The organism is Streptomyces sp. NPDC030165, assembly GCF_055573595.1.
On the sequence record NZ_JBVIBD010000018.1, the window covers coordinates 113,444 to 210,760 of the forward strand.

A 97,317-nucleotide genomic window follows, 5' to 3' on the forward strand; every position below is an offset into this window, starting at 1 on the left:
GGGGTGGCCCCCGCCGGGTACGGCGCGGGCTGGGCATGCGGCTGCTGGGCGTGTCGGGGCTGGGCATGCGCGGACGTGGGCTCGGCCTGCGGCATCGGCGTACGGGCGGAGCCTTCCTGCGGCTGCGGGCCCGCGGGGGGCTGCGGCTGGGCGGAGGACGGCTGCTGGGGCGGCGGTACGGGCGCGCCGGCTCCGTACGCGGGCTGCCCGGCGGGCGTCGGTGCCGCGCCCTGCGGTGCGGGGCCCGTGCTCTGCGGCGGGACACCCGTGCCGTGCGCCGGGGTGGCCGTCGGACGCTGCACCGGCGGCGCGGGGGCCCACGGGCCCGGGTCGCCGTACGGGGGCGTGCCGTACGGGTCCTGAGGGTGCAGCGGCTGCTGCCGCGGCGGGGCGGCCGGCGGCGCGGGGACCTGCGGCGCGGAGGCGTGTGCGGAATCGTGCGGCGCGGAGGCGTGCGGTGCGCCGGTGTCCGCGCCGGGAGTGCTGCCGGGAGCTTGGGCCGACTCCGTGCCTGCGCCGGTCTGCGGGCCACCCGGGCCGGCCTGCGGACCGCCCGCCCCGGCCTCGTCCTGCCCGGCGGGCGCGGCACCGGCCGCCGCCGCGGGCAGGGCCGCGAATTCCCGGGTGGCGGCCGCCCCTTCGGCCCCGGATGCCCCGGGGCCGGGCGCGGCGGGTGCCTGTGCCGACGGCTCGGCGGGCTGCTGCCCCGACCTGCTCCACCAGTTCCGCTTCGGCCCGGCGGCCGTCCCCTCGTCCATGGTCTCCGTGCTCCCCACCGATTCGCCCGCTGTGTCAGGCGGGCACCACCACCTCGCCGGCGGCGCGTCCCCCAAGGGGAACGCCGCCCGGACAGCGATTCAACCAGGTCCGCGCGACCCCGCGCAGAGCCCGGTCAGCGTGGGGCGGGGCGGTGGGCGGTCAGCGCCTCCCGGGAGGCGAGGCCGGACGGTACGGCGGGCCCGGCCAGGGGGCGTCCGGCCGCCGCCGACGGCAGGTACGGGCCTTCGACGACCGCGCCGGACTGCGTGCTCGGCGCGGTGCCCTGCGCGGGGTGGTACGGCATGGGCTGACCGGTCTGGAGCGTCAGCGCGGGCAGGCCGGACCGGCCGTCGGAGAGGAACGCGACCTGCGACAGGGGCAGCGACGGGACGGGGCGTGCGGCCGCCGGTGCCGACGGGCCGGTCAGGCCGAGCGAGCTGGGGGCCGGTTGCGGGGTCACGCCCGCGCCGGGGAGCGGCCGCGCCCAGGGGGAGCCCGTCGCGAACAGCAGGGCCTCGCCGCGGGTCATGCCGGGCCGGCCGACCGGTCCCGGGGTGGCGCTGAGCGGCGTCATCTGGCTGCCCGTACCGTCGGCGCGGCCGCTCGGGGTGTCGACCGCCGCCTCCAGCGGCAGGGCGCCGCCGAGCGCGAACGCCGCCAGGGAGACCGCGCCGGCCGCCGCGAAGGCGAAGCGGCGGCGCTGCGGTGCGGGCCGGGCCGGCTCGTGGATGCGGAAGCCGCGCGAGCGCGGCTGACGGGGCACCGCGCCGACGGCATGGCTGCCGGACGGTACGTACCGGAACGAGCCGCCGCGCGCCTCGAACTCGCCGCCCTCGGTGAAGTCACCGCCGAACGCGCCGCGGCCGAAGCTCCCGGGGCCCAGCCGACTTCCGGAGCCGTCGGCATCACCCCCGGGCAGGCCCTGGAGGCGCGCCAGCAGCCCCTCGGAGGGGCCGGGGGGCGCCGTCGCCGCGAAGACGTTCTTCAGCTGCCGCTGGTCGTCGGCCTCCGCCTTGCACTTTCCACATGTAGCGAGATGCGCGAGCACCCGCTCGCGCGCGTCATGCCCCAACTCCCCGTCGACCAGAGCCGCGAGGCGGTCGCCGAGATGATGCTCGGCGGGGGACGGACCGCCTGTACCGCTCACGCGATTCCGACCTCCCCTGTGGCGACCGAAGTGAGCGGCCGCCGGTCGCGCTCCTCGGCGCGCGCCGCCGGGGAGCGGTGCTTGAGCGCCTTGCGCAGGTGGGAGCGGCCGCGGTGGATCCGGCTGCGGACCGTGCCCAGCTTCACGCCGAGGGTGGCGGCGATCTCCTCGTACGACAGGCCCTCGATGTCGCAGAGCACCACGGCGGCGCGGAACTCGGGCGCGAGGGTGTCCAGCGCCTGCTGGACGTCGGCGTCGAAGTGGGTGTCGTTGAAGTGCTGCTGCGGGGAGGGCTCGCGGCTGGGGAGCCGCTCGGCCGCGTCGTCACCGAGCGCGTCGAAGCGGATGCGCTGGCGGCGGCGGACCATGTCCAGGAAGAGGTTGGTCGTGATGCGGTGCAGCCAGCCCTCGAAGGTGCCGGGGGTGTACGTCGACAGCGAGCGGAAGACGCGGACGAACACCTCCTGCGTCAGGTCCTCGGCGTCGTGCTGGTTGCCGGTGAGGCGGTAGGCGAGACGGTAGACCCGGGCGCTGTGGGTGCTGACGATCTCCTCCCAGCTGGGCGGGGTCCAGGCCTGCGCATCCGCTTCGGCGGCGAACGTCGCTGTCGTAGCGGTGTCAAAGGCCCCTCCCCTACCCTTGAGGCCGTGGGAGCGGGAACGGTCAGCGGTGTCTGTCACGGATTTCGGCTCGACGGCCGACCGCCTGAGGCGCCTCGGCACCCATCGGTCACCCGCCGCAGCCGCACCTCCCCTGGTGGCTCTGGTGGTGTCCAGTAGAGCCCCTACCATATCCACCTCGCCCGTTAGCTCCGGATAAGCAGATTTGACCTGCTTTTGGCCTGGCTTCGCGTCATCCCGCACGTCTCGTTGGGTCTTCACCGATGCATCCCCCCTGCTGTGCTTCAACGCCCGGTCCCATCTGCGGGTTCCCGCACGCAGCGGATACAGTCACGGTTGCGTCAACTACGGGGACAGGAGAGGGCCATTACCGGCAACCGGCAGACGAGCTTGGCATTCGCCGAGGCGTACGGCGCCGGGACCATCGACGACGAGGCCGACGCCGCCCTGCACTGGTCCCGGGAGCGGGCGCGGGAGGCGGGCATCCGCGCGGTGTCCACCGGCACCGGCACCGCGTTGCGCCTGCTCGCCGCGACAGCCGACGCCAAGGCGGTCGCCGAGATCGGCACCGGCACGGGAGTGTCGGGCATCTATCTCCTGCACGGCATGCGCCCGGACGGCGTCCTGACGACGGTCGACCTGGAACCGGAACGGCAGCAGTTCGCGAAGCAGGCGTTCCGGGAGGCGGGCTTCGCCGGCAACCGCGCGCGCTTCATCCCGGGCCGCGCCCTGGACGTCCTGCCCCGGCTCGCCGACGGTGGCTACGACCTCGTCTTCTGTGACGGCGATCGCATGGAGTGCCTGGACTACCTCGCTGAATCGTTGCGGCTGCTGCGCCCCGGCGGCCTGGTCTGTTTCGAGGGCGTCTTCGCCGACGGCCGTACGGTCGACTCCGCCGCGCAGCCCGCCGAGGTGCTGCGCCTGCGGGAGCTGCTGCGCACGCTCCGCGAGACGGACACGCTGGTCCCGTCCCTGCTGCCGGTGGGCGACGGCCTGCTGTGCGCCGTCAAACGCGGCTGAGCGCCGGCCGTGGCACGTACGAGGGGCGCTGCGCCGCGGCCAGTACGGGGACCGCTCGGGGCTCGCGCGGGAGCGGCCGGGGCCCGTACGACGCCGGCCATGGCGCGTCCGGGAACGAACGCGGCCCCGGCAGGCACCGCGCACTCGCGCGGCACCCACCGGGGCCCGGGTATTCGGCTGGGGGTCCAGGGCTCAGCCCCGGGAAACCGCAGCATCAGGGCGGCTGCCCTGTCAGACGGTGACCTTCTCCAGGGCCTCGCCCAAGGCCTTGGCCTCGTCGGGAGTCAGCTCGACGACGAGTCGACCGCCGCCTTCGAGCGGAACGCGCATGACGATGCCCCGCCCCTCCTTGGTCACCTCGAGCGGGCCGTCGCCCGTCCGCGGCTTCATGGCCGCCATGCTCGTTCCCCTTCCTGAAACCAGCTCACGCAGCCGACAACCCAGGTGTCACCGGCATCGAACACATTGCTTCCAGGCCATTATCCCGCATCGCACGACCCGATGACCAACATCGGGGAGCATCCCTTCGGCAACGCGCTCTCGCAAAACCACTCAATTCGGGGAGTGGGCTGCGATACTTCGCCCTCGGCGCGTGTCCGGTCCTCGCCGGTTGTTTGACGTACGTCACATGACGGGCGCCGATGATCTCCGGCATCCTGAACGCCGGCTGCCACTGTCCGGCAGCGCGAGCCGCGACGGAGGGACCCCTCACCATGGCCGACACCGTGCTCTACGACGTGACCGACGGCGTCGGGACGATCACGCTCAACCGCCCCGACGCGATGAACGCGATGAACACGGAGACCAAGGCCGCCCTGCGGGACATCCTGCGCGAGGCCGCCGCCGACCCGGCCGTACGGGCCGTCCTGCTGACCGCCACCGGACGCGCCTTCTGCGTGGGGCAGGACCTCAAGGAGCACATCGGGCTGCTGGCCCAGGACCGCGAGACCGGCTCGGGGCGGACCATGAGCACGGTCCGCGAGCACTACAACCCCATCGTCACGGCGCTCGCCGGGATGCCCAAGCCGGTCGTGGCGGGGGTCAACGGGGTCGCGGCGGGCGCCGGCGCCGGTTTCGCGCTGGCCGCGGACCACCGGATCGTCGCCGACACCGCCTCCTTCAACACCTCCTTCGCGGGCGTGGCGCTCACCGCGGACTCCGGCATCTCCTGGACTCTGCCCCGCCTGATCGGCCATGGCCGCGCTGCCGACCTGCTGCTCTTCCCGCGCAGCATCAGCGCCCAGGAGGCGTACGACCTGGGCATCGCGAACAAGGTCGTCCCGGCGGCGGAGCTGGCGGCCGAGGCGGCGGCGGTGGCGCGGACCCTGGCCGAGGGGCCGACCGCCGCATACGCCGCGATCAAGGAGTCCCTCGCGTACGGGGCCGGGCACTCACTCGCCGAGACGCTGACCAAGGAGGACGAGCTGCAGACGCGGGCGGGCGCCTCGGAGGACCACCACATCGCGGTCGAAGCGTTCGTGAAGAAGGAGAAGCCGAGGTTCCTGGGGCGCTGAGCGGCCCGGGCGGGCCGGGCCGGGCCGCCAGGACCGGTGCCCGCCCCTCAGACCTCCGCCGCCGCCTCCACCGCGTCCCGCACATGGCAGTCCGCCAGATGGTCGTTGACCAGGCCGCACGCCTGCATCGTCGCGTAAGCCGTCGTGGGGCCGACGAAGCGGAAGCCGCGCTTCTTGAGGTCCTTGGCCAGCGCCGTGGACTCCGGGGTGACGGGCGCCACGTCGGCGAGGGTGCGCGGAGCCCGCCGGGCGGCGCGCTCGGGCGCGTACGACCAGATCAGCCGGTCCAGCTCGCCCGGGGCCAGCTCGGCCGCGACCCGGGCGTTGCCGATCACCGCGCTGATCTTCGCGCGGTTGCGGACGATGCGGGCGTCGGTGAGCAGCCGCTCGGCGTCCGCCTCGGTGAACCGGGCGACCGCCTCGATCCGGAAGTCCGCGAACGCGGCCCGGAAGCCCTCGCGGCGGCGCAGGATCGTGATCCAGGACAGCCCGGACTGGAACGCCTCCAGACACATCCGCTCGAAGAGCGCGTCGTCGCCGTGGACCGGCAGGCCCCACTCGGTGTCGTGGTACGTGCGGTAGTCGGCCATCTTCTCCGACTCCATGCCCCAGGGGCAGCGGGGCACCCCGTCCGGCCCCGTGATCACTCCCGTCATGAGGCGGTCTTCCCCTCTTCCCCGCCCCCGGAGACCGGGGGCTCCTGTCCGGCAGATCCGGTCGATTCCGCAGACCCGATCGGCCCCGCAGACCCGATCGGCCCCGCAGACCCGATCGGCCCCGCAGGCCCGGCCGATCCGGCCGGGCGGTCCCCGGCCCGCTCCCCGACCCGCCCCCCGGAGCCGTCCTCCGGGGCGTCCTCGACCAGCCCGGGCGGGCCCATCGCCGCGGCGTGCGCGCCCGCGAGGGCCGCCTCCAGCTCGGCGATCCGCGCGTCCCGTTCGGCCAGCTCGGCGCCGAGCCGGTCCAGCACGTCGTCGACGTCGTTCATGCGGTAGCCGCGTACGCTCACCGGCAGGCGCACCGCCTCCACGTCGGCGCGGGAGGCGGGCCGGTCGGCGGGCAGTGGTTCGTACAGCCGGTCCGGCGCGGCCTCGGCGAGCCCGCCCTCGTCGCCGCCGCCGACCACGGCGAGCGTGACCGCGGCGACCACCACGACCATCGCGATCAGCAAGAACCAGAACACGACCATCTCCCCGAGCTATGTGTTGGCACTGATCGTGCCATGCGGGTGTGACCGTTAGGGTCGCTGGCGGACCAGGAAGAGGGAGAAGCAATGCTGCGGCTGGGGAATCGAGAGTTCACCGTTCACGAGCCGGTGATCATGGCCATCGTGAACAGGACCCCGGACTCCTTCTACGACCAGGGGGCCACCTTCACCGACGCACCCGCGCTCGCCCGGGTGGAGCAGGCGGTGGCCGAGGGTGCCGCGATCATCGACATCGGCGGGGTCAAGGCGGGCCCCGGCGAGGAGGTCAGCGCCGAGGAGGAGGCCCGGCGCACGGTCGGCTTCGTCGCCGAGGTGCGCAAGCGGTTCCCGGACGTGGTGATCAGCGTGGACACCTGGCGGCACGACGTCGGTGAGGCGGTCTGCGAGGCCGGCGCCGACGTGCTGAACGACGCGTGGGGCGGGGTGGACCCGAAGCTGGCCGAAGTCGCGGCGCGCTACGGCGCGGGCCTGGTGTGCACCCACGCGGGTGGTGTGGAGCCGCGGACCCGCCCGCACCGGGTGGCGTACGAGGACGTGATGGCGGACATCCTGCGGGTGACGCTGGGCCTGGCCGAGCGGGCGGCGGAACTGGGCGTACGGCGCGACGCGATCATGATCGACCCGGGGCACGACTTCGGGAAGAACACCCGGCACAGCCTGGAGGCGACGCGCCGGCTGGGCGAGATGACCGACACCGGCTGGCCGGTGCTGGTCTCGCTGTCGAACAAGGACTTCGTCGGCGAGACGCTGGACCGGCCGGTCAAGGAACGGCTGCTCGGGACGCTGGCGACGACCGCGGTCTCGGCGTGGCTGGGCGCGCAGGTCTACCGCGTCCACGAGGTAGCCGAGACCCGGCAGGTCCTGGACATGGTGGCCTCCATCGCGGGCCACCGGCCCCCGGCGGTCGCCCGCCGGGGGCTCGCGTAGTCCCCCAGCTACCGCTGGGAGGTGCCCCCACCCCAGCTACCGCTGGGAGGTACCCCCACCCCAGCTACCGCTGGGAGGTGCCCCCACCCCAGCAACCGCCGGGAGGTACCCCCACCCCAGCAACCGCCGGGAGGTACCCCCACACCGGACCGCTGGGCGTGCCCCAACAGCGCTACTTCCCGGTCTCCTTGGACACCAGCGCGACCGCCTCGTCCACGTCGTCCGTGACGTGGAACAGCAGCAGGTCGTGCTCCGACGCCTTGCCCTGCGCGACGACCGTGTCGCGCAGCCAGTCGACCAGACCGCCCCAGTACTCCGTACCGAAGAGCACGATCGGGAAGCGGGTGACCTTCCGCGTCTGGACGAGGGTCAGCGCCTCGAAGAGCTCGTCGAGGGTGCCCATGCCGCCGGGCAGCACGACGAAACCCTGCGCGTACTTCACGAACATCGTCTTGCGGACGAAGAAGTAGCGGAAGTTGACGCCGATGTCGACGTGCGGGTTCATGCCCTGCTCGAAGGGCAGCTCGATGCCCAGGCCGACGGAGACGCCCTTGGCCTCCCTGGCGCCGCGGTTGGCGGCCTCCATCACGCCGGGCCCGCCGCCGGTGATCACCGCGAAGCCGGCCTCCACCAGCGCCCGGCCGAGTTCCACACCCGTCTCGTACTCGGGTGATCCGACGGGCGTACGGGCCGAGCCGAAGACGCTGATGGCGCTCGGCAGTTCGGCCAGCGCGCCGAAGCCCTCCACGAACTCCGACTGGATGCGCATGACCCGCCAGGGGTCGGTGTGCACCCAGTCCGTGTCACCTTCGGCGGTGTCCAGCAGCCGCTGGTCCGTGGTGCCCTTCTGCACCTGCTCGCGTCGGCGCACCACGGGTCCCAGGCGCTGTTCATCCCACGCCCGCTCTTCCTCGGGGCTGGCCATATCGTGCTCCCTCCGCTGCCGGTCGGTGTCCGGCAAGGGTAGATCGGCGCAGGTGACGGGCAGGGCAATTCCGGATGCCGGGACACCTGCGGGGCGCGTGGGCCGGGTGATCTAGGCGGTGAGCCAGGACCGCAGGCGCTCCTCGCAGTGCAGGATCCGCTCGACGGCGACCCGTTCGTCCTTCTTGTGCGCCAGTACGGGGTCGCCGGGGCCGTAGTTCACGGCGGGGACGCCCAGGGCGCTGAAGCGCGAGACGTCCGTCCAGCCGAACTTGGGCTTCGCGACGCCGCCGACGGCCTTCATGAAGGCGGCGGCCGCGGGGTGCGACAGGCCCGGCAGCGCGCCCGGCGAGTGGTCGTCGACGGTCATCTCGGCGACGCCGCAGTCCGCGAAGACCTCGCGGACATGGTCGAGCGCCTCCTGCTCGCTGCGGTCGGGCGCGTAGCGGAAGTTGACGGCGACGGTGCAGGTGTCGGGGATGACGTTGCCCGCCACGCCGCCCTCGATGCGTACGGCGTTCAGGCCCTCGCGGTATTCGAGGCCGTCGATGACGGCCCGCCGCGGCTCGTAGGAGGCCAGGCGTGCGAGGATCGGCGCCGCCGCGTGCACGGCGTTGCTGCCCATCCAGCTGCGGGCCGAGTGGGCCCGCTCGCCCTCGGTGCGCAGCAGCACCCGCAGCGTGCCCTGGCAGCCGCCCTCGACCTCGGTGTTCGAGGACTCCAGCAGAACGGCGAAGTCGCCCTCCAGCCAGTCCGGGTGCTCCTCGGCCAGCCGTCCGAGGCCGTTGAACTCGGCGGCGATCTCCTCCATGTCGTAGAAGATGAAGGTCAGGTCGCGGTTGGGCGCGGGGACGGTGGCGGCGATGCGCAGCTGTACGGCGACGCCGGACTTCATGTCGGTGGTGCCGCAGCCCCACAGGACGCCGTTCTCGTCGAGCCGGGAGGGCACGTTGTCCGCGATCGGCACGGTGTCCAGGTGGCCGGCCAGCACGACCCGCTCGGCGTGGCCCTGGTCGGTACGCGCGACGATGCAGTTGCCGTCCCGCTCCACCGTCAGGTGCGGGAGCGCACGCAGCGCGTGCTCGACGGCGTCCGCGATGGCCTTCTCGTCCCGGCTGACGGAGGGGATGTCGACGAGCTGAGCGGTCAGCTCGGCCGCGTCGAGGGAGAGGTCCAGTGCGGGGGTCTGCGTAGCGGTCTCCATGGGTCCGACCCTACCGGCGCCCCTCCAGTACCGTTGGCTGCGTGTCCCCCCAGCCCACCGCTCCCGCCCGCGGCACCCGCAGCAAGCGCCTCCTGCGTATCGGCGCGGCCTTCGCCGTGCTCGTCGGGCTGGCCGTGTACCTCGTCGTGCAGTACATGACCGGCGGTCCGGGGGCACCGCGCTGCTCGGTGCGGGCCGCGGACGGCGGCAAGCCGTACGAGATCTCCCCGGAGCAGGCGGCGAACGCCGCGACCATCTCGGCCGTCGGCTCCGCGCGCGGGCTGCCGGAGCGGGCCGTGACGATCGCGCTGGCGACCGCGATGCAGGAGTCCGGGCTGCGCAACATCGGCTTCGGTGACCGCGACTCGGTGGGCCTCTTCCAGCAGCGTCCGTCCCAGGACTGGGGCACGGTCCAGCAGATCATGGACCCGGTCTACTCGGCCGGTGAGTTCTACACGCACCTGGTCAAGGTGCCGGGCTACTCTCGGCTGCCGCTGACGGTGGCCGCGCAGAAGGTGCAGCGCAGCGGCTTTCCGCAGGCGTACGCCAAGCACGAGCCGAACGCCGCGCTGCTGACCGGCGCCCTCACCGGGCGCGACGGGGCCGCCATGACGTGTTCGGTCAGCCGTCCGGCGGACCAGAAGCAGCCGGGTGGCACGGACGGGGTGCGCAAGCAGCTGGTGCGCGAGTTCGGGCCGGACGTGCTGGCGCGCCCGGACGGGACGGCTCCGGGTGGCAAGGGCGACGGCGGGGACGGCGGCCGGGTGCTGACGGTGCCCGCGCGGCCGGCCTCCAACGGTGACGCGGACGCCGGGGAGGCGGCCGCGGCGGGCCGGTCCCCGGGCGCGGGGCAGGCCGGCGGCGCCTTCGCGGGTGGGGACGGCTCCGGGGCCGAGCGGCGCGGCTGGGAGCTGGCCACCTGGGCGATGGCCCACTCCGGGGCGTTGGGCATCGAGCAGATTTCCTACGGCGGGAAGATGTGGTCCGCGGCCGATTCCGGGAAGGGCTGGCAGCAGGCGACCGGTGCGGCGGCGCGTGCTTCCGGTACGGACGTACGGATCGTCACCGCGAAGTGAGGCCGCGGGCGGCTTCCGGGGTGCAGCGAGCCGGGAGCGGCTCCGGGAGCGGCGTGAGCCCGGCAGCGGCTTCCGGGACGGGGTGCGCGGGACGGCGCCGCCGGGTCCGGTGGCGCGGTGGTCCGGCCGCCGCCGGAGCACCGTACGGCGCCACGCCGTCCCCCGTACGGCCGTCACGCCGTCAGCCTCGCGGTCACCGCGCAGCCGTCCGGCCGGTCCCTCGGCCGAGTTAACGTCGTCAACCCCGGGCCAGGGCACCGCGTCACTGCCCCCGGGGTCACTCGAACGGCGTGGGATCCGCTTGGGCACTGCGGTGTGACGTTTCAGCACCGTACTGCGCACGGCGCAGTTTGCCCGGTTTCCTCCGGAGCAGATTATGTGACCCCCCACTGATTCTTTACCGGCCGTGCCGCAACCTTCCCGGCCCTGGCGCGGTAGTCACGTCGTGCGCCCGGCAGCCTCCGCGCCCCGCCGGCGGACACGGCACGTCTGTCAGAAGAACCAGTCCCTCTCCGTAAAAGGAGCACCATGTCCCTCCCCCTCTCGCGTCGGATCGCCCGAGCCGCGCTGCTGGTCGCAGCCGGCGCAGCCCCCGTGGTCGGTGCGGCAGGCTCCGCGAGCGCCGTGGAACTGCCGCAGTCTTCCGACCTGGGCGGACTGACCGCAGTGGACACCGCGAGCCTCGCCGACACCGCCGACGGCGCGGTCCAGGGTGCCGGCGACCTGGCCGGTGAGACCGGCGCGAACGCCACCGAAGCCGGCAGCAAGGTCGTCCGCAAGGCCGTTCCGGCACTGAGCAAGACCGCCGGCAAGACCGCGGGCAAGACGCTCGGGGAGACCGCTCCGGCCGCGAAGCAGGCCGCGGGCAACGCCGCCAGCGACACCGCGGACAGCGCGGGGGACATCCTCACCGACACCCTCCACACCGCCACCGAGGACGGCCTGCCGACCGACGGCCTGACCGAGTCGCTGCCCGGCGACGGGCTGTCCACCGACGGCGTGACCGACTCGCTGTCCACCGACGGCCTGGCCCAGGCGGTCGGCGACAGCGGCCTGGCCTCGGACCTGCTGCCGACGAACGGGCTGCCCATCAGCTGACGGAGCCGCACAGCGAAGCCCGGAGCGGACGCCGTATCTCAGGCGTCCGCTCCGGGCTCCCGTGTGTGCGGGGGTTACTGCGCCAGGCGCCGTACGGCCTCGTCCACCCGCTCGTCGGTGGCGGTGAAGGCGACCCGTACGAAGCGCTCGCCGGCGCTGCCGTAGAAGTCGCCCGGCGCGACCAGGATGCCGCGCTTGGCGAGGTCGCCGACGGTGTCCCAGCAGGACTCGTCGCGTGTCGCCCACAGGTAGAGCGACGCCTCGCTGTGCTCGACGCGGAAGCCGGCGGCCGCCAGGGCCTCGCGCAGCGCCGTACGGCGGCGGGCGTAGCGTTCGCGCTGCTCACCGACGTGCTCGGTGTCGCCGAGCGCCGCGACCGTCGCGGCCTGCACCGGCGCGGGGATCATCATGCCGCCGTGCTTGCGGATCTGGAGCAGTTCGCCGAGGACGGCGGCGTCGCCCACGAGGAAGGCGGCGCGGTAGCCGGCCAGGTTGGAGCGCTTGGACAGCGAGTGGACGGCCACGATGCCGTCGTACGAGCCGCCGCACACGTCCGGGTGCAGGACGGAGACCGGGTCGGCCTCCCAGCCCAGCTCGATGTAGCACTCGTCGCTGAAGAGCAGGACGCCGTGCTCGCGCGCCCAGCTGACCGTATGGCGCAGTTCGTCGGCGCCGAGCACGCGGCCGGTCGGGTTGGACGGCGAGTTCAGCCACAGCAGTTTGAGGCCGGACGGGTCCAGCTCCCAGGGGTCGTCGTAGACGACCGGCTCGGCGCCCGCCAGGCGCGCGCCGACCTCGTAGGTGGGGTAGGCCAGGCGCGGGTAGGCGACGCGGTCGCCGGCGCCCAGGCCGAGCTGGGTCGGCAGCCAGGCGACCAGTTCCTTGGAACCGACGACCGGCAGCACGTTGGTGTGGGCCAGGCCGGTGGCGCCCAGGCGCTCCTGCGCCCAGCCGGTGATCGCGTCGCGCAGAGCGGCGGTGCCCCACACCGTCGGGTAGCCGGGGCTGTCGGCGGCGTCCGTGAGGGCGTTGCGGACCAGCGCGGGCACGGGGTCGACCGGAGTGCCGACGGACAGGTCCACGATGCCGTCGGCATACGCGGCCGCCGTGGTCTTGTACGGCTCCAGCCGGTCCCAGGGGAAGACCGGAAGACGGGACGATACGGTGCCCACGTTGCTCTCTTTCCTCACGTTCCTCTGGCCGCACAGGGCTGGAAACGCCTCGGCCCCGTGCGGCGTCGGCTCCCTCGGACTACGCGTCGGGGAGGCCGGCCGTACGGGACCGGGGCGGCGCCATGCGGCCGCTTACTGGTTCTGCGGCGGCAGCGCTGCGATGAAGGAGTGGTCGCGCTCGATCAGGCCGAGCTTGCTGGCACCACCGGGCGAACCGAGCTCGTCGAAGAACTCGACGTTCGCCTTGTAGTAGTCCTTCCACTCCTCCGGGGTGTCGTCCTCGTAAAAGATCGCCTCGACCGGGCAGACCGGCTCGCAAGCTCCGCAGTCAACGCATTCGTCCGGGTGGATGTACAAGGACCGCTTGCCCTCGTAAATGCAGTCGACGGGGCACTCCTCGATGCATGCCTTGTCCTTGACGTCGACACAAGGCTGCGCGATGACGTAGGTCACGCTGTCGTTCCTCCTCGGTAGGGCTGGCGGACCGATTGGCAGTTCCGCCGCGGGGCGCGCGGGAGCGCGGCGTCGTCGATGCCCGCACCTAGTATCTCCGTTCCCGGGCACGAGACGAACAAGAGGGGCGGGTAGAGCCGTGGAATTCACTACCGGCGGACGGCTGGAGGTCCACATCACCCGTGCTGACGTGGGCAAAAGGGTATCTGTCCGGCGCTTGAGCGGCGCCGGCGAGGGGGCCGCGAAGTTCACCGACACGGTCGGTGTTCTCACATCCTGGGACGCGGGTGTGCTGAGCATCACACGTCGGAACGGAGAGACCGTCCGGTTCGCCGAGACCACTCTGGTCGCCGGGAAGACGGTGCCCGCGGCGCCCGCCCGCCGCCGCTCCCCCGCGACGAGCGCACCCGAGCTGGACCGGGTGGCCGCCCGCGGCTGGCCGCCCGTGGAGAGCGAGTGGCTGGGCGAGTGGCAGCTGCGGGCCAGCGGCGGATTCACCCGGCGGGCCAACTCGGTGGCCGCCCTGGGCGATCCGGGACTGCCGACGGACGCGGCGCTGGAACGCGTCCGCGCCTGGTACGCGGAGCGCTCACTGCCCGCGTACATACAGGTCAGTACGGGCGCTCCCGGCACCCAGGAGGGCCTGGCGGCCGAACTGGACCGGCGCGGCTGGACGCGCGAGGTGACGGCGGAAGTGCGTACCGCCGCGCTGGCGCCCGTCGGCGACCTGGACGCGGACGTCTCCCGGGTGGCGCTCACCCGGGAGGCCGGCCCGGACTGGCTGCGCCGCTACCAGCGGTCCGGGCAGCCGGGGCCCGAGGTGCTCAAGGTGCTGCACGGCGGCCCGTCCGTGTGGTTCGCGAGCGTGCCGGACGACGCGGGCGGCACGGCCGCGATCGGGCGGTGCGTGGTGGACGGACGCTGGGCCGGGTTCGCGGCCGTCGAGGTCGGCGCCGGGCACCGGCGGCGCGGCCTGGCCACCGCCGTGATGGCGGCGCTGGCCCGCAAGGCCCTGGACGAGGGCGCGTCCGCCGCGTACCTCCAGGCCGAGACGGACAACCACGGCGCCCGCGCGCTGTACGACGGGCTGGGCTTCGTCACCCACCACCACTACCACCACTGGCGCGCCTCCCAGGGAGGCCCGAACTGAACGGGTACGAACCTCGTATGCACCCGGACCCGGATTCGAACGGGGACGACACGTCCGCCGAGCGGCGCCGGCAGTTCGCCGAGGCCGCACGCGACGCACAGCCGGACCTCGCCCTGCTGTGCCTGCTGATCGCGGCGGAGGCCGACCCCGCGCTGGACGAGGCGGGCGTGGACGCGGCGCAGATCGCACTGGACGAGCTGGCCGGGCGGCTCCCGTACGCCCCGGCCGGCGGGCCGCGCCCCTGGGCCCGCAACGTCGCCGAACTGCTCGGCGCGCGCCTCGGCTTCCGCGGCACGCCCACCGACTACCGGCGGCTGGAGTCGTCGCTGCTGCACGAGGTGCTGCGGCGCCGGCGGGGCCTGCCGATCCTGCTGTCGGTGGTGTGGATGGAGGTCGCGCGCCGGGCGGGTGCGCCGGTGTACGGGGTGGCGCTGCCGGGCCATTTCGTCGTCGGCTTCGGCGACCCGTACGGCGCGCACGTCCTCGCCGACCCCTTCGACGGCGGGCGGCTGCTGACCGACGAGGACGCGGGAGTACTGGTCGCGGGCGCGACCGGGGCGCCGCTGACCGAGCAGATGCTCACGCCGGCCGACCCGCTGGAGATCGTGCTGCGCATCCTGAACAACATCCGGGCGTGGGCGGCGGCCCGGCCGGAGCGCAGCGACGTGCATCTGTGGGCGGTCGAGCTGTCCCTGCTGCTGCCCAGCCACCCGGCGCGGCTGCGCCACGACCACGCGCAACTGCTCGTACAGCGCGGTGACTTCCTGGGCGGCGCGGCCGGACTGGAGGAGTACGCGAAGGTGATCGAGGAGGTCGACCCGGCGGCCGCGGCGGCGGTACGGCGTCAGGCGGCCGCGGCGCGCGCGATGCTCAACTGATCCTCCGCGGCCTGCGCGACGGCGGGCTGCCGCCCGGCGGCGTGCGGGCCGCGGCGCACGATCAGTACGGTCGCGTCGTCCTTCAGCTCGCCGCCGGTGAACCGCTCCAGGTCGGCGCGGAGCGTGTGCGCCAGCTCGTCCGGCTCCAGGTGCATCCAGCGGGCCAGCCGGTCGGCCAGCGGGTAGAACGCGCCGTCGGCGCCGCGGGCCTCGGTCACGCCGTCGGTGCACAGCACGATCCAGTCGTCCGCCACCGGCTCGACGGCCACGCTCCGCCGCGTCTCGCCGGTGAGCCACCCCAGCCCCAGCGGCAGACCGCCTTCGCCGTCGTTGCGCTCGCTGACCTGGCCGTCCCGTACGAGGTAGTACGGGATGTGGCCGCAGGACAGCACCTTCGCACTGTCCTCCCCGCGCACCTCCAGCAGCAGCGCGGTGACGAACCGTTCCTGGCCGCCGCGCTCCGCGGAACGGACGTTGTAGCGGGCCAGCGCCTGCTCCATCCGCTCGGCGACGGCTTCGAGGCTGTCCGTGTGGTACGCCGCCTCCCGGAAGGAGGCCAGCACCTCGTGCCCGGCGCCGATCGCGGGCATGCCCTTGCCCTGGACGTCGCCGATCACCAGCCGCAGCCCGTGCGGCGTCTCCACGGCTTCGTAGATGTCCCCGCCGATCCGGGCGCCCTCCTGCGCGGAGACGTAGAACCCGTACGCCTCCAGCGGCCCGGCGGTCAGCGGCAGCTCGCGCAGCATCTCCCGCTGCACGGCGTCGGCGACCATGCTCGTACGGGCGTACAGCGCCTCCCGTTCCAGCCGGGTACGGCACAGCACCAGCGCGAACACGGCGACCAGCAGTGCCCCGAAGACCCCGACGACCTTGCTGGCCACGGACCAGTCCGGCACCAGCCGGACCTGGATGAACACCTGGCACAGTACGTACACGACGGCCACCGTGGCGGCCCACCGGTAGGCGCAGCGCAGCGCGGCGATCAGCGGCGCGATACCCATGAACAGGGCGAAGTGCAGCTGCGGGCCGGTCCCCGCGTCCACCAGCGTGATGGCCAGGGTCACGACGACCAGCAGCACCGCCACCGCGCGGTCACGCGCCGGGGATCGCTGAAGAGTCATCACCCTTCCCAGCCTGCGCCCGCCGCCGCACCCGGCCCAGGGCCGAAAGTCCTGGTGAGGCGGTTGCGCGGGTGAGACTGCTTACAGCGCGGGCGCCCACTGCCGGCGGGCTGCCGCTCCCCGCGCGGGCGCGCCACCGGGCGCCCTACAGCCAGCCCTTGGCGGCGGCCGTGCGGACGGCTTCGGCGCGGTTGCGGGCGCCCGTCTTCTGGATGGCGGTGGACAGGTAGTTGCGTACCGTGCCGTGCGAGAGGTGGAGGGCGGCGGCGATCTCGGCGTTGGTGGAGCCGTCCGTGGCCGCGCGCAGCACGTCGCACTCCCGGTCGGTGAGGGGGTTGGCCCCTTCGGACAGCGCGGCTGCCGCGAGCGCCGGGTCGATGACCTGCTCACCGCGGAGCACCCGCCGTACGGCGTCCGCCAGCTGCGCGGCCGGAGCGTCCTTGACCAGGAACGCGTCGGCGCCGGACTCCATCGCGCGGCGCAGGTAGCCGGGCCGCCCGAAGGTGGTGAGGATGACGACCTTGAGCTCCGGGAACTCGGCGCGCAGCAGCGCGGCGGCGTCCAGGCCGCTGAGGCCGGGCATCTCGATGTCGAGCAGCGCCACGTCCACGGGCTGGCGCCGTGCCGCGCCGGCCACCTCGTCACCCCGCGCGGCCTGGGCCACGACCTCCATGTCGGGCTCCAGCCCGAGCAGCGCGGCCAGCGCTTCACGGACCATGGACTGGTCCTCGGCGAGGAGGAGGCGCACTTTCTTCACGGGCTGCTCGCCGTGCGGGTCAGTCATGCGGCCACCCTAGCCAGACAGGGAAAGGCGCAGGTCAGCAGGTTGCGGCAGGGAACGCGGCGGGCGGCGGGTCAGACGTAGAAGCGCTTGTGCTGCGGTGTCGGCTCGAAGGTCTGCAGGCAGCCGGAGCACCACCAGTGCCAGGTCTCCTGGGCCCGGCCCGAGTCGCTGGTGTCCTTCCACAGGCGGCGCCGGTCGCGGCAGGCCGGGCAGCCGGGCGGGGCGAGGGGGCCGACGACGGCCCGCGGGTCGACGGGTGGCATGGCGTCAGCCTGCACCGCCGGGAGCGGCGGTGCGCCGGTCGCCGCGCCGGACCACTCCTTCGGGCGGAGCGTGGCGGGTACGCGCGTGCGCCGGAGCCTCCGGGGCGTACGGCTGTGGTGCGCGACCGCCAGGCGTACGTCTGTGGCACGCGCCCCCTGAGGGGTACGACCGCGAGGCGTGCGCCCCGCGCGTCCGCCCTCCTTCACGCCCCCGACGGGCTGTGCTCCGCGGGCCGTGCGGCGGCGCCGGACGCCGGGAAGCTGCCGAGGGGCACGTACGCGCGCAGGGCGAAGCCGCGGCCGCGCGGCGCCGTGCCCGTCTCCAGGCGGCCGTCGGCCAGGGCCAGCCGCTCGCGCAGCCCGCTCAGGCCGTTCCCTTCGTGACTCCCGCCGCGCGGCGGCCCGGTGCCGTCGTCGATGACGGACAGGCACAGGAACCGGCGTTCGTCGGCCTCCCACTCCTCGGTGAGCAGCACCTCACAGCGCCCGGCGCCGCTGTGCCGTACGACGTTGGTGACGGCTTCCCGCAGCGCCCAGGCCAGCGCGCCCTCCCCGTCCTCGCCCAGTCCCCGGTGCTCCTGTTCCACGGCCGGGTCGATGTCCGCCGTGATCGCCGCGGTGCGCAGCGCGGCGCGTGCCCCGGCCAGTTCGACGACCAGGCGGGGACGCCGGTAGCCGGTGACGGCCTCGCGGACGTCCACCAGCGCCTGCCGGCTGACCCGTTCGATGTCGGCGACCTGCAAGGCCGCGTCCGCCGGCTTGGCCGGCAGCATCCGTCCGGCCAGCTCGCTCTTGAGCGTGATCAGGGAGAGCGAGTGGCCGAGGAGGTCGTGCAGGTCGCGGGCGAGCCGCAGCCGCTCCTCGTTGGCGGCCAGCCGTGCGACCTCCTCCCGCGCCTCGCGCAGTTCCTTCGTCGTACGGATCAGGTACTGCACGCCGACCATCGCGAACCCGCTGAGCAGGCAGGGCAGGGCGTACGCGAAGAGGTAGGCGCGTATGTTCTCGTAGCGCATTCCGATCAGCACGAGGACGGCGGTCAGCGCGGGGATGGCCCACCGTGAGATGCCGAAGGGCTGGGTGACGGCCACCGCGACGCACACGAAGGTGAAGAGCACCAGCCAGTTCGGCCCGAGGACCGAGGACAGCAGGACGGCGAGCGCCGCGATGAAGGCCACGGCCGCCCCGACCGCCCGCTTCTTCCAGGGCCGGTGGGCCATGTGCCGGAAGAGCACGACGAAGTAGACGGCGACGAACAGCAGGAGACCGGCGCAGCCCAGCAGCTCGTGCGCCGGGGACATCCCGCCGTCGGCCAGGTCCCCGATCGGCCCCGCCAGGTACAGGAACCAGATGACCACCCAGGCGCTCTTCACCAGCGCCTGCCGACGGGTGCGGGGTGCCGATCCGATCAGCACCGGGTTGGGCTCGGTCTCCGCCGGTTTCATGCCGTACGCGTGTCCTTCCGGTAGAGCCAGCCCGCGCCGCCGGCGAAGACGACCAGGTAGCCGGCGAGGATGGCCAGGTCCTTGACGTCGGGGGCGTGGCCGCCCTCGATGGCCGTGCCGAGCGCGGCGTACGCGTGGGTCGGCAGCCACTCGGCGATGTTCTGCACCCACTGTGGCAGGATCGTCAGCGGCATCCACAGCCCGCCGAGGAACGCCAGTACGAAGTAGACCATCATCGCGATGGGGCGGACCGCGTCACCGCTGGCCAGGTAGCCGATGGCGACACCGAGCGCGGCGAAGACGAAGCTGCCGAGCCAGGTCGCGGCGAGGATGGCGATCCACTGCCAGGCTTCCAGCCGGACGCCCTTGACCGTCGCGGCGACGAGCATGACCAGCACGATGGACGGCAGGCTGACCGTCGCGGCGGAACCCATTTTCGCGGCGACGTAGCCACGTCCGGGCAGCGCGGTCAGCCGCAGCTGGCGCACCCAGCCCTTCTCGCGCTCCTTGGCGATCGCCTCGCTGTTGCCGATCAGTACGGCGGTCATGGCGCCGAACGCCGCCATGGCGACCATGAAGTACAGCGGCATGTTCAGGCTCATGCCCGGTATCGGCTTGCTGTCGGCGCCACCCGCGATGATCAGGTAGAGCACCGGCGGGTAGATCACCGAGAAGAACATGAACTTCTTGTTCCGCAGGGCGCGGACGATCTCCAGCTTGATCAGGGTGGTCATCGTGCCGCCTCCTCGGCGGTCGCTGCGTCGGTGATGGCGATGAACGCCTGCTCCAGGCCGAGTCCGGCCACTTCCAGGTTGCGTGGGTACAGGCCGAGTCCGTACGCGGCGTGCACCGTCGCGTCGGCGTCCGCGGACTGGATACGCACGGTGCGCCCCGAAACCTCCAGGGAGGTCAGGTGCGGCAGGCGGCGCAGCGTCTCGCGCTCGACCGGCCCGTCCAGATCGAAGGTGATACGGCGGGCACCGGCCCGCGCCTTGATCTCGGCGGCGGTGCCGTCGGCCAGCACCCGGCCGCGGTGCAGCACGATCACGCGGTCCGCGACCTCGTCCGCCTCTTCGAGGTAGTGGGTGGCGAACAGCACCGTACGGCCCTGCCGGGCCTGGGCCCGCATGGTGCCCCAGAACGTCTGCCGGGAGGTGACGTCCATGCCGGTGGTCGGCTCGTCCAGCACGATCAGGTCACTGGCGCCGGCGGTGGCGAGCGCGAAGCGCACCCGCTGCTCCTGGCCGCCGGAGAGCTTGTCGACCATCCGGTCGGCGATCTCGGTGATCCCGGCGGCGTCCATGATCTGCTCGACCGGATAGCCGCCCGGGTGCAGGTCACTGGCGAGCTTGACCAGCTCACGAACCTTCACGCCGGTCATCAGGCCGCCGCTCTGCAGCATGGCGCCGACCTTCCCCTGCTCGATGGCGTGCTGCGGGCTCGTGCCGAAGAGCGACACGGTCCCGGTGTCGGCGTTGCGCAGGCCCAGGAGCAGGTCGAGGGTGGAGGACTTGCCGGCGCCGTTGGGGCCGAGGAGGGCGACGGTCTCGCCCGGGTGCAGTTCCAGGTCCAGGCCGGCCACCGCCCGTACGGCGCCGTAGTTCTTGCTGACTCCCCGGAAGCTGACCACGGGCGCCGGGCCGGCCCGTCGCCCGGCGGCCCGGTCTGTGATGGTGGCTGTGCTCGTCATGTGTCCCAGCTTCACAGCAGGACGGTGACCTGCGGCAGTGTCGGCTGTCGCAACTACGGGATGACAGATGTCATGGGGGGGGTGGGTGAGGGGCGTCCCCTAGGGTGCGCCCGTCGTCGCTCCTGCTACGACGGCGGGGAGGTCAGCCGGGAACACTCATCCGCTGCGTACCGACGACCGACAGCAGCCGCAGCGCCTCTGCCGACGGCGAGCCGGGCGCGGCCGTGTAGATGACGACCCGCTGGTCCCGGTCGGCGATGTCCAGGACGTCACAGCTGACGCTGAGCGGGCCGACGAGAGGGTGCTCGAACGTCTTGCAGAGGGTGGGCCGGGCGGTCACGTCGTGGGCGGCCCAGAGCCGGGCGAACTCCTCACTGCCGGCGAGCAGCTCCTCGACCAGGCCGGTCACCTCCGGGTCGGCGGGGTAACGGGCCGCGGCGGCGCGCAGTTGCTGCGCCGAGGTCCGGGCGAACGCGTCCGCGTCCGAGACGCCGTACAGCCGCCGGCCGTACGGGTGCGGACCGAGGAAGGCCCGCCGGACGAGGTTGCGGTCCCGGCGCGAGAGGGCGGAGAAGTCCTCCATCAGGGCGGCGGCCAGGTCGTTCCAGGCGATGACCTCGTACGTCGCCGAGATGACGATCGCCGCGGCCTCCGGCAGCCGCCGCAGCAGGTCGATGATGCTCTGCCGCACCTCGCGCGACGGCCCCGGCGGAGGCCCTGGCGGGGTGCCGGCGAGGTGGTGGAGGTGGTCGCGCTCGGCGTCCGACAGACGCAGGGCCCGGGCGAGCTGGGCCAGCACCTCGCGGGAAGGCTGCGGGCCGCGGGCCTGCTCCAGCCGCGTGTAGTACTCGGACGAGATGAACGCCAGCTGCGCCACCTCCTCGCGGCGCAGCCCCGGGGTACGGCGGCGCGTCCCTGCGGGCAGTCCCACGTCGGCAGGGGTGATGCGCTCGCGCCTGGTGCGCAGGAAGTCGCCGAGTTCTCGTCGTACGCGTCGGTCCACGCCCCCAGTGTGCGCGGGCGCCGGCGGCCCAGCCAGGTACTGCCGGTGCCTGGCTGAGCGGGGCGGCCGGGCCCAGGCTCGTCGGCATGGACAACACACCGACCCTGACCACCACGACCTCGGGCCTGCTCACCGGCAAGGTCGCCTTCATCACCGGGGCCGGCCGCGGCATCGGCGCCGCCGCGGCGCGGCTGTTCGCCCGGGAAGGCGCCAGGGTGCTCCTCGCGGCACGTACGGAGGCCCAGCTCAAAACGGTGGCCGAGGAGATCCGGGCAGCCGGCGGGACCGCGGACCACGTGGTCTGCGACCTGGCCGACGCGGCGAGCGTCCGCGCCGCCGTCGGCCGGGCCGTGGAGCTGTACGGCCGGCTCGACGTGGCCTTCAACAACGGCGCGACCGGGCAGCCGCCCGGCCCGATGGACCAGCTGCCGGAGACCGAATTCGACGTCGTCAGCGCCGTCGACTTCAAGGGCCTCTGGCTGGCCATGACCGCCGAGGTCGCCGCCATCCGGGCCAGCGCCGGACGCGGGGCGATCGTCAACACCTCCAGTGTCGGCAGCCTGGCGGGCAACCCCCAGCTGCCGGTCTACGGCGCGGCGAAGCGCGCGGTCAACAGCCTCACCGAGTCGGCTGCCGTCACGTACGGGCCGGAGGGCATCCGCGTCAACGCCGTCGCACCCGGCACCACGCTCACCGAGATGCTGCACGAGTGGGACGCGAAGTCCCCCGGCACCATCGAGCAGCTCAACGCCCGGACCCCGCTGGGCCGCGCCGCCGCCCCGGAGGAGATCGCCCAGGCCGCCGCCTGGCTGCTCAGCGACCGCGCCTCGTACGTCACCGGTACGGTTCTTCGGGTTGACGGGGGGATGTGCGCGTGAGCGGGGACCTGCGGCGTACGGAGGTGGCCGGGGGCGGTATGGGGACGCGGTCGGTACGGGGCCGGAACCGGTGCGGGGCCGCGGTCGGTACGGGACCGGGGGCGGCACGGGACCGGGCCGGAGTCGGGTCCGGGGCCAGGCCTGGGCCGGGCCGGGGCCGGGTCCGGTCCCGGGTCCGGGTCCGCCGCTAGCCCTTCCGCCCGTTCCGCGTGCCGCAGAACTCCGCCTCGACGACCGCCACATACGCGGCACCGTCGCCCATCCAGTCACCGTTGATGTTGAACGTCAGCTGGTGGCTGCCGTCCCGGGTGCCGACGACCCCGGAGACGGAGCCGTTGGCGCGGCCCGTCTTGCCCACCACGGTCACCCCGCACGAGAGGGTGACGGACTCGATGCCGAGCCCGTAGCGGTAGCCCCCCGCCTCCGAGGGCACGGTGGTGAACATGGCGCGGGTCACGGCCGGGCCCAGCAGCCGTCCCCGGGACAGGGCCCGGAAGAAGGTGTTCAGATCGCCGGTGGTGGAGATGACCTCGCCCGCCGCGCCGAGCCACGACATGTTCTGCTCGGTGGCGTCCACGACCGGCGCGCCGGGTTCCTTCTGCCGCAGCCGCGAGTAGGCGGTGGGGTGGGGCAGCGGCATCCGGGGATCCAGGCCGGGGAAAGAGGTCTGACGCAGCTTCAGCGGGGTCAGGATGCGCCGCTGTACCTCGTGGGCGTACGTGTGGCCGGTCGCCTTCTCGACGACCATCCCGACGAGTATGTAGTTGGTGTTGCTGTACAGGGCCTTGCCCGATGCGCTGTGCGGGGGCCGCTTCATCGCGAGGGCCACCAGGTCCGCGGGCCGGTGAGTGTCGTAGCGGTGGTGCGGGAAGCCGGGCCCGGAGGCGCGGTGGGCGAACTCGGGGTCGTCGGTGTAGTTGTTGAGACCACTGGTGTGGTTGAGCAACTGGCGCAGCCGGATGGAGCGGCCGTCGTTGCCGTTGCCGCTTACGAGTCCCGGCAGCCACTTCTCGACGGTGTCGTCCAGGTCGAGCGCGCCCTCCTCCGCCAGTTGCAGGAGGACGGTGGCGAGGAAGACCTTCGTGATGCTGGCGGCGCGGAAGTGGTCGGCGCGGGTCCGCTCGCGCTGCGTGGCCGTGTCGGCATACCCGGCCGAGCCGAACCACCGGCCGCGCCCGTCCCTGCCCTCGGCCGCGACCCCGGGAAGGCCGCCCTTCTCCACCACGTCCCGCAGCGCCTGCCGGGTCGCCTGGTGGGGGTCCGGGTGGTGCGGGGGTGTCGCGGCGTCGGCAGCCGGTCCGGTGGCGAGGACGGCCGTCACGGCCAGAGCCAGTGCCGTGGCACGAGTGGTGGCCGAACGGGACGTACGGGTGCGGAGGGCGGCGGCGGACGCGGTGGCGCCGCCCCGCCGGTCGGTTACGGAGATCATGACCGGGACGCTATGGCGTGCCGGGGGCGGCGCAGTACCGACGAAAGCAAGGGATCACGATCGACGAAAGTCAGGGGTCTTCCCTTGCCTTGGCGAGGGTCCCGGCAGGTACGGAGCCGAGACCGGGAGGGGCGAACATCGGGGCGGCACGTCGAGGCGGCACATCGGGCCGGGCACATCGGGCCAGCACGTCGGATCGGCCCCGTAGCGTCGTTACGGGACTGGCGCGTCGGAACGGTGACGGATCGCCGCTCCCGAGCCGGCACGTCGGGACGCAACTGTAGCGTCGCTTCGAGCCCGGCGCGTCGGGACGGACCTGTACCGTCGCACCGCACCCGGCACGTCGCGACGAACCCGAAGCGTCACACCGCACCCACCACGACGAACCCGTACCGTCGCGTCGGCCACGTCGGGACGAACCCGTACCGTCGCGACGCACCCAACGCGTCGAGCCGCCCCCGTACCGTCGTACGGGGCCGGCTCGACGTCGTTCCGGGTGGCGGGCCCGGCGGCGGGTCAGCCTGTCGTCGCGCCCTCGACCTTGGCGATCCGCTTCTGCGGTGCGGGGGGCGCGGGCTTCCTGAGGGCCTGCTGCATCGCGTGCGCGGCGTGCTGCGGGGTCATCTTCACCTTGCCGGCGCCGCCGTCGATCATGACGTTGTCGAAGGCGTGGCCGTACTTCTCCTCCAGCTTGGCCAGGTCTATGACCGGCTGCAGGCTGCCGTCGGGAGCGGCGGTGAAGGTCAGCAGCTCACCGATGGAGCGCTGGCTGAACGGCACCTCGACGCCGGCCGCCGACAGGTAGACCCATCCGGAGACGGCCGGTTCGGCCATTTCCTTCATGGCCCGGTCGACCTCCGCCTTGCCCGCCTTCGGCTGCTGCTCGACGGCGGCCAGCACCACCGGGGTGTTCTTGCCGGTGGCGGCCCGGTCCAGGTACGCCTTCTCGATCTTGCTCTTGGACGCCTTGACGTCGACCGCCTTGTAGGGAGCGCCGTAGTGCGGGACGGCCTTGCCGTTCTCGAAGGTGATGCTGCCGTCCTTGGCGGCGCCCGCCGACCCGGCCACCGCCTTGAGCGCGATGTCCAGCTTCTCGTCGTCGGTGACCATCGCGGGCTGAGCCGTCCGCGTGCCGCCGAACAGTGAGCTGATGACGGAGACCGGGTTGTAGTCGCGCCCGGAGGCGTCCCGGACGGTGGCCTGGGTGTCGATGTTCAGTCCGGCCTTGGCCGGCACGAGCGTCTGCTCCTTGCCGTCCACGGTGAGCTTCAGCGGTTCGTTGCGCGTTTTGCGGACGGCCGCGTCGAGCTTCTTGACGGCCTCTTCCTTGGTGGCGCCGCCGATGTCCACGCCGAGCGCGGTGGTGCCGTTGGGCACGTCAGCGTGGTCGAGCAGCAGCCCGGCGCCGTACGCGACGCCCGCCAGCACGACGACCGCGACGCCCAGCAGGACGATCTTGTTGCGGCCCTTCTTCTTCGGGTTTATCGGCTCGGGGATCTTGGCGCGCGGCGGGGCCGGGGTGTCCTGGCCCGCGCCCGGTCCGGGCGGGAAGCCTCCGCCGGGCGCCGGGGCGGCGTCGGCGGGGACCGTCGGGACGCCGCTGACCAGGGTGTCGCTGGAAATCTGGTCGCCGCTGCCGGGTCGGCCGGAGCCGGTGGGCGCGCCGCCGGGGAAGCCGCCGCCGCTGCCGCCCGTGGCGCCGGGCGCGCCGCCGTTGCCGCCGGCCGGCACGCCGCCCGCGATGCCACCCGTCACGCCGCCCGTGACGCCGATGCCACTGCCGGGTCCGGCGGACGGGGCGGGGGGCTGCGGGGTGAGTACCGCCGTGTCGTCGGTCATACCGGGGCCGCCGTCCGCGCCCGGCGTGCCCGGGGTGTGGAAGCCGGCGGGCAGGTCGAAGGCCGAGTCGCCGGTGGCCGGGCCGGTCGTCGGGCCGCTCGGGCCGCCGCGGTCGGCGTCCCGGCCGGGGCCGGAGCCGGAGCCGCCGGGCGTGTCGAACGGGCTCGCACCGCCCTGCCCCGTGGGCGCGTCGTACGGACCGGCGGGCGCGTCGAACGGCGACGGGGCCGCGTCGAACGGCGAGCCGCCGCCCTGTGCGGGCGCGTCGGAGAAGTACGGAAGGTCCGGGCGCTGCTGCGAGCCGCCGGCCGGGTCCTGCGGCGCGGCGGGGGCCGGGCTGTCCGGCGACGCCTTCGGCGCGGGGGACGGGGCGGACGGGGAGCCGGCGGAGGCCGCCGACGGCTTGCGGGGCGAGAACCAGTCGCTGGTCTTCTCGCCCGGAGCGCTCTTGGCGCCGTCGCCGCCCGCCGCGTCGGGCCTGCGCGTACTGCCCGTGCGCTCGGACCCGGCACCCCCGGCGGACCTCGCGGACCCCGCGGACCCGGCGGCCCCTGCCGCCCCCGCGTCGGACGCGCCCCGGCCGGACACACCGGACGCACCAGGCACACCGGTTGCACCGGTCGTACCGGTCCGTCCGTTGCCGGCGGCTCCGCCCGTCCCGTTCTCCTCACCGACGGGCTTGCGCACGACGACCGGCGGGATGGGACGGGACCCCGGAATGTTGATCTTGATCCGCGTGGTCAGCGTGGTCTCGGTCTTCGGCTCCTCCGGCTTTGCCGCGGCGTCGGCCGGCACCGCTTCGTCCGCCTCGGACCGAGGCGTTCCGTACGGCGGCGTCCCCGACGGGTACGCGGCACCGCCGCGCCCCTGGGCGCCGGAGGACGAACTGTCAGATTCACGACTCAAAGCAGGTTCTCCCGGTTGGCTCCGCCGCTCGTCAGTACGGTGCTTGGGCGGCTCGGCGGCGCGCACCACCATACTGGCCGCCGTCGGCGGACACTCCGGGAGCAGGACAACGCCCCGCTCCCGGACCACCGCGCGGTTCTGAAAATGATCACTGGGGCCGGTACTTACTTGCCAAGTCGGGCCGCTTGCGCACCGTTGGCCCGCATCTGCGTCCCGGTGGCACAGATCACAGCCAGCACGATGCCGCCGACGAGGAAGACGTACGTGCCCAGGCCGGCGCCGAAGAGGAAGTCACCTTCGGGGCGGGCGTCGCTCAGCAGGATCACGGTCACCAGCCAGCCCGCGCCCGGCGCCAGCACGCCACCCGTCCGGCCGAGCGCCAGTGCGCCCCCGTAGAAGAGGCCGCCGGCCGCCGCCAGCGCCAGCAGCAGTCCGCCGGGGAACCACGCCGCCTGGACGAGCCCGCCCGCGGTCGCCACGATCGCGCCGAGGACGAACAGCAGGATGTACGCGGCCACCCGGCCGGGGCTCAGCGGCGCGGCGAGGCCGCTCGCAGCCGCCCCGCCACCGGCGCCCGGCTTCCCGGCGCCCGAACTCCCGGCACCACCCGGCTTCCCGGCACCCGCCGCCCCGGCGCCCTCCTTGGCCGCCGCGCCCTGCCCGCCCTTGGGAGCCGCCGACGCGCCCGCCTTCGGCGCCGTGCCGCCCGCCGTGGCCCTGGTGCGCTTCTTCGCGCCGCTCATACCGCGTTCTCCTTCTCGTCCTCGGTACGCTCCCCGTCCCCCTCGTCGTCCGCCACGCCCGCGAAGAGGTCGTTCTCGCGCTCCCCTTCCGCGGCGCCGGATCTGCCCCGTACGAGCTGGTAGTACTCGGTCGCGAACAGGGGCTGCCCGAGGCCGTTGGAGAGCGCGAAGAAGGGGCCCTCGACGGCGATCTGCGTGGCGTGCGCCCGCATCGCCGCCGCCTTCGCGGCCCCGTACCGCTCGCCGCCCTCGATCACGGTGGTCACCACGGCGTCGTCCACCACCCCCGGTACGTCCTCCGCCGCGCCGACGCCGGGGAAGGACGGGCCCGCGGCGCGCAGCCGCGCGAAGCCCTCCTCGACCACCGGGCGCGGGTTGCGGTTCCAGTAGATCTTGCTGATCCGGTGCGGCGCGCCCAGCTCGGGGCGGAAGTCCGGGTCGGCGGCGAGGTCGGCGGCGCGCATGGCGACGCGGTGCGCCTTGATGTGGTCGGGGTGGCCGTATCCGCCGTTGTCGTCGTAGGTGACCAGCACCTGCGGCCGTACCTCGCGGACGACGGCGACCAGGTGGCCGGCGGCCTCGTCCAGGCCGGCCTGCCAGAAGGCGCCCGGCCGCTCGTTCTGGGGGGCGCCCATCATCCCGGAGTCGCGGTAGCGGCCCGCGCCGCCCAGGAAGCGGTGGTCGGTGACCCCGAGCGCCGTCATGGCGGCGGCCAGCTCGTCGACGCGGTACGGGCCCAGGGTGTCGTCCCGGTCGGGGGCGAGGTGGGCCAGGTCCGGCGGGATGACCTCGCCCTCTTCGCCGCGAGTGCAGGTCACGAGCGTGACCAGGGCTCCTTCGCCCGCGTACTTGGCCATCGTGGCGCCATTGTTGATGGACTCGTCGTCCGGGTGCGCGTGCACGAGCAGCAGCCGGCGGGCGGGAAGGTCGGTCATGGGGACAGCGTACGAGCCGGGCGGCCGGGACCCTGCATCCCGATCCGGCCCGCCCGGCTCCCCCTGGCCGGCGGATGCGTTCGGGGCCCGCGCGTGGGCGGGCGCCCGCACCGGGCGGTGAGCGGGCTAGAACTTGATGCCCCCCAGCATCCCGGCGACATTCGTCGTCAGCTGCTTGATGGTCGGGGCGATCGACGAACTGGCCAGATAGAAGCCGAGCAGCATGCACACCAGCGCATGCCCCAGCTTCAGCCCGGACTTCTTGACGAGCAGGAAGACGATGATCGCCAGCAGCACCACCGCCGAAATCGTCAGTGCCACGGCGGCTCACCTCCAAGTACGCACGGTCCGGACAGCGTTGGGACGACGCGGGGCCGACGGGTGACGGCCCCGCGGGCACGGGGTGGTCACGCTCCACTCCCATACCCACTCCGCGGAGGGGATCATAACTTTCCACGCTCGCGCATATGTCGGTGCACGGGAGCAGAACGGGGGCGCACGCGATCATCGCGGGTGCGGCCCCTGCCGGGACGCGGCCCCGTAGGCTCGTCCGCATGACCGGACAGCTCTCCTTCCCCCGGCAACACGCCCGTACCCAGCGCTTCTCGCTGGGCGCGCCGCGCGGCTTCGCGGTGGCGCCGGACGGCTCGCGTGTTGCCTTCCTCCGCTCCCGTACGGGCACCGATCGAGCGAATCTGCTGTGGGTATTGGATCTTGATGAGGGGCGGGAGTACGCCGCCGCCGACCCGGCGGTGCTGCTCGCCGGCGCGGACGAGGAACTGTCGCCCGAGGAACGGGCCCGCCGGGAACGTACGCGCGAAGGGTCGTCCGGGGTTGTGGGCTACGCCGTGGACGCCGCGGTGGAACTCGCCGCCTTCACCCTCTCGGGCCGCCTGTTCACCGCCGAGCTGCGCGCCGGGACCGCCCGTGAACTGTCCGTACCGGGCCCGGTGGTGGACCCCCGCCCGTCACCCGACGGGCGGCATGTCGCGTACGTCTCCCAGGGCCGGCTGCGGGTCGTCCCGGCCGACGCCGGGCAGGGGGACGCCGGCGCCGCGCCGGGCGACCGTTCCCTCGCCGAACCGGACGGGCCGGGTGTCACGTGGGGTCTCGCGGAGTTCATCGCGGCCGAGGAGATGGGCCGCTACCGCGGTTTCTGGTGGTCCCCGGACAGCGACCGCGTCCTGGCCGCGCGCGTCGACGACTCCCCCGTACGGCGGTGGTGGATCGCCGACCCCGCGCACCCGGACCGCGAGCCGGCCGAGGTCGCGTATCCGGCGGCCGGCACCCCCAACGCCTCCGTGGGCCTGGCCCTGCTCGGCCTGGACGGCTCCCGTACGAACGTGACGTGGGACCACGAGCGCTACCCGTACCTGGCGCGCGTGCACTGGTCGGCGGCGGGCCCGCCCCTCCTCCTCGTACAGAGCCGCGACCAGCGCGCCCAGCGCTGCCTGACGGTCGACACCAAGACCGGCGCCACCAGCACCCTGCACGCCGACGAGGACCCCCGGTGGGTGGAGCTGGCCACCGGGGCGCCCGCCTGGACGCCGGACGGGCGCCTGGTGCGCGTCGCGGACGAGGGCGGGGCACGCCGGCTCTTCGTCGGCGACCGGGCGCTGACGGCGGCGCCTCTGCACGTACGGGCGGTCCTGGACATCGGCGAGGACGACGTGCTGTTCTCGGCGAGCGGCGAGGACCTGCACGACATCGGTGTCTACCGCGCCCGGTACCGGGGCGGCGGTGACCAGGACGGCTGGGAGCGGGTCGGGCGGCGCCCGTACCCGTCGGTGTCCTCCGCGGTGCGCGGCGGCGCCGTGACGGTGCTCTCGCACGCCTGTCTGGAGCGGCCGGGGGCGCAGACGGAGGTGGTGCGCCTGGAGGCGGACGGCGGCGAGACGTGGCTGGCCGCGGTCGGCTCGTACGCGGAGGTGCCGGTGCTCGCCACCAGCCCGCGGCTCGTCCTGTCCGGTGAGCGGCGGATCCCCTGCGCGGTGCTGCTGCCGACCGGCTACCAGGAGGGCGACGGGCCGCTGCCGGTCCTCATGGACCCGTACGGCGGTCCGCACGGGCAGCGGGTGGTGGCCGCGCACAACGCGCACCTGACGTCGCAGTGGTTCGCCGACCAGGGGTTCGCGGTGGTCGTCGCGGACGGGCGGGGCACCCCGGGCCGCTCCCCCGAATGGGAGAAGGCCATCCACCGGGACCTGGCAGCGGTGGTCCTCCAGGACCAGGTCGACGCGCTGCACGGGCTCGCGGACCGCTTCCCGCTGGACCTGGGCCGGGTCGCGATCCGGGGCTGGTCCTTCGGCGGCTACCTGGCCGGGCTGGCGGTGCTGCGCCGCCCCGACGTCTTCCACGCGGCGGTCGTGGGCGCCCCGGTCACCGACCAGCGGCTGTACGACACCCATTACACGGAGCGGTACCTGGGCGACCCGGGCGGGGACCCGGCGCTCTACACCGCGAACTCCCTGGTGGGCGACGAGGGCCTGGTGGGTGCCGCGGAGCAGCACCGGCCGATGATGATCGTGCACGGCCTGGCGGACGACAACGTGGTCGTGGCGCACAGCCTGCGGCTGTCCTCCGCGCTGCTGGCGGCGGGCCGGCCGCACGAGGTGCTGCCGCTGTCGGGCGTCACGCACATGACGCCGCAGGAGCAGGTGGCCGAAAATCTCCTCCTGCTGCAAGTCGACTTCCTGAAGCGGACCTTGGGGGTGGGCTGAGCCTGCCGGGCCGGGTTCACCAGTTCGGCGGGAGGTTCGAGGGCGGGGGCGGGGGCGTGTAGCCCGGGGGCAGCTGCCCGCCCACGGGCCCGCGCGGCTTGCCCTCCCCCGCCGCCGGGCGGACCAGCGCCAGCAGCACCAGGAGTCCGGCCAAGGCGGTGAACGCGGCGGTGGCGACGTCCAGTTGGGTACGCGGGGCCAGTGCACGGAAGTGGCCGAGCAGTCCCGCGCGCTGCTCGGCGGCCAGTGCCGCGGCGCCGTGCACCAGCAGCAGTGACGCGGCCAGCAGCCCCAGTGGCCGTACGGACGGTGCGCGCCGGGCCGCCCCGATGGCCGGCACCAGGGCCAGCAGCGCGAGGGACAGCAGGAACCAGTTGACCGGAGGCTGCAAGAGCGCCCGGCGCGCGTCACCGTCACCGACGACGCTGTCCCAGTACGCGCTCCACCCCGCCTCCCGTACGGATTGGACCTGCCAGGCCACCAGCACCAGCGCGGCGCCTCCCAGCAGCAGCGCGGCCACCACCGCGGGCGTGCGGCGCAGGCGGCTCGCGCGGCGGTCCGCGCCACTGCGCCCGGCCGAGGCGGCGATCAGCAGGAGCACGCTCACCACAAGGGCGACACCGGCCGAGATCAGCGCCCACTCCCGTACCCCGGACCCCGCCCCGGGCAGCCCGTCGGCACCGAGGTTCCACAGCGGCGGCGCCCGGAACAGCAGTGTCGCGCCGGCCACCGCGCTCAGCCCGTACGGAGCGGACGGCGAGCGCCGCAGCACCGCCACCGCCGCGACGAGGCAGCCGAGCCCCAGCACCGGATCGAGCAGCGAGGTCGCCCGGGCCACGGCGTCCTGCGGCTGTACCGCGTGCCCCGTCCACCATCGCCAGACGTCCCAGGGGCGTGGGGCGACGAGAAGGTCGCAGGTGATCCATCCGGCGCTCAGCAGCGCGAGCAGCAGGCACAACAGCGCGCCGAACCCGCCGACACCGCGCGCGCGAGCCCTTCTCCGCCCCATGACGTGGCCCACCCCCTGCCCCCGCACGGACAGGTCTACTCCACTCACCGCACCGGGACAACCGTGCGGAAGCAGACGGCGGGCGGCGGCCCCGGCGGCGGCCGGCCGGGGTGATCACAGGACCACCCCGGCCGGTACACGGCACCCGCACGGCCGTACGCTGTCGAGTATGGCGCGTCCGTATATCGGCGTGACGACAGTCAAGTTGCCTCGCTGTTACGGCCGTTGGGCACGATATGTCGCCCGTGCCGTACGCCGCGTACCGCTGTCAAGCACGCCGTGGCGTCAATCTGCGCAATCTTCGCTCAAGAAGCGGACAGCGCGCGAGCGAGCGTTCACCGTCCTCTTGACTGGGCTATAAATCACTTGCCAAAGTCCGCTCAACCAGCGGTGCGAATCAGCTCCGCTTCCTGTTGCAAGTGAACTCGGTGCGGGGGAACTTCGCGATGACCAGTCCGTCCCAGACCGCGGTAACGCAGACCGATCCCTCCGGACTCGGACCCGAAGGGCTGCGGAAAGTCAAGGACCGCAAGGGCGGGGAACTGGTCGGCCGTTCCCCCGGGCAATTGATGTGGATCAGGTTCAAGCGCGACCGGACCGGAGTGATCAGCGGATGCGTGGTTATCGCGTTCTTCTTGATCGGTCTGCTCGCGCCGCTGATCTCCAAGCTGTACGGCAAGGATCCGTACACCCGGTACGGGCAGATCACCCCCGGCCTGCTGGTCAACGGATATCCGGCACAGCCCAACGGAGGCATCTCCGCGGAATTCTGGTTCGGAATCGAACCGACCCTCGGTCGTGACGTGTTCATGCAACTCGTCTACGGCATCCGGACCACCCTTTACCTCTCGGTGGCCATCACTCTCGTATCGGTGCTCACGGCCATCGTCATGGGAGTGGCCGCGGGATACTTCGGCGGCCGGATCGACTACTTCATCGGCCGGATCATCGACCTGCTGATGGCCTTTCCCAACCAGCTCTTCTTCGTCGCGTTCGTCCCCGTGGTCGGCGCGATCTTCGTGGCCCCCGAGGACGCGATGGCGACCTGGATGCGCTGTCTCATCCTGATCCTGGTGCTGTGGTTCCTGGGGTGGATGAGCCTGGCCCGGCTGCTGCGCGGCACCGTCCTGTCGCTGCGCGAGCGCGAGTTCGTCGACGCCGCCAAGGTCAGCGGGGCCTCCCCGGCCCGCATCATCCGGCGTGAGCTGCTGCCGAACGTCATGACTCCGATCCTGGTCCAGACGACCTACATGCTGCCCAACTTCGTCACCTCGATCGCGGGCCTGTCCTTCCTCGGCGTCGGCCTGGTCGAACCCACCCCCGACTGGGGCCGGATGTTCGCCAACGCGGCCGAGTACTACCGCAACGACATCACGTACTTGTTCTTCCCCGGCATCGCGATGGTGCTCTTCATCGTCGCGTTCAACCTCCTCGGGGATTCCGTCCGGGACGCCTTCGACCCGAAACGCGCCCGGTGAACCGTGTTCCACGGGGGGTGCTGCCACCCCAGCACCGCACACGTCAGGCAGCGGCCACGGAACTACGACAGGCAGGTGCATCCACCACCATGAAGACAGTCCGTACGCACAGAGCGCGCGCCACGGTCGTGGCGCTGTCCGCGGGGGCACTGGTCCTGACCGCCTGCAGCAGCGGCGCCGGCCAGGGGGCGGAGGACGACCAGGGCCGCAAGAAGGCCGAGAGCCAGCGCGCCCAGATCGCCTTCGGCGACGCCAAGGCGTCCGCCGGGCGGGCCGAGCCGGTGCCCGGCGCGACCCCCGGCGGCACCATCAAGGTCTACCAGCGCGACACCTACGACCACCTGGACCCGGCGCAGATCTACGTCAGCGACGAGGGCACCCTCTCGACGCTGATCTTCCGCCGGCTGACCTCCTACCACCTGGACAACAAGGGGAAGTACACGGTCGTCGGCGACCTGGCGACGGACAGCGGCAAGTCCACCGACGGCGGCCGGACCTGGACGTACACCCTGAAGAAGGGCGTGAAGTTCGAGGACGGCACGCCGATCACGTCGAAGGACATCCGGCACACCTTCGAGCGGCAGTTCGCGAACTTCATCTCCAACGGCCCGACGTACGTGCAGCGCTGGCTGGCCGACGCGGAGGGCAACGAGTACCGCAAGCTGCTGCCGGGCGGCCCGTACGGCGGCAAGCACCTGCCCGACAGCGTGCTGGAGACCCCGGACGAGAGCACCATCCGGTTCCACTTCAAGAAGCCGGTCGGTGACCTCCCGTACGCACTGGCCATGGCCGGATACGCCGTCGTGCCGGAGAAGGGCGACACCAAGGAGCGCTACGACAAGGCGCCGGTCTCCTCCGGGCCGTACAAGATCGCGCCGGGGTCGTTCAAGTCCGGCAAGGGCATGTCCCTGGTCAAGAACCCCAATTGGGACCCGGACACGGACATCACCCGGCACCAGTACGTCGACAAGTTCGACATCCAGTTCGGCGTCTCCTACCCCGACTCGACGCAGCGGCTGATGTCCGACAGCGCCGACAACCAGACGGCCGTCAGCTTCAACAACCAGGTCGACGCCGCCAGCCTCCAGCGGGTGGCCGGCTCCCCGGACATCAAGAAGCGCTCCACCTCCGGCTACCAGCCCTACGTCGGCGCCATCAACTTCAACATGAAGCGCCTGAAGGACAAGAAGGTCCGCGAGGCCATCGCCCACGCGATCCCCATCCAGGCCATCCTGGACGCGTACGGCACACCGGGCGGCGGCGAGCTGGCGGGCAGCTACATCAGCCCGACGCTCACCGGCCACAAGGACATCGACCCGTACGGCAAGCTCAAGAAGCCGATGGGCGACGTGGAGAAGGCCAAGCAGCTGCTCAAGGAGGCCGGCAAGGTCGGCATGAAGCTGACCTTCGCGTACACCAACGCGCCGGAGCCGCAGAAGTACTCCGTCGCGGTCGCCGACAACCTGCGCAAGGCCGGGTTCGACGTGCAGAACAAGGACCTGCCGTCGGACACGTACTACGACATCATCGGCAAGGTCAACAACCAGTTCGACATCTACCCGTCCGCGTGGGGGGCCGACTGGCCCAGCTCGCTGACCGTGATCCCGCCGGTGTACGACGGCCGGCAGATCCAGGACAACGCGCCGAACTACTCGCACTACGACAACCCGGCGGTCAACAAGGAGATCGACCGGATCTCCCAGCTGACCGACCAGAAGCAGGCGGCCCACGACTGGTTCGCGCTCGGCGAGAAGATCCTCAAGGAGGACCTGCCGCAGCTGCCGACCTTCTACTACAAGCAGGTCCAGCTCCACGGGTCCAAGGTCGGCGGGGTCGTCAACAACGACATCATCAGCTCCGTCGACCCGACCAAGATGTTCGTGAAGAAGTAGCACAGCCGGCGCCCCGGCGCCGATTGCGCGCCGTGCGCCGTCCGCGCCCGGTGTGCCCGCCGTCCCGGGCGGGCACACCGGCCCGGCGCACTCCCGACCCTCTGGCTGCCCAAGAGAGCTGCGACTGCCATGCTGCGTTTTCTCTTCCGCCGGTCCCTCGGCGCGATCGTGATCCTGCTGATCATCAGCGCGTTCACGTTCTTCCTCTTCTTCGCCGCCCCCCGGGATCCCGCGCTGCTGGCCTGCGGAAAGAACTGCACGCCCGACGCCATCGCAGTGATCCACAAGAATCTCGGGCTCGACAAGCCCGTACCGGTTCAGTACTGGGAATTCATGTCCGGCATCGTCACCGGCCGGGATTTCGCCCAGGGGCCCTGCCCGGCGCCCTGCTTCGGCTATTCGTTCGCCAGCAATGATCCCGTCTGGGCCACGATCGTGGACCGGTTCCCCACCACCATCTCGCTGACCATCGGCGCCGCCGCGGTGTTCCTGGGTGTCGGTGTCGGTACCGGAATGCTCGCCGCCCGGAAGCAGGGCCGGCTCATCGACAAGGTCTTCAGCTCGTCCTCGCTGGTGCTCTCCTCGATGCAGATCTATTTCATCGGGCCGATCGTGCTCGCCCTGCTGGTCTACAACCTCGGCTGGTTCGGCCAGCCGAAATACGTGCCGATCACGGACGACCCCCTGGGGTGGTTCCTGGGTCTGATCATTCCGTGGTGCGTGCTGTCCGTCATCTTCACCGCGCAGTACACGCGGATGGCCCGCTCATCGATGATCGAACAGCTCCAGGAGGACCACGTACGGACCGCCAGGGCCAAGGGAATGACGTCCCGTACGGTCTTCTTCCGCTACGCCTGGCGCGGCTCCCTCATTCCCATCGTCACCATTTTCGGCATCGACCTGGGCTCCCTCTTCGGCGGCGCGATGATCACCGAATACACCTTCGCGCTGCCGGGCCTGGGCACCCTCGCCGTGAAATCGGTGCAGAACACCGACCTGCCCATGACCATGGGCGTGATGCTGTTCGCCGCGACGTTCATCATCCTGTTCAACATCGTGGTGGACGCCTGCTACGCGTTCATCGACCCGCGCGTGCGGCTGTCCTAGGAGAGGCCCCGTGTCCACACTCACCCAGCCCGCGGGCGCGCCGGTCCCGGCCACCTCAGGCCCGTTCTTGTCCGTACGCGACCTGTACGTGCGGTTCGCCACCGAGGACGGCGTCGTCAAGGCGGTCGACGACCTCTCCTTCGACCTGGAGCGCGGCCGCACCCTCGGAATCGTCGGCGAGTCCGGCTCCGGCAAGTCCGTCACCAACCTCGCCATCCTGGGCCTGCACAGCCCCAACTACACGACGATCACCGGCGAGATCCTGCTGGACGGCGACGAGCTGACCGGCGCCCGGGAGAAGGACCTGGAGAAGCTGCGCGGGAACAAGATGGCGATGATCTTCCAGGACCCGCTGACCGCGCTGTCGCCGTACTACACGGTGGGCCGCCAGATCGCCGAGCCGTTCGTCAAGCACACCGGCGCGAGCAAGCGCGAGGGCCGGCAGCGCGCGATCGAGATGCTGGAGAAGGTGGGCATCCCGCAGCCGACGCTGCGGGTGAACGATTACCCGCACCAGTTCTCCGGCGGGATGCGGCAGCGCGCCATGATCGCCATGGCGCTGGTGTGCAACCCGTCGCTGCTGATCGCCGACGAGCCGACGACCGCGCTGGACGTGACCGTACAGGCGCAGATCCTGGACCTGCTCAAGGACCTCCAGCAGGAGTTCGGCTCGGCGATCATCCTGATCACCCACGACCTGGGCGTGGTCGCCAACACCGCCGACGAACTGCTGGTGATGTACGCCGGACGGGCCGTCGAGCGCGGCACCGTCAAGGAGGTCCTCAGCGAGCCGCGGCACCCGTACACCTGGGGCCTGCTGGGCTCGATGCCGCGGCTGTCGGCGAGCGTGGCGGAGCCGCTGACGCCGATCCCCGGCACGCCGCCGAGCCTGCTCGACCCGCCGTCGGGCTGCCCGTTCCACCCGCGCTGCGGCTTCGTCTCCGAAGTCGGCGGCACCCGCTGCCAGGACGAGCGACCGCCGCTGGCCCCCGGCCGGGCGGCGGCCTGCCACCTGAGCCCCGAGCAGAAACACACCCTGTTCACCGAGCAGATCAAGCCCCGGCTGGGCTAGGAAGCGAAGCGACGACCATGAGCGCACCCGAAGACGTCATCGTGCCCGCTCCCCGTCCGGCCGCCGCCGAGTCCGGCGAGGTGCTGCTGACGGCGAAGGGCCTGACCAAGCACTTCCCGATCATGGCCGGGTTCCCGTTCAAACGCCGGGTCGGCGCGGTGCAGGCGGTCGACGGCATCGACCTGACCGTGTACAGCGGCGAGACGTTCGGCCTGGTCGGCGAGTCGGGCTGCGGCAAGTCCACCACCGGACGGCTGCTGACCCGGCTGCTGGAGCCGACCGCCGGTTCGATCACCTACCGGGACCGGGACATCACCCACGCCGGGCGCAAGGAGCTGGCCCCGGTCCGCTCCGAGATCCAGATGATCTTCCAGGATCCGTACTCGTCGCTGAACCCGCGGCAGACCGTCGGCACCATCATCGGCGGCCCGATGGAGATCAACGGGATCGCCCCGGAGGGCGGCCGGGAGCGGCGGGTACGCGAACTCCTGGAGACCGTCGGCCTCAACCCGGAGCACTACAACCGCTTCCCGCACGAGTTCTCCGGCGGTCAGCGCCAGCGCATCGGCGTCGCCCGCGCGCTCGCCCTGGAGCCGAAGCTGATCGTCGCGGACGAGCCGGTCTCCGCGCTGGACGTCTCCATCCAGGCCCAAGTGGTCAACCTGCTCCAGGAGTTGCAGCGGGAGCTGAACATCGCGTTCCTGTTCATCGCGCACGACCTGGCGATCGTGCGGCACTTCAGCCAGCGGGTCGCGGTGATGTACCTGGGCAAGATCGTCGAGGTCGGCGACCGGGACTCGATCTACCGGCGCCCCCGGCACCCGTACACCCACGCCCTGCTCTCCGCCGTCCCCGAGGCCCGGCTGCTGGACGCGCAGGAGGAGGCCGACGACCGCGAGCGCATCCGGCTGGCCGGCGACGTGCCCTCGCCGATCAACCCGCCGTCCGGCTGCCGGTTCCGTACCCGCTGCTGGAAGGCGCGCGACAAGTGCGCCGCCGAGGAACCGCCGCTGGTGCAGATCGCCGGCAACATGAGCGGCCACCTGACGGCCTGCCACTTCCCGGAGGAGCCCACCACGGCGGCACGGGACGAGGACATCGTGCTGGACCCGGCACTGGTGGCGATCGAGGACGCGCTGCCCGGGCCTGAGGCGGGCAAGGGGACGTCCTGAACGGCCGGATTCCCGGCGGCCCCGCGTCTCTTGGTGTCGGATCAGGCGTCCGGGGCAGGTGCCGGACCGGAGCAGGCGCCGGGCCCACCGCCGGGCCGCGGCGCCCGCTTCCGGCTTTTCCCGTACGCGGATGGCGCGACGGCATCTCCATGCCCCGTTCTCCGGGCGGGCGAAGCCGAGGAGGCACTGGATCCACATAAGGACAGATGACACATATGGCTCACCGCTTTCCGGCCCGGACCCGCACCCGCGTCCCCCTCCTGGCCGCCACCGGAGCCCTGACGCTCCTCTGCGCGGGCACCCCGGCCGCCACCGCCGCCACCACCCCGCACCAGGCCGCACCGCGCCCCACCTACGCCATAGCCCACCGGGTGCTGACCGCCGACGGCGTGGACACGGCGCTGCGGCACGGCGCCAACGCCGTCGAGATCGACGCCACCGCCTGGAAGAAGGGCTGGTGGGCGGATCACGACGGCACCCCCACCAGCGCCGGTGACCCGATGGAGACCATGCTCCAGCGCATCGCCCAGCGGCGCGCCGAAGGCCGGAACGTCACTTTCGTGTGGCTGGACATCAAGAACCCGGACCACTGCCGCAGCGACGACGCGAAGTGGCGGCACTGTTCGGTCGCGGCGCTGCGCGACATGGCCCGCCGCACCGTCGAGAAGCAGGGCGTCCGGGTGCTCTACGGGTTCTACGGCACCGAGGGCGGCACCGGCTGGAAGGACGTCGCGTCCGGTAGCCTGCGGCCGGTCGAAGGGGTCGGGCTCAGCGGGAACGCGAAGGACGTGGCGAAGACCTTCTCGGCGTACGGCGCGCACATTCCCGTGAACCAGCGCGTGATGGACAAGGGTCTCTTCAGCATCTCGCTCGACGCCCGCAAGATCGCTTCCGAACTCCGGGCCGGTTCGCGGGCCCGGGACCGCGGGGAACTCGGCTCGACGGCCGGCTGGACGGTCGGTACGGGCGACGCGAAGAACGCCGCCGAGCTGCTGGCACCGTACGCATCCGGCGGAGCCGACACCGACGGCCTCATCTACGGCCTGCGGGCCGCCTGCTACCCGGACGGCACGTCCAAGTGGCGCGGCGGCTGCGGCACCGACGAGTCCTCCGCGCAGGAAGCACTGTCCGCCGTCACCGGTTACGTCGCCGGACACCCGGCCGAGCGGCGCATGGCCACCAACAGCGACGTGCCGTTCGGCAGCTGACACCGGCACTGCGAACAGCGCGACCGTCACCCGCCCGGCACGACCTGACGTTCCTCCGCGAAGTGGCACGCCGAGGCGTGCCGGGCCGGGCCCGTCACCTCGTCGAACCCCTCCGGCACGGCCAGCGCCGGCGTCTCCAGCGCGCAGCGCTCCCGCGCCTTCCAGCAGCGGGTGCGGAAGCGGCAGCCGGACGGCGGGTCGGCCGGTGAGGGGACGTCACCGCTCAGCAGGATGCGGTCGCGCCGGGCGCGCGCCTCCGGGTCCGGTACGGGGACGGCGGAGAGCAGGGCCTGCGTGTACGGGTGCGTCGGGTGGCCGTAGATCTCGTCCTCCGTACCGACTTCGACGAAGCGGCCGAGGTACATCACCGCGACCCGGTCGGAGATGTGCCGGACCACCGACAGGTCGTGCGCGATGAAGACGTACGACAGGTCGAATTCGTCCTGGAGGCGTTCCAGCAGGTTGACGACCTGCGCCTGGACGGACACGTCCAGCGCCGACACCGGCTCGTCCGCCACGATCACCTCCGGGCGCAGCGCCAGGCCGCGCGCGATGCCGATGCGCTGGCGCTGGCCGCCCGAGAACTGGTGCGGATAGCGGTTGATGTACTCGGGGTTGAGCCCGACCACGTCCAGCAGCTCCCGCACCGCCTTGCGCCGGTCGCCCTTCGGGGCCGCCTCCGGGTGGATCTCGTAGGGCTCGCCGATGATGTCGCCGACCGTCATCCGCGGATTGAGCGAGGTGTACGGGTCCTGGAACACCATCTGGATGTTGCGCCGTACGGCCTTCAGTGCACGCCCCGACAGCCGGGTGATGTCCTCCCCCCGGTACAGGATCCGGCCGCCCGTCGGCCGCTCCAGCCCGACCAGCAGCTTGGCGACCGTCGACTTGCCGCAGCCGGACTCCCCGACGATGCCCAGCGTCTCCCCTTTGCGCAGGGCGAAGGAGACGGTGTCCACGGCCTTGACCGAGCCGGTCTGCTTGCGCAGCACGACGCCGCGCGTCAGCGGGTAGTGCTTGGCCAGGTCCCGGACGTCCAGGACCGTCTCCCCTGTGTGCCCCTCCGCCTCAGCGCTCACGGGCGCTCTCCTCGCTCACTGACGGTCTCCTCCCAGAAGTGGCAGGCGCTGGCCCGGCCCGGCGCCACGTCGTAGAGCGGCGGCCGGTCCGTACGGCAGACGTCCTGCGCCTTGGGGCAGCGCGGGTGGAAGGGGCAGCCCGGCGGGATGGCGGTCAGGCTGGGCGGCAGGCCCTTGATCGCGTACAGTTCGCGGCCCTTGCGGTCCAGGCGCGGGATGGAGTCGAGCAGGCCGCGGGTGTACGGGTGCGCGGGCGCCCGGTAGAGGTCGTGGACGGGGGCGGTCTCCACGATCCGGCCCGCGTACATCACCGCGATCCGGTCGGCCACGTCCGCGACCACGCCCAGGTCGTGCGTGATCAGCACCAGACCCATGGCGTACTCCCGCTGCAACTCCGCGAGCAGGTCCATGACCTGGGCCTGCACCGTCACGTCGAGCGCCGTCGTCGGCTCGTCCGCGATGATCAGGTCGGGTCCGAGGGCCAGCGCCATCGCGATCATGATGCGCTGGCGCATACCGCCGCTGAACTGGTGCGGGTAATCGCCCACCCGGCTCCGCGCGGCCGGGATGCGCACCCGGTCCATCAGCTCGGCCGCGCAGGTCCGCGCCTCCTTGCGGGACATGCCCCGGTGCACCTCGAACATCTCCCCGAGCTGCGCCCCCACGCTCAGCACCGGGTTGAGTGCCGACAGCGCGTCCTGGAAGATCATCGCCAGTTCGGTGCCCCGGGTCCGGCGCCGCTCCTCGGCGCCCATCCGCAGCAGGTCCCGTCCGTGGAAGAGGACCTCGCCGCCCGTCACGTAACCGGGCGGGGTGTCCAGGATGCCCAGGACGGCCTGCGCGGTCACCGACTTGCCCGAGCCCGACTCGCCCAGCACGGCCAGCGTCTCGCCCTCGCCCACCCGGTAGCTGACCCCGTTGACCGCGTGCGCCACCCCGTCCCGCGTACGGAACTCCACCTTCAGGTCGCGTACGTCCAGCAGGGTGCCGCCACCCGCCCCGGCGGCCTGCCCCGTCCCGTCCACCGTCATCCACCGTCTCCTCAGCGCAACTTGGGGTCGAGGGCGTCGCGCACCGCGTCGCCGAGCATGATGAACGCCAGTACCGTCAGGCTGAGCGCGCCCGCCGGCCACAGCAGCATGTGCGGCGCGTTGCGGATCTGTTTGGACGCCTCGGAGATGTCGATGCCCCAGGAGACGGTCGGCGGCTTCAGCCCCACGCCCAGGTAGGACAGCGTCGCCTCCAGCGCGATGTACGTACCGAGGGCGATGGTCGCCACGACGATCACCGGCGCGACCGCGTTCGGCGCCAGGTGCCGCAGCAGCAGCCGGGTGTTCCCGGCCCCCAGCGCCCGCGCGGCCTGCACGAAGTCGGCCTGCTTGACGGTCAGTACGGAACCCCGGGCGATCCGCGCGAGCTGCGGCCAGCCCAGCAGCACGATGAACCCGACCACCGGCCACACCGACCCGGACGGCACGACGGACAGGAAGACCAGGCCGCCCAGCAGCATCGGGATGGCGAAGAACATGTCCGCGATCCGCGAGAGCAGCGCGTCCCACCAGCCGCCGAAGAACCCGGCCAGACCGCCCAGCACACCACCGAGGAGGGCGGCCCCCGCCGTGGCGCACACGCCGACCGTCACGGAGGCGCGGGCCCCATGCACCGTCCGCGCGAAGACGTCGCAGCCCTGGGTGTCGAAGCCGAAGGGGTGGCCGGCGCGCGCACCCTCCTGCGACAGGGTGATGTCGCAGTCCAGCGGGTCGGTGCCGGTCAGCAGCGACGGCCAGGCCGCGATCAGCAGGAAGAAGAGGATCAGCAGGCCGGAGACGATGAAGACCGGGTTGCGGCGCAGGTCGTGCCAGGCGTCCGACCACAGGCTGCGTGTCCGGCCGCCGGCCGGCTGCACACCGGTCCCCTGCGGCGCCCCCGGGGCGCCGGGCACCTCGGGTGTTCCGCCCGGCCCGCCCACGGTCTCCGCCTCGACGGCGGGCAGCGGTGTCCCGGCCCCCGACGGCTGGAACGGCTCCGGGCGCTCGGGCACGGACTCAGGCATAGCGGATCCTCGGGTCGAGCACGGCGTACAGGAGGTCGACGATCAGGTTGGCCAGCAGGAAGACGATGACCAGCACGGTCACGAAGCCGACGACGGTCGGGGAGTTCTGGCGGACGATGCCCTGGTACAGCTCGTAGCCGACGCCGTGCACGTTGAAGATCCGCTCGGTGACCACCGCCCCGCCCATCAGTGTGCCGACGTCCGCGCCGATGAAGGTGACCACCGGGATCAGCGAGTTGCGCAGCAGGTGCCGTACGACGATCCGGCGCCGGGGCAGGCCCTTGGCGACGGCCGTACGGACATAATCGGCGCGGGCGTTCTCCGCGAGCGAGGTCCGGGTGAGCCGGGTGACGTACGCCAGGGACACCAGCGCCAGCACACAGCCCGGCAGCAGCAGCTCGTCCAGGGGCGCGCCCAGCGCGACGGCCGGGCTCACCCACGCCCACTTCACGCCCAGCAGGTACTGGAGCACATATCCGCTGACGAACGTCGGCACGGACACCACGATCAGCGTCAGCACCAGCACCCCGGAGTCCAGCAGCCGCCCCCGCCGCAGCCCGCTGAGCACACCGAGCGTCACTCCGATCACCACCTCCGCGACGATGGCGACGGCGGTCAGCCGCAGGGTGACGGGAAAGGCGGTGCCCATCTTGTCCAGGACCGGCTGCCCGTCGAACGTGGTGCCGAAATCTCCGCTGAAAATCTGCCCCATGTAATGCAGGTACTGCTGCCAGAGCGGCTGGTCCAAATGAAGCTCGCGCCGGATCTGCGCGGCCGTCGCAGGGTCGGGCGCGCGGTCGCCGGACAGCGCGGCGACCGGGTCGCCGAGCGCGTACACCATCACGAAGATGAGAAACGTGGCACCGATGAAGACCGGCACCATCTGCAGCAGCCGCCGGATCACATAACGCACCATGGCCGTCCGCCCGCCCCTCAGTCCTTGATCGTGATATCGCCGTACACCGGGACACTGAAGGGATTGAGGGCCACATGCTCGACCCGGTCCGCGTAACCACCACTGCCGTTCTGGTACCAGAGCGGAATCGCGGGCATCTCCCGGGCCAGGATCCGCTCGGCCTGGTGGTAGGTGGCGTTCACCTGCCGCTGCTCGCTCTCCGCGTTGGCCCGGCTCACCAGCCGGTCGAATTCCTTGTCGCTCCAGCCCGAGTCGTTGGACGACGCGCCGGTGAAGTACTGGCTCTGCAGGAAGGTCTGGATCAGCGGATAGTCCATCTGCCAGCCGGCGCGGTACGGGCCGCTCATCTTCTTCTGAGTGACCTTGGTGCGGTAATCGGCGAAGGTCCCCATCGGCGCCCCGTCGCACACATGGCGGCCCAGCGCCTTGTTGACGCTGTTGCACAGGGCGTCCACCCACAACTTGTGAGAACCGGTGTCCGCGTTGTACGTCACCTTCATCGTGCCGCCGGGAATCCCGCCCCCTTCGGCCACCAGCTTCCGGGCCGCGGCCGGGTCGTACGTGCACGCCGCACCGCACAGCCCTGCCCGGTAGCCGCCCTGCTCCCCCAGGGCCATCGCGGTCCAGTCGGTGGCGGGCGTACGCGTCCCCCGGAAGATCTGCCGGGTGATCGCCGGCCGGTTGATGGCCATGGAAATCCCCCGCCGGACCTTCTCCACGCCGGCCTTCGACCACTTCCCGTCGTACATCGGGAACGACAGCGTCTGAATGATCCCGGCGGGCTGGTTGATGTACCGCCCGCCCAAATCCTTCTCCACATGCTTCAACTGCGGAGCCGGCACGTCGTCGACGAGATCCAGGTTCCCCGCCATCAAATCGGTGTAGGCCGTGTCATTGTCCGTGTAGACCTGAAGGTCCACCCCGCCGTTCTTCGCCTCATCCGGCCCCGGATAGTTCTCCCACTTCCGCAGCCGCATGATCCCGCCCTTGGCGTACGACTGCACGGCGTACGGCCCGTTGCCGACCGGCTTCGCCAGCCACGCGTCGTGATCGGTGAAGAACATCCGGGGCAGCGGCAGAAAAGCGTTGTAGCCGAGCATGTCCGGCCACAGCCCGAACTTCTGGTTCAGCCGCACCGTGAAGGTCAGCTCGTCCTGCACCCGCAGGCCGCGCATCGTCTTCGCGGCCGGCTTCGCCCCCGCCTCCTCGGGATGCACCTCCTCATACCCCTCCACATAACTGAAGAACGGCGCACCCTGCTGCCGGTTGGTGACCAGCGCTCCGTAATTCCAGGCGTCCACGAAGGAACGGGCCGTCACCTTCTCGCCATTACTGAACGTCCACCCCGGCTTGACCTTCACCGTGAAATTCCGCGCGTCCGGCGACTCGACCGACTCCGCGACCATGTTCTCCGCCACGGCGGTCCGCGGGTTGTACCGCTTCAGCCCCCGGAAAGCGAGGTCGAGCACCTTGCCGCCCTGCACGTCGGTGGTGTTGGCCGGCTCCACCGGGTTCTGCGGATCACCCCAGGACGCCCGGACGACCGTGGGGTCCTGCCCGCCCCCACCGCACCCGGCGGCCGCCAGGACGACCACGGCGGCCGCGAAGAACGCCGAACCGACGCGCCAGGCTCCCCGCAACGACCTGCCTCCTCAGAGCTGCGCCCCCGGGCACCCACCCGGCCTACCGGCCCCAACCTGACACCTCACACGCCCCGACACCCGCTACCCGGGCGCAACACGGGACAGAACCCCCCATACGAGCGATCTTCGTCACTCCCCGTGGGGCTCGCAGCCGATGCCGTCACCGTCCCGGTCCAGGCGGTGCGGGTCGCCGGGCCCCACAGCGGTCGGGCCGTCGAGATCGGAGCAGTCGATGTCGGGCCCACCCGTCGACGGGCCGGGACGAGGGGAACCTCCGTCCCCGCCACTCGGCGTCGGCCCCGCCACCGCCCCGATGTCGGCGGCGACGATGACCCCGTCCCGGACCGTGTACGTCCCGGCGAAGGCCCGGACGGACCCGTCCCGCTGCTCGGCGTCGAGCGTCATCGTCACCACGTCGCCGCTCACCCCGACGACGTGCACGGTGTCGCGCGCGGTGTCCGCGAAGCCCGCCACGAAGGCGTCGTAGGAGCCCCCGAGGTTCTTGCCGCCGAGGTCCCAGGCGCGCCGGAAGTCGCGGGCGTTGACGGCCGCGTAATAGTCCTGGACGACGGAGGCGGCGTCCCACGCGGTGGCCGTCGGCCCGGTCTCCGGTGACGCGCTGGTCCCGCCCGTCCCGCTGCCGGAGGGCGTGGGCTCCCCGGTGACCGTACGCGTGCTGGTGACCGTGGTCTCCGTACGGTCCGGCCGGCCCTCACCGGAGGACCCGCAGCCCGCCGACGCGGCCGCGGCCGCCGCGAGGACGGCGGCTGACGTCGTGATGCCGTGGCGGCGCATCGCACTCACCCCACCCGGTGGGACGTGCCTACGCCTCCAGTCTGCGCCGCCCGTCCCGGGCCCGCCCGTGGATCATCCGGACGCGGGGTCGAACGCTCCCGTCTTCAGCGTCCGCACCAGTCCGGCCAGCGCGTCCACGGAGACCCCGAGTACCGTCTCGGGCCCGGCGCTCTCCCGCACGCGCCGGCGCGCGCCGGGCCCTGCGGCCACCTCGACGCATGTGTCGGCGCCGCCTTCACTGAAGCTGGACTTCTGCCACGCGAGCTGGGTCATCCGGGCCTTCCTAAAGCAGGGGGTACAGAAGACGCTGGATGAGCCCCAGCGAATCCTTGACCGCGTGCGCCTCGGGCAGGACTGCGGCGTCAACCGGAGGCAAGGCCACTTCGCTGAGCCTAGCGAACGTGGCGTGGTACCTCGCAAGAGCGTCCGAGTCGCCGAGGTACAGGGAGTTCTCGACATGCGATACGACGACGGTGCTCAGTTCCTCGGCCTTCGGCACCACCACCGTGAAGGACGTGCCGAAGGGCACGGGCCCGGCGAAGGGCAGCACTTGCACGGTGACGTGGGGGAGCCGCGACATCTCGATCAGCCGGATCAACTGATCGCGCATGACGCCGCGTTTGCCCAGCGACACGTGCAGTGCCGCTTCGTGGACGACCAGGTGGGTGCGCGGCGCCTCGTTGCCGTTCAGCACCTGCTGACGCCTGAGCCGGAAGTCGATCGCGAGGTTCCGTTCCCTCCTGGTCTCCCGGGTGTACCCCTCGTGGTGGATGGCCGCGGCGTACTCACGGGTCTGCAACAGCCCCGGGATGAACATCGGTTCGTAGCAGAGCAGGCGTTCGGCTCCGGATTCCAGTTCCGCGAGGTCGAGAAGCGACGGCCGCACCGCGCTTCTGTAGGTGCTCCACCAGCCCTTGCCCCGGGCCTCGCCCATCTCGATCAACGCTTCGAGGTAGGTAGAACGTGTACCCCTTATGGTCTGAGCCAGTGCGCGCAGCCGCTCCGGCGCCAGCGGAGTCCGGCCCGCTTCGACGTTGCTGACGTGCGACTGCCGCATACCCATCACGTCTGCGGCCTCGCTGACGGTCCAGCCCGCCTGCTCCCGTAGCCTGCGAACTTCAGCGCCGAAACGTCGCTGCCGGTACGTGGGATTCGCCCTCAGGCCCATCAATCCCTCCCTGGTTCTCCTCTCGCAGTATGGCCCAACTGGCCAATTCCGTGAGTTGGTTGCACGTATACGCCACCCATCGCTACCTTGAGTGCGGCACCAGTCACAGACTGCACTCACCTGGAGGCTGTCTCATGAGCACGCCCAGCGAGACCTGGTCCTACGGCCTGTTCATTCCGCATGACCCCCGGGCGGTCGGTGTCGTCAGAGCGGCGTTGCGGCACATCCTGGACGGGGCCGGGCTGACCTGTCTGACGGAGACGGCGGAGCTGATGGTGTCGGAGCTGGTGACCAACTCGTACCAGTACGCGAAGACCGATGCCTACGTGAGTGTGGACCGCTCGCCGTTCGATCTCACGATCGCCGTGTGGGACACCGGGCCGGGCGCGCCGGAGCGGCAGAAGGCCGGGACCGATGAGGAGTACGGCCGCGGGCTCGGGATCGTGGAGGCCTGCGCCGACAGCTGGGGGGTGCGGGACTATCCGAACGGGAAGGCGGTGTGGTTCACCGTGGTGCCCAAGGGGGCTGGGGCGTAAGGCCCGGTCGTACGCGTACGGGGGCGCACGGAGCCGAAGCTCCGGGCGCCCCCGCGTACGCGCGTGCGGGCCGGCTCAGGCCGCGCCGATCACGTCCTTCTCCTCAGCGAAGTGGCAGGCCGAGTCGTGCGCCGCCAGGCTGTCGGTGGCGGCGAAGCGCTCCGGGACGGCGAGCAGCGGCACCTCCTCGGCGCACTTGTCCTGCGCCTTCCAGCAGCGGGTGCGGAAGCGGCAGCCCGACGGCGGGTTGGCCGGGGACGGCACGTCGCCGGAGAGGATGATCCGCTCGCGGCCGGTGCGGGCCTCCGGGTCCGGTACGGGGACGGCGGAGAGCAGCGCCTGGGTGTACGGGTGGGTGGGGTGGTCGTAGATCTGCTCGTCGGTGCCGATCTCCGCCATCTTGCCGAGGTACATGACCCCGACCCGGTCGGAGATGTGCCGGACGATGGACAGGTCGTGGGCGATGAAGAGGTAGGAGAGGTTGAACTCGTCCTGGAGCTTCTCCATCAGGTTGATGACCTGCGCCTGGACGGACACGTCCAGCGCCGAGACCGGCTCGTCGCAGATGATGATCTCGGGGTTGAGCGCGAGGCCGCGGGCGATGCCGATGCGCTGGCGCTGGCCGCCCGAGAACTGGTGCGGATAGCGGTTGATGTACTCGGGGTTCAGGCCGACGACGTCCAGCAGGTCCCGGACCTTCTTGCGCCGGTCGCCCTTCGGGGCCACCTCCGGGTGGATGTCGAAGGGCTCGCCGATGATGTCGCCGACCGTCATCCGCGGATTGAGCGAGGTGTACGGGTCCTGGAACACCATCTGGATGTTGCGCCGTACGGCCTTCAGCGCACGCCCCGACAGCCGGGAGATGTCCTCGCCCTTGTAGAAGACCTCGCCGGACGTCGCCCGCTCCAGGTTCATCAGCAGCTTGGCGACGGTGGACTTGCCGCAGCCGGACTCGCCGACGATGCCGAGGGTCTCGCCCTCGTACAGCGAGAAGGAGATGCCGTCGACGGCCTTGACCGCGCCGACCTGCTTCTTGAACAGGATGCCCTGGGTGAGCGGGAAATGCTTGACCAGGTTGCGGACTTCGAGGATGGGCTCGCGCCGCGCGTCCTTCTTCGGGTCAGCCATTGATCGTCTCCTCCCAGAAGTGGCACGCGCTGCCGCGGCCGTCGGCGACGGTGTGCAGCGGCGGCACCTCCGTGCGGCAGACGTCCTGCGCCTTCGGGCAGCGCGGGTTGAACGCGCAACCCGGCGGGATGTTCAGCAGGTTGGGCGGCAGGCCCTTGATCGCGTACAGCTCCTGGCCCTTCTGGTCCAGGCGCGGGATGGAGTCGAGCAGGCCGCGCGTGTACGGGTGCGCGGGGTTCTTGTACAGCTCGTGCACGGGTGCGTGCTCGACGATCCGGCCCGCGTACATCACCGCGATCTTGTCGGCGACGTCGGCGACCACGCCCAGGTCGTGGGTGATCAGGATCAGGCCCATGTTGTATTCGCGCTGGAGGTCCGCGAGCAGGTCCATGACCTGGGCCTGGACGGTCACGTCGAGCGCGGTGGTCGGCTCGTCCGCGATGATCAGGTCCGGCTCCAGGGCCAGCGCCATCGCGATCATGATGCGCTGGCGCATACCGCCCGAGAACTGGTGCGGGTAGTCCGAGACCCGGGCCGCCGCGGCCGGGATCTTCACCCGGTCCATCAGCTCGATGGCCTTGGCCTTGGCGTCCTTCTTGGACATGCCCTGGTGGACGCGGAACATCTCGCCGAGCTGGTAGCCGACGGTGAGCACCGGGTTCAGCGACGACAGCGCGTCCTGGAAGATCATGGCGATCTTCGCGCCACGGGTCCGGCGGCGCTCCTCGGGGGACATCTTCAGCATGTCCTGGCCGCGGAAGAGGATCTCGCCCTGCGGGATCTTCGCCGGCGGCATGTCCAGGATGCCCATCACGGCCTGCGCGGTGACGGACTTGCCGGAACCGGACTCGCCGAGCACGGCGAGCGTCTCACCGGCGCTGACGTTGTAGTTGACGCCGTTGACGGCCTTGACGACGCCGTCCCGGGTGTGGAATTCGACGTGCAGGTCACGGACGTCGAGCAGCGGACCGCTGGCCTCGCCGTCCGTCCCCGGCTTGGGAACGTCCGCGGTCTTGGAGATGGTGGTCACGTACGCCTCCCTCAGCGCAGCTTGGGGTCGAGGGCGTCGCGCACCGCGTCGCCGAGGAGGATGAACGCCAGCACCGTGATGCTCAGGAACGCCGACGGGATGAGCAGCACGTGCGGCGCGTCGCGCAGCACGTCCTTGGCCGCGGAGATGTCCACGCCCCAGGAGATGGCCGGCGGCTGGAGCCCGATGCCCAGGTAGGACAGGGTGGCCTCGGCGGAGATGTAGCCGGCCAGCGCGATGGTGGCCACGACGATGACCGGTCCGATGGCGTTCGGAAGGATGTGCTTGAACAGGATGCGGCCGTTGCCGGCGCCGAGCGCCCTGGCGGCCGTCACGAAGTCCGACTGCTTCTGGGTGATCACCGCGCCGCGCATGACGCGGGCGAGCTGCATCCAGCCGAAGACGGACAGGCCCAGGGTCACGGTCCACACGGTGCGGTTGGTGAACGCCTGGAGGAGTACGAGCGCGCCGAGCAGCAGCGGGATGCCGAAGAACACGTCGGTGATGCGCGACAGGAGGGCGTCGGCCCAGCCGCCGAAGTAACCCGCGAGCATGCCGAGCAGGCCGCCGAAGACGGTGACCGCGGCGGTCACGCAGACGCCGACGATGATCGAGGCGCGGGCGCCGTAGACCGTACGGGCCCACACGCTCTGGCCCTGCTTGTTGTAGCCGAACCAGTCCACCTGGAACAGGTGGGACCACTGGGGCTCGCCCAGGTAGTGGTTGCGCAGGTCGGCGTGGTCGGGGTCGGCGCCGGTGAAGAGCGACGGCACGATCGCCATGACGACCAGCAGGACGAGCAGCACGCCGGCGATCCAGAACATCGGCCGGACGCGCAGTTCGCGCCATGCGTCCTGGCCGAGGCTGCGGGGCTTGTTGGCGGGTCCGCCGGCGGCATCGGCCGCGGCGGCGCCGACGCCGGGAGCCGCGAGGTCCACGGTGTCGCCGGTGGTGCCCGGGCCCGCGACGCTGCCGGGGTTCACTGTTGTCTTCTCAGGCATAGCGGATCCTCGGGTCCAGAACGGCGTACAGCAGGTCCACGACCAGGCTGCTCACGAGGTAGATCAGGACGAGCACCGTCACGATGCCGACCACGGTGGGGCCTTCACTGGTCTGGATCGCCCGGTAGAGCGTGTTGCCGATGCCCTGGACGTTGAAGATGCCCTCGGTGACGATGGCGCCGCCCATCAGCATGCCGAGGTCGGTGCCGAGGAAGGTGACCACGGGGATCAGGGAGTTGCGCATCAGGTGCACGCCCAGGCGCCGGCTCTTGGGCAGGCCCTTGGCGAGCGCGGTGCGCATGTAGTCGGCGCGCAGGTTCTCCGCGACGGTGGTACGGGTGAGCCGGGTGACGTACGCCAGCGACAGGGCGCCGAGCACGATCGCCGGTACGGTCAGCTGCCCCAGGTTCATGGAGTCCTGCACCGTAGGTGTGATCAGCTGCCATTTCAGGCCCAGGAAGAACTGGGCGAGGAAGCCGAGCACGAACACCGGGACCGAGATCACGATCAGGGTGAGCACCAGGACCAGCTGGTCGATGAACTTGCCGCGCTTGAGGCCGGTGAGCATGCCGAGCGCGACACCGATGACGACCTCGATGGCGAAGGCGTAGAGCGCCAGCCGGATGGTGACCGGGAAGGCCTCGCCGATCAGGTCGGCGACCGGGCGGCCGGTGAAGCTCTGCCCGAAGTCGCCCTTGAACAGGCCGGTCAGGTAGTTCCAGTACTGGGTCAGCATGGGCTGGTCCAGCCCGAACTGGTGCCGAAGTCTGGCGACGGTGGCCGGGTCGGCGGCCTTGTCACCGAAAAGCGCCTTGATGGGGTCGCCCGGCAGCGAATACACCATCAGGAAAATGAGCAGAGTGGTCCCGATGAAGACCGGGATCATCTGGAGCAGTCGCCTCGCGACATAACGCCCCATGGTTCCTCCTGTCGCTGACGGGCCCAGCGGCCGCCGCGCCCCTGGGGTGGTAGGGGCGGGCGGCTACTGGGCCTGCGTCACATGCAGCGTCCCGGTTACTTCTTCTTGACCTCGACGTCGGTCCAGATCGCCTGGCGGTAGGTGTCGAACTTCACGTTCTGCACGTTGTTCGAGTAGCCGCCGAGGGTGTGGTCGAAGAACAGCGGGATGGAGGGCATCGTCTCCGTCAGCTTCTTCTCGGCCTGGAGGTAGAGCTTGTTGGACTCCTCGATGGTCTTGGCCGCGTTGGCCTGGTCCATCAGCTTGTCCAGCTCGGGGTCGGAGAAGCCCATGTCGTTCGCGCCGGCACCGGTGCGGTACTGCTCGGAGATGAAGTTGGCGATGTTCGGGAAGTCCTGGACCCACGCCATGCGGAAGGCGCTGTCCATCTTCTTGCCGGTGATCTCGTTACGGACCTGCTGGAAGGTCGGGCGCGGCTGGGCGGCGCAGTTCACGCCGGTGTTCTGCTTGATGTCGTTGCAGACCGCCTCGGCCCAGTCCCGGTGGCCGCCGTCGTTGTTGAAGGTGATGGTCATCTTGTTGCCGGGGACGCCACCGCCTTCCTTGATCAGCTGCTTGGCCTTGGTCGGGTTGAACTTGCAGAACTCGCCGCAGACGTCCTTCTGGTAACCCTCGACGACGGTGGGCACCCAGCCGTCGGCCGCGTCGTAGGCGTCCTTCAGGACGGTCTTGACGATGGTGTCGCGGTCGATGGCCATGGACAGGCCCTGGCGGACCTTGGCCTTCTCGGGCTTGCCCCACTCCTTGTCGTACATGGGGAAGGCGATGGTGGTCTGGCCGCCGTACGGCTCGTTGACGGCGCGGTCACCGAGGTCGGCCTTGAACTTGCTGGTCGCCGAGTTCGGGACCTTGTACATGATGTCGACCTTGTCGGAGACCAGGTCGTTGTAGGCGCTGTCGTCCGTGTTGTAGAACTTGAAGATCACGCCGCCGTTCTTGGGCTTGTCCTCGCCCTTGTAGTCGGCGAACTTCTTCGTCTTGAACTGGACCTTGTGCTCCCAGTTCCCGTCCTGCTGGTACGGGCCGTTGCCGATGGGGTGCTCACCGAAGGCCTTGGGGTCCTTGAAGAACGCCTTGGGCAGCGGGAAGAAGGCGTCGTAGAAGAGCCGCTCCTTGAAGGTGGAGACCGGCTTCGACAGCTCGATGGTGAACTCGTTGTCGTTGACGACCTTCAGGCCCGACATCTTGTCGGTCTTCGGGTCGCCCTCCTTCGGGTGGACGTCCTCGTAACCCTTGATGAACTCGAACCAGGAGGAGTTGAGCTGGGCGTTCTTGGCGTTGGCGCCCCAGTTCCAGGCGTCCACGAAGGACGAGGCGGTGACCGGCTCGCCGTTGTGGAACTTCCAGCCCTTCTTCAGCTTCACCGTGAAGTGCTGGTTGTCGGTGGACTCGACGCTCTCGGCGTTCTGGTAACGCAGCTTGCCCTTGGCGTCGAAGTCGACCAGACCGCGGAAGAGGTTCTTGATGATGTAGCCGCCGCCGACCTCGTTGCTGTTGGTCGGGATCAGCTCGTGCTGCGGCTCGGTGTTGTAGTAGGTGTACGTGCCGTTGGGGTCAACGGCCGCTTTGTTGCCACTACCACTGCCGCCGCCGCACGCCGTGGCGGTCATCGCCACGACTATCGCACCTGCGACCCAGGTGGCGCTCTTGGCACCGCGCATGGGACTGCCTCCTCATGAGTCCATTCACTTCATGGAAAGGAGCTGCCCGCAGCTGACACCCCTGACAGCCAGCGACCAGCCCCTGCTGCTCGTGAGTCGGCGCTCCCCACAGCGCGTGACCCATTGACCCGAGCTCAATGCACCCCAGTCTCAGTCACGTTCGCCCCATAAACCACGTGTAAGGGGTCTCGGTTTGGTCACATCCGTTTTCCCAGAGTTCGGAATCCGGACAAACCAAACCATCCAGACGGTAACGAAACGGACCGTCGGCACCACACATGATGATCTTCGTCCGCAATTCGGACTCGCCATGGCCGGATCGCAACCGGAATCCCGTTGACACAGTGATCATGAATGCGCTAACCGGTACGCCGTACCGGCAAACGGAAAGCGCCCCACCGGATCGGAAATCCGGTGGGGCGCTCTCGGAGCGTAATCAGCGGGCCGGCGCCGGGAATTACCCGGCGTGACGGCCCGGCCGCGCGGCGGGCGTCAGCGCTTCGCGCGCGAAGCGGTGCGGCCGCGCTCCTTCTGGTCCAGGACGACCTTGCGGATACGGACCGCCTCCGGAGTCACCTCGACGCACTCGTCGTCGCGGCAGAACTCCAGCGACTGCTCCAGGGAGAGCTTGCGCGGCGGCACGATCGCCTCGAAGGAGTCGGCCGAGGAGGAGCGCATGTTGGTGAGCTTCTTCTCCTTGGTGATGTTCACGTCCATGTCGTCGGAGCGCGAGTTCTCACCGACGATCATGCCCTCGTACACCTCGGTGCCCGGCTCGGTGAAGAGCACACCGCGCTCCTGGAGGTTGGTCATCGCGAAGGCGGTGACCGCGCCGGCCCGGTCGGCGACCAGCGAACCGTTGTTACGGGTCGTCAGCGTGCCGAACCAGGGCTCGTGGCCCTCGTGGATGGAGTGCGCGATGCCGGTGCCGCGGGTGTTGGTCAGGAACTCCGTACGGAAGCCGATCAGGCCGCGGGACGGCACGACGAACTCCATGCGGACCCAGCCCGAGCCGTGGTTGGACATGTTGTCCATCCGGCCCTTGCGGACACCCATGAGCTGCGTGACGGCGCCCATGTGCTCCTCGGGCACGTCGATCGTCATGCGCTCGACGGGCTCGTAGGTCTTGCCGTCGACCTCCTTGGTGACCACCTGCGGCTTGCCGATGGTCATCTCGAAGCCCTCGCGGCGCATCTGCTCGACCAGGATGGCCAGCGCCAGCTCACCGCGGCCCTGCACCTCCCAGGCATCGGGGCGCTCGGTGTCCAGCACGCGCAGCGAGACGTTACCGATCAGCTCGCGGTCCAGACGGTCCTTGACCTGGCGGGCGGTGACCTTGCGGTCCTTGGTCGCGGCCTTGGCGTCCGCGCCCTTGCCGGTGCCGCCGCGGCCGACCAGCGGCGAGGTGTTGGTGCCGATGGTCATCGAGATGGCGGGCTCGTCGACCGTGATCAGCGGCAGCGCGACCGGGTTCTCCGGGTCGGCCAGCGTCTCGCCGATCATGATGTCGGGGATGCCGGCGACGGCGCAGATGTCACCGGGGCCAGCGACCTCGGCGGGCTTGCGGGTGAGCGCCTCGGTCATCATCAGCTCGGTGATGCGCACGCTCTGGACCGAACCGTCGCGCTTCATCCACGCGACGGTCTGGCCCTTGCGCAGCTCGCCCTGCTCGACGCGGAGCAGCGCGATACGGCCGAGGAAGTTGTCGGCGTCGAGGTTGGTGACGTGGGCCTGGAGGGGCGCCGACTCGTCGTACTCGGGGGCCGGGACGGTCTCCAGCAGCGTGCTGAAGAACGGCTCCAGGTTGGTGCTGTCCTGCGGGACCGTGCCGTCCTCCGGCTTGGTCAGCGAGGCGACGCCGTCACGGGCGCAGGCGTAGACGATCGGGAACTCGATCTGGTCCTCGTCCGCGTCCAGGTCCAGGAACAGGTCGTAGGTCTCGTCGATGACCTCGGCGATCCGGGAGTCCGGGCGGTCGGTCTTGTTGATGCACAGGATGACCGGCATCTTCGCGTCCAGCGCCTTGCGCAGCACGAAGCGGGTCTGCGGCAGCGGGCCCTCGGAGGCGTCCACCAGCAGCACGACCGCGTCCACCATCGACAGGCCGCGCTCGACCTCGCCACCGAAGTCGGCGTGGCCGGGGGTGTCGATGATGTTGATGGTGATGACGTCGCCGCCATCCTTGGGGTGGTACTTCACCGCCGTGTTCTTGGCCAGGATCGTGATGCCCTTCTCACGCTCCAGGTCGTTCGAGTCCATCATGCGGTCGTCGAGGGACTCGGCTGCGTGCGCGGCGAAGGAGCCGGCCTGCTTGAGCATGGCGTCGACCAGCGTGGTCTTGCCGTGGTCGACGTGGGCGACGATGGCGACGTTACGAATGTCGTGGCGCGTGGGCATACTGCGGCGCTTCTCCCGGATCGTGGATGGCGGCACGTACGGTCCGGTACGTGTGCCTGCCGGGCATGAAGACGCCACGGCCTCACCCCATGGTACGGGGCTGCCGCGGCATCGGCCGCCCCCGGGCGCCGGAACCGCTTCTGACCTGCGGTGATACATAATCGAACGGCCACTGTACGCCGGGCACCCACGTCCGCTTCGCCCGGGTGCCACCCGTCCGTAACCGTACGCGCGGGGCGCGGCGGCGGGCGGGGAGACGAGCGGTGGCCGGCCGGGCGGTCTCCCGCTCCGGCCGGCCACCGGCCCGGTCCGTCCTGCCCCGGCCCGCCACGTCCGGCCCGTCGCGTCCGGTCGTCACTCCTCGTAGCCGGTCACTTCCGGTAGCCGATGTCCTGGAAGCGCGGCGTCGAGAAGCCGAAGGCGCCCGCGTTGACCAGGTTCTCCTTCGCCGCGACGACCTCCGGCCGCTGGTAGAGCGGTACGGACCCGGCCGCCGCCCAGATCCGCGCGTCGGCGCGGTCCACCAGCTCGCGGGAGGCGTCCTCGTCCAGCTCGGCGGCGGCCTGGTCGAAGAGCTGGTCGATGTGGTCGGTGCCGACCCGGGTGTAGTTCTGCTCGACGGCGAGGCTGCCGTCGGCGGCGGGCTGCGGCTTGGCGTAGATCGGACGGCCGTCGGTGGCCGGGTAGGCGGAGGCGGGCCAGGTGTAGAGCGCCAGGTCGAAGTCGCCGGCCGCGATGTGGTCCTCGAAGTAGCTCTTGTCCGGCACCTTCTGTACGGCGGTCTGTACCCCGATCCGGGCGAGCATGGCGGAGATCCGGTCGGCCACCGTCCGCAGCCGCTCGGAGCCCGGGCCGTCGGGGAGCACGAAGCGCAGGACGAGCGGCTTGCCGTCCTTCTTCAGGGCCGGGACCGGGCCGTGGGCCGCGGGGTCGGCCCGGAAGACGTCCGCCGGGGCGGCCAGGCCGCCCTCGACCGGCTTGCCGTCGGTCACCCGGCCGCGGTCCGCCGGCCGGGCGCCGATGCCCGGGCCGCCGGGCGCCGGGGCCACCTCGATCATCTCGGCCGCGCTCAGCGCGCCGGCCGCCAGCATCTCGTAGCGCCGGTAGTCCGCGTACGCGGCGACGGTGGTGTCACCCTCGGCCTGCGTACGCCGTTGCGCGGCCACGTCCTTGTAGAAGAAGCCGCTCTGCCGCAGCAGGGTGGCCCGCTGGAGGTCGGCGGCCCGTACTCCGGCCGAGGACAGCGGCGTCGTCGGTACGGCGGCCACGCGCTCCACGTCGCCCGCCTTGCCGTCGGAGCCGCCCCGGTCGGCGTCCGCCTTCCTCTCCGGCTTCTGCGGCTGCGCCGAGCCCCCGCCCGGTGCCCGCCACCCGGCGTCCGCCAGCATCGCCCGCGCGGCCGTGGTGTCCGGCCCGCCGAGGGCGCCGCTGTGGTCCGCGTACCCGGGCTGGGCCGCCATCAGCAGGTGGCTGCCGAGAGGCCGGTTCGGGAGGCCGAGCGGCTTGAGCACGGAGTCGGCCAGCTTCTGCCGGTCGACGGCGCGGGCCACCGCGCGGCGCACCCGGTCGTCGTCGAGCGGGCTGACGCTGCCGTTGAGGGCGAGCTGCGTGTAGGCGGGCTCCAGGGCCTTGCGGACGGTGTAGCGGCGCAGGGCGTCCCGCTCGGCGGCGGACACGCGGCGGGGCGGCGCGTCGTCGCCGCGCGGGGCCGGGGAGCGGCCGGCGTCGGCGTCCTCGACGCGTCCGGCCTCCGACGCGCCGTCCGGCGCCCCGGCGCTCGGGGATCCGGCATCCGGGGATCCGGCGTCGGGCGACTTCGCGCCCGGCGATCCGGGGCTCGCCGACCGCGACGCCGGGGGCTTGCGCGCCGCGGTGATCCGCCGGGCGTCGGCGGGGTCCACCTCGGCCAGGTCGATCGTCCCCTCGGTCAGTGCCGCGGCCCGCTTGTCCCGGGGCAGCGCGGTCAGCACGATCCGGTCCAGCTTGGCGGGCGCTCCCCACCACTTCGGGTTGCGTACGAGGGTGAGCGTGCCGGCCTGCCCGTCCCGCTCCTGCACCGTGAACGGCCCGGCCACCTCTCCGAGCTGTTCGCGGGCGCCGTCGTTGAAAGCGCGCGCGTCGCCCGTCACGCTCTTCGGGTACAGCGGCGTGAACAGCGACTCCCAGTCGGCGTACGGCTTGGTGAAGGTGACCTTGACCTCGTGCGCGCCGCCGCCCCGCTCGACCTTCTCGATGCGGTCGTACCCGGCGTTGCGCGCGCTCCAGTACGCGTTGTCCTTGCCGTTCAGCGCCTTCCACTGCGCGGCGAAGTCCTCCGCCCCGAGGGCCCGCCCGTCGCTCCACCGCGCCTTCGGGTCGAGCTTGTACACGACGGTCTGCCGCGGCTCGCGGTCGGTGACGTCGGCGGCGTCCAGGTAGTCCGGGTTGCGCTGCGGCCGGCCGCGCTCGTCCAGGGTGAACAGCCGGGGCAGTACGGCGTCGGTGACGCGCCGCGTGGCCGCGTCCGCGCGCGCCTGGAAGGCGTTCAGCGTGCCGGGTACGGCGTCCACGGCCCAGCGCAGCGTGCCGCCCTGGCGCACCCGTTCGCGGGCGGTGACGGAGATGTCCTGAGCGCCGGGACCGGCCTCCTCGGCGTCGTCACCTCCGCCGCAACCGGTCAGGACCGGCAGCGGCAGCAGCACTCCGGCAGCGAGGAGCGCGGCACAGCGGCGCCTGCGGCAGGCCGCGCCGCCTGAGCTGACGGGGTGGGTCATCACGGTTACCTCCGGGGCTCGCCCGCGCCGCGCCCCGCGGCGGGCCGCGGGGCCACGGATCACGTTCGGCCGACTTTGCGGCTCATCACATCTATGGCTCCACCACTGAAGGGGACCGGCCGCCGCGGGGGCGGGCGACACGTCGGCCGCCGCCGCGAAGGCCACCCGCCCGGCCCAACCGTTTCCGCGCGCGCGGCCCCGTACGGCAGGCAGCGCGGATTCCCCTGGCCGCCCCGTCGGCGGACAGCGGGAGGGCGTACGGATCCCGCGCCCGCGGGCGTACGCGCCGCCGTACAAAAGCACGTCCGCCGGCACGGCCCGACGGCGCACACCCGCCGAAACACGCCGGTCCGGTTCCGCAATCGCGGCAGATCCCTTCCCAATCGCGACTGTGACGCGCGACACTCGCAGGCGCACGCCGCTGTGCCCGGACGGGTCCGGGCGGGCGGCCAGGGCGCGCCGACCACACCCGCGGAGGTGAGGCAAGTCATGTCCTTGCTGGACGATCTGACGGCAGCTCAGCGCAGCCTGGACGACCTGGAACGGTCGGTCGGGCGACTGGAGGCACAGGTCGGCGGCGGCCTGGACATCCGGCGCGTACGCAGCGACACGGACCGCCTGCGCGAGAGCCTGCAACTGCTGCGGGACGGCGCCGCGGACGCGCCCGGCGGGCGGCCCGCGTACGGCACGGGCGCGCGCTCCGGCCGCCCGCCGGTGCCCGCACCCGAGATGGTGACCATCCCGGACGCGCCGTACGACAGCGCCCTGTGGACCGACGCGGAGGACGAGGGCCTCGGCGCACGAGACCGCCGGGCGCCGTAGGCCACCCCCGTACCGCCGCTGAGCGCCACCCGTCCCACCACCGGACAGCCGTCTACGGAGACCGACGTTGGCCACTGGCACCGAACCCCAACCGCATACCGAGGCAAGCGGCGCGAAGGGCGCGGCCGGACCGCCCGGCACCGGCGTCCACGCCCCTTCGCGCGCCGCGATACCCGCTCGCCACCTGCGCACCGACCGCTGGTGGCTGTACCCGGCCACGACCGCGGCGGGCCTGCTCGCCTTCGTCGTGTACTCGACGTGGCGGGCGTTCGCGAACGCGGACTACTACGCCGCGCCGTACGTCTCGCCGTTCTACTCGCCGTGCCTGGCGGAGAACTGCCACCCGATGCGCGGCGGCCCCAACTGGGACGTCTTCGGCAGTTGGTGGGGCCTGTCCCCCGCCCTGCTGATCCTGATCTTCCCGCTGGGCTTCCGGCTGACCTGCTACTACTACCGCAAGGCGTACTACCGCGGTTTCTGGGCCTCGCCCCCGGCCTGCGCCGTCGCCGAGCCGCACAAGAAGTACACCGGCGAGACCCGCTTCCCGCTGATCCTCCAGAACATCCACCGCTACTTCTTCTACTTCGCGGTCGTCGTCGCGGGCATCCTCACCTACGACACCGTTCTCACCTTCCGCGACGCGCACTACGCGTGGGGCCACATGGGCCTCGGCACCCTCGTCTTCCTCGTCAACATCGTCCTGATCTGGGCGTACACCCTCTCCTGCCACTCCTGCCGGCACATCGTCGGCGGCCGGCTGCGGCACTTCTCCAAGCACCCGGTGCGCTACCGGATGTGGGGGTGGGTGAGCAAGCTCAACGCCCGGCACGCGGCCCTCGCCTGGGCCTCGCTGATCAGCGTGGCCGCCGCCGACTTCTACGTCTTCCTCCTCGCCACCGGGGCCTTCGACGACCCGCGCTTCTTCTAGGAAGGGTGCCTTGTGATGACGCAGCTGGACCGGCAGGAGTGGGACGTCGTCGTGGTGGGCGCGGGCGGCGCCGGACTGCGCGCCGCCATCGAAGCCCGCGAGCAGGGCATGCGTACGGCCGTGATCTGCAAGTCGCTGTTCGGCAAGGCCCACACGGTCATGGCCGAGGGAGGCATCGCGGCCAGCATGGGCAACGTCAACGAGGGCGACAGCTGGCAGGTGCACTTCCGCGACACGATGCGCGGCGGCAAGTTCCTCAACCACTGGCGGATGGCCGAACTGCACGCCCGCGAGGCGCCGCAGCGGGTCTGGGAGCTGGAGACCTGGGGCGCGCTCTTCGACCGCACCCCGGACGGCCGGATTTCCCAGCGCAACTTCGGCGGCCACGAGTACCCGCGCCTGGCGCACGTCGGCGACCGTACGGGCCTGGAGCTGATCCGCACCCTCCAGCAGAAGATCGTCTCGCTCCAGCAGGAGGACGAGCGGCAACTCGGCTCGTACGACGCGCGCTTGAAGGTCTTCCAGGAGTGCACCGTCACCCGCATCCTCAAGGACGAGGACCGGGTGGCCGGCGCCTTCTGCTACGAACGCGAATCCGGCCGCTTCTTCGTCCTCCAGGCGCCGTCCGTGGTCCTCGCGACCGGCGGCATCGGCAAGTCCTTCAAGGTGACGTCCAACTCCTGGGAGTACACCGGCGACGGGCACGCGCTCGCGCTGCTCGCCGGGGCCCCCCTGATCAACATGGAGTTCGTCCAGTTCCACCCGACCGGCATGGTCTGGCCACCCTCCGTCAAAGGCATCCTCGTCACCGAATCCGTCCGCGGCGACGGCGGTGTGCTGCGCAACAGCGAGGGCGAGCGCTTCATGTTCGGCTACGTCCCGGACGTCTTCAAGGAGAAGTACGCCCAGTCCGAGACCGAGGCCGACCGCTGGTACGAGGACCCCGACCACAACCGCCGCCCGCCCGAACTGCTGCCCCGCGACGAGGTCGCCCGCGCCATCAACGCCGAGGTCAAGGCGGGACGCGGCTCCCCGCACGGCGGCGTCTTCCTCGACGTCTCCACCCGGATGCCCGCCGAGGTGATCCGGCGGCGGCTGCCCTCCATGCACCACCAGTTCAAGGAGCTGGCGGACGTCGACATCACCGCCGAGGCGATGGAGGTCGGGCCGACCTGCCACTACGTGATGGGCGGCGTGGACGTCGACCCGGACACCGCGGCCGCCGTCGGCGTCCCCGGCCTGTTCGCCGCCGGCGAGGTCGCGGGCGGTATGCACGGCTCCAACCGGCTCGGCGGCAACTCACTGTCCGACCTGCTGGTCTTCGGCCGCCGCGCGGGCCTGTACGCGGCCGAGTACGCGCGGGCCCGCTCCGTACGGCCCGCCGCCGACCCGCTCCAGCTCGACGCCGCGGAGGCGGAGGCGCTGCGCCCGTTCAGCGCCGAGGGGCCCGACACGCACCACGCGGGGCGCCCCGCAGAGAATCCGTACACCCTCCACCAGGAGCTCCAGCAGGCGATGAACGACCTGGTCGGCATCATCCGCCGGCAGGGTGAGATGGAAGAGGCCCTGGAACGCCTCGCCGACCTGCGCATACGGGCCCGCCGGGCCGGGGTCGAGGGCCACCGGCAGTACAACCCCGGCTGGCACCTGGCCATCGACCTGCGCAACATGCTGCTGGTCAGCGAGTGCGTGGCCCGTGCCGCGCTGGAACGCACGGAGTCCCGCGGCGGGCACACCCGCGACGACTACCCGGAGATGGACCGGCGCTGGCGCCGGGTCAACCTGGTCTGCGAACTGGCCGAGGACGGCGCCGACCTCCCACCGCGCGACCCGGAGGCCGGCCAGATCCGCCTGTCCCGCCGGGAGAACCCGCCGATCCGGCCCGACCTCCTGGACCTCTTCGAACGGGACGAACTGGCGAAGTACCTGACGGACGGGGAACTGACGGCGAGCACGGCCGCGGCGCCGGGCGCGGCGGGTGCGAACGGAACGGCGGCACCGGCCGCCGGACCGGCGGACGACGAGGAGACGAACCGGTGAGCGCGCAGTCCGACGCCTACAAGGCGCACTTCAGGATCTGGCGGGGCGACGCGGACGGCGGCGGCCTGGCGGACTTCCGCGTCGAGGTCAACGACGGCGAGGTGGTCCTCGACATCATCCACCGCCTCCAGGCCACCCAGGCCCCCGACCTCGCCGTCCGCTGGAACTGCAAAGCGGGCAAGTGCGGCTCGTGCAGCGCGGAGATCAACGGCCGGCCCCGCCTGATGTGCATGACCCGCATGTCGGTCTTCGCACCCGACGAAACGGTCACCGTCACCCCGATGCGGGCCTTCCCGGTCGTCCGCGACCTGGTCACGGACGTCTCCTTCAACTACACCAAGGCCCGCGAGATCCCCAGCTTCGTACCACCGCCGGACCTCGGGCCGGGCGAGTACCGCATGGGGCAGGAGGACGTCGGCCGCTCCCAGGAGTTCCGCAAGTGCATCGAGTGCTTCCTGTGCCAGGACACCTGCCACGTCGTCCGCGACCACGAGGAGAACAAGACCGCCTTCGCCGGCCCCCGCTTCCTCATGCGCATCGCCGAACTCGACATGCACCCCCTGGACGCCGCGCCGGAGTCCGGCCTCGACCGCAGACGCACCGCCCAGGAGAGCCACGGCCTCGGCCACTGCAACATCACCAAGTGCTGCACCGAAGTCTGCCCCGAGCACATCCGCATCACGGACAACGCCCTGATCCCCCTGAAGGAACGCTCGGCCGACCGCAAATACGACCCGCTGGTGTGGCTGGGGAGCAAGATCAGGCGGCGGAAGGAGTGAACTGAGGGGCGGTACGAGGGGGTACGAGCGGGTACGAGGGGAAGGCGGCGGGACCGTGGCCGCCGCCGGCTGACCACCCATCGGGACGGGCACGGGCCGCCGCCATGATCCGGGCGACCGTGCTGAGGTACTCGCGACCGGGGACACCGGCAGTACCGAGATGCTCGAATCCCATGTTCTGGACGGCCTCGACGGCGGCGGCCCACGCCAGTCGGCGCGAAAGGTCACGGACGAGCGCCCGGACCCGCTGCGCCCAGGCCGGATCGTGGGCCACGACGTGGATGGGCTCGTCGAGATCCGCCATGCCACCGGACCGAGGACGGCCGGTGCGCCGGGACCGCACCTGGGCCGTACCGGTCAGAACAGGCTCAGCAGGGCGTCCGCCGGATCGGGCAGGGTGGTGTCGCCGTCCGGCAGCGGCAGTTCGAACCAGACGGTCTTGCCGCGAGGGGTCCGGCGGCTGCCCCAGCCGGCGCTGAGGAGGCCGACGAGCTGGAGGCCGCGGCCGCCCTCGTCGGTGTCGCGGGCCCGCCGGCGGCGGGGCTGCGCCAGATCCGCGTCCCACACCTCGCACACCAGGGTCCGGTCCAGCAGCAGGCGCAGCCGGATCTCGCCGTGGCCGTGCCGCAGCGCGTTGGTGACCAGTTCACTGACGAGCAGTTCCGTGGTGTCGACGAGAGCCTCCAGGCCCCAGTCCGTGAGCTGGTCGCGCGCCAGCTCACGGGCGCGGGAGACCGAGCGGGCCTCGGGGGCCAGGTTCCAGTCACCGACGGAGTCCTTGGGCAGGCCGTGCACGCGGGCCATCAGCAGGGCGATGTCGTCCTCGCCGTGCCGGGTGTCCAGCGCGTTCAGTACGTGGTCGCAGACGTCCTCCAGCGGGCGCCCGGCCTCCGACAGGGCCGTCTGGAAGGCGCGCAGGCCCTCGTCCAGCGGGTGGTCGCGGGATTCGACCAGACCGTCGGTGTAGAGGGCGAGCAGCGCGCCGTCGGGCAGCTCGACCTCGGTCTCCTCGAACGGCTCGCCGCCGACCCCCAGCGGCATGCCGGGCGGCACGTCCAGCAGCAGGGCGTCCTCGCCCTCCTCGACCATGACGGGCGGCAGGTGCCCGGCGTTGGCGAAGGTGCAGCGCCGGGTGACCGGGTCGTACACGGCGTAGACGCAGGTGGCGAGGTAGACCTCGGACAAGTCCGCGGCACCGGAGCCGCCGCGCGACGCTTCCGCCGCAGGACGCGCGCCGGCGGGGCCGGCGGACCGGCTGCGCGGGGCGCGCGCTGTCGTACGGGCGCCGCCGCCGGCCGCGCCGAGCCCGCGCGCGATCTCGTCGAGCGCGGAGAGCACCTCGGCCGGTTCCATGTCGAGCAGGGCCAGCGTGCGTACGGCCGTACGCAGTTCGCCCATCGCGACGGCGGCGCGCAGCCCGCGCCCCATCACGTCGCCGACGACGAGCGCGGTGCGGTGGCCGGGCAGCTCGATGACGTCGAACCAGTCGCCGCCGACCTCGGTGGCGGTGGTACCCGGCAGATAGCGGCAGGCGATGTCCAGGCCGGCCGCCTCGGGGTCGCCCGGCGGCAGCAGGCTGCGTTGCAGGATCAGGGCGCGTTCGTGCTCCCGGCGGTAGAGCCGGGCGTTGTCGATGCAGACCGCGGCGCGCGCGGCCAGGTCGACGGCGAGGGCGGTGTCCCGTTCACCGAACGGCTCGCTGCCCTTCGTACGGGAGAACTGCACCAGCCCGACCACCGTGTCCCGGGCGACCATCGGCACGGCGAGCGTCGAGTGGACCACAGCGCCCAGCTCGGCCCGCTCCTCGCACTCGCGGCCCGGGATGATCTGCGCCTGCGCCGTACGCAGCGCGCCCGCGCACGGGGAGTTGAACGGGTAGCGGTGGACGGCGCCGACCGCGACCGGCCCGGTGTCGCCCTCGGGCACGCCGCAGGTCGTGGTGGCCAGCGGCGCGTCCGAGACGGCGCTGGAGAAGGCAACCCGGCGCAGCTCGGCGCTGCCGTCGGCCATCCCCGGCGGGGCCTCGTCGCCCGTCAGCAGGCCCTGGTAGAGGTCGACGGAGGCCAGGTCGCAGAACTGCGGCACGGCCACGTCGAGCAGGGTGCGGGCGGTGGTCTCCAGGTCGAGGGAGTTGCCGATGCGGGCACCGGCTTCGTTGAGCAGCGCCAGGTTGCGGCGGGCGCTGGCGGCTTCGCGTTCGGCCCGGCGGCGGCCGGTGACGTCGGCGGCGAGCGCGGCGACGCCGATGGGGCGGCCGCTGGCACCGTGCAGGCGGTACAGGGAGACGGACCAGCGGCGGCGGTCGGCCTCTCCGGACGGCGCGGTGGGGGACGCCGCACCGCGGGGGGCGGAGGACTCGGGTGCGGTGGGGGCGGGGATGGTGGGGGCGGGCCGCGTGGCGCCGGTTGCGGGCTCCGGCGCGGCGGCCGGCACCGGGACCGTACCGACGAGCTGCATCTCACCGACCGGCTCGCCCGTCTCCAGCACCCGCCGCAGCGCCGCCTGCAGCCGCTCGGCCTCGGAGCGGGGCAGGAAGTCGTGCGGCCCGCCGCCGCGGTACTTGGCCGGCGGGCCGCCGAAGACGGTCGCGAAGCGCTCGTTGACGCGGCGGATCCGCAGGTCCGTGTCGAAGAGCAGGAAGCCCATCGGAGATTGGCCGAAAACGGCTTGGGAGGCGGCGAGGTCGGTCTCGATGCCGCGCAGCGCGCGGACGTCGACGACGAGACAGACCGCGGCCCGCTCGCCGTCCGCCGTCTCGGACGGCATCACGTAGATCTCCGCGAGTCTGCCGTCCCCGGTGTCCGGCGTGCCGTCCCGGCCGGCGCCGCGCGGGCGGTACGGGACCAGGCCGGTCCACTCCCGGCCGTCCAGGATCTGCGCGACCGTGCGGCGGGCCTGTTCCTGCAGCTCGTGCGGGACGAAGGCGGCCACGGGGTCCTTGCCGACGGCGTCCGCCGCGGGGATGCCGAGCATCTCGGCGGCGCGCTCGCTCCACCGGTCGATACGTCCGTCGGGGCCGAGGGAGAAGGACGCGACGCGGATGTAGTCGTAGATGGAGCCGGGCGGGCTGCTCTGCCATATCGGCGGGCCTTCCGGGCCGTCCGGACCCGGCCGGCCCGACGGCCGCGCCGGGCCGTCCGTACCGCCCGGCCCGGCCGGCTGCGCGGGTCCTGCCCCGCCAGATGACTTCTCGCTCACGAGCCCCGTCCCCTCCAGCTCATCGTGCCCGGACCGGACGAGCCGAGTATCCAGCACCGCGGCTGTCCGGAACACGGTCTTCACGATCACAGCACAGTCTCGATCGCAGGCCGCCCACAGAATGTCAATGAAACGGCAACGATCAGGCCGCCACCAGACTCCTAACCCGCCACAGACAGCTCGAACCACACTGTTTTCCCCGTCCTGCCATGTCGGGTGCCCCAACTCCGCGACGTGCACGCCACCAGTTGCAGTCCCCGGCCGCCCTCGTCCTCGGGGGTCGCGGCGCGCTCCCGGGGCGGGTCGGGCAGCGGGTCGGACACCTCGACGAGCAGGCCACCCCCGCTCTTGAGGACGATACGCACACCGATGGGGCCGCTGGCGTAGCGCAGGGAGTTGGTCACCAGCTCGCTGACGAGCAGGACGGCCAGGTCGGCGACGGTGTCCAGGCCCCAGTCCTGAAGTGTCTCGCGGACCGCGGCGCGGGCGGTGCGGGCGGACCCGGGCTCGGCCGGAAGGCTCCATTCGGCGAGCGGGGAACCGGAGATCATGCCGCGTCGGGGCGCGTAGGGCGCGGATTCGGGGGCACCTGCCGCTGCGCTGTCGCTCACGCCGATCACTTCCCAGCCCGATGCGAACACCCTCCGGATTGTCCGTGTTGAGGGGGTAAACAGCACATACCCGGTATCAGCGCATCAATATCGCCCTCAATGGCGCACTGTGGCACAAACGGCGTACTGAGGCGGACGGGGCCCGGACGCGTACGCCGCGTACGCGACGGCGGACCCCGGTGCGCCGGCACCACCGCGGCAGCCCCGTACGAGGGACCCGCCCGATCCGATGATCGGCCCGTACGGGGGAATGGTGAGGTGACGAGATGACCGGGCGGGAGGAGTGCCCGTACGGGGCGCCCGCCCATTCCTGCCGCCCGGGCGGCACGGCTCGGGCAGCGGCCCCGTACACAGGCGCCCTCAGACCCCGGACACGTACGTGGGCCCGAGGCGGCGCATCGCCTCGGCGACCGCCGGGCGGTCCAGGTCCAGCCAGTCGACCTCGTCCTCCTGGCCCGGCGCCAGCCAGCGCAGCGCGTCATGCTCCTGGAGGGGCCGGGGCTCGCCGGACACCAGCCGGGCCGTCCACACCTGGAGGACGAGACCGGGACGCGGCGCCCACTCCCCCGGGATCCGCTCCAGCGGCTCGGCCTCGATCCCCAGCTCCTCGCGCAGTTCGCGCGTCAGCGCCTCCTCGGGCGTCTCACCGGGCTCGACCTTGCCACCGGGCAGCTCCCAGCGGCCGGCCAGCGCGGCGGGCGCACTGCGCCGCGCGGCCAGCAGTCTTCCCCCGTCGAGCACCGCTCCGCCCACCACCACACGCACGTCCGTCATGCGCGGCAGCCTACGCCCCCCGCCGCCACCCCTCGTGCCCCAGGTACCGCCGCCCCTTCACCTCAGGTGCCGCCCCCTTCACCTCAGGTGCTGCCGACCTCTTCGCCTCACGTGGCGGCGTGCCCCACCCGCTCCACGACGTAGAGCCGCCCGTTCCTGCGGGTGTCGAGCCGGTCGGCCACCTGCTCCGCTTCCGCGCGGGTGGCGTAGCGGCCGACGCGATAGCGGTTGCCGCCCTCGTCCTGGCGAATGACGAGCCAGGGCAGCACCGCGCCACTGTCGGTCATCGCGCCCCTCCGTCCGCCGACCGGCGCGCCGTCGCGCGCCCCTCCTGTACTGGTGCCGAAACCGCATTCCGCATATGCCCGAGCCTACGCCCGACCTTTACGCACCGGATACGGCTTTGCACAAAGAGGTACCGAACCGGCCATCGAACCGCGCGCGAACGGCGTGCGGGCACCCCTGCGGGCGCCCCGGGAGCGGACGCGAACGGGCGCCGCCGGCGGCTCCTGCCGCCGACGACGCCCGCCGGATCTTTTCGCGTGAAGGCGTTACGCCTTGCCCGCCTCGCACTTGGCATCGGACGCGGCACCGGACTTCCCGCCGGCCGCGGCCTCCTCGGCCGCCTCGGCCTCGGCCTCGGCCAGCGACTCCGCCTCGGCCGCCACCAGCGTCGGGTTGCGCCAGGAGCTGCGAACACCCCACCAGTAGAAGACCAGGGCGATCACCGCGACCACGACGATGTCCCAGCCCGGCGCCAGGTAGCCCTTGCCGCCGAACTCCGTGCCGCCCATGTACGACACGCACGCCATGACCAGCAGGTACGCCACCATCCAGGCGCCCGCCTTCAGGTGCGGCTTCAGCTCGGCCCACGGCTTGCGCAGCTCGTACCAGGCCCACACCGGCAGCCCGACGGCCATGATCAGGATGACCTTGCCGGTGAGCGGCCAGCGGCCCCAGTACAGGACGAGCGAGCCGAAGACCATCGCGACGGGCGCGATGTACGGCATCACGCGCAGCTTCACCGGCCGCTTCAGGTCGGGCGCGAGGCGGCGCAGCGACATCACCGCGACCGGGCCGGTGATGTACGAGATCACGGTGGCCACCGAGACGATCTCGGCCAGCGAGCCCCAGCCGCGGAAGACCGCGAGGAAGAGGAAGGCGATGAAGAGGTTGAGGACCAGCGCCGGGCGCGGCACACCGGTCTTCTTGTCGACCTTGCCGAAGATCTTCGGCAGGTGGCCGTTCTCCTGCACACCGTGGATCATGCGCGAGGTGGTCGCGGCGTAGATCATGCCGGTGCCGGACGGGGAGACGAAGGCGTCCGCGTACAGCAGCAGCGCCAGCCAGTTCAGGCCCCAGGCGACGGCGAGGTCGGCCAGCGGCGAGTTGTAGCCGAGGTGGGCCCAGCCGCCGGCGGACTCCAGCTTGCCGCCGGGTACGGCCATCAGGAAGGCGACCTGGAGCGCGACGTAGATGACCAGCGCGATCACGATCGAGTAGACGACGGCCTTGGGCAGCGACTTGCCCGGGTTACGGGCCTCGCCGGCCATGTTCAGCGGCGACTGGAAGCCGTTGTAGGCCCAGACGATGCCGGAGAGGGCGACGGCGGAGAAGACCGCGCTCCAGCCGTTGGGCGTGAAGCCGCCGTGGTCCTTGATGTTGCTGGTGTCGAAGTGCGCCAGCATCAGGGCGCTCGCGGTCAGGATCGGGACGACGACCTTGAAGATCGTGATCGCGGTGTTGGTCTTCGCGAAGAGGGATATCGCGAACCAGTTCAGGAAGAAGTAGAAGATCAGCAGGACGCTGGCGACCGCGACACCGCTGCCGGTCAGCTCCTTGCCGTCGTAGAGGGCCTGCGCCCACCCGAAGTCCCAGGAGCTCATGTACTGGACGGAGGCCGTGGCCTCCCCGGGTATGACGGAGACGATCGCGATCCAGTTCGCCCAGGCGGCGAGGTAGCCGGCGAGCGAGCCGTGCGAGTACTGGCCGTAGCGGACCATGCCGCCCGCCTTGGGGAACATCGAGCCCAGCTCGGTGTAGGTGAGGGCGATCGTGAGCGCGACGACCGCGCCGATGACCCAGGCGAGGATGGCGGCGGGACCGGCGATGGCGGCGGCCCGCTCGGCCCCGAAGAGCCAGCCGGAACCGATGATCGACCCAAGACCCGTGGCGGTCAGGGCAATGGTCCCGAGGGACCGTCGGTAATTCGAGTGGGAGCCCTGCTCCGCGCTCTGGGTCTGCGTCGTGCTCAACGTGCTTGGTCTCCTGATCTTCCCCCGTGCCGTGCACAAACTTCGCCATCGTAAGAGCGAATTGGAAGATCGGATTCCCAAGCAGGGTCAAAACTCGGGTCTGGCTGAAGGTGTGTGAGGTTTCCAACACACCAATTGGCCTCCCAAATCCCGACATACAGGGACTTAGGGGGTGGCTACTGGCGGGTTACGCGTCAGTACACAACGTGTGATCTTGGCTCTGGAGGCGCTGAAATTGCTAGGTGGGAACGGGTTTCGGACAGAAGAGAGAGGGGAAAGGGGGCGAGTCGGCCGGAGAGATGACTCGGCATCCTGGTCCGACCTGTCGCCTCGACGTGGCGCCCCGATGTGTGCGTCTCTTCGCCTCGGTGCGGACACCTGGCCCACCGGCCGTCACCGCCCCGCCGCCTAATGCACCGGCAGGTGATACGCCACCCGGTGGCGGTCGGCGAGCGTGACGACGTCGGCCGTCTCCACGGGGCGCCCCCCCGCGAAGTACGTACGGGAGATGACCAGCACCGCATGGCCGGGCACCCCACCCAGCGCCATCACCTCCTCCGCCAGCCCGGGGCGCGCGCCGACCTCCTCGACCACGTTGTCCACGATCACGTCGATGGCCGCCATCCGCTCGACCACCCCGCGCCCGGCCAGCGGGCCCTCCTCGGGCAGCATCACCGGCGTACGACCCGTGATGTCGAGCGGCTCCCAGGAGGTCGAGAGCATCGCCGGCTCGCCCTCGGCCCGGAAGAGATAGCGCGTACGCATCACCCGGTCACCCACCTGGATGCGCAGCCGGGACGCGACGGAGGCGGCGGCCTCCTCCCGCTCACTGCTGGACTCCCAGGTGCCCTTGACCCGCTCGTCGGCCTGCTCCTGCCGGAAGGGCGTGGCGCCGATGCCGGTGCGGTAGCCGGCACGGGCGATCCGGCGCGGGACGGGCTGCTCGCGCACGTACGTCCCGGAGCCGGAGCGGCCCTCGACCAGGCCCTCGGCCATCAGGACCTTGCGCGCCTCCAGGGCGACCGTGTCGGAGACGCCGTACTCCTCGCGGATGCGGGCCTGGGAGGGGAGGCGGGTGTGCGGGGGCAGCACACCTTCGACGATCTTCTGGCGCAGGTCGCCGGCGACGCGGAGGTACGCGGGCTGCTCACCGAAAGGCACATGCCCCTCCCAACAGCTTGACAGTCAGCAACAGCGTGGCAACCGCGTGTTGTTGACCGCAAGCCTGGGCCAGTAATTCACTCGATGTGATGAAGCCCAGCTCAACCGGCGTCCTGATCATGGAAGTTGGTCGTCTGCGGACACACGTTCCCGGCTGCGCGGCGCGGCCGCGCCGCGCGTGCGAGAGTCGGTACGACACACCGCACGCGCGACCGGCGCCCGAGCGGTACGGGAAGGAGCCCACCGTGCCCGACACCCCCACCGGCAGCAGCACCGCCCCCGCCGCCCCCGCTCCGTCCCCGTCCCCCTCCCCTGCCTCCGCCTCCGCCCTCTCCCCCATGCCGGAGGACTGGCAGCGCGCCCTGGCCGTCGTCGCCCACCCGGACGACCTCGAATACGGCGCCGCTGCCGCCGTCGCCGAGTGGACCGCCACCGGGCGCGAAGTGACGTACCTCCTGGTCACACGGGGTGAGGCCGGTATCGACGGGCTCGGCCCCGAGGAGTGCGCCACGGTCCGCGAGGCGGAGCAGCGGGCGAGCGCCGCCGCCGTCGGCGTACGGACGGTCGAGTTTCTGGACGGCCACCGCGACGGCGTCATCGAGACCGGACTGACGCTGCGCCGCGACCTCTCGGCCGCCGTCCGCCGGCACCGCCCGGAGCTGCTGATCACCCTCAACCACCACGACACCTGGAGCGGGGTCGCCTGGAACACCCCGGACCACCGCGTCGTGGGCCGCGCCACCCTCGACGCCGCGGGCGACGCGGGCAACCGCTGGATCTTCCCCGACCTGACCACCGAACTCGGTCTCGAACCCTGGAACGGCGTCCGGTGGGTGGCGGTGGCCGGCTCCCCGTACCCCACGCACGCGAAGGAGGTCGGCCCCGGCATCGAGCGGGCCGTCGCCTCTCTGGCCGAGCACCACGCGTACATCACCGGCCTGGAAGGCGCGGGCCAGGACCCGGTCGCCTACGCCCGCGACTTCCTCGAACCCATGCTCCGCACAGCGGGCGACCGGTACCGCGGCACCCCCGCCACCCTGTTCCAGCTCTACCCGCGCTGAGCCGCCAGCTCTCTCCGTGCTGAGCTTCCAGCTCTGTGCGCGCTGAGAGCGCTATTCCCGCGCCATTCCTGTGCTATCCCTGCCCGCCCCGGCGGCCCCACGCGCCCACGTGCACGCGGGCCACGAAGTCCGCGACCAAGGCGGCGACCTCCTGCGGCCGCTCCATCAACATCGCGTGCGTCGCGTTCACGCCCGCCACCTCGACCCAGGGCTGCGTACGCGCCAGCTCATCCAGGTCGGCGTGCAGCCCCTTCACGTACGCGGCCATCAACTCGTCCAGCCACGGCATACCGGGCGTCGAGGGATTCGGACGCAGCGCCCGCGCGATCAGCAACGGCCGCCGCAGCCGCCGGTAGAGCCCGAACAGGTCGATCTCCGCCATGGCCTGCTGCATACCGAGCCCCGCCACCCGCTCGGGCCGCAGATAGACCTCCCCGTCCGCGTTCCGTGCCGCTCCGCGCCGTACACCCGCCTCCCACAGCCCCGCGGGAATTCCCAATTTCCCGGCCATGTCTGCGTGATAGGCCAGTACTCCGCCCAAACCGCCGTCCAAGCCGCCGCCCGGCAATGGCCGCCCCATCGCCGCGTCGGCGAATTCCCTGGCCTCCGCCAGACGTTGCACCACGTACTCCCGGTCCAGTCCCACATACTGCTCGGGCCGCCCCATTCCGTGCCCGTCCAGATTGACCGCTCCCGGCGTCCCCTCCAGCTCCTCCAGACAGCACGCCGCGACCATCCCGCCCAGCGAATGCCCCACCGGAACGGCGTCCGGAATTCCGCATGCCGTCAATACGGCGGCCACGTCCGCGACCGCCCCCGCGAACGTCCACTCGCGGTCCCCGCCCCCGGATTTCCCGTGCGCCCGCACATCCATCGCCAGCACCCGGTGCCGTCCGACGAGCAGCGGGGCCACGGCCTCCCAGTCCAGCAGCGTCCGCCCGGCCCCGTGCAGGAGCAGCAGGGGCAGGCCGTCACCACCGTGATCCCGTACGGCGAGCTCGACTCCGTCGGGAGCGGAAACGAACAGGTCCTCGGTGCCATGCGCAGACGTCATGCCAGCACGCTAGACCGCCGAATCCGACTCAAGATCATCCGCTAGGACGTAGATTTCCCCGCCCCGCCCGGCCCATAATGGACTTACCCCACTTGCCGAACCCGCCCACTCGGTGGAAACAAGCGCGGATGCCGACGAGTGGTTCGGCAATTCACGACGCGATGACGCCTTACGGCCGTTCCTCGATCGGGCCCATTCCGCCGATTGCTCCGGCACCGGTCCGCTCATCGGCGCCGGCATCACCGAGCACCCGCGGACTCGGCTGTATGAGCGTGCCGGCGTTGGCGAGCGCGGAGACGACCATGGCCATCCGGAGCGGGGTCCGGAGCGGTCTTATCCGTCCCGGACCCCGCTCCGGATGGCCCACGTACCGGCGAGGCCGTGCCGCCCTGTACGCCCAGGCGCCCCCGGCCGTTCTACTGTGGTCCCCGCCCTGACGTCACTCCCCGGGGAAGTGCCAGGCAACCTCCAAACCCGGCTGCGCGGCCCGGAGGGGTCTCCTCTTACTGACGTCCTGCTGTCGCAGTGCGCACGCGATCAGGCCTCGTCCTCGGCCTCTCCGCTGTGGATGCGCTGGGCCAGGTCCCACAGACTCAAGCCATCCGACTGAAACCAGCGAGCCGTTCCCTGATTGGCCACGGGGCGCTCGTCCCAGTCGGCATCCGCCCACATCTTCGAAACCAGCCCGGACGGCGAGTACTGCTGCTCGTCGTACGCCCAAAGGATCGGCTTGGTCCGGTGATTGACCCAGGTCGCCTGGCGTCGCCTTTCGTCTTCGACAAGCCACTCTTCCATGGCTTCACGCTCGGGTTCGTTCAGGGCTACGTACCGGAGGGGTGCTCCGCCCTTGATGACACGCCGGTCGACCAGGAGCGGCACGGTGTTCGGACGACGCGGCTTGCGCTCCTTCGCAGGCGGCGCGGGAACGGCGACACCATCGGCCAGGTCACCGAGGACATGCTTCGCCAGCTCTCGACATGTCTCCGCGGTCTGGAAAGCCGACCTGATCTGCGGACGCGGTCCGTGACGAGTCACGATCTGATGCGTCAGCCGACGCACCAGATCGGGTACGAGAGCGGGGATTTTCTCCAGGACCTCGCTGTCCCAGTCGAAGTCAGGGTCATCGATGCTTGTGGCACCAAGATGCTGAAAGAGCAGGTGGGTGACGAGAAATCCGCCGTGCTCCGCGGTCGCCGCCTCGCGACTGTTCTGGCCACTGCCCAGTTCGTAGACCGCACTCCGTGCCGCGCGCAACGTGAGCACGGAACGCCACACCTTCTGCGGAGAGGGTTCGCGATGGAATAGCACGGTGTGGCTGCCCTTGGGCCCCTGCTCCCAAAGATTCTCGGTGGAACTGGCAGCCCGGGCGGCCTGTTCTGCATCCGGGTGCAGGCAGGCGAGGGCAAGGGCGAGTTCGTCCAGTGAGCAACCGGTCTCGGGCGCAGCGACCGGCTCACCCCGTTTGATCACGTACTGCTTGCGCAGTTCGGCACGCAGGTTGGCTTTGATCGCCTGGTGCACAGGTTCGAGCGCGACGTGATCGCGCTGCTCAATGGCGTTCTGCCGGTTCGCTGCCTGCGAGACCTGCACGCCAAATTTCCGGTCCTCGTAAGTATTGATGACCTTGATGCTCAGAGTGGCATGGGCGGCGGCCTCGCCGTCATCGTGCATGGCTCTGGCGACAGCCCGTACCGTCTGAGCGCCGTTGACGATGCTCGCCCCGGTCACGGCTAGAGTGGTCGGCCTGCTCTGCGGTGCCTTGGCACTGTCGTGCTTCGCCGTGAGCGAGTCGCAAATCATGGTAATGCCGTTGTTCAGGTGCCAGAATTTAGTGGGATCGGACGTAAGGGTCTGACCGATCTCCGCATTGGTGACGGTGGTCCCGAGCGGAGCCCGGAGATTCTGCTCGAACAAATCGGTGCCGTTCGCCTCGTACCACTCGGCGACGCTCTCGGCGGAAACCGTGCCCTGATAGGCCTCGAGCGGTCCCTTCTGCTGGTACCAGTCGTCAAGGCGTACCTCCAGACAGATCGGCTCGGGCCGGAGATCCGCATGGACCTGGTCATGGAAGTCTGCGGCGTACAGCACCTCCACACTCAATCGAGCGCCGTGCTTGTTGAACTCGTATAGAGCGTTGTCGAGAACCTCGCGTGCAGGCGGAGAGGGCTCCACTGTTCCCATCAGCGCGATGACCAGGGTGGCTCTTTCGTTGACGATGAACGGCCTGGACTCCAGGGCAAGGGCGCCGGCACGCTGGTTGAACTGGTCGTACAGCTCGTTCTCGATCCGGTTCAGACCGTCCACCATCGCCTTGGCTGCGTCCACATCGAAGGTCGCCGTGCCCTTGTCGCTCCACTTCGCCTGGACAAGAAGGGCCTGCTTGCTCTCCGGCAGTGGGGCGATGGCGTCCAACCCCTGGTCCGCGATGCCGTCCGTGACGAACCGGGCCGCCTCGGCCACGCTGCACTTGGCCACGCGTCGTACCGCGAGGGCTGCAAGGGCGCGGGAGAGGAAGCGCTGTTCGTAGTTCCCCCCGCGGAAGTGGGCGATGTCGCTGTCATCTATCACCCCGTCGAATGTCTCGTGAAGTTGCTCGCGCACCTGCGTGACCTGGCGAGGTGTGTCCGCCCCCGAGATGGCCATGGTCGGCTGCCTTTCCACTGGTGGTGTCTTGTTGCTGGCCTAGGCCCGCGTCTTGATCCCTGAGCCGTTGCCGCGTTGCCGGAGGCTGAAGTCCACGACCATCAATGCAATACCAGCTGTGTCGATCGTGGCGTCCACCCAGTCCAAGGCAACCTCGAAGGACACACCGCTCGCGCCAAACCAACCGTCGCGCACCAGCCGGGCGAAGTCGGTCGGTACCAGGTGCCGGGTGAGCGCGCCCACGGAAGGGCCTGAGAGACCGATCTCCACGGCGGCCGAGACCGCTGCGGCGACTTGGCCGTAGGGGTAAATCGCACCGGAGCTCGTCCGGTGCAGAGCGGCGGTGAAGGGCACCGGCTCATGAACCCGGAGAAAGAGAGGGTCGCCCAGCAAGCTGTAATCGTCGGCGCTCTGCCGGGCGCGTCTCGGAAGGCGGTGAACACGGCTGTGGAAATCATCCAGCCTGTGCCAGGCACCAGACGAAAATAGCCCGTTCGGGTCGGGACGCACATAGCGCAGCATGACGAACGTCTGAGTGTCGACATGATAATAGTAGGCGTCGAGGGAGCCTTCCCCGCCAGCCATCACCCGGCGATCGGTTATCGACGTGACTTCAAAGTCATAACTTCGGCTACCTACGCGACTTGCAAACGTCTGAACGACGGTCTCACCGATGCCACTGAACCTCGTCGCTGCCCACCCGCGGTTGTCGTCGAGCGTCGGCTGAACCACGGTCCCGGTAAGCCCACTGATAAAGGCTGCGTTGGCGGCCGTCTTGTTCCAAAGACGTACCTCCGAGAAGTCCTTCGGGGGCAACCCGGCAATCTTGGCGAAGAGCAGAAGAGCGTCGCGTTCATCACGCCAGCGGAGTTCCCCTTCGCTCCACCCTTCAGCGTCGTCGAGCAGAGGCATCAGCCTCTGGACTTCGGTCTCGACATCGGAGGAAATCCGCCGGAGGTTGGCGAACACGGTACCTACGCCGACTGTGACGGGGCCGCTTTCCGGTAACGACTTGGAGAGTGCGGCGCCTTGCTCGCCGCCGCCCCAGAGCCCTGAGACAGGCACCAGGCCTCGAAGGCTTCGCGCATGGGCGACGACGACCTTCCGGTCACGGTCGGTCTCATGAGCAGGTCGCACGATTCCCAGCCCCCAGACCCGCCTGAATTGCTCCTCGCCAGCTTCGTCACCCTGCTGGTCGGCAGAAGCGAGCAGAATTGCGAGATGTGGCTTGACCTCAGGCCAGTCACGGCAGGGTTGGGAGTAGGACCTTTCCTTGGCGTGGTCGGCATCGAGCAGACGAAGTAAGTCGTTGTCGGGGCGCAGAATTGCCAACCGCGGCGACCGCGTGGGAGACGGGAGATCTCCCCGTCTTGATTGTGCGAATGTCATCTACTCCCCCAAATCACCTGCCACCACACTGAGCCAAGCTCAGGGGAATGGTAGCGCGCCAGCTTCAGCTCCGGGCTTAGAGGATGTACCGGCCTCTATGAGAAAGCTGCTGGGCTGCCCCGCCCACGAGACATACAGCCCGTCCCGCGCCCGTGTACACGCCACGAACAGCAGACACCGCTCGGCCAGCAAGTCCGCCGCGTACTGCTTCGGGTCGACGTCGGCCGGGGTGAGCGCCCGAGGGTACGGCAAGACACCGTCTTTGACGCCGCTGACGGCGACGCAACGGTACTCGAGCCCCTTGAACGAGTGCATGGTGCCAACCTGTACGGCGTCAATGTCGGCAGGCGCGTCGCCGTGCAGGCGAACGGCCGAGATGCCCGCTGCGATGAGGACCCGCACTGCATTATCGCAGGTCTTGTTGAAGCGGGCGCTCACACCGATGTCCCGGGCGTCGATGCCCTGATCGAGCCAACCGCGGATGTGCGTGACGAGGGCATCCAGTTCAGCTGTTTCGGTGTCGAAGGCGCGGAGTTCGGGGCGGTTGCCGTGCAGAGCGGAGCGATAGCCGAGGAGGGTGTCGTTGCGGCTGTCGTCGGCGAGTTCTTCGAAGGAACGTCCCACCAGGAGCCCGGTTGACCAGCTAAGGATTTCGTGTGTGGAGCGGTAGTTCTTGCGCAGCTTGGTGGAACGGCCGGCGACCTTTATGCCGAGTGCACGCAGGGACACTTTGGTGTCGTAGATCCGTTGGTGAGGGTCGCCGGCGATGAACAGGTCATCAGGGCGATCGGGTGCCGCGGCACGCAGTAGGCGCCATTGGGCGGGGTGCAGGTCCTGTGCCTCGTCTACGACGATGTGGCGGTAGCGCGGCCCCTGCTCGGTGAGTTTGTCAGTGGCTTCGGAGCAGGTGCTGAGGTAGGTGCGCAGGTTGTCGGCGGCGAGGCGGCGGATGAATTCCTCCACGGCACGCCAGACCACGGGGCGGGCAGCGGTGGGCAGGCCGCTGCCGCGACCGACGCGGTCGCATCCTTCGTACGCTTCAAGGGTGCGCAGGTCCTGGGCGAGGATGACATGCTTGTACTCCTGGGCGAGGAACTGCGGGTTGCCGCTGTAGCCGGTCGTTTTCGCCGCTATCTGCCAACGTTCGGCCTCCTCTCTGGCCTTGAGGGCTCGCCTGGAGGTGGAGGTAACGCGGTTGGCGAAGGAGTCGACGGTCATGATGTCGACTCGTTCGCGCAATGCCTCGTCGTCGACGAGTGCCGCGAGACCTTGGCGCAGCGAAGAGACGAGGGCGTTGGTGTAGGTCGTGAGCAGGATGCTGTCGCCGTCGCGGAGGTAACGCAGCAGGTGACGTACGCGATGCAGGGCGACGACCGTCTTTCCGGTCCCCGGGCCGCCGGTGACCTGAGCGGGGCCGGAGTAGGAGGCCCGGTAGGCGACCTTGTGCTGGGAGGGGTGAAGGAAGACCCGCCACGCCGCGAACGGCTTGTTGAGAACATCGGTGAGTTCCTCCGAGCCGGTAACGAGGGCGATGCGGGTTCCGGTGCGGCGGATGGCGGTGGCGAAGTCCTCGGTGTCCACTGGCTGCAGTTCGGTGGCGGCTTCGGCCAGGCGTGGAGCCACGACGTCACGCCACACTTCCTCCACGGTGAACTCCATGGCGAGGTATTCCAGGACCTCCCGCTGGTCCTGCGGAAAGTGCGGGGCGAAGACCTCGAACTGCTCCAGGTTCGTCAGTACGCGGGCCTGCCGCAGGGTGGTGCCGTCAACGCCGAGAGCGAGCAGGTCGGAGTCGGAGTACTTGGCGAACAGGCGCCGGTCCGGTTCCGGTGCGATCTGCTCGTAGGCAGGGGTGAGTTCTTCGAGGGTAGTGAGGTCTCGGATCTCCACGGCGCGCGTGACAGTGTTGATGCTGGCCTTCTGTTTGCATGCCCAGGCGATCGCTTCGTCGTGTGGCATGACGCGCAGCAGCACGAAGGTGTCGCCGCTGTCGGGCGCGAGGACGACACCGCGGTGGCCCTGGTCGATGCGGATCGTACGGATGTGCCGCCGGTCCTTGGCCGACTTGAGGGTCTCCAGTTTCAGACCGGGGTCCTTGAACAGCTGGTCGAGGGTGAGCCGCTCGAACTTCTCCCAGGTTTCGAACACGCCTTTTTTTGCGCTGCCTTGAAGCTTCCCGAGCTGCTGGCAGAAGCCGATGTCGAAGGCAAGGTGCGGCATGGTGAACGTCTCCGAAGGGCTGTGGCGCGGGCAAGAGTGGTTCGTATGGCCTGCTCACGGCAGCGGGCAGCCTGGGCGCAGCAGGAGCGAGCGTCCTCGCTCGCGTGGCCTGGGGCCTGGGCACAGGCGTCGGCCAAGGCGTCGAGCTCAGGCACCCCGGCACGCTTCCCCGCGCGCCAGGGCGCTAGGTTCGACGAGCCGAACATCCCGAGGCCTCCCGCAACTCTCATTCCTCAGACAGGCCATATCTGATACGGTCCAGCGCCTCGGCGATCTCCTTGGTTTCGGCGTCGTCCGGACCGTAGACGACGCACATATCGGCGTGGAGCGGTTCGAGCATGGACTGGGCCTCGGCGAGCCGGCTCTCGGCGATCAGCAGGAAGCCGATGCTGCGGCGCAGGTCGATCGCCTCGTCGCTGGCGTCGCTCTCGATGCTGCGGACCTGACCGAGGATGGTCATGAATTGCTGAAGGGCGACGGTGACCTGGCCGAGTTCGGCTCGGCAGTGCGCGGCCTGGGTGCGGCACAGTCGTGCGTCTTCGCTCGTCGCCCCGGCAGTGCGGGCGTATGACGTGGCCAGGGCGTCGAACTCGGGCAGTGCCTGACGGTAGTCGCCTCCGAGGAACCAGATCGCGGCGCGTTGCTGCCGCAGTTTGAGGACCTCTGTGTTGTCGGTGCCCAGGGCCTGGGCCGCAGGAGCGATGATCTCGTTGAGTACCTCGGCAGCCTGGGCGAAGCGCTCCTCCTCAAGGAGTGCGTTCGAGTGGACGTACGCTTCCTTGATCTCCTCCTGGAGCTGCTCGGATACCGCAATGGGTGACTGGTACTGATTCGGATCGATGACGGTGGGTGTCGGCACGGCGGCCGGAGTAGTACGGCGGGGACGGGGGGCGAACGGGTGGCGGAATACCCCGGTCGGGTCGGGTACGCCGGCTGGTCCGGTTTCCCCGGCGGTCGGCGCCTGCCCGGGCGGAGGCAGGAAGGGCAGCAGCCTTTCGTAGACGGCCTGGGAGTCCGCAGGCCGTCGATCGGGCCGCTTGAGCAGCAGGTGCAGTACGAGCTCTTCGATCTCCGCCGGTACATCGGCACGCAGCTGCCGCAGTGGAGTGGGCGCGGCTTCCACCTGCTGCCGCATCACCTGGAAGTCACTGCCGGTGAAGATAGGCTGGCCGGACAGTAGCTCATACAGCACACAGCCGAGCGAGTACAGGTCGCTCTGTGGAGTGATCCTCCCGCCCTGCACCTGCTCGGGCGACATGAAGAAGCAGGTGCCGATCGGCCTGCCGGTCGCAGTCAGCTTCGTGACGTCAGTCCGCATGATCGAGGCGATGCCGAAGTCAAGGACCTTCACGGTGCCGTCCTGGGCTACGAGGATATTGCTCGGCTTCAGGTCGCGGTGGACGACAGGCACGTCGTGCGCGTGTGACAGCACGGTGCTCACCTGTGCAGCCACTGCGACGGCCCAGGAGACCGGCAGCGGATGTCCGGGGTGGATGTAGGTGCTGAGCGGAATCCCATCAATCAGCTCCATCACCAGATACAGCTGGTCGTAAGAGCCGTCGGGATCCAGCACAGCGTCGAAGACCTGAGGCACCCCGGGATGCTGGATACGTGCCGTGATCCTGGCCTCGCGACGGAACCTCTTGGCGAACTCCTCAGCCGCTTCGAGTGAGGTGACGGCGTCATCGCGCACCACCTTGACGGCGACGGCCCGGTCGAGAACCCGGTCGAAGCCCCGCCATACATTGCCCATGCCACCGTGACCGAACTGCTCAATGAGTTCGTAACGGTCGGAAATCACCCGAGGCGGCACCGTGCCCCCGTTGCTTCAGCTATACGTGACGGTTGAGCGCGTGCGCGCACGCGAGAGCTCAGTGTGGCTGCCATGGCGATCACCCGTCCAGCCTGAGGCCGGCGCCCAGCGGCGTTGTGGCCGAATCTCATCAACCTGGCCACAACTCCGCGTCGACAGCCACCTGCCTATTCCTCCACGCCTTCCTCCCGACGGATCATCCGCCAGGCGGCCCGACGCGCGCTGCGGTTGAGCGAGCTGCGGAAATCCGGATCGGCGGATCCGAAGTACCGCTTCCCGAGGTCCGCGGTCACCGTGACGTGATCCATCATGTTGTCCTCGAAGACCTCATTGAAGACATGGCCGAAAGCCTCCTCGGTGTCGTTGCCCACGGCGGCCTGGCGTACTCGCCTGTCCTCGACCGTCTTCTGGTAGGCGGGCAGCACGTCCTGCTCGGTGAATTCGGTGCCGAACTTGTCGTTAAACTTGTCGATCAGCTCAGAGAGCAGCGACCTGTCCTGCTCCTTCGCGGCCCCCGATCCGTCGCCGAGTCCCCTCAGCGTCGCCGTCCCCTCGGAGGTCAGGCTGATGTCGTGTTCACCGGTCTTCTGTACCCGCATGTGGGTCAGGTCGACCTCGCCTATGTCCACGCCGCCGTCCTGGCGGCGCGGCAGACGGTTGAGCAGGTGCCGGCCGAAAAGGTGCAGCAGTTCCAGATCCGCGTCGGGGAACCCCATGATCTGGGCCATGAAGCCGTACTTGCGGATGAAGTCCGAGAGATTGGCCCGAAAATCCTCCGCCTCCTCCTGCTGGTCCTCGTCCTCGCTGTCGAGAAGCTGGGTGAAACGCTCGCAGGCCGGATCCGTGTGCCGGTACAGCTCGGCGTGCAGCCGTTCCCACTTGGCCGCGCTGCCGGCCGACTGCTCCTGCGCCGCCAGATACGCCTTAGCGAAAGCCCGCATCTCGGCCTCGACGAGAATCGCGGCGCGCATGACCTTGCCCTGCACCGTGTACAGCATGTTCGGGTCGCTCGGCAGCGTCTCGGCGTCCTCGAAGTACGGGACGAAGGACTCCCGGATCTCCTCGGCGTCGTTGACAAAGTCGAGGACCGCCAGGTCCGCCTGGGACTTGCGCTCGCAGGTGCGGTTGAGCCGTGAGAGCGTCTGCACTGCCGAGATGCCGCCCAGCTTCTTGTTGACGTACATCGTCGTCAGGAGAGGCTGGTCGAAGCCGGTCTGGTACTTCTCAGCAACGACCAGGATGCGGTACTCCTTCTTGGCCCCCGTCACACCGCGCCGCGCGCTCTTGTCGTCGGCCCGGGTGTACGCGAACGCCTTGGGCAGCGCGCCCTCCGACAGACCACCGTTCTCCTGCGTCTCGGTGGTCTCCTCACCGTCGTACGACAGCGAACCGGAGAAGGCGACGAGCACGCCGATGTCCTCGTAGCCCGAGCCACGGTCACCGATGTACTTCTTGAGCGCACGGGCCATCTGCACGGCGCTGTACCGGGAAGCGGTCACGACCATGGCCTTGGCCCGGTGGCCGAGCTTGGGCTCGGTGTGGGTCTTGAAGTGCTCGACGACGACCTGCGCCTGCTGGGCGACGGTCCACTCGTGCGTGAGCGCGTACCGGGCGAGCAGACCATTCGTCTTCGAAGGGGGGACCTCGCGGTCGTCCGGGTTCTTGTTGACCAGCTTCCAGTAGGTGTCGTAGATGACATAGTTCTTCAGCGGGTCGAGGATGAACCCCTCCTCGATGGCCTGCCGCATCGAGTACGTGTGGAAGGGCCGGTACACGGTCCGGTCGCCCGACTCCGTGAGCGTGCCGAACAGTTCCAGCGTCTTCGACTTCGGGGTCGCGGTGAAGGCGAAGTAAGAGAGGTTGGCGCTGCGGCCGCGGTCCTCGGCGGCCTTCTTGAGCTTGGCGTCGGTGTCGAGGTCCGCCTCGACCTCGCTGGTGCCCTCGTCCTCGTCGTCAGCGTCGAGGCCCAGGTCGCGCAGGGCCTTCCGTACGTCCTTGGCGGCGTCGCCGGACTGCGAGGAGTGCGCCTCGTCGATGATGATCGCGAACTTGCCGCCGCGGATCTCGGTGGACTCGCGCCGCAGGTAGTCCAGCAGCGCGGGGAACGTCTGGAGCGTCACGATGACGATCTTCCCGGTCTCCCGCGACAGCGCCTTGGCGAGCTGCTCGGATTTCGAGCCGCCCTCCCGGCCGATCTTCACGACGAGCCCGGCGGTCTGCTCGAAGCTGCCGACCGTTTCCTGGAGCTGGCGGTCCAGAACGGTGCGGTCGGTGATGATGATGACCTTGTCGTAGACCGGCTTTCCGGGCTGCAGACCGTTCTTCTCGACGGCCTCGGGGTCGAGGACGGCAGGGTCGGTGTGGGTGTGCAGCGAGGTGAGCCGGTGCGCGAGCCAGGCGAGAGTGTTCGACTTGCCCGAGCCGGCGGAGTGCATCACTAGGTAGTCACGGCCCGCGCCGTACGAGGCGACGGAGGCGGTGAGTTCGCGGACGGCGTGCCACTGGTGGAAGCGCGGGAAGATGACCGACTTCTTGGTCCGGCCGTCGCTCGTCCTCTCCTTGTGGACGTGCACGAACCGTTCGAGCAGGTCGAGCCAGTTGTCCCGCTGCCAGACGGTCTCCCAGAGGTATGAGGCGGCGTACGACCCCGGAGCGGCCTGGGAGGAGGGGTTGCCGGCGCCGCCTGGCCGACCCGGCCCATCGGAACCAGTATTGAACGGCAGAAACCGGGTGCGCTCACCGCACAGTTCGGTCGTGACGGACACCAGGTCCGGGTCGACCGCGAAGTTGGCAACGACTCGCCGACTGAAGATCGGCTCGCTGGCATCGCGGAAGCGGCGGTACTGCTCCTTGGCCTGCTCCACACCCTGCCTGGTGAGCGGGTTCTTCAACTCGGCGGTGGCAACGGGGATTCCGTTGAGGAACAGCGTCAGATCGAGACGGTTGCCGCGGTCGGCCTGCTTGGTGGCGTACTCCAGCTCTCGAACGAGGGTGAGACGGTTGCTGTTGTAGTTGCGCAGGATCGACTCGGACTCGACCAGGGACGGCTTGAAGTACGCCACCCGGATCCGGACGCCCTTATCCTTCACGCCGTTGCGAAGGACGTCGACTAGCCCGTCGGTGGCGATGGCCTGGTCGAGGCGCTTGGCGAAGCCACGCTGGGCGGCGTTCCGGTCACCGCCGTAGTACGCGACGACCTCTTCCCATTCGCTGGCCTGGGTGGCACCGATGAAGGTGAAGAGCTGGTTGGTGTCGAATCCGAGCTCGGGGCGGTAGTCGGCGGGGCTCGTCTCTGCCCAGCCACGCTCGAGCATGGCGGAGACAATGGCGTCACCGAACACGGATTCGTGGTGGATGGGGCTCATTGCTTCACTCCGTCCGTTACGTTACGTCCGCTGGCGGTGGAGACGTCGAACTGTCCGGTTACGGCGGCAGTGATGAGAGCCTGGCGACGTTCGACCAAGAGAGACAATTGCCTATCCAATTTACGCCCACATCGATGTGAAGCGATTTGATTGCGCTCAATTTCGTCGGCAATAGAAGCCTGTTCAGCGGCGGGAGGGTTCGGAACTCTCACTGATGCAACCTGGCCCTCGCTAATCGACGGAACCGGTCCAGGATTCATCAACTGGGCCAAGTCGAGGAGTTTGAGGAGGTACCCCCAATACCTGTAGTCGCCACAGGAGAACGAGATCGCGCGAACATTATCATCAATAACACAGTTGCGTGTCGTGACAGTTCTCCGATTCAGCAGAAGTGCGGCACCCACACGGGCATAAAGAATGGCCCCCGGGGGGACGATTCGCGCTCCTAGATCTCTGGCTACCGTACGAGTGACCCAGTTTTCCGCCTTGCCGAGGTTCCCAATCTCGTCCGCCTTCGAAAAGTCACCAACTTTAATGAATGGGAAGTCGCCGGATTCGCTGCCCTGATATTCGTGCGGGAAAGTTGTCCCCATGGTGAATCTTGCAACTCTATTGATGATCGGCGACTCCCAGCGGCTGGGGACGTACCCCAGCCAATCGATCATCTTCCGGTCGGCGTGCTCGGTGACGTCACCAGTCACCAGTTTGCGAACGACGGCGTCAAATCGCTCGTTAAGTAGAGTGCGCTGCCTTTGGCGAAGTCGTACTAGGTGGTCAATCTCCGAGGTTTCAGCGTCGAGGAATTCGGCGATGCGGCGCTGCTCCTCAGGCGACGGCAACCACATACGGTACTCGGAGAGGAGTTCCCATGAAGTGCGAGGCATCTTGCTGCCGTATGCCGTAGTGTTAGCCCATTCCAGCCATGGATGAGAAAGGGTGACGTAGCTCAGGAAACGCGGGTCAACCTGCTTGTTTGGTCTCAGGACTAGCAACTCACCCGTTGCAGTTGCTGAACTCCGAGGAAGGTACGACTTGGCCAAGTAGGGCCGGAGCTTACTAAACAGCACATCCCCAGCATGGTGGGTCACGCTATCATGCGCCGCCTTTAGCGGAATCTCACTTACAGCGAGCTTTCCCGTGCCACCCTCGATATCTTCCAATCCGATGAAAGGGCGAAGTGAACCGTCCGACTTCTCAACTGAGTTCTGGACGACAGATTTCACCCGAACCTTGCTCATTCGGTCACCTCGCCCAGCAGCTCCTGAATCTCTGCCTCCAGCGACTTAAGTTCCGCGTCGATTTCAGCCAACGGCCGCGGCGGCTCGTACACATAGAAGTGCCGCGTGAACGGGATCTCGTACCCCACCTTCGTTTTCTCATGGTCGATCCACGCGTCCGGCACATGCGGCAGCACCTCGCACTTGAGGTACTCCTCGACGTTCTCCTCCAGCGGCACGTTCTCGTAGTCCCGCAGCTCCGGGTCTGGCTCGATCGCGCCGCCCTTCAAATTCTGCACCTCGCCCTCCGGGTCCCGGACACCCACCGCGTCCCGCAGCGCCTTGTTGAACGGCGTCCCCGTCGGCCAGGTCAGCCCTGCCTCGACAACGGCGGCCTTCAGTGCGACCCAGGCCTCGCTCTTGGTCACCCACTGCTGTCCGATCAGCACCCGCAGCGCCTCGATGAACTCGGAACCGTAGGTCAACTTCTGGACCGGCTTCGACGCACCGAGCGCCGTCAGCGCCTCCTCCGTCACTTCAAAGCGCAGCTTCAGCGGGCGCTCCACCGTGATCCGGTGGTAGCCGAAGTCTGCGTTCTTGAAGACTTTGACCTTGCTGTGCAGCGGGTGCTCAGCGTTCGCGGCAGCATCGAGGGCCTCGGCGTACAGGCCGGTCAGTTCCTTGATCTGGGCCTCGGTGATGTACTTCCGCTTGTCGCCGAGGGACTTGCGCATCTTCGCGAAATGCTGGCGCGCGTCGAGGAGCACGACCTTGCCCTGGTGGCCCTTGGACTTCCGGTTGGTCAGGATCCAGAAGTACGTCGAGATGCCGGTGTTGTAGAAGATCTGGTCGGGCAGAGCGACGATGCCCTCCAGCCAGTCGTTCTCCAGGATCCACTGGCGGATCTTGGACTCGCCGGACTCCGCAGCGCCTGTGAACAACGGGGAACCATTGAAGACGACCGCGACCCGGCCGCCGCCCTTGAAGCGGCCAGGTTCGCCCGAGGCGGCGTCGCCCGGCACCCATTCGGCCGGCCGCATTTTGGAGAGCATGTGTTGCAGGAAGAGCAGCGAGCCGTCATTGATGCGCGGCAGGCCGGCCTCGAAACGGTTGTCGCCACGTCCCGTCTCGTGCTCGGCCTCGACCTCGTCCTTGACCTTCTTCCACTCCACACCGAACGGCGGGTTGGCGAGGACATAGTCGAACTTCGCACCCTTGTGGCCGTCGTCGCTGAAGGAGTTGCCGAATTTGATGTTCTCAGGATCCTGCCCCTTGATCATCAGGTCGGACCGGCAGATCGCCCAGGACTCGGCGTTGAGCTCCTGCCCGAACACCTTCACGGTCGCGTCCTTGTTGAGCTCCCGGATGTGCTCCTCGGCGGCAGTGAGCATGCCGCCGGTTCCGCAGGCCGGGTCGAGGACCGTGCGTACGGTGCCAGGGAGGGTGAGCGCGTCGTCGTCCGGGGCAATGAGGAGGTTCACCATCAGCTCGATGACCTCGCGTGGTGTGAAGTGTTCACCGGCGGTCTCGTTGGACTGCTCCGCGAAGCGGCGGATGAGCTCCTCAAAGATGTAACCCATCTGGTGGTTGGAGATCACCACCTTGGGCCTGCCCTTCTCGTCCAGGACAGGCTTGCCCTCCTCGTCGAGCTCGACCGGGCGCAGGTCCAGGTCCGCGAAGAGGCCCATCACCTCGTACAGCAGGTTCGCGTTGTCGAGCTTCTTGATCTGGCGGGGGAACTCATACTGCTCCAAGACTTCCTGGGCGTTCAGCGAGAACGAGCCGATGTACTCAATCAGGTGTTCGGCGGCGTGCCCGGCGTCGCTCGCAATCTTCTTCAGCGTGTACGTGCTGGTGTTGTAGAAGCTCTGGCCGGAGGCTCGTCGGAGCCAGCGGCTGGCGTCGATGTCCTCGTTGTCTTTCAGTTCCTCGTACTTCGCGATCACCGTGTCCTTGGTGGGCTCCAGAACGCATTCCAGGCGGCGGAGCACGGTGAACGGCAGGATGACCTTGCCGTACTCCGACTGCTTGTAGTCACCGCGCAGCTTGTCGGCGACGGACCAGATGCGGCCCGCCAGTGCCGTGTGCTTGCTGTTGTTCAAGAGGTTCCTTCCGCTGGGCCCGCCGGGTGATTCAGAAGGCGGTTGGTGAAGTTGTCCGAGTGCGAGGATGCGCTAAGAGCGCTTGTCAGGTCAGGGGGTTGAAGAAATGTCCATGGTCGCCGGCAGCAGCGCCCCGCCGGTCAGCCCCGATCTGAGTGCTCGAGTGGTGTCAGTGGCCAGTTGTGCTGTACGGGTCGCGGTCGCCCGAAGCTGATGGAGGTGCCGGAAGGCATCGCCATACTGGCGTTGTTCCACCAGCGGAAGCAGCGGGACGCGCAGGCGGCGGGCGTCGACGCGCATGATAGTGCTGCCCGTGGCGACACTGTGGACGTTCTCCTCGGCCGCGAGGAAGCCCGCGAGAAACCATGGGTCCAGGCGCTCGGGGTCGGGCCGAAACAGCCACAGGTTCGGACCGAGCAAGCTGCCCGCGTCCCGGTCGTCCGCGACTCGGAATTCGCCGCCCGAACCGTGCCCGTGCAGCAACTCCGGCACTAGTACGTCCCCTTGCCGGATCTCGGGCGCACCGGCACGGGGAGCGTCATCGGTGCTTCCGGACGCGGGAAGCCCTGAGGCGACGTCACGGGCCATGAGAACGCGACGCCCCGTGGCGTCCTCGGGGGGCAGGGGCGGGGCGCCGCGTGTGCCCGTCGCGCGGGTGGCGCGTCCGGAACCGGGCGTGTGATGCACGGTCAGCGCCGCTCCCCGGGTCAAGTCGGCCACGGTCGCGGTACGCCAGGTACGGGGCGCCTCGCCGGCGGGTGACCAGGCCTCTCTGCCGCTCAGGTCGACCAGCGTGGTGACAGCCCGGTCCAGTTCGGTCACCGACCGGCGTACGCGTTCAGCGAAGTGCGGTGGACTGACGACGACGGCGGCGGTCCGTGTGTGGCGGGCAGGAGTCAGGTCCGTGACGTCGTCGAGGAGGTCGACGATGCCCACCGCGTGGGCGACGCCCGGCTCGGAGTCGAAGTGCTCCGGATCGGCGGCGAAGGCGCGCCAGTACCGTTCGACGGTCTTGCGGAGCCCGTCCCCGCCAGGCTTCCTGGAGTCCGCGGCCCCGACCGCGCTGCCGCCGGACGCAGAGTTTCCCGCCGTTGAGCCCGTCGCGGCCGCGTCCACGAACAACACTGTCGAAGTCTCCGGCCCGTCGTGCTCAGGACGCCGCAATACCCAGATGTGCAGTCCGACATGCAGCGGTGGTGCAAGCCCCGCGGGCAGCGCCACGACGGCCCGCACCGCTCCACGGCGCACCAGCTCCGCGCGGATCCGACGCCCCGATGCGCGCTCCGCGATCCCCGGCGGCAGGGCGAGAACGGCGTAACCGCCCGGCGCCAGGTGCGCGAGACAGTGCTGTACCCAGGCGAGCTCAGGCTCACCCTTCGCGGGTACGCCGTAAGCCCAGCGTGCGTCGTACGCGAGCTCGTCGTGCCCCCAGTCGCGGTCGCCGTACGGCGGATTGCACAGCACGGCCTCGGCTTCGAGATCCGGAAAAGCGTCCTGCCGCAGACTGTCGCCAACCTCGACCCGCACCGCCATAGCGGTCGGCGAGGCGAGGATGCCTAGACGCGCCACGCCCTGCCGCGCCTGTGCCAGGACCACGTCCTGCCCGTACAGCTCCTCCGCTCCTCGTTCGGCCGCAGCGGCGAGAAGCCCGCCTGAACCGCACGCCGGGTCGAAAACGCTCTTCGGGTATGTGCCGCCCTCGCCGCCGACCACCAGGTTCGCCATGAGGTCGCCGAGCACGCCGGGAGTGGCGTAGATCCCGCGCGCCCCTGTGTCGGCAGGGGCCCGTTCAGCCAGTACGTCGAGCGCGGCAGGGCCGCCAGCCTCCCGTACACACCGCACCAGAGTTCGCAGGACAGCCGCGTCGTCCGAGTTGAACTCGGGCGCGCTTCGCCCTCCGGCATGGGTCCGTACCGCTTTCTCGACTCCCTGCACCAGGGCTTGGTCCGAGAGCGCAAGCATCTTGTCCTGGCCGGCCACCCCGATCCGTACCGCGGCGAGGACCGCGAAATTCAGGCGTCCCGCCAGCTCATCCCCGGTCGCACGCCTGCGCAGCTCCGCCTTGAACGCGTCCAGAGGCGATGCAGCCGGTAGCTGCCCGCGTGCCGCCAGCCAGGCCTCCACCTCGCGCACGTCGTAGGCGGGGCTCGCCTCCGTCCCTCCCACCGGAGCGGGAAAGTCGGCGTGCCGACGGCGCCAGTTGCTGACCGTGGCCCGCGTGACATCAGCGAGACGTGAGATGTCTGCGGCGGTCACCAATGTCGGCGGATCGGATTGCTGGGGCATCGGAACGTCCTGTCAGCGGCTGGAAAAGGGGACTCCTTCACTGCCTCCACTGTACACAGCTCGACGATCCACATCAATTGTTTGACAGGGCTTTCACTCTTTGCTTCTCTGGTAGTGCTTTCACTAGCGGTGGCCGTCGTAGCCGCCAGTGCCATGCAGATCCATCCCAGAAGGCAAGGTTCCGTCATGTCCACTCCTCCGTGTCAGGTCGTCGAAGCAACCGGGGCGCCGCACCTGTGGAAAGCGCTACTTCCAGGACTGACTCAGTGCGGAGCTCGCCACCGCGGGCATCCGTTACGGCGGCGGGTGTCGAAGCACGCCGACCCTGAGGGCACGTACGACTGCCCAGTTTGCTCTGGGTGGCATCTGCCCCCGAAGGTGCTTTGGCCCGCATGTGACCCGGTCACCGAGCCTGCGATACGGGCTCGCAACCTCGTGCGTATCCGCGAACGCCAGGTCTCGCGCTGCGTGGCCGACCACCGGGTGGAGCACAGCCAGGGCCCCACCTGGAGTGAACTGGCCGGGGCTCCCTCCTGGACGGCCAGCCAGGGCGCACACGCTGTCCGCTAACTCACCGACCAGAGCTGCCTCGCCTCCGGGTCGCGAACCCCACTCTCTGCGGTCTGACCACCGCGTCCCTCCCCCGCCAGACCTCATCCCGATACCCGTACGGCACACCCGTGTTATCGCATCTCGCGCGCCAACCGCCTGGAGGTTTGTATGACCGTTCGCACCCACGCCCGCACCGTCTACCAGCTTCCCGGCGTCGCCCCGACCGTCGAAGCGATGTTGGAGACCGTCGACCAGAAGTGCCTGCACACTCCGGGCACCGTCCTGGAGGTTTCCGCACGGGAGGATCCGGTTCAGCAGATCGCCGTCATCGTCCCCAACGACAGGGAGCAGGTGGGGTGGGGCGAGGTGTTCTCCATCGGCTACGGAGCCTCCTTCACCATCCCCTCGCGGCGGCCTGCCGCCCTCCACCTGCTCGCCGTCGACGGCATGGTGTACGCCCTGGGCTCCGACATGGGCTATCGGATGCTGGAGCAGTCACACGTCAACAAGCGGTTCGGACTCGCGTTCGTGATGCGTGCCGGGGACCCGAACCAGCTGCGGGGATTCGTGGCCCGGTCGATCGGCGAGGCACGTACCGACATCGCGCTGACGCCCGCAGGAAAGCCGGCGCTCAGCCTGGCCATCCGCGAGTACGCCCAGCACGTCGACCGGCTCGGTGCCTACCTCAAGAACCTCAAGCTCACCCGGTCGCGGCTCGGGCGCGTGGAACAGTTCAGCGCGGACGGCGGCGCGGGGTTGCGCATCCCCCTCGGGGTCGAGCGCGAGGACCTGATCGCGGACCTCCGTGAGATCGGTCGCGTGCTGCGGGACGAAAAGCCGCAGCCGGAGCTGGAGTTCGCCGAACACATCACGCCCGTCAAGGATGCTGCGACCCTCGAACTCCTCGACACCGCCCTGGACACGGCCCTCGGTGAGCCTGCCGGCGACCGGATCGTCTCCGCCGTTCCCGCAGAGATCTGGCAGCTGTACCAGATGGCCAGCATGTTTCATATCAGGGTCAAGAGCAGCGAGCCTGGTCACCGTGACGACTTCGACCTGCCCTATCTCCTCAGCCGTGCTCGGGTGCAGCGTCAGGGAATGCGCCTGGGTGCGCTGCGCGCAGGGACGGTGACGGGGTACCGCTACCCCCAGCGGGGTGGCCAGGAGCAGCTGTTCACCACCTCCGCCCTGCGCTGGATCGAGGCCCAGATTTCCCTCGGATCGCGACGGTTCTGCCTGACCGACGGCGAGTGGTACGAGCTCGGCGCACGCTTCGTGGATCAGGTCCGCGCAACCATCGCCAGGCTTTTCCAGCCCTCGCCGTCAATGGAATTGCCTACTTGGTACAAGGGCCAGACCGAGCGTCAGTACAACGAGAGCGTCCCCGATACCCACCCGCATCTGCTCTGCATGGACCGCAAGAACGCCCACAACCCGCTCGGCCCCAGCCAGAGCCGATTCGAGGTCTGCGACCTGCTCACCGAGGACGGCACTCTGATCATGGTCAAGCCCGCCCACGGCGGCTCCGGCCCGCTCAGCCACCTGTTCAGCCAGAGCATCGTTGCTGTGCAGCTGCTGCAGAACGCGGAGGTGCGCCGCCAGTTCACCGAGCGCGTCGCTGCAGAGAGCAAGGGCGGCATCCTCTTGCCTGCTGACTTCATGCCGCACCGCGTCGTCTTCGCCATCAAGCTGGGCAACGGGTCCACGCTGACCCCGGAGACCCTGTTCCCCTTCTCCCAGGTCACCCTCGCCCAGACCGCGCGGACCCTGGAACAGGCCGGTATCGCTGTGGAAGTGATCGGCATCCCGGAGTCTCAGGAGAAGCGCCCGCCTAGGGCAGGTTTCACGGCAGCGGCGTAGTCCCGCCGACCAATCCCGTATTTCACATCCGTCGCGTGACTCGTAGCGCCCCAACTGCTCGGTCCGCTGAAGGACCAGGCGCCCGGGCCGGCTCCCACCCTCCCAGCACACCCCACCATAGGCAGCGCCCCCGTTGCACAAACACGCGGGAACCCCGAGAACACCCCGGACCAGCCGGGCACACCCTCCACCACGGCAAACAGCCCCGCCCGGATAAGCCCCAGGTCAGGGCCGAAAAAGCAGACGAGCCGAGCTATACGCCGGGTTCAGCCCCAGCACAGGAGCCCACCCACATCCCAGCACGATCCCAGCACGGAAAAAGCAAGGGGCCCGGCCCGGACCCGAAGGACCAGGCCCCTTCCGGGCTACGCGTCCGGCAGCCGAAGCACGCTAAGCGACAGTTCCGCTAAACATTGAACCGAAACTCCACCACATCCCCATCCCGCATCACATAATCCTTCCCCTCCATACGCGCCTTCCCCGCCGCCCGGGCCTCCGCCACCGATCCCGTTTCCACCAGGTCCTCGAAGGAGATGACCTCGGCCTTGATGAAGCCCTTCTGGAAGTCGGTGTGGATGACGCCGGCTGCTTCGGGGGCCGTGGCGCCCTTGTTGATGGTCCAGGCGCGGGTTTCCTTGGGGCCGGCGGTGAGGTAGGTCTGGAGGCCGAGGGTGTTGAAGCCGACGTGGGCGAGGGTGGCGAGGCCGGGTTCTTGCTGGCCTACGGACTGGAGGAGTTCGAGGGCCTCGTCCTCGTCGAGTTCGGCGAGGTCGGCTTCGAGCTTGGCGTTGAGGAAGATGGCTTCGGCCGGGGCCACCAGGGCGCGCTGTTCGGCCTTGAAGTCCTCGTCGGTCAGCTCGTCCTCGTCGACGTTGAAGACGTAGAGGAAGGGCTTGGTGGTGAGGAGGTGGAGGTCGTGGAGGAGTTCCGAGCGCTCGGAGCCCTGGACGATGCCCTGCGAGAAGAGCGTGTCACCCTTCTCCAGGATGGCCTTGGCCTCCTCGACGGCCTTGACCTTCGGTGCGACGTCCTTCTTGATGCGCGACTCCTTCTGGAGGCGCGGCAGGACCTTCTCGATGGTCTGGAGGTCGGCGAGGATCAGCTCGGTGTTGATGGTCTCGATGTCGTCCTTGGGCGAGACCTTGCCGTCGACGTGGACGACGTTCTCGTCCTTGAAGGCGCGGATGACCTGGCAGATCGCGTCGGACTCGCGGATGTTCGCGAGGAACTTGTTGCCCAGGCCCTCGCCCTCGGAGGCGCCGCGGACGATGCCCGCGATGTCGACGAAGTCGACGGTGGCGGGGAGGATCTTCTGGGAGTCGAAGATCTCGGCCAGCTTGGCGAGGCGGGGGTCGGGGACGCCGACGACGCCGACGTTGGGCTCGATGGTGGCGAACGGGTAGTTGGCCGCCAGCACGTCGTTCTTGGTCAGGGCGTTGAACATGGTCGACTTGCCGACATTCGGCAGACCGACGATTCCGATCGTGAGCGACACGGTGGCGACTTCCCGGAGAGGATGCGAGTGGACTGGGCGACGGTACGTACGGCCCGCTGCGGGACCGGGGCGGCCGTAGGCGCCGTACGGTCCGTGAGGACCGGTCGTCCAGTCTACGGGGCACAGGTGGGGGCCGGGCGGGGGCGGGTGTCCGTACGCTGCGTTACGGCCGTGGGGTGATTTGTACGCCGAATGGTCCGGTCAGGTCAGTCAAAACGCGTGTCCTGTAACCGGTTGATCGCACTTGGCGGCCTACCGTTGCCGGGTGGAGCAACACAGAGCGCGCAGCCCTCAGCACAGTCCGCCCCGGACCGGCCGTCCGGCAGCGGGCCAGGACGCACGGCTCCCCCGCCCCGCGGACGCCGTGCCGCCGAACGCTCCGGGTGCCCGGGACGCCCTGAACGCGGCGGGCACCCCGGGAGCCCCACGGGCCCCGGGCGCCCCAGGTGCCCCGCGTGGGCCGGGAGCGGGCGGGTTCGGCGAGGAGAGTGCGACCGTCTACCGTGTCCGCGCGCGCCGGCGCGGGCCGCTGGCTCCGCTGGGGGCGGCGGTCGACCGGCTGCCCGCGCCCCGGCTCACAGGCCTGGGCTGCGGCCTGCTCGGCACCCTCGTCCTGTTCGTCTTCGCCTTCTTCGACCGGCTGCTGTTCGGCAGCGCGCCCATGGCCTACGGGGTCTTCTTCGTCCTGGTGAGCGTGTGCGCCGGGTTGTGGGTACGGCCGTACGACCTGATCACGGCGCCGGTCGCGCTGCCCATCGCGTACGCCGTGGGGGCCGTACCGATCAGTCACGACACGGGCGGGTTCGGCGGGCTGCTGATGGGCGTCTTCACGGTGCTGGCGACGCAGGCGGGCTGGCTGTACGCGGGGACGCTGGCCTGTGCGCTGATCGTCTTGGTGCGCAAGGCGGCGGCCCTGGCGCGGCGGCAGGCCGAGCGGCACGCGGAGCGACAGGCCGAGCGGCACGCGGAGCGTGCGGCGGGACGGGCTCCGGGCCGGGGGCAGGCCGCGGGAAAGTCGGCGGGCCCCGTGCCGGAGGGCGGGCGCCGGCGGGTGGAGCAGGGGCCCGGTCCGGGGCCGGGGCAGCGCCCGGGACTGGCCCAGGGAGCGCGCCGCCCCAGCCGTACGCCCGGACAGGCCGCCGGCCAGCGGGCGGGCCAGGTCAGGGATCGGCCGGCCAGCCGACCTGCGACGTAGCCGCGTCCGCGGCGTCGGGGGCGGTGGCCACCGGGCCCGCCGACGCGCCCGCGCCGGCGGGGGCCGCCGCACCGTCCCGGGACGCGGCCTGCGCGGCCATCGCGGCGCCCACGATGCCCGCGTTGTTCTGCAGCTGGGCGGGCACGATCTCGGCCCGGATCCCCTCGATCAGCGGCAGGAACTTCGCCGCCTTGCGGCTGACACCGCCGCCGATCACGAACAGCCGGGGCGTGAAGAGCATCTCCACGTGGGCGAGGTACTTCTGCACGCGGTGTGCCCACTGCTGCCAGCTCAGGTCCTCGTCGTCCTTGATCTTGGTGGACGCCCGCTTCTCCGCGTCGTGGCCGTGCAGCTCCAGATGGCCCAGCTCGGTGTTGGGCACGAGCTTGCCGTCGGTGAAGACGGCGCTGCCGATGCCGGTGCCGAAGGTGAGCACGATGACCGTGCCCCTGCGGCCCCGGCCCGCGCCGAAGTGCATCTCGGCCAGGCCCGCCGCGTCCGCGTCGTTGAGAACCGTCACCGGACAGCCGCCGGTCCCGTCGCCGAGCCGGCCGGCCAGCAGCGCGGCGGCGTTCCGGTCGACCCACGCCTTGTCGACATTGGCCGCCGTACGGGTGACGCCGTCCGTCACCACGCCGGGGAACGTCGCGCCGACCGGCCCTGACCAGCCGAAATGATCCACGACCTGCCGGACGCAGTCCGCGACCGCGTCCGGGGTCGACGGATGCGGGGTCAGCACCTTGAACCGCTCGTCCGCCAGGTCACCGCGCTCCAGGTCCACCGGGGCGCCCTTGATGCCCGACCCGCCGATGTCCACACCAAAGACCTTCATGCCTAGAGGCTAGGCGCGGACGGGCCGGTTCACCCCTCGACTTACGGGTTCGGCCGTCGGTGTCGTCTGTCGGGTTCTGTCCTCGACGTCGTCCGCCGGGTCCGGCCGTCGGCTCCGTCGGCCCGGTCTCAGCCCTCGGTGGCGGCCTTCGCCTCGGAGCGCAGGTCGCGGCGGAGCTCCTTGGGCAGGGAGAAGGTGATGGACTCCTCGGCGGCCTTGACCGTCTCCACGTCCTCGTAGCCGCGCTGGGCGAGCCAGTCCAGTACGCCGTGCACCAGGACCTCGGGAACGGAGGCGCCGGAGGTGAGGCCGACGGTGGTCACGCCCTCCAGCCAGCTCTCGTCGATCTCCTCCGCGCCGTCGACCAGGTGGGCGGCACCGGCGCCGGCGCCGAGGGCGACCTCGACGAGGCGGACCGAGTTCGAGGAGTTCTTGGAGCCGACGACGATGACGAGGTCGGCCTCGGCACCCATCTGCTTGACGGCGATCTGGCGGTTCTGCGTGGCGTAGCAGATGTCGTCGCTGGGCGGCGACAGGAGGTTGGGGAAGCGGCCCTTGAGGGCGTCGACCGTCTCCATGGTCTCGTCGACCGACAGGGTGGTCTGGGAGAGCCAGACGACCTTGTCCGGGTCGCGGACCTCGACGTTGTCCACGTCCTCGGGGCCGTCGACGAGGGTGATGTGCTC

At 70.5% G+C, this 97,317-nt stretch carries 79 protein-coding genes and 1 pseudogene (1 of these 80 running past the window's edge); 23 read left to right on the forward strand and 57 right to left on the reverse strand.

What is annotated here, in order from left to right; all coding sequences use genetic code 11:
* The 3 genes from ACZ4Z1_RS29755 to sigE all read right to left on the reverse strand — a co-directional run.
* Positions 1 to 758, reverse strand: partial view of a S1C family serine protease gene (locus ACZ4Z1_RS29755; RefSeq protein WP_468489728.1) — the 5' end (the start) only. The gene continues 1,474 nt to the left of window position 1, outside the view; 758 of the gene's 2,232 nt are visible here — the first part of the coding sequence; it begins with the start codon at positions 756 to 758; its stop codon lies off the left edge, out of view.
* A 134-nt stretch (positions 759 to 892) separates the two neighbouring features.
* Positions 893 to 1,906, reverse strand: coding sequence for an anti-sigma factor family protein (locus ACZ4Z1_RS29760; RefSeq protein WP_468489729.1), 1,014 nt, complete (start codon positions 1,904 to 1,906; stop codon positions 893 to 895).
* Positions 1,903 to 2,697 (reverse strand): RNA polymerase sigma factor SigE, encoded by a 795-nt coding sequence (sigE, locus tag ACZ4Z1_RS29765; RefSeq protein ID WP_468489803.1) that lies wholly within the window; start codon positions 2,695 to 2,697, stop codon positions 1,903 to 1,905. The genes ACZ4Z1_RS29760 and sigE overlap by 4 nt, the downstream gene beginning before the upstream one ends.
* Before the next feature lie 165 nt (positions 2,698 to 2,862).
* On the opposite strand from sigE, the gene ACZ4Z1_RS29770 reads away from it, so the two are divergent.
* The gene (locus tag ACZ4Z1_RS29770; protein WP_468489730.1) at positions 2,863 to 3,546 is read left to right on the forward strand and encodes an O-methyltransferase; all 684 of its coding nucleotides are present in this window, start codon (positions 2,863 to 2,865) and stop codon (positions 3,544 to 3,546) included.
* Between the two features lie 231 nt (positions 3,547 to 3,777).
* Here the strand turns inward: ACZ4Z1_RS29770 and ACZ4Z1_RS29775 are convergent, their stop codons facing one another.
* Complete coding sequence (locus ACZ4Z1_RS29775) at positions 3,778 to 3,945, reverse strand: DUF3117 domain-containing protein (RefSeq protein ID WP_003985072.1); 168 nt, start codon at positions 3,943 to 3,945, stop codon at positions 3,778 to 3,780.
* A 314-nt stretch (positions 3,946 to 4,259) separates the two neighbouring features.
* On the opposite strand from ACZ4Z1_RS29775, the gene chcB reads away from it, so the two are divergent.
* Positions 4,260 to 5,060: a 2-cyclohexenylcarbonyl CoA isomerase gene (gene chcB, locus ACZ4Z1_RS29780; RefSeq protein WP_468489731.1), complete on the forward strand. Its 801-nt coding sequence runs from the start codon at positions 4,260 to 4,262 to the stop codon at positions 5,058 to 5,060.
* Positions 5,061 to 5,107: 47 nt separating this feature from the next.
* Here the strand turns inward: chcB and ACZ4Z1_RS29785 are convergent, their stop codons facing one another.
* Entirely contained in the window at positions 5,108 to 5,716 is a 609-nt protein-coding gene (locus ACZ4Z1_RS29785; protein WP_468489732.1) for a DNA-3-methyladenine glycosylase I, read from the reverse strand.
* Entirely contained in the window at positions 5,713 to 6,243 is a 531-nt protein-coding gene (locus ACZ4Z1_RS29790) for a DivIVA domain-containing protein (RefSeq protein ID WP_468489733.1), read from the reverse strand. Before ACZ4Z1_RS29790 ends, ACZ4Z1_RS29785 begins: the two co-directional genes overlap by 4 nt.
* A 90-nt stretch (positions 6,244 to 6,333) precedes the next feature.
* Between ACZ4Z1_RS29790 and folP the strand changes: the two genes are divergently transcribed.
* A complete protein-coding gene (gene folP, locus ACZ4Z1_RS29795; protein WP_468489734.1) occupies positions 6,334 to 7,194 on the forward strand; it encodes a dihydropteroate synthase in 861 nt (286 codons plus the stop codon).
* A 172-nt stretch (positions 7,195 to 7,366) separates the two neighbouring features.
* Here folP and ACZ4Z1_RS29800 read toward each other — a convergent pair whose 3' ends face one another.
* Positions 7,367 to 8,119, reverse strand: a complete 753-nt coding sequence (locus ACZ4Z1_RS29800) for an LOG family protein (RefSeq protein ID WP_468489735.1) — start codon at positions 8,117 to 8,119, stop codon at positions 7,367 to 7,369.
* Positions 8,120 to 8,230: 111 nt separating this feature from the next.
* The gene (gene dapE / locus ACZ4Z1_RS29805) at positions 8,231 to 9,322 is read right to left on the reverse strand and encodes a succinyl-diaminopimelate desuccinylase (protein WP_468489736.1); all 1,092 of its coding nucleotides are present in this window, start codon (positions 9,320 to 9,322) and stop codon (positions 8,231 to 8,233) included.
* A 41-nt stretch (positions 9,323 to 9,363) separates the two neighbouring features.
* Between dapE and ACZ4Z1_RS29810 the strand changes: the two genes are divergently transcribed.
* The gene (locus tag ACZ4Z1_RS29810) at positions 9,364 to 10,398 is read left to right on the forward strand and encodes a VldE C-terminal domain-containing protein (RefSeq protein ID WP_468489737.1); all 1,035 of its coding nucleotides are present in this window, start codon (positions 9,364 to 9,366) and stop codon (positions 10,396 to 10,398) included.
* A 528-nt stretch (positions 10,399 to 10,926) separates the two neighbouring features.
* Entirely contained in the window at positions 10,927 to 11,496 is a 570-nt protein-coding gene (locus ACZ4Z1_RS29815) for an ATP-binding protein (RefSeq protein WP_468489738.1), read from the forward strand.
* 74 nt (positions 11,497 to 11,570) lie between these two features.
* Here the strand turns inward: ACZ4Z1_RS29815 and dapC are convergent, their stop codons facing one another.
* The gene (gene dapC / locus ACZ4Z1_RS29820; RefSeq protein ID WP_468489739.1) at positions 11,571 to 12,668 is read right to left on the reverse strand and encodes a succinyldiaminopimelate transaminase; all 1,098 of its coding nucleotides are present in this window, start codon (positions 12,666 to 12,668) and stop codon (positions 11,571 to 11,573) included.
* Positions 12,669 to 12,800: 132 nt separating this feature from the next.
* A complete protein-coding gene (fdxA, locus tag ACZ4Z1_RS29825) occupies positions 12,801 to 13,121 on the reverse strand; it encodes a ferredoxin (protein ID WP_030020287.1) in 321 nt (106 codons plus the stop codon).
* A 139-nt stretch (positions 13,122 to 13,260) separates the two neighbouring features.
* On the opposite strand from fdxA, the gene ACZ4Z1_RS29830 reads away from it, so the two are divergent.
* Entirely contained in the window at positions 13,261 to 14,271 is a 1,011-nt protein-coding gene (locus ACZ4Z1_RS29830; RefSeq protein ID WP_468489740.1) for a GNAT family N-acetyltransferase, read from the forward strand.
* Positions 14,272 to 14,288: 17 nt separating this feature from the next.
* Positions 14,289 to 15,149: a transglutaminase-like and tetratricopeptide repeat-containing protein gene (locus ACZ4Z1_RS29835; protein ID WP_468489741.1), complete on the forward strand. Its 861-nt coding sequence runs from the start codon at positions 14,289 to 14,291 to the stop codon at positions 15,147 to 15,149.
* On the opposite strand, the gene ACZ4Z1_RS29840 is transcribed toward ACZ4Z1_RS29835, so the two are convergent.
* The 7 genes from ACZ4Z1_RS29840 to ACZ4Z1_RS29870 form a co-directional block, all read right to left on the reverse strand.
* Positions 15,116 to 16,270: a PP2C family protein-serine/threonine phosphatase gene (locus tag ACZ4Z1_RS29840; protein ID WP_468489742.1), complete on the reverse strand. Its 1,155-nt coding sequence runs from the start codon at positions 16,268 to 16,270 to the stop codon at positions 15,116 to 15,118. The genes ACZ4Z1_RS29835 and ACZ4Z1_RS29840 overlap by 34 nt on opposite strands.
* 145 nt (positions 16,271 to 16,415) lie before the next feature.
* Complete coding sequence (locus ACZ4Z1_RS29845) at positions 16,416 to 17,054, reverse strand: response regulator (RefSeq protein ID WP_468489743.1); 639 nt, start codon at positions 17,052 to 17,054, stop codon at positions 16,416 to 16,418.
* 71 nt (positions 17,055 to 17,125) lie between these two features.
* Entirely contained in the window at positions 17,126 to 17,317 is a 192-nt protein-coding gene (locus tag ACZ4Z1_RS29850; protein WP_468489744.1) for a hypothetical protein, read from the reverse strand.
* 203 nt (positions 17,318 to 17,520) lie between these two features.
* Complete coding sequence (locus ACZ4Z1_RS29855; protein ID WP_468489745.1) at positions 17,521 to 18,759, reverse strand: sensor histidine kinase; 1,239 nt, start codon at positions 18,757 to 18,759, stop codon at positions 17,521 to 17,523.
* The gene (locus tag ACZ4Z1_RS29860) at positions 18,756 to 19,493 is read right to left on the reverse strand and encodes an ABC transporter permease (RefSeq protein ID WP_468489746.1); all 738 of its coding nucleotides are present in this window, start codon (positions 19,491 to 19,493) and stop codon (positions 18,756 to 18,758) included. The genes ACZ4Z1_RS29855 and ACZ4Z1_RS29860 overlap by 4 nt, the downstream gene beginning before the upstream one ends.
* The gene (locus tag ACZ4Z1_RS29865; protein ID WP_468489747.1) at positions 19,490 to 20,449 is read right to left on the reverse strand and encodes an ABC transporter ATP-binding protein; all 960 of its coding nucleotides are present in this window, start codon (positions 20,447 to 20,449) and stop codon (positions 19,490 to 19,492) included. Before ACZ4Z1_RS29865 ends, ACZ4Z1_RS29860 begins: the two co-directional genes overlap by 4 nt.
* Positions 20,450 to 20,591: 142 nt before the next feature.
* Positions 20,592 to 21,452 (reverse strand): helix-turn-helix transcriptional regulator, encoded by an 861-nt coding sequence (locus ACZ4Z1_RS29870; protein WP_468489748.1) that lies wholly within the window; start codon positions 21,450 to 21,452, stop codon positions 20,592 to 20,594.
* Positions 21,453 to 21,538: 86 nt separating this feature from the next.
* Between ACZ4Z1_RS29870 and ACZ4Z1_RS29875 the strand changes: the two genes are divergently transcribed.
* Entirely contained in the window at positions 21,539 to 22,330 is a 792-nt protein-coding gene (locus ACZ4Z1_RS29875) for an SDR family NAD(P)-dependent oxidoreductase (RefSeq protein WP_468489749.1), read from the forward strand.
* 187 nt (positions 22,331 to 22,517) lie between these two features.
* Here the strand turns inward: ACZ4Z1_RS29875 and ACZ4Z1_RS29880 are convergent, their stop codons facing one another.
* The 5 genes from ACZ4Z1_RS29880 to ACZ4Z1_RS29900 all read right to left on the reverse strand — a co-directional run bounded on the left by ACZ4Z1_RS29880 (position 22,518) and on the right by ACZ4Z1_RS29900 (position 28,503).
* Positions 22,518 to 23,759, reverse strand: coding sequence for a serine hydrolase domain-containing protein (locus ACZ4Z1_RS29880; protein WP_468489750.1), 1,242 nt, complete (start codon positions 23,757 to 23,759; stop codon positions 22,518 to 22,520).
* 516 nt (positions 23,760 to 24,275) lie between these two features.
* Entirely contained in the window at positions 24,276 to 26,504 is a 2,229-nt protein-coding gene (locus ACZ4Z1_RS29885) for a hypothetical protein (protein ID WP_468489751.1), read from the reverse strand.
* 164 nt (positions 26,505 to 26,668) lie between these two features.
* Positions 26,669 to 27,247, reverse strand: a complete 579-nt coding sequence (locus ACZ4Z1_RS29890; RefSeq protein ID WP_468489752.1) for a DUF6113 family protein — start codon at positions 27,245 to 27,247, stop codon at positions 26,669 to 26,671.
* Entirely contained in the window at positions 27,244 to 28,182 is a 939-nt protein-coding gene (mshB, locus tag ACZ4Z1_RS29895; RefSeq protein WP_468489753.1) for an N-acetyl-1-D-myo-inositol-2-amino-2-deoxy-alpha-D-glucopyranoside deacetylase, read from the reverse strand. Before mshB ends, ACZ4Z1_RS29890 begins: the two co-directional genes overlap by 4 nt.
* 126 nt (positions 28,183 to 28,308) lie before the next feature.
* A complete protein-coding gene (locus ACZ4Z1_RS29900) occupies positions 28,309 to 28,503 on the reverse strand; it encodes a hypothetical protein (protein ID WP_365835861.1) in 195 nt (64 codons plus the stop codon).
* A gap of 233 nt (positions 28,504 to 28,736) precedes the next feature.
* On the opposite strand from ACZ4Z1_RS29900, the gene ACZ4Z1_RS29905 reads away from it, so the two are divergent.
* Positions 28,737 to 30,902: a S9 family peptidase gene (locus ACZ4Z1_RS29905; protein WP_468489754.1), complete on the forward strand. Its 2,166-nt coding sequence runs from the start codon at positions 28,737 to 28,739 to the stop codon at positions 30,900 to 30,902.
* 16 nt (positions 30,903 to 30,918) lie between these two features.
* Here ACZ4Z1_RS29905 and ACZ4Z1_RS29910 read toward each other — a convergent pair whose 3' ends face one another.
* On the reverse strand, positions 30,919 to 31,911 hold the full coding sequence (locus ACZ4Z1_RS29910; protein WP_468489755.1) for a hypothetical protein: 993 nt from the start codon (positions 31,909 to 31,911) through the stop codon (positions 30,919 to 30,921).
* Between the two features lie 446 nt (positions 31,912 to 32,357).
* On the opposite strand from ACZ4Z1_RS29910, the gene ACZ4Z1_RS29915 reads away from it, so the two are divergent.
* From ACZ4Z1_RS29915 to ACZ4Z1_RS29940, 6 genes are all read left to right on the forward strand, one after another.
* Entirely contained in the window at positions 32,358 to 33,389 is a 1,032-nt protein-coding gene (locus ACZ4Z1_RS29915) for an ABC transporter permease (protein ID WP_468489756.1), read from the forward strand.
* Positions 33,390 to 33,478: 89 nt separating this feature from the next.
* A complete protein-coding gene (locus ACZ4Z1_RS29920) occupies positions 33,479 to 35,281 on the forward strand; it encodes an ABC transporter substrate-binding protein (protein ID WP_468489757.1) in 1,803 nt (600 codons plus the stop codon).
* A 129-nt stretch (positions 35,282 to 35,410) separates the two neighbouring features.
* The gene (locus ACZ4Z1_RS29925; protein WP_468489758.1) at positions 35,411 to 36,388 is read left to right on the forward strand and encodes an ABC transporter permease; all 978 of its coding nucleotides are present in this window, start codon (positions 35,411 to 35,413) and stop codon (positions 36,386 to 36,388) included.
* Positions 36,389 to 36,398: 10 nt separating this feature from the next.
* On the forward strand, positions 36,399 to 37,460 hold the full coding sequence (locus ACZ4Z1_RS29930) for an ABC transporter ATP-binding protein (protein ID WP_468489759.1): 1,062 nt from the start codon (positions 36,399 to 36,401) through the stop codon (positions 37,458 to 37,460).
* Positions 37,461 to 37,477: 17 nt separating this feature from the next.
* Positions 37,478 to 38,632 carry an ABC transporter ATP-binding protein gene (locus ACZ4Z1_RS29935; RefSeq protein ID WP_468489760.1) on the forward strand — a complete coding sequence of 385 codons (1,155 nt, stop codon included), beginning with the start codon at positions 37,478 to 37,480 and terminating at the stop codon, positions 38,630 to 38,632.
* Between the two features lie 215 nt (positions 38,633 to 38,847).
* Positions 38,848 to 39,840, forward strand: coding sequence for a PI-PLC domain-containing protein (locus ACZ4Z1_RS29940; RefSeq protein WP_468489761.1), 993 nt, complete (start codon positions 38,848 to 38,850; stop codon positions 39,838 to 39,840).
* 26 nt (positions 39,841 to 39,866) lie between these two features.
* Here ACZ4Z1_RS29940 and ACZ4Z1_RS29945 read toward each other — a convergent pair whose 3' ends face one another.
* From ACZ4Z1_RS29945 to ACZ4Z1_RS29980, 8 genes are all read right to left on the reverse strand, one after another.
* Positions 39,867 to 40,919: an ABC transporter ATP-binding protein gene (locus ACZ4Z1_RS29945; protein ID WP_468489762.1), complete on the reverse strand. Its 1,053-nt coding sequence runs from the start codon at positions 40,917 to 40,919 to the stop codon at positions 39,867 to 39,869.
* On the reverse strand, positions 40,916 to 41,950 hold the full coding sequence (locus ACZ4Z1_RS29950; RefSeq protein ID WP_468489763.1) for an ABC transporter ATP-binding protein: 1,035 nt from the start codon (positions 41,948 to 41,950) through the stop codon (positions 40,916 to 40,918). The genes ACZ4Z1_RS29945 and ACZ4Z1_RS29950 overlap by 4 nt, the downstream gene beginning before the upstream one ends.
* Positions 41,951 to 41,961: 11 nt before the next feature.
* The gene (locus ACZ4Z1_RS29955; RefSeq protein WP_468489764.1) at positions 41,962 to 42,972 is read right to left on the reverse strand and encodes an ABC transporter permease; all 1,011 of its coding nucleotides are present in this window, start codon (positions 42,970 to 42,972) and stop codon (positions 41,962 to 41,964) included.
* A complete protein-coding gene (locus tag ACZ4Z1_RS29960; RefSeq protein WP_468489765.1) occupies positions 42,965 to 43,888 on the reverse strand; it encodes an ABC transporter permease in 924 nt (307 codons plus the stop codon). Before ACZ4Z1_RS29960 ends, ACZ4Z1_RS29955 begins: the two co-directional genes overlap by 8 nt.
* A gap of 17 nt (positions 43,889 to 43,905) precedes the next feature.
* Entirely contained in the window at positions 43,906 to 45,528 is a 1,623-nt protein-coding gene (locus ACZ4Z1_RS29965) for a peptide ABC transporter substrate-binding protein (RefSeq protein WP_468489766.1), read from the reverse strand.
* A 132-nt stretch (positions 45,529 to 45,660) separates the two neighbouring features.
* On the reverse strand, positions 45,661 to 46,326 hold the full coding sequence (locus ACZ4Z1_RS29970) for an excalibur calcium-binding domain-containing protein (protein WP_468489767.1): 666 nt from the start codon (positions 46,324 to 46,326) through the stop codon (positions 45,661 to 45,663).
* A gap of 72 nt (positions 46,327 to 46,398) precedes the next feature.
* Positions 46,399 to 46,599 (reverse strand): DUF397 domain-containing protein, encoded by a 201-nt coding sequence (locus ACZ4Z1_RS29975; RefSeq protein WP_468489768.1) that lies wholly within the window; start codon positions 46,597 to 46,599, stop codon positions 46,399 to 46,401.
* A gap of 10 nt (positions 46,600 to 46,609) precedes the next feature.
* Entirely contained in the window at positions 46,610 to 47,494 is an 885-nt protein-coding gene (locus ACZ4Z1_RS29980; RefSeq protein ID WP_468489769.1) for a helix-turn-helix domain-containing protein, read from the reverse strand.
* Between the two features lie 134 nt (positions 47,495 to 47,628).
* Here ACZ4Z1_RS29980 and ACZ4Z1_RS29985 point away from each other — a divergent pair, with 134 nt between their 5' ends.
* The gene (locus ACZ4Z1_RS29985; protein WP_468489770.1) at positions 47,629 to 48,030 is read left to right on the forward strand and encodes an ATP-binding protein; all 402 of its coding nucleotides are present in this window, start codon (positions 47,629 to 47,631) and stop codon (positions 48,028 to 48,030) included.
* Positions 48,031 to 48,105: 75 nt separating this feature from the next.
* Here the strand turns inward: ACZ4Z1_RS29985 and ACZ4Z1_RS29990 are convergent, their stop codons facing one another.
* The 7 genes from ACZ4Z1_RS29990 to ACZ4Z1_RS30020 form a co-directional block, all read right to left on the reverse strand.
* Positions 48,106 to 49,158, reverse strand: coding sequence for an ABC transporter ATP-binding protein (locus ACZ4Z1_RS29990; protein ID WP_468489771.1), 1,053 nt, complete (start codon positions 49,156 to 49,158; stop codon positions 48,106 to 48,108).
* Positions 49,151 to 50,188, reverse strand: a complete 1,038-nt coding sequence (locus ACZ4Z1_RS29995; protein WP_468489772.1) for an ABC transporter ATP-binding protein — start codon at positions 50,186 to 50,188, stop codon at positions 49,151 to 49,153. Before ACZ4Z1_RS29995 ends, ACZ4Z1_RS29990 begins: the two co-directional genes overlap by 8 nt.
* A gap of 11 nt (positions 50,189 to 50,199) precedes the next feature.
* Positions 50,200 to 51,189 (reverse strand): ABC transporter permease, encoded by a 990-nt coding sequence (locus ACZ4Z1_RS30000; RefSeq protein WP_468489773.1) that lies wholly within the window; start codon positions 51,187 to 51,189, stop codon positions 50,200 to 50,202.
* Entirely contained in the window at positions 51,182 to 52,108 is a 927-nt protein-coding gene (locus ACZ4Z1_RS30005; protein ID WP_053802700.1) for an ABC transporter permease, read from the reverse strand. Before ACZ4Z1_RS30005 ends, ACZ4Z1_RS30000 begins: the two co-directional genes overlap by 8 nt.
* 95 nt (positions 52,109 to 52,203) lie before the next feature.
* Positions 52,204 to 53,829: a peptide ABC transporter substrate-binding protein gene (locus ACZ4Z1_RS30010; protein WP_468489774.1), complete on the reverse strand. Its 1,626-nt coding sequence runs from the start codon at positions 53,827 to 53,829 to the stop codon at positions 52,204 to 52,206.
* A 492-nt stretch (positions 53,830 to 54,321) separates the two neighbouring features.
* The gene (gene typA, locus ACZ4Z1_RS30015) at positions 54,322 to 56,226 is read right to left on the reverse strand and encodes a translational GTPase TypA (protein WP_398166712.1); all 1,905 of its coding nucleotides are present in this window, start codon (positions 56,224 to 56,226) and stop codon (positions 54,322 to 54,324) included.
* A gap of 371 nt (positions 56,227 to 56,597) precedes the next feature.
* Positions 56,598 to 58,979: an ABC transporter substrate-binding protein gene (locus ACZ4Z1_RS30020; protein ID WP_468489775.1), complete on the reverse strand. Its 2,382-nt coding sequence runs from the start codon at positions 58,977 to 58,979 to the stop codon at positions 56,598 to 56,600.
* 489 nt (positions 58,980 to 59,468) lie between these two features.
* On the opposite strand from ACZ4Z1_RS30020, the gene ACZ4Z1_RS30025 reads away from it, so the two are divergent.
* The 4 genes from ACZ4Z1_RS30025 (at position 59,469) to ACZ4Z1_RS30040 (ending at position 63,548) form a co-directional block, all read left to right on the forward strand.
* Entirely contained in the window at positions 59,469 to 59,801 is a 333-nt protein-coding gene (locus ACZ4Z1_RS30025; protein ID WP_468489776.1) for a hypothetical protein, read from the forward strand.
* Between the two features lie 67 nt (positions 59,802 to 59,868).
* A complete protein-coding gene (locus ACZ4Z1_RS30030) occupies positions 59,869 to 60,729 on the forward strand; it encodes a hypothetical protein (RefSeq protein WP_468489777.1) in 861 nt (286 codons plus the stop codon).
* Positions 60,730 to 60,744: 15 nt separating this feature from the next.
* Positions 60,745 to 62,769, forward strand: a complete 2,025-nt coding sequence (locus ACZ4Z1_RS30035; RefSeq protein WP_468489778.1) for a fumarate reductase/succinate dehydrogenase flavoprotein subunit — start codon at positions 60,745 to 60,747, stop codon at positions 62,767 to 62,769.
* Positions 62,766 to 63,548, forward strand: coding sequence for a succinate dehydrogenase/fumarate reductase iron-sulfur subunit (locus ACZ4Z1_RS30040; RefSeq protein ID WP_468489779.1), 783 nt, complete (start codon positions 62,766 to 62,768; stop codon positions 63,546 to 63,548). The genes ACZ4Z1_RS30035 and ACZ4Z1_RS30040 overlap by 4 nt, the downstream gene beginning before the upstream one ends.
* Here the strand turns inward: ACZ4Z1_RS30040 and ACZ4Z1_RS30045 are convergent.
* The 7 genes from ACZ4Z1_RS30045 to ACZ4Z1_RS30075 form a co-directional block, all read right to left on the reverse strand.
* A complete protein-coding gene (locus ACZ4Z1_RS30045) occupies positions 63,529 to 63,852 on the reverse strand; it encodes a hypothetical protein (RefSeq protein ID WP_468489780.1) in 324 nt (107 codons plus the stop codon). The genes ACZ4Z1_RS30040 and ACZ4Z1_RS30045 overlap by 20 nt on opposite strands.
* Before the next feature lie 53 nt (positions 63,853 to 63,905).
* Complete coding sequence (locus tag ACZ4Z1_RS30050; protein ID WP_468489804.1) at positions 63,906 to 66,629, reverse strand: SpoIIE family protein phosphatase; 2,724 nt, start codon at positions 66,627 to 66,629, stop codon at positions 63,906 to 63,908.
* Positions 66,630 to 66,907: 278 nt separating this feature from the next.
* Complete coding sequence (locus ACZ4Z1_RS30055; protein WP_468489805.1) at positions 66,908 to 67,297, reverse strand: ATP-binding protein; 390 nt, start codon at positions 67,295 to 67,297, stop codon at positions 66,908 to 66,910.
* 420 nt (positions 67,298 to 67,717) lie between these two features.
* Entirely contained in the window at positions 67,718 to 68,131 is a 414-nt protein-coding gene (locus tag ACZ4Z1_RS30060) for a (deoxy)nucleoside triphosphate pyrophosphohydrolase (RefSeq protein ID WP_468489781.1), read from the reverse strand.
* Positions 68,132 to 68,238: 107 nt separating this feature from the next.
* Positions 68,239 to 68,418: an SPOR domain-containing protein gene (locus ACZ4Z1_RS30065; RefSeq protein WP_030020236.1), complete on the reverse strand. Its 180-nt coding sequence runs from the start codon at positions 68,416 to 68,418 to the stop codon at positions 68,239 to 68,241.
* A gap of 264 nt (positions 68,419 to 68,682) precedes the next feature.
* Positions 68,683 to 70,386, reverse strand: a complete 1,704-nt coding sequence (locus ACZ4Z1_RS30070; protein ID WP_468489782.1) for an APC family permease — start codon at positions 70,384 to 70,386, stop codon at positions 68,683 to 68,685.
* A 408-nt stretch (positions 70,387 to 70,794) separates the two neighbouring features.
* Positions 70,795 to 71,547 carry a GntR family transcriptional regulator gene (locus ACZ4Z1_RS30075; RefSeq protein WP_468489783.1) on the reverse strand — a complete coding sequence of 251 codons (753 nt, stop codon included), beginning with the start codon at positions 71,545 to 71,547 and terminating at the stop codon, positions 70,795 to 70,797.
* A gap of 338 nt (positions 71,548 to 71,885) precedes the next feature.
* Here ACZ4Z1_RS30075 and ACZ4Z1_RS30080 point away from each other — a divergent pair, with 338 nt between their 5' ends.
* The gene (locus ACZ4Z1_RS30080) at positions 71,886 to 72,608 is read left to right on the forward strand and encodes a PIG-L deacetylase family protein (protein ID WP_468489806.1); all 723 of its coding nucleotides are present in this window, start codon (positions 71,886 to 71,888) and stop codon (positions 72,606 to 72,608) included.
* A 73-nt stretch (positions 72,609 to 72,681) separates the two neighbouring features.
* Here ACZ4Z1_RS30080 and ACZ4Z1_RS30085 read toward each other — a convergent pair whose 3' ends face one another.
* The 9 genes from ACZ4Z1_RS30085 to ACZ4Z1_RS30125 form a co-directional block, all read right to left on the reverse strand.
* Entirely contained in the window at positions 72,682 to 73,662 is a 981-nt protein-coding gene (locus ACZ4Z1_RS30085; RefSeq protein ID WP_468489784.1) for an alpha/beta fold hydrolase, read from the reverse strand.
* 537 nt (positions 73,663 to 74,199) lie between these two features.
* The gene (locus ACZ4Z1_RS30090) at positions 74,200 to 76,305 is read right to left on the reverse strand and encodes an AIPR family protein (protein ID WP_468489785.1); all 2,106 of its coding nucleotides are present in this window, start codon (positions 76,303 to 76,305) and stop codon (positions 74,200 to 74,202) included.
* 39 nt (positions 76,306 to 76,344) lie between these two features.
* On the reverse strand, positions 76,345 to 77,637 hold the full coding sequence (locus ACZ4Z1_RS30095; protein ID WP_468489786.1) for a hypothetical protein: 1,293 nt from the start codon (positions 77,635 to 77,637) through the stop codon (positions 76,345 to 76,347).
* A 96-nt stretch (positions 77,638 to 77,733) separates the two neighbouring features.
* The gene (locus ACZ4Z1_RS30100) at positions 77,734 to 79,914 is read right to left on the reverse strand and encodes a UvrD-helicase domain-containing protein (protein WP_468489787.1); all 2,181 of its coding nucleotides are present in this window, start codon (positions 79,912 to 79,914) and stop codon (positions 77,734 to 77,736) included.
* 226 nt (positions 79,915 to 80,140) lie between these two features.
* Positions 80,141 to 81,727 (reverse strand): serine/threonine-protein kinase, encoded by a 1,587-nt coding sequence (locus ACZ4Z1_RS30105; RefSeq protein WP_468489788.1) that lies wholly within the window; start codon positions 81,725 to 81,727, stop codon positions 80,141 to 80,143.
* 167 nt (positions 81,728 to 81,894) lie between these two features.
* Positions 81,895 to 85,092, reverse strand: a complete 3,198-nt coding sequence (locus tag ACZ4Z1_RS30110; protein WP_468489789.1) for a type I restriction endonuclease subunit R — start codon at positions 85,090 to 85,092, stop codon at positions 81,895 to 81,897.
* The gene (locus ACZ4Z1_RS30115; protein ID WP_468489790.1) at positions 85,089 to 86,330 is read right to left on the reverse strand and encodes a restriction endonuclease subunit S; all 1,242 of its coding nucleotides are present in this window, start codon (positions 86,328 to 86,330) and stop codon (positions 85,089 to 85,091) included. Before ACZ4Z1_RS30115 ends, ACZ4Z1_RS30110 begins: the two co-directional genes overlap by 4 nt.
* Positions 86,327 to 88,411 (reverse strand): type I restriction-modification system subunit M, encoded by a 2,085-nt coding sequence (locus ACZ4Z1_RS30120; RefSeq protein WP_468489791.1) that lies wholly within the window; start codon positions 88,409 to 88,411, stop codon positions 86,327 to 86,329. The genes ACZ4Z1_RS30115 and ACZ4Z1_RS30120 overlap by 4 nt, the downstream gene beginning before the upstream one ends.
* Before the next feature lie 90 nt (positions 88,412 to 88,501).
* Complete coding sequence (locus ACZ4Z1_RS30125) at positions 88,502 to 90,697, reverse strand: N-6 DNA methylase (protein ID WP_468489792.1); 2,196 nt, start codon at positions 90,695 to 90,697, stop codon at positions 88,502 to 88,504.
* Between the two features lie 720 nt (positions 90,698 to 91,417).
* Here ACZ4Z1_RS30125 and ACZ4Z1_RS30130 point away from each other — a divergent pair.
* Positions 91,418 to 93,109, forward strand: coding sequence for a DUF6119 family protein (locus ACZ4Z1_RS30130; RefSeq protein WP_468489793.1), 1,692 nt, complete (start codon positions 91,418 to 91,420; stop codon positions 93,107 to 93,109).
* 406 nt (positions 93,110 to 93,515) lie between these two features.
* Here ACZ4Z1_RS30130 and ychF read toward each other — a convergent pair whose 3' ends face one another.
* Positions 93,516 to 94,604 (reverse strand): redox-regulated ATPase YchF, encoded by a 1,089-nt coding sequence (ychF, locus tag ACZ4Z1_RS30135; RefSeq protein WP_468489794.1) that lies wholly within the window; start codon positions 94,602 to 94,604, stop codon positions 93,516 to 93,518.
* A 265-nt stretch (positions 94,605 to 94,869) separates the two neighbouring features.
* On the opposite strand from ychF, the gene ACZ4Z1_RS30140 reads away from it, so the two are divergent.
* The gene (locus ACZ4Z1_RS30140) at positions 94,870 to 95,799 is read left to right on the forward strand and encodes a DUF6542 domain-containing protein (RefSeq protein ID WP_468489795.1); all 930 of its coding nucleotides are present in this window, start codon (positions 94,870 to 94,872) and stop codon (positions 95,797 to 95,799) included.
* Here the strand turns inward: ACZ4Z1_RS30140 and ppgK are convergent.
* Together ppgK and ACZ4Z1_RS30150 are read right to left on the reverse strand one after the other, a co-directional pair.
* Positions 95,765 to 96,631: a polyphosphate--glucose phosphotransferase gene (gene ppgK / locus ACZ4Z1_RS30145; RefSeq protein WP_468489796.1), complete on the reverse strand. Its 867-nt coding sequence runs from the start codon at positions 96,629 to 96,631 to the stop codon at positions 95,765 to 95,767. The genes ACZ4Z1_RS30140 and ppgK overlap by 35 nt on opposite strands.
* A 128-nt stretch (positions 96,632 to 96,759) precedes the next feature.
* A pseudogene (locus ACZ4Z1_RS30150) lies at positions 96,760 to 97,317 on the reverse strand (4-hydroxy-3-methylbut-2-enyl diphosphate reductase); the annotation flags it as partial.

Bases quoted from the DNA above. Each gene is read 5' to 3' on its own strand.
- sigE (WP_468489803.1), bottom strand. From the start codon at position 2,697: ATGGTAGGGGCTCTACTGGACACCACCAGAGCCACCAGGGGAGGTGCG.
- ACZ4Z1_RS29775 (WP_003985072.1), bottom strand. From the start codon at position 3,945: ATGGCGGCCATGAAGCCGCGGACGGGCGACGGCCCGCTCGAGGTGACC.
- chcB (WP_468489731.1), top strand. From the start codon at position 4,260: ATGGCCGACACCGTGCTCTACGACGTGACCGACGGCGTCGGGACGATC.
- ACZ4Z1_RS29785 (WP_468489732.1), bottom strand. From the start codon at position 5,716: ATGACGGGAGTGATCACGGGGCCGGACGGGGTGCCCCGCTGCCCCTGG.
- folP (WP_468489734.1), top strand. From the start codon at position 6,334: ATGCTGCGGCTGGGGAATCGAGAGTTCACCGTTCACGAGCCGGTGATC.
- ACZ4Z1_RS29800 (WP_468489735.1), bottom strand. From the start codon at position 8,119: ATGGCCAGCCCCGAGGAAGAGCGGGCGTGGGATGAACAGCGCCTGGGA.
- dapE (WP_468489736.1), bottom strand. From the start codon at position 9,322: ATGGAGACCGCTACGCAGACCCCCGCACTGGACCTCTCCCTCGACGCG.
- ACZ4Z1_RS29815 (WP_468489738.1), top strand. From the start codon at position 10,927: ATGTCCCTCCCCCTCTCGCGTCGGATCGCCCGAGCCGCGCTGCTGGTC.
- ACZ4Z1_RS29835 (WP_468489741.1), top strand. From the start codon at position 14,289: ATGCACCCGGACCCGGATTCGAACGGGGACGACACGTCCGCCGAGCGG.
- ACZ4Z1_RS29840 (WP_468489742.1), bottom strand. From the start codon at position 16,270: ATGACTCTTCAGCGATCCCCGGCGCGTGACCGCGCGGTGGCGGTGCTG.
- ACZ4Z1_RS29845 (WP_468489743.1), bottom strand. From the start codon at position 17,054: ATGACTGACCCGCACGGCGAGCAGCCCGTGAAGAAAGTGCGCCTCCTC.
- ACZ4Z1_RS29850 (WP_468489744.1), bottom strand. From the start codon at position 17,317: ATGCCACCCGTCGACCCGCGGGCCGTCGTCGGCCCCCTCGCCCCGCCC.
- ACZ4Z1_RS29855 (WP_468489745.1), bottom strand. From the start codon at position 18,759: ATGAAACCGGCGGAGACCGAGCCCAACCCGGTGCTGATCGGATCGGCA.
- ACZ4Z1_RS29860 (WP_468489746.1), bottom strand. From the start codon at position 19,493: ATGACCACCCTGATCAAGCTGGAGATCGTCCGCGCCCTGCGGAACAAG.
- ACZ4Z1_RS29865 (WP_468489747.1), bottom strand. From the start codon at position 20,449: ATGACGAGCACAGCCACCATCACAGACCGGGCCGCCGGGCGACGGGCC.
- ACZ4Z1_RS29875 (WP_468489749.1), top strand. From the start codon at position 21,539: ATGGACAACACACCGACCCTGACCACCACGACCTCGGGCCTGCTCACC.
- ACZ4Z1_RS29880 (WP_468489750.1), bottom strand. From the start codon at position 23,759: ATGATCTCCGTAACCGACCGGCGGGGCGGCGCCACCGCGTCCGCCGCC.
- ACZ4Z1_RS29890 (WP_468489752.1), bottom strand. From the start codon at position 27,247: ATGAGCGGCGCGAAGAAGCGCACCAGGGCCACGGCGGGCGGCACGGCG.
- mshB (WP_468489753.1), bottom strand. From the start codon at position 28,182: ATGACCGACCTTCCCGCCCGCCGGCTGCTGCTCGTGCACGCGCACCCG.
- ACZ4Z1_RS29905 (WP_468489754.1), top strand. From the start codon at position 28,737: ATGACCGGACAGCTCTCCTTCCCCCGGCAACACGCCCGTACCCAGCGC.
- ACZ4Z1_RS29910 (WP_468489755.1), bottom strand. From the start codon at position 31,911: ATGGGGCGGAGAAGGGCTCGCGCGCGCGGTGTCGGCGGGTTCGGCGCG.
- ACZ4Z1_RS29915 (WP_468489756.1), top strand. From the start codon at position 32,358: ATGACCAGTCCGTCCCAGACCGCGGTAACGCAGACCGATCCCTCCGGA.
- ACZ4Z1_RS29920 (WP_468489757.1), top strand. From the start codon at position 33,479: ATGAAGACAGTCCGTACGCACAGAGCGCGCGCCACGGTCGTGGCGCTG.
- ACZ4Z1_RS29925 (WP_468489758.1), top strand. From the start codon at position 35,411: ATGCTGCGTTTTCTCTTCCGCCGGTCCCTCGGCGCGATCGTGATCCTG.
- ACZ4Z1_RS29935 (WP_468489760.1), top strand. From the start codon at position 37,478: ATGAGCGCACCCGAAGACGTCATCGTGCCCGCTCCCCGTCCGGCCGCC.
- ACZ4Z1_RS29940 (WP_468489761.1), top strand. From the start codon at position 38,848: ATGGCTCACCGCTTTCCGGCCCGGACCCGCACCCGCGTCCCCCTCCTG.
- ACZ4Z1_RS29950 (WP_468489763.1), bottom strand. From the start codon at position 41,950: ATGACGGTGGACGGGACGGGGCAGGCCGCCGGGGCGGGTGGCGGCACC.
- ACZ4Z1_RS29955 (WP_468489764.1), bottom strand. From the start codon at position 42,972: ATGCCTGAGTCCGTGCCCGAGCGCCCGGAGCCGTTCCAGCCGTCGGGG.
- ACZ4Z1_RS29960 (WP_468489765.1), bottom strand. From the start codon at position 43,888: ATGGTGCGTTATGTGATCCGGCGGCTGCTGCAGATGGTGCCGGTCTTC.
- ACZ4Z1_RS29970 (WP_468489767.1), bottom strand. From the start codon at position 46,326: ATGCGCCGCCACGGCATCACGACGTCAGCCGCCGTCCTCGCGGCGGCC.
- ACZ4Z1_RS29975 (WP_468489768.1), bottom strand. From the start codon at position 46,599: ATGACCCAGCTCGCGTGGCAGAAGTCCAGCTTCAGTGAAGGCGGCGCC.
- ACZ4Z1_RS29980 (WP_468489769.1), bottom strand. From the start codon at position 47,494: ATGGGCCTGAGGGCGAATCCCACGTACCGGCAGCGACGTTTCGGCGCT.
- ACZ4Z1_RS29985 (WP_468489770.1), top strand. From the start codon at position 47,629: ATGAGCACGCCCAGCGAGACCTGGTCCTACGGCCTGTTCATTCCGCAT.
- ACZ4Z1_RS29990 (WP_468489771.1), bottom strand. From the start codon at position 49,158: ATGGCTGACCCGAAGAAGGACGCGCGGCGCGAGCCCATCCTCGAAGTC.
- ACZ4Z1_RS30000 (WP_468489773.1), bottom strand. From the start codon at position 51,189: ATGCCTGAGAAGACAACAGTGAACCCCGGCAGCGTCGCGGGCCCGGGC.
- ACZ4Z1_RS30005 (WP_053802700.1), bottom strand. From the start codon at position 52,108: ATGGGGCGTTATGTCGCGAGGCGACTGCTCCAGATGATCCCGGTCTTC.
- ACZ4Z1_RS30010 (WP_468489774.1), bottom strand. From the start codon at position 53,829: ATGCGCGGTGCCAAGAGCGCCACCTGGGTCGCAGGTGCGATAGTCGTG.
- typA (WP_398166712.1), bottom strand. From the start codon at position 56,226: ATGCCCACGCGCCACGACATTCGTAACGTCGCCATCGTCGCCCACGTC.
- ACZ4Z1_RS30020 (WP_468489775.1), bottom strand. From the start codon at position 58,979: ATGACCCACCCCGTCAGCTCAGGCGGCGCGGCCTGCCGCAGGCGCCGC.
- ACZ4Z1_RS30025 (WP_468489776.1), top strand. From the start codon at position 59,469: ATGTCCTTGCTGGACGATCTGACGGCAGCTCAGCGCAGCCTGGACGAC.
- ACZ4Z1_RS30035 (WP_468489778.1), top strand. From the start codon at position 60,745: ATGACGCAGCTGGACCGGCAGGAGTGGGACGTCGTCGTGGTGGGCGCG.
- ACZ4Z1_RS30045 (WP_468489780.1), bottom strand. From the start codon at position 63,852: ATGGCGGATCTCGACGAGCCCATCCACGTCGTGGCCCACGATCCGGCC.
- ACZ4Z1_RS30055 (WP_468489805.1), bottom strand. From the start codon at position 67,297: ATGATCTCCGGTTCCCCGCTCGCCGAATGGAGCCTTCCGGCCGAGCCC.
- ACZ4Z1_RS30060 (WP_468489781.1), bottom strand. From the start codon at position 68,131: ATGACGGACGTGCGTGTGGTGGTGGGCGGAGCGGTGCTCGACGGGGGA.
- ACZ4Z1_RS30065 (WP_030020236.1), bottom strand. From the start codon at position 68,418: ATGACCGACAGTGGCGCGGTGCTGCCCTGGCTCGTCATTCGCCAGGAC.
- ACZ4Z1_RS30080 (WP_468489806.1), top strand. From the start codon at position 71,886: ATGCCGGAGGACTGGCAGCGCGCCCTGGCCGTCGTCGCCCACCCGGAC.
- ACZ4Z1_RS30085 (WP_468489784.1), bottom strand. From the start codon at position 73,662: ATGACGTCTGCGCATGGCACCGAGGACCTGTTCGTTTCCGCTCCCGAC.
- ACZ4Z1_RS30090 (WP_468489785.1), bottom strand. From the start codon at position 76,305: ATGGCCATCTCGGGGGCGGACACACCTCGCCAGGTCACGCAGGTGCGC.
- ACZ4Z1_RS30100 (WP_468489787.1), bottom strand. From the start codon at position 79,914: ATGCCGCACCTTGCCTTCGACATCGGCTTCTGCCAGCAGCTCGGGAAG.
- ACZ4Z1_RS30110 (WP_468489789.1), bottom strand. From the start codon at position 85,092: ATGAGCCCCATCCACCACGAATCCGTGTTCGGTGACGCCATTGTCTCC.
- ACZ4Z1_RS30115 (WP_468489790.1), bottom strand. From the start codon at position 86,330: ATGAGCAAGGTTCGGGTGAAATCTGTCGTCCAGAACTCAGTTGAGAAG.
- ACZ4Z1_RS30125 (WP_468489792.1), bottom strand. From the start codon at position 90,697: ATGCCCCAGCAATCCGATCCGCCGACATTGGTGACCGCCGCAGACATC.
- ACZ4Z1_RS30130 (WP_468489793.1), top strand. From the start codon at position 91,418: ATGACCGTTCGCACCCACGCCCGCACCGTCTACCAGCTTCCCGGCGTC.
- ppgK (WP_468489796.1), bottom strand. From the start codon at position 96,631: ATGAAGGTCTTTGGTGTGGACATCGGCGGGTCGGGCATCAAGGGCGCC.